The following is a 114,646-nucleotide window of genomic DNA, read 5'->3' as shown; positions in this document are numbered from 1 at the left end:
GCACCGGCAGCCTGCCGCGCGGCTCCGCCCGCCCGGCGATCACCCGGGCCGCCGCCCGCACCTCCACGTCGGTCCAGGAGTAGGCGGCCAGCACGGCCGGCACGCCGGGCAACCGGGCCACGTCGTAGGGGTTGCGGACGGCGACCGCGACGACGGGCTTGCCGGTGCCGAGCAGTTCCCGTACGAGGGTGCGCTGGCCGCTGGAAGCGGTGACGTTGTAGGTGGCGACGACCACCGCGTCCGCGTCACCGGCCGCCGCGACCGCGCGGGCGACGGTGGCGGAGCCGGGGGCGGTGCCGGTGGACAGGGCGGTGGCGGTGAAGCCCAGTTCGGTGAGGGCGCCCGCGAGCACCGCGGTCGGCGGGCCGGTGGTGCCGGACGGGGAGGCCGGGTCGGCGCCCACCACGAGCAGCCTCGGCGTCCGCCGCCGGGACAGCGGCAGCAGGTGCCCCTCGTTGACCAGCAGGGTCGTCGTCCGCTCGGCGATACGGTCGGCCGCCGCCAGATGAGCGCGGGTGCCGACGGTCCGGTCCACCGCCCGCGCGGTGGTGTACGGGTCCCGGAACAGACCCAGCTTCGCCTTCAGCCGCAGCACCCGCAGGATCGATTCCTCAAGGCGGGCCTCGGTGAGTTCCCCGTTCCGTACGGCCGTCAGCACGGCGTTCCAGGCCAGGTCCAGGTCGGGCGGGTTGAGGAGCTGGTCGACGCCCGCCTTCAGGGCCAGCACCGGCACCCGGGCGTCGCCGTACTTGGTGCGCACGCCCTCCATGCCGAGGGAGTCGGTGACCACGACCCCGTCGTAGCCCAGTTCCTCGCGGAGCAAGCCGGTGAGGATGGGGCGGGAGAGGGTGGCGGGGTCACCGGAGTCGTCGAGCGCGGGGACCATGAGGTGGGCGGTCATGATGGAGTCGATGCCGGCCGCGATCGCCGCCCGGAACGGCGGGGCGTCCAGCTCCTCCCACTGTGCCCGGCTGTGCGTGATGACGGGAAAGCCGGTGTGGCTGTCGACGGCGGTGTCCCCGTGCCCGGGGAAGTGCTTGGCGCAGGCGGCGACCCCCGACCCCTGGTACCCGGTCACCTCGGCCGCCACCAGCGAGGCCACGGCCCGCGGGTCGGCGCCGAAGGAGCGGACGCCGATCACCGGGTTGGCCGGGTTCACGTTCACGTCGGCGACCGGGGCGTAGTCCTGGCGGATGCCCATCGCGCGCAGCTCGGCGCCCGCGATCCGGCCGAGGGTCCGGGCGTCGGCCCGGGAGCGTCCCGCGCCGATCGCCATGGCGCCGGGGAACAGCGTGGCCGGCTCGCCCACCCGGGCCACTATGCCGTGCTCCTGGTCGGTGGAGATCAGCACGGGCAGCCCGCGCTGCTGGGCCAGGGACGCCCGCTGGATGCCGTTGGACAGGGCGGCGATCTGCCGGGGGTCGCGGGTGTTGTGCGCCCAGGCGAAGTAGATGATGCCGCCGACCCGGTACCTGGCGATCAGCTCGGCGGCGGTGCGCACACCGATCTCCGCGAGGTTGGCGTCGATGTCGGCCTGGTCGGGGTCGGTGGCGGAGTGGCCGTAGACCCGCATCACGAAGAGCTGGCCGACCTTCTCCTCCAGGCTCATCCGGGAGATGAGGGAGCGGAGCCGCTCGTCGTCGGCGGGGGCGGCGGGCCGGGCGGACGCGGTGCCGCCGGCGGCCAGCGCCGCGGTGACGCCCGCGCCGGCCGCGAGGACCGTGCGTCTGGCGGGCCGGGCGGTGTTTCCGGTGCTTCCCGTGCTGCTGTCGGGCACGTGCGCTCCTTCCGGAGGCCGGTGAAGGAAACTTCCGAGGTGTCACCAATATCCGGGAAGTTTCTGCCAGTCAAGGGAACGCACAGGCCGAGGGGCGGGGTCGGCCCGGGGTGTCAGGCGCGTGGGTGGGAGGCCGCCGCCGGCCAGTGCGCGCGCAGCGACCGCACGGTCTCGGCGATGGCCGGGCGGCGGGCCGCGCCCGTGCGCCACAGGGCGTACAGGTGCCGCACCGGCATCGGGTCCAGCGGCACCTCCACCACCCCCGCGGGCAGCGGCCCGCGCCCGAGGCGGGGGATCAGCGCCACGCCGAGCCCGGCGGCGACCAGCGCCACCAGCGTCGGGTTCTCGTCGGCCTGGTGGACGATGTCCGGTTCGTGCCCGGCGGCGCGCAGGGTGCGCTGGAGCCAGTCGTGGCAGACCCGGCCGGGCGGCTGGCAGATCCACCGCTCGCCGCCCAGCTCCTCCCGCCGTACCGCCGCCCGCCCGGCGAACGGGTGCCCCTCCGGGACCAGCAGGTCGCACAGGTCGTCGCCGATGGCCGCCTGCTCCACCCCGGCCGGCGCGGGCAGCGGCGCGATGTCCCAGTCGTGCGCCACCACCAGGTCGACGGCCCCCTTGGCGACCAGGTCGACGGAGAGGTGCGGGTCGACCTCGGTGAGCCGGGTGTCCAGCGCGGGGTGCCGGCGGGCGAGGTCGGCGAGCACGGCGGGCAGCAGTCCGCGCGCCGCCGACGCGAACGCCGCGATGGTCAGCTTCCCGGCCGGCCGCCCCCGCCGCTCCTCCAGCTCGGTCTCCGCCCGCTCCACGATCGCCAGCAACTCCCGCGCGGTCTCGGCGAGTTGCCGCGCCTCGTCGGTGAGCCGGACGCCCCGGCCCGCCCGTTCCAGCAGCACGGTACGGGTCTCCCGTTCCAGCTTGGCGATCTGCTGGGACACGGCGGACGGCGTGTAGCCGAGCGCGGTGGCGGCGGCCCCGACCGTGCCGTGCACGGCGACCGCGTGCAGGGCGCGCAGCCGCTGGAGGTCGAGCATGAGGACCCCTCGTTCGTTCAGCGTTGCTTCATCCGACAGTGCAGCAATCATCGCTAGTGCTTCACGGTCGGGGAAGGTGATCCTCGACGCATGCGACCGTCACATCTCTTCCTCGCCGTTCTCGTCGCCGCCGTGTGGGGCGTGAACTTCACCGTCATCGAGATCGGCCTCGGCCACTTCCCGCCGCTGCTCTTCTCCGCCCTGCGCTTCCTGGTGGCGGCGCTGCCCGCGGTGTTCCTGGTCGGCCGCCCCAAGGTGGCCTGGAAGTGGATCGTGGCGGTCGGACTCGCCCTGGGCGTGGCCAAGTTCGGCCTGGTCTTCTACGGCATGGACGCGGGCATGCCGGCCGGGCTGACCTCCCTGGTGCTCCAGGTGCAGGCGGTGTTCACCGCCGTCATCGCCGCCGCCGTCCTGGGCGAACGGCCCACCCGGATACGGGCGGCGGGCATGCTGGTCGCCCTCGCCGGCATCGCCGTCGCGGCGGTCGACGAGGGCGCCTCGGGCCCGCTGGGCGCCTTCGCGCTGGTGGTCGCGGCGGCGTTCTGCTGGGGCGTGTCCAACGTCCTGACCCGCCGGGCGGCGCCGCCGGACGCGCTGAACTTCATGGTGTGGGTGAGCACCGTCCCGGTCCTGCCGCTGCTCGGCCTGTCCCTGCTCACGGAGGGGGCCGACCGGGACCTGGCGGCGCTGCGCGCGCTGGACTGGCAGGGCGCGGGCACGGTCCTCTTCGTCGCCTGGGTCGCCACCGTCTTCGGCTTCGGCGCCTGGGGCTGGCTGCTGCGCCGCCACCCGGCCTCCGCGGTCGCCCCGTTCTCCCTGCTGGTCCCGGTCTTCGGCATGTCGTCGGCGGCCCTGTTCCTCGGCGAGCCGGTCTCCCCGCTGCGCTGGTGCGCGGCGGCCCTGCTGGTCGGCGGCGTGGCACTGACCTCGGTGACCCCCCGGCACCGCCCGGCGGACAGGCCCACCGGAACCGGGCCGCGACCACGAACAAAGGGGCCGGAACTCCAGGCGGCGGCCACCGGAAAGGCAACCCCATAGACACACGAGAACACGGCCTTCCCGCTCATCCCATAAGTGCTGTGTTATCGGCCCATCGATAGGACTTGTCCGGCCGGTCATTCACTCGTGTGCCACGTACCCAGCGGGTTCGCGGTCGCGTTAGTCGGAACATGACCAAGGTGACTGAGGGGGGCCGGCTTCTCGTGGCATGCGGAGAACCGGGTCGGATCGCACGCGAAGTGAATGAGCGGCCCGCGTTCTCGCGGGCGGAATGACCGGGGTCGCATCATGTACGGCGAGGAATCCGCATACCGTCCGCAATTCCCGGACCCGCACCCCCTCGGCACTTACGACTTCCCGCCCGGCGACGGCCGGCACCGCGCCGCCCCCGCCCCCGCCCCCGCCCCCGAGTACGCCACCCCGCCGCTGGTCCCGGACATGTCCTGGGACCCGGCCGAGGAACTGGCCTTCATGCTCCAGGACGCCCTCGCGGACCGCGGCCCGGACCTCCCCCCGGCGCCCGGCGAGACCCCGGCGGCGGCCCCCGCGCCCGGCAGCCCGCTGGACAACCTCCAGGAGATCACCGCGGAGCTGCCGCCCCTGCGGGACGCCGCCCCCAGCCACCGCAGGGTGCGCGAGCGCCGCCGCCCGCGCGGACTGGACGCCGTCAGTTACCTCACCGCCGCCCTCGCCACCGTCATCGCCTCCGCGGTGAGCCTGCTCAGCGGCGTGGTCGCCTACGACCCGCTGCGCGTCGTCGCCCTGACCCGGCTCCAGTCCGGGGTGGTGTCCTGGTGGCCGCTGCTGGTCTTCGGGCCCTGGCTGGTGGCCTCGCTCTCCGTGCTGCGGGCGGCGCTGCACCAGCGCCGGGCCGTGCACTCCTGGTGCGTGGTCCTGGTCTTCTCGCTGATCTCGGTCTTCCTCTGCGTGGTCCAGGCGCCGGGCACCGTCATCGACGTCGCCGCCGCGGGCCTGCCGGGGCTCGCCGCCCTGGCCTGCTTCCAGCAGCTCGTGCGCCAGATCACCCTGACCCGCCCGCCCCGGCGGACGGCGCCCCGGCACCGGGCGGGGGCCGAGCCGGAGCAGCCGGCCGGGGCGGAGCAGGAGCCGGAGGCGGTGCCGGACCCGGCGGGCCCCGAGGCCGCCGTGCCGCCCGGCGTCCGCCCGCCGGGCCCCGTACCGCAGCGCGCCGAGCGCACCATGAAGACGTACGTGATCAGCGACAACCGCCGCCTGCGCGGCCGGCACCCCGCCTACACCGGCCCGGTGCCGGGGCCGCGCCGCGGCCAGTGAACGCCGGGGCGGGTATTACCCAGGCAAGCCGGGTCCGTTCACGCGCGTCGGATCACGCGGCCTCGCTCAGCAGCTTGTCCAGGTGGCGGCGCCCCGCGTCCAGCAGCCCGGGCAGCGGGGCGGCGTCCTCGTACCACCGCTTCTCGTACTCCCAGCACAGCCAGCCCTCCCAGTCGTGCCGGGCGAGCACGTCCACGCACTCGGCGAGCGGCAGCACCCCGGCGCCCAGCGGCAGCGGCGTGGTGTCCTCGGCGGAGGCGATGTCCTTGACCTGGAGGTAGCCCAGGTGGGGGGAGAGGGCCGCGAAGGAGTTTAACGGCTGCTCACCGCCCAGCCAGGTGTGCATCACGTCCCACACGGCACCGGCCTGCCGGTGGCCGACCAGGCCGAGGACGCGCATCGCGTCGGCGCCGGTGCGGTGCGAGTCATGGGTCTCCAGCAGGATCCGCACCCCCGCGTCGGTGGCCTCCTCGGCGGCCGTGCCCAGCCGCCGCGCGGCCGTCGCGTCGGCCTCCTCGGGGCTCAGGTCGCCGCCGCCGGGGAAGACCCGGACGTACGGGGCGCCCAGGTCGCGGGCGAGGCCCAGCAGGTCGCGCAGTTCGGCGAGGACGGGTCCGTCGTCACCGGGGGCGGCGACCCGCGTGTACCCGGCGACGCAGAGGATCTCGACGCCCGCCGCCGCGAACTCGGCTGCCACCGCGGCCCGTTCGGCGGGGGGCAGCCCTGGATGGACCGGTTCCTCGGGGTGGGCGCGGAGTTCGACACCGTGGTAGCCGTGCTCGGTCGCGAGCCGCAGTACCTCGGTGACGGGCAGACCGGGGACGCCGAGGGTGGAGAACGCCAGCTTCATGTCATCGGACCCTACCCGCCAGAACGCCCGTCACTCCGGTGTCACGTCCGGCGCTGCCGCGCGGTACACGCACACCTGGGCGCCGGTCGGCGCGGCGGCCGCGGAGACCAGCTCGAACGCCCGCAGCGCACCGTCGGCGGGGAAGATGCTCTTGCCGCCGCCGAGGATCACCGGCATCACCACCAGCCGCAGTTCGTCCACGAGGCCCGCGCTGAGCAGCGGCCTGACCAGCGAGGGGCTGCCCATGAGCAGCAGCCCGCCGTCCCCGCCCGCCGCCCGCAGCCCGCGCAGCTCCGAGAGCGCTTCCGCGCCGGGGATACGGGTGGTGTTCCACACCATGTCGGCGTCGCCGAGGGTGTCGGAGACGACGTACTTCGGCAGCGCGTTGATCCGGTCGGCGAAGGGATCACCGGCCTGCGCGGGCCACGCCTGCGCCATCACCTGCCAGGTCCGCCGCCCGTACAGCAGCGCCTCGGCCCCGCGCAGCGCCTCGTCGAAGAACCCGCCGACCACCTCCGGGTCGAAGTACGGATGCGTCCAGCCCCCGTGCGCGAACCCGCCGTCGGTGTCCTCCTTTGGCCCACCCGGCGCCTGCACGACCCCGTCGAGGCTGATGAACTCACTGATCACGATACGCACCGGGTCACTCCTGAAGGTCGTCAGAACAGCTACGCACATCAGACCGCCCACGGCTCGCAAAGTCATCGGTACGCAGACGATCTCCCGACCCGTACGCCGCATCGCACCCCGCGCCCCATCCGACGGAGGCGACACTCCAGCCCGTCCGACGACGGCGACCTTCCGGACTGCCCGGCGACGGCGACACCCAGCCCGTCCGGCGTTCGAGGACGAGGCCGCAGGCCGATGCGGGGGCCCGGGGGCGGCAGCCCCCGGACGGCGCCCGCACGGACGCCGGGTCACACCAGAAGGAGCCTCACCCCCGAGGCCGTCCGCAGGACCCCCGTACCATCAGCTCCCCCCGCACCACCGCGATCCCCCCGGGCGGCGCCTCCTCCCGCCCCATCGCGATCCGCCCGGCCCGCGCCCCCGCCTCGGCCAGCGGCAGCCGGACCGTCGTCAGCGCCGGTACCGCGTCGATGCTGAACGGCAGGTCGTCGAACCCGGCCACCGACACGTCCGCCGGGATCCGCAGCCCGGCCTCCCGCAGCGCCGCGCACGCGCCCAGCGCGACGGAGTCATTCGCGGCGACCACGGCGGTCAACGACGGGTCCCTGCGCAGGAGTTCGAGGGTGGCCTCGTAGCCGGACCGCCGGTCGTAGCGGCCGTGGACGGTCCAGCGCGGGTCCTCGGCGATGCCGTGCGCGGCGAGCGCGGCGCGGTGGCCCTCCAGCCGGTGCCGGGTGGTCGTGCGCTCCTCGGGGCCCGCGATGTAGCCGAGCCTGCGGTGGCCGAGCCCGATCAGGTGCTCGGTCAGCTCCCGTCCACCGCCCCGGTTGTCGAAGGTCAGCGCGATCGCCCCGGTGTCCGGCGCCGGGGGCCGCCCGCACAGCACCACCCGGGTCCCGGCCTCCCCGAGCCTGCGCAGCTTCGCCGCCACGGCCGCCTTGTGCGGCGCGTCCTCCACCGCCCCGCCGGTCAGCACCACGGCCGCCGCCCGCTGCCGTTGCAGCAGCGTGAGGTAGGTCAGCTCGCGCTCCGGCGAGCCGCCGGTGTTGCAGACCACCGCGAGCCGCTCGCCGCCGGCCCGGCCGCCGGGCCCGCCGATCTCCGACTGGATCGCGCCCGCCATGATCCCGAAGAACGGGTCGGCGATGTCGTTGACCAGGATGCCGACCAGGTCGGAGGTGGCGGCGGCCAGCGCGCTGGCGGGGCCGTTGAGCACGTAGTCCAGCTCGTCGACCGCCTTCAGCACCCGTTCGCGGGTGGACGCGGCGACGGGATAGTTCCCGTTCAGCACGCGCGACACCGTCGCGGGGGAGACCTGCGCGCGGGCCGCCACGTCCGCCAGGGTCACCGTCATGTCCTCGTCCTCCGCCTCGTCGTCCTGGAGCCGCGTCGCACTGAAGCCCCGTGGTCCTCGAGCCGCGTCGCACCGAAGCCCCGTCGTCCTGGAGCCGCGTCGTCCTGAAGCCGCCCGTCGAACCCCGGCCGCGGTCTTGTCCAGACCACCGTGCACAGGCTAGCTTCGTATCAGATAGAAAGCGCTTGCTATCACGCCCGTCCCGGCGATGGCGGCGCACGGACCGTGTACGAAGGGAATGACGTGACACGCAAGACGGTGCGTATCGCCATGAACGGTGTGACCGGGCGCATGGGCTACCGCCAGCACCTGGTCCGCTCCATCCTGGCCCTGCGCGAACAGGGCGGCCTCGACCTCGGCGACGGCACCGTGCTGTGGCCGGAGCCGGTCCTGGTCGGCCGCCGCGAGCACGCGCTGCGGGCGCTCGCCGACCGGCACGGCCTGGAGCACGTCTCGACCGACCTGGACGCGGTCCTCGCCGACGACGGCGTCGACGTCTACTTCGACGCGCAGGTGACCTCGGCCCGCGAGGAGGCGATCCGCAAGGCGATCGCCGCCGGCAAGCACATCTACACCGAGAAGCCCACCGCCACCGGCCTCGACGGCGCCCTCGAACTCGCCCGGCTGGCCGCGGAGAAGGGCGTCAAGCACGGCGTCGTCCAGGACAAGCTGTTCCTGCCGGGCCTGCTCAAGCTCAAGCGGCTCATCGACGGCGGCTTCTTCGGCCGGATCCTCTCCGTGCGCGGCGAGTTCGGCTACTGGGTCTTCGAGGGCGACTGGCAGGAGGCCCAGCGCCCGTCCTGGAACTACCGCGCGGAGGACGGCGGCGGCATCGTCGTCGACATGTTCCCGCACTGGGAGTACGTGCTGCACGAGCTGTTCGGCCGGGTGCGGTCGGTGCAGGCCGTCACCGCCACCCACATCCCGCAGCGCTGGGACGAGAACGGCAAGCCCTACGACGCCACCGCCGACGACGCCGCGTACGGCATCTTCGAGCTGGAGGGCGGCGCCATCGCGCAGATCAACTCCTCCTGGGCGGTGCGCGTCCACCGCGACGAGCTGGTCGAGTTCCAGGTCGACGGCACCGAGGGCTCCGCCGTCGCCGGGCTGCGCGACTGCCGCGTCCAGCACCGCAGCGCCACCCCCAAGCCGGTCTGGAACCCGGACATCCCCGCCACCGAGGTCTTCCGCGACCAGTGGCAGGAGGTCCCGGACAACGGGGAGTTCGACAACGGCTTCAAGGCCCAGTGGGAGCTGTTCCTCAAGCACGTGTACGCCGACGCCCCCTACCACTGGGACCTGCTGGCCGGCGCCCGCGGTGTGCAGTTGGCCGAGCTGGGCCTGCGCTCCTCGGCCGAGGGCCGCCGTCTCGACGTACCGGAGATCGCGCTGTGACCCTCCACCTGCCGGGCGCCGACGGCACACTGCGGGCGTACGAACCCCGCGGCGAGGCCCTCGCCCTCACCCCCGGAAGCGCTTTCACCTCGCGTACGGTCTTCTCCGCGGCGCACGTCGTCGCCGACCCGTACGCCGATGTGAGTCCCGACGCGCCGGCCGCCGTCGACTGGGACGCCACCCTCGCCTTCCGCCGCCACCTGTGGTCGCACGGCCTGGGCGTCGCCGAGGCGATGGACACCGCCCAGCGCGGCATGGGCCTGGACTGGGCGGGCGCGGCCGAGCTGATCCGCCGCTCCGCCGCCGAGGCCCGGGCCACCGGCGGCCGGATCGCCTGCGGTGTGGGCACCGACCAGCTCGCCCCCGCCGGCCCCCGCACCCTCGCGGAGATCCGCGCCGCCTACGAGGAGCAGCTCGCGGTCGTCGAGGAGGCGGGCGCCCAGGCCATCCTGATGGCCTCCCGCGCCCTGGCCGCCACGGCCCGCGGCCCCGAGGACTACCTGGAGGTCTACGGCCACCTGCTGCGCCAGGCCGCCGAGCCGGTCGTCCTGCACTGGCTCGGCCCCATGTTCGACCCGGCGCTGGAGGGCTACTGGGGCTCGTCCGACCTGGACGCGGCGACCGGCACCTTCCTGGAGGTCATCGCCGCCCACCCCGACAAGGTCGACGGCATCAAGGTCTCGCTGCTCGACGCCCGGCGCGAGGTCGAGCTGCGCCGCCGCCTCCCGCACGGCGTGCGCTGCTACACCGGCGACGACTTCCACTACCCGGAGCTGATCGCCGGGGACGAGCAGGGCTTCAGCCACGCCCTGCTCGGCATCTTCGACCCGCTGGGCCCGCTGGCCGCCGAGGCGGTCCGGGTCCTGGACACGGGGGACGTGCCGGGCTTCCGCGCCCTGCTCGACCCCACGGTGGAGCTCTCCCGCCACCTCTTCCAGGCTCCGACCCGGTTCTACAAGACGGGCGTGGTGTTCCTCGCCTGGCTGGCCGGCCACCAGCGCCACTTCACCATGGTCGGCGGCCTGCAGTCGGCCCGTTCCCTGCCCCACCTCGCCCGCGCCTACGAACTCGCCGACGGTCTGGGCCTGTTCCCCGACCCCAAGCTCGCCGAGGAGCGGATGCGGACCCTGCTCGCCCTGTACGGAGTCGACCGGTGACCGATCTCGCACGCTTCAGCATCAACCAGATGACGGTCAAGCAGCTCACCCTGCCCGACCTGGCCGCCGCCTGCCGCGACCTGGGCGTGATCAACGTGGGCCTGTGGCGCGAACCCGTCCAGGAGTACGGCGTGGCAGCGGCGGCCAAGCTGGTCCGCGACGCGGGCCTGACCGTCACCACCCTGTGCCGGGGCGGCTTCCTCACCGCCACCGACCCGGAGGCGCGGGCCGCGGCCCTGGCCGACAACCGGCGGGCGGTCGACGAGGCCGCCGCGCTCGGCACCGACACCCTGGTGCTGGTCTCCGGCGGCCTGCCCCCGGGCGAGCGGAGCCTGGCCGCCGCCCGCGAACGCATCGCCGACGCGCTCGCCGAACTCGCCCCCTACGCCGGGGAACACGGCGTCCGCCTGGCCATCGAGCCGCTGCACCCCATGTACGCGGCCGACCGCTGTGTGGTCTCCACCCTGACGCAGGCCCTGGACCTCGCCGAACGCTTCCCCGCCCACCAGGTCGGCGTCACCGTCGACACGTACCACGTCTGGTGGGACGACCGGGCGCCCGCGGAGATCGCCCGGGCGGGCGCGGGCGGCCGCATCCACACCTTCCAGCTCGCCGACTGGACCACCCCCCTGCCCGAGGGCGTCCTCAACGGCCGGGGCCAGCTCGGCGACGGCTCGATCGACCTGCGCGAGTGGCAGGGCCATGTCGAGGCGGCCGGCTACACCGGCCCGATCGAGGTCGAGCTGTTCAACGAGGCGCTGTGGTCCCGCGACGGCCGGGAGGTGCTGGCCGAGACGGCCCACCGGTTCGTGACGCACACGGCGCTGTGAGGGAGCCAAGGACATGAACCACACCGTCAGTGCCGTGCTGTAGCATATGCGGCCGTTATCCGGATACTCCGAATACCGGACGGTAGACCGGGGCGTACAGGACATCCGTTCCGCATCGGCCGGAGCGGATGCCGTAATTCCCTCTGTGGTATGCGTCACCCCGGCGGATCAGGAACGCATTTCTGAACTGGCCGAATGCCCGATTGCGCACCGAAAACAGATATCCGTTCACTCTCTCAACCCGTCGGCAGGTCTCGCATACGCCCTCCCTCGCAAGGCAAGATGGGGGCTGCGCGTACGCGCTGCACGTGCATTCCCGCCCTTTCGGCGGGCTCACGGGAGCGCCGCGGGCAGAGTGAGAGCCCCATCTCCGAGGCTGGCCAGCTACCGAGATGAGGCTCTCCGACAGCACCAGAACGGGCTGGGCCCCGGCCCTCGGGCCGGGGCTCTTCCCTCAGTGGCTCAGCAGCTCCCGCAGGATCTTGTAGATCCCGGCGAGCGGCCCGAGCCAGCGGACCTTGTTGTAGAACCGGTCCGCTTTGGTGTTCCGGTGCCCTTCTGGCTCTGCAGCCATCAGGCCGTTCCCCTTTCTGGTCCACGTTCGTGAACCTCGCGAGGGAGCCCACGAGGCGCGGCCGGGCCGGGGAGCGGTGATAGCGCCATACAGTACCGGTCACCAGCGACAACCACGGCGAGTCCGGCCCACTCCTGAGGGTGATCACCTCCCCACCGGAAGGGCACGCCGTGCCGGGCCGGTTGACCCGGATGCCACGGTTGTGGCGATCAAGGCGACTGCCAGTGCCGTTGCATATGCGTCTGACGTGACGGGGTGCCAGTTCCGGGACCGGAAGTCGCGTATCTCACACCCGCAAGATGACGGAACCTCCGTCAAAATCCGTACTTCCGTCAGCAATGATCGCCGCACGGCCCCCTCCGGTCGGGCGGACCGGCCACGTTGGGCCACCGACCGGTCGACGCCGCTCAGCAAGCGCTCAGTTTGCGAAGGGAACGAGAGCACGACCGGGCACCGAAAAAAACCCGGGCACCCGTGCAACCCTTCCCCCACCCGACGGGTCGTACTTGGCATCAGGACACCCCGGGGGGATCTCGGGGGGGATCACGGGTGTCCTGGCAGGAGGGGAAACCCGAGGGGGCCCGGTCGGCGACCGGGCCCCCTCGAATCATGACGGGCCCGGCACGACCGGCCGCCGGAAGAACACGGCGCCAGAAGAACACGGGGCTAGAAGAACACCCCGCACCGCAGCAGCACATTGGCGTACGGCCGGGCCTCCCCGGTCCGCACCACCAGGCGGGCGCCCGCCGACAGGTGCTTCAGGCGCTCGTGCGGGACCAGGTCCAGGGCGGGGAAGTGCCCGTCGAGCAGGGCCGCCGCCGCCGGGTTCGCCGTCCGTACCTCCTCGGCGGCCGTCGCGCCCTCCACGACCAGCTCCGCCAGCAGCCCGTCGACGACCTCCGCGAACGACGGCACCCCGGCCCGGAACGCCAGGTCCACCACGCGCGGGCCGGCCGGGATCGGCATCCCCGCGTCGCACACCAGCACCCCGTCGCCGTGGCCCAGTTCGGCGAGGGCACCGGCGAGGTGGCGGTTGAGTATCCCGGCCTTCTTCACAGGGCCTCGACCTCCGCCGCCGTCGGATACGAGGCTTGCGCCCCCGCCTTCGTGACCGCCGCCGCGCCGACCCGGGCCGCGTACGCCGCCGCCTCCGCCAGGGACTCGCCGGTGCCAAGGCGCCAGGCCAGCGCGGCGGTGAACGCGTCGCCCGCGCCCGTGGTGTCGACCGGGTCGACCCGGACCGCCGGAATCCGCCGGGCCCCGTCCGCCGACGCCACCAGCGCGCCCTCGGCGCCCAGGGTGATCACCACCGAGCGGGGACCCTTGGCGAGCAGGATGCGGGCCCAGTCCTCGGGGGTGTCACCCACGCGCGAGGTCCCGAGGATCACCTTCGCCTCGTGCTCGTTGACGATCAGCGGGTCGCAGGCGTCCAGCACCTCGCGGGGCAGCGCCCGCGGCGGGGACGGGTTGAGGACGAAGCGGCTGCCCGGCGCCAGGCTGCGCACCACCTCCACGACCGTCTCCAGCGGGATCTCCAACTGCGTGGACACCACCCGGGAGGCGTGGAAGAGGCTGGCCGCGGCCCGGATGTCACCGGGGGTCAGCCGCCCATTGGCGCCCGGCGAGACGACGATGCTGTTGTCGCCGGACGGGTCCACGGTGATCAGCGCCACCCCGGTGGGCACCTCGCCCACCAGGACGCCCACCGTGTCGACGCCGGCCGTCCGCTGCGAGTCCAGCAGCAGCTTGCCGTGGTCGTCGTCGCCGACCCGGGCCAGCAGCGCCGTACGGGCGCCGAGCCGGGCGGCGGCGACCGCCTGGTTGGCGCCCTTGCCGCCGGGGTGGACGGCCAGGTCGGAGCCGAGCACCGTCTCCCCGGCCGCCGGGCGCCGCTCGACGCCGATCACCAGGTCGGCGTTGGCCGACCCCACGATCAGCAGGTCGTAGTCGTACATGGGTTGTCTCCCCGCTCGAAATCACGGGGGCGGGCGGTCGCGCCGACCGCCCGCCCGGGTGCTGTGTGTCAGCCGTCGAAGCCGGCCACGTTCTGCCGGGTGACGACCTTCACCGGGACCTTCACCGTCTCCTCGACCCGCTTCCCCTCGGCCGCCCGCAGCGCGTTGTCCACGGCGATCCTGCCCAGTTCCGTCGGCTGCTGCGCCACCGACGCGTACAACGTGCCGTCCTGGACGGCCTTCAGCCCGTCCGGCGTGCCGTCGAAGCCGACGACCTGCACGGACTTCCCGGCCTTGGCACCCAGCGCCTTGATCGCGCCGAGCGCCATCTCGTCGTTCTCCGCGAAGACGCCGCTGATGCCGGGATGAGCCTGGAGCAGGTTGGTCATCACGTCCAGGCCCTTGGTGCGGTCGAAGTCCGCGGGCTGCTTGGCGACCACCTTGATCCCCGGGTACTTCTTCAGCCCGGCGGCGAAGCCCGCCCCGCGCTCCCGGCTGGCGGAGGTGCCCGCCTGCCCCTGGAGGATCACGATGGTGCCCTTGCCGCCCAGCTTCTCGGCGAGCGCCTTCGCGCCCAGCTCACCGCCCTCGACGTTGTCGGAGGCGACCAGCGCGGCCGTGTCCGCCTTGTTGACGCCGCGGTCCACGGCGACGACCGGGATGCCGGCCTTGTTCGCCGAGCGCACCGAGGGGCCGGCCGCGTCGGAGTCGACCGGGTTGACCACGACCGCCGACAGGCCCTCGCTGGTGAAGTTCTGCACCTGGTTGGCCTGCTGCGAGGCGTCGTTCTGCGCGTCCGTGACGGTCAGGTCGACGCCCAGCTTCCGTGCCTCTTCCTGCGCGCCGGCCCGGATCTGTACGAAGAAGGGGTTGTTCAGCGTCGACAGCGACAGGCCGATCTTCTGCCTGGTGCCCGCCTCGGCGCCGCCGTGCAGCAGCGAGGTCGCGCCGGCCACCGCGACGGCGACCACGGCCGCGATCACGTAGGTGACCGCCTGCCTGCCCCTGCCGCCGCCGGAGGAGGCGCCGGCCGGTGCCGGGGCCGCCCCCGCCTTGCGGCGCACGGTGTCCAGCAGCACCGCCAGGGCTATGACGACACCGATGACGACCTGCTGCCAGAACGCCGACACCGACAGCAGGTTGAGGCCGTTGCGCAGCACCGCCAGGATCAGCGCGCCGATCAGCGTCCCCGACGCCTTGCCGGTGCCGCCCGCCAGCGACGCCCCGCCGATGACGACCGCCGCGATGGCGTCCAGCTCGTACCCCTGCGCGGCCTGCGGCTGCGCGGAGGAGAGCCGGGCGGCGAGCACGATGCCCGCGGCGGCGGCGAACAGCCCGGAGAACGCGTAGATCGCCAGCTTCTGCCGCTTCACCCGCAGCCCCGACAGTCGCGCGGCCTCCTCGTTGCCGCCGATCGCGTACATCGACCGGCCGATGTACGTCCGCCCCAGCACCAGGGCCGTCACCAGCCCCAGCACGATCATCACCAGCACCGGCGCGGGCAGCCAGCCGCCCAGCGTGTCCCCGAGGTGCGAGACCGAGTCGGGGAACGGGATCGGCGACCCCTGCGAGATCACCAGCGACAGACCGCGCCCCACCGACAGCATGGCCAGCGTCGCGATGAACGGCGGCAGCTTCCCGTACGACACGAGGAAGCCGTTGACCAGGCCGCAGGCGGCACCGGTCAGCACCGCCAGCAGCACGGCCACCGGCACCGGCACCCCGGCCTGGGAGGCGGTCCACGCCAGCACGGTCGCCGACAGCGCGGCCACCGAACCGACCGACAGGTCGATGCCGGCCGAGACGATCACGAAGGTGACGCCGAACGCCAGGATCGCGGTCACCGCCGCCTGCACGCCGACGTTGAGCAGGTTGTCCGTGGTCAGGAAGTCCCCGGACAGCGCCGACATGGCGATGACGAGGACGATCAGCGCGGTCAGCGCGCCGTTGTCGAGCAGCAGGCGGCGCAGCCCGCCCGGGGCGCCCGGCTTGCTCTTGAGGGTGTCAGTGGCCACCGGGGGCCTCCGTTCCGTTGCTGTGGTTCGTGGTGCCGACGGCGAGCGCCATCACGGCGTCCTGGGTGGCCTCGGCGGCGGTGAGTTCGCCGGCGATCCGGCCCTGCGCCATCACCAGCACCCGGTCGCTCATGCCGAGCACCTCGGGCAGATCGCTGGAGATCATCAGGACGGCGGCGCCCTGCGCGGTCAGCTCGTTGACGAGCTGGTAGATCTCGACCTTGGCACCGACGTCGATGCCCCGGGTCGGCTCGTCGAGGATCAGCACCTTGGTGTCGGCCAGCAGCCACTTGCCGATGACGACCTTCTGCTGGTTGCCGCCGGACAGGGTGCGCACCTGCTGGCCGAGGCCCGCCATGCGCACGCCGAGCTGCCCGGCGATCCGGGCGGCCGACTCGCGCTGCGCCCGGAGGTCGACCAGGCCCGCGCGGGAGGCCGACCGGAGGGTGACCAGCCCGAGGTTCTCCTCGACGGAGGCGTCCAGCACCAGCCCCTGGCCCTTGCGGTCCTCGGGCACCAGGCCGATCCCGGCCGCCATCGCGGCGTTCACGTCGTGCCGGCGCAGCGGTGTGCCGCCGACCCGCACGCTGCCGGTGTCGTAGGGGTCGGCGCCGAACACGGCCCGGACCACCTCGGTCCGCCCGGCCCCCACCAGCCCCGCGATGCCGACCACCTCGCCGGCCCGCACCTCGAAGCTCACGTCGTGGAAGACCCCGTCCCGGGTCAGCCCCTCCACCGTGAGCAACGGCGCACCGGCCGCCGCCCGTTCGCGCGGGTACTGCTGCTCGATCGACCGCCCCACCATGAGCCGTACCAGCTCGTCCTCGGGCGTGGCGGCGGGCACCTGCCCGACACTGGCCCCGTCCCGGATCACCGTGACCCGGTCCCCGAGCGCGGCGATCTCCTCCAGGTGATGGGTGATGAACACGATCCCGACGCCGTCCTCGCGCAGCCTGCGCACGATGGCGAAGAGCTTCTCCACCTCCTCCGAGGTGAGCACGGCGGTCGGCTCGTCCATGATCAGCACCCGGGCGTCCAGGCTCAGCGCCTTGGCGATCTCCACCATCTGCAGCCGCGCGATGCCCAGTTCCCGCACCCGGGTGCGCGGCGACACCTCGACCCCGACCCGCTCCAGGAGCACGGCCGCGGCGGCGTCCATGGCCTTGCGGTCGATCATCCCGAACCGCCGGGGCTGCCGCCCGAGGAAGATGTTCTCGGCCACGGTCAGGTCCGGGACCAGGTTGAACTCCTGGTAGATGGTGGCGATCCCGAGCCGCTCGGCGTCCTGCGCCCCGTGGATGCGGACCTCCTCGCCACCGACGAGGATCCGGCCCGCGTCGGGCGTGTGGGCGCCGGACAGCATCTTGATCAGGGTGCTCTTGCCCGCGCCGTTCTCACCGAGCAGCACATGCACCTCGCCCCGGCGCAGATCGAAATCCACGCCGTCGAGCGCGACCACGCCGGGGAACACCTTGCGGACGCCCTCGATGCGCAGCAACTCGTCCGGGTCGCTCACGACGTACTCCTTCGTACGGAAGAGGCAGGGGAGGCAGAGGAGGCGGGGCCGGGCGCCCCGCAGGAGCGCCGCACCACCAGCCGGGCGGGCAGCGCCACCGACTCCGGCCGCCGCCCCTCGATCCGGTCGATCAGCGCCCGTACCGCGGCCCGCCCCAGCTCACCCGTGGGCTGGGCGATGGCGGTGACCGGCGGATCGGTGTGCACGAACCACGGGATGTCGTCGAACGCGGCCAGCGCGATGTCCTCCGGCACCCGCAGCCCCCGCGCCCGTACGGCGTCCAGGGCGCCCAGCGCCATCAGGTTGTCGGCGGCGAAGACCACCTCGGGCGGCTCGGGCAGATCGAGGAACCCCTCGGTGACCCGCCGTCCGCTGTCCGCCTGGAAGTCGCCCTGCCCGATGTAGGGGTCGGGCAGCGGCAGCCCGAACTCGCCGAGCGCCGCGCGGAAGGCGTCCACCCGCTCCCGGCCGGTCGTGGTCGCCGCGGGCCCCGCGATGATCGCCAGCCTGCGGTGGCCGAGCCCGTGCAGATGCGCGACGAGATCCCGTACCGCCTCCCGCCCGTCCGACCGCACCACCGGCACGTCGACGCCGGGTATCCACCGGTCCACGAACACCATCGGCGTGCCGCCCCGCGCGGCCTCGATCATGCGGGGGGAGCCGCCGTCGGTGGGCGACACCAGCAGTCCGTCGATACGCCGGTCCAGCAGCGTCGTCACATGGTGGTCCTGCAACTCGGGCCGCTCGTCGGCGTTTCCGATGATCACGCTGTACCCGAGCGCGCGGGCCTCTTCCTCCACGGACCGCGCCAGCTCGGTGAAGTACGGGTTCAGCACATCGCTGATGACCAGGCCGAGGGTGCGGGTCTGGTCGGTGCGCAACGACCGCGCGACGGCGTTCGGCCGGTACCCCAGCGCCGCGACGGCGGCCAGCACCCGGGTCCGCGCCTGAGCGCTGACCGACGGATGCCCGTTGAGCACACGCGACACGGTGGCCACGGACACCCCGGCCTCGGCGGCAACGTCCTTGATGCTCGCCATCGTCGTTCCACCTCCTCGTGGAATCGATTACACGAGGGATTGGAATCGATTACACGCCCTCAGGGCAAGAGGCGGGGGGTGTGACTCGGGCCACTGTGCGAGGGGGGAGCCCCGGCGGGCTCCCCCCTGCCGTCACTCGCAGAAGGCGGTGTCCACGGCGTCGACGACCGCCTTCGCCGCCTGGTCGGCGTCGTTGCCGAAGGTGCCGGGCAGCGCGGTCACCGCCAGTCCGACGGAGCGGCCGTCGTCGGTGGCGCCGCCGCGCGTCTCGTAGCCGTCGATGTCTCCGCCGTGCCCCCAGTAGGCGCCGCCGCAGCTCAGCGGGACACGGAACAGGCCGAGTCCGTAACGCCACCCGGGGAACACCGGGGCGTCGACCGTCTTGCGCATCTCGGCGAGCTGCTCGGCGGGCAGCAGCTTGCCGCCGAGCAGCGCGCGGGTGAACCGCGCGATGTCGCTCGGCGTCGAGATGAGCTGACCGGCCGCGCCGCCCCAGGACGGGTCCATGACGGTCGCGTCGATCACCTTGCCGGACTCCGTGTCGGCGACCGCGTAGCCGTGCGGGTGCGGCTCCCGGATGGTCTGGTCCCCGGCCGCCGGCCAGTACGTGTGGCGCAGGCCCGCCTTGCTGATGACCCGTCGGTCGATCTCCTCCTGGACCGGGCGTCCGGTCACCCGCTCGATGAGCAGGCCCGCCAGCAGGTAGTTGGTGTTGCTGTACTCCCACTGGGTGCCGGGCGCGAACTCGGCGCGGTGCGCCAGCGCCGCGGCCAGCAGGTCGTGCGGCTGGAAGAACCGGTGCTGGACTTCGGCGAAGTCCTCCAGGCCGATGTACGCGGTGTAGTTGGGCAGCCCGCTGGTGTGCTGCAGGAGTTGACGGACCGTTATGTCGTGACCGTCGATGCCCGGCCCGCGGACCAGGCCGGGCAGGTACCTCTCGATCGGCGCGTCCAGCTCGACCTTGCCCTCGGCCACGAGTTGCAGGACCACGACCGCGGTGAAGGTCTTGGTGTTGCTGCCCGCCCGCACCTGGCCGTCCCGGGGCACCGGAACCCGCCGGTCCAGTCGCGCGGACCCGGCGACGGCGGAGGTCCCGCGGCCGTCCTCGCCGACCCAGGCGAGCGCGGCCGGGAACTTCTCGTCCCGCACCAGCGAGTCGAGGCTCTCCTGCACCGCCGGGCGCGGACGCGCCTCCGCCCGCCCCGGCGGGTCCGCGACCGCCGCGTCGGTCAGGGCGGCGCTCATCAGCCCGGCCACCGCCACGGCCAGCAGTCCCTTGTGCCACTTCGAGGTCGTGTTCCGCTGCATCGGTGCTCCCTCAGCTCGCTGCGATCGATGAGGAAGACGATTCCGAATCCGGGCGCGCGCGTCGGTAGCGCCGTCTGCCGAACCCGGGGTACAGCCTGCACCACCGTGCCCCGGCCCGCTGTCGTACCCGCCCGGTACCGTCGGATCATGCCCAACCAGTCCGCAGGCGCCGCCCCCGGGGAACGAAGGCTCGCTGTCGTCGAAGGAGTCCTGGAGCGGATCACCTACGCCAACGAGGAGAACGGCTACACGGTCGCCCGGGTCGACACCGGCCGGGGCGCCGGTGACCTGCTCACCGTCGTCGGCGCGCTGCTCGGCGCGCAGGTGGGGGAGTCGCTGCGGATGGAGGGCCGGTGGGGCTCTCACCCGCAGTACGGCAAGCAGTTCACGGTGGAGAACTACACCACCGTGCTGCCCGCCACCGTCCAGGGCATCCGGCGCTACCTCGGCTCCGGCCTGGTCAAGGGCATCGGGCCGGTCTTCGCCGACCGGATCACCCAGCACTTCGGCACCGACACCCTGCGGATCATCGAGGAGGAGCCGAAGCGGCTGATCGAGGTCCCGGGCCTGGGCCCGAAGCGGACGAAGAAGATCGCCGAGGCGTGGGAGGAGCAGAAGGCGATCAAGGAGGTCATGCTCTTCCTCCAGACCGTCGAGGTGTCGACGTCGATCGCGGTGCGGATCTACAAGAAGTACGGCGACGCGTCGATCTCGGTGGTGAAGAACCAGCCCTACCGGCTCGCCGCCGATGTCTGGGGCATCGGCTTCCTCACCGCCGACAAGATCGCCCAGTCGGTCGGCATCCCGCATGACAGCCCGGACCGGGTGAAGGCCGGGCTCCAGTACGCGCTGAGCCAGGCCACCGACCAGGGGCACTGCTATCTCCCCGAGGAGAAGCTGATCGCGGACGCGGTGAAGCTGCTCCAGGTCGACACCGGCCTGGTCATCGAGTGCCTGGGCGAGCTGGCGGCGGAGCCGGCACAGGGCGAGGACCCGGGGGTGGTCCGGGAGAAGGTGCCCGACCCTCAGGGCGGCGACCCGGTCACCGCCGTCTACCTCGTCCCGTTCCACCGCGCCGAGCTCTCCCTGTCCGCGCAGCTTCTGAAGCTGCTGCGCACCGACCAGGACCGGATGCCGGCGTTCCGGGAGGTGGCCTGGGACAAGGCGCTGCGCTGGCTGAGGGGGCGCACCGGCACCGACCTCGCGCCCGAGCAGGAGGCGGCGGTGAAGCTGGCGCTGACCGAGAAGGTGGCGGTGCTGACCGGCGGTCCGGGCTGCGGCAAGTCGTTCACCGTGCGGTCGATCGTGGAGCTGGCCCGGGCCAAGAAGGCCAAGGTGGTGCTGGCCGCGCCAACCGGCCGGGCCGCCAAGCGGCTGGCCGAGCTGACCGGCGCGGAGGCGTCCACCGTGCACCGGCTGCTGGAGCTGAAGCCGGGCGGCGACGCGGCCTACGACCGGGACCGGCCGCTCGACGCCGACCTGGTGGTGGTGGACGAGGCGTCGATGCTGGACCTGCTGCTGGCCAACAAGCTGGTCAAGGCCGTACCGCCGGGGGCGCACCTGCTGTTCGTGGGCGATGTCGACCAGTTGCCCAGCGTCGGCGCGGGGGAGGTGCTCCGGGACCTGCTCGCCGGGGGCGGTCCCGTCCCGGCGGTGCGGCTGACCCGGGTGTTCCGGCAGGCCCAGCAGTCCGGCGTGGTCACCAACGCGCACCGGATCAACGCCGGACAGCACCCCGTCACCGACGGCATGAAGGACTTCTTCCTCTTCGTCGAGGACGACACCGAGGAGGCCGGCCGGCTCACCGTGGACGTGGCGGCACGCCGCATCCCCGCCAGGTTCGGCCTGGACCCCCGCCGTGACGTGCAGGTCCTGGCGCCGATGCACCGCGGCCCGGCCGGCGCCGGCACCCTCAACGGACTGCTTCAGCAGGCCATCACCCCGGGCCGCCCGGACACCCCCGAGAAGCGCTTCGGCGGCCGGGTCTTCCGCGTCGGCGACAAGGTCACCCAGATCCGCAACAATTACGAGAAGGGGGAGAACGGTGTCTTCAACGGCACCGTGGGCGTGGTCACCTCGCTCGACCCGGTGGACCAGCGCCTGACGGTGCTGACCGACGAGGACGAGGAGGTTCCGTACGAGTTCGACGAACTGGACGAGCTGGCCCACGCCTACGCGGTCACCATCCACCGCTCCCAGGGCAGCGAGTACCCGGCGGTGGTCATCCCCGTGACCACGGGCGCGTGGATGATGCTCCAGCGCAACCTGCTCTACACGGCGGTCACCCGGGCGAAGAAGCTGGTCGTCCTCGTCGGTTCGCGCAAGGCGATCGGACAGGCGGTGCGCACCGTCTCGGCCGGCCGGCGCTGCACGGCCCTCGACTTCCGGCTGGCCCGCCCCTGACCGGGAGCACGGGGGTCACCCCCTGTGAAAAAAATGATCGATCAAACGAGTCGCAAAGGTCACAGAGCACTTCCCGAAGGGGAACAGAGGGGGCAGTATGAGCAAGTTGGCGGCACTGAGTGCCGCCGATAGGCCCGATGGTCGACCCCGAGTGCACTCTCCTGAGCCAAGTGGGGGATGGTAGAGACAGTCAGGGCACCTCGAAGATGAGGCACTACGTCGGTGAGGGAAGACGTGAGCGACAACTCTGTAGTACTGCGGTACGGCGACGGCGAGTACACCTACCCGGTGATCGACAGCACCGTCGGTGACAAGGGCTTCGACATCGGGAAGCTCCGCGCCCAGACCGGTCTGGTGACACTGGACAGCGGTTACGGCAACACCGCCGCCTACAAATCCGCCATTACGTACCTGGACGGCGAGGCGGGCATCCTCCGGTACCGCGGCTACCCGATCGAGCAGCTCGCCGAGCGCTCCACCTTCCTGGAGGTCGCGTACCTGCTCATCAACGGCGAGCTGCCGACCGTCGACCAGCTCACCTCGTTCCAGAACGACATCACGCGGCACACCCTGCTGCACGAGGACGTCAAGAACTTCTACCGGGGCTTCCCGCGCGACGCGCACCCGATGGCCATGCTGTCGTCGGTGGTCTCGGCGCTGTCCACGTTCTACCAGGACAGCCACAACCCGTTCGACGAGCAGCAGCGCAACCTCTCCACGATCCGGCTGCTCGCCAAGCTGCCGACGATCGCGGCGTACGCGTACAAGAAGTCGGTCGGCCACCCGTTCGTCTACCCGCGCAACGACCTCGGCTATGTCGAGAACTTCCTGCGGATGACGTTCTCCGTGCCGGCGCAGGAGTACGAGCTGGACCCGATCGTGGTCTCCGCGCTGGACAAGCTGCTGATCCTGCACGCGGACCACGAGCAGAACTGTTCGACCTCCACCGTCCGCCTGGTCGGCTCCTCGCAGGCGAACATGTTCGCCTCGATCTCGGCCGGCATCAACGCGCTGTGGGGCCCGCTGCACGGCGGCGCCAACCAGTCGGTGCTGGAGATGCTGGAGGGCATCCGGGACGCGGGCGGCGACGTCGACTCCTTCATCCGCAAGGTGAAGAACAAGGAGGACGGCGTCCGCCTGATGGGCTTCGGCCACCGGGTCTACAAGAACTTCGACCCCCGCGCCAAGATCATCAAGGCCGCCGCGCACGATGTGCTCTCCGCCCTCGGCAAGTCCGACGAGCTGCTGGACATCGCGCTGAAGCTGGAGGAGCACGCGCTCTCCGACGACTACTTCGTCTCGCGCAGCCTCTACCCGAACGTCGACTTCTACACCGGTCTGATCTACCGGGCCATGGGCTTCCCGACCGAGATGTTCACGGTCCTGTTCGCCCTCGGCCGGCTGCCGGGCTGGATCGCCCAGTGGCACGAGATGATCAAGGAGCCGGGGTCCCGCATCGGCCGCCCGCGCCAGATCTACACCGGCGTGGTCGAGCGCGACTTCGTCCCCGTCGAGGAGCGCTGAGCCGCCGTCTCCGTACCGGCCCCGGGTCCGATCCGTCGGGCGCGGGGCCGCGTGCTGTCTCCGGGAAGGCGGACCAGGAGGCCGACGGGCGGTCGCCGGCGAGCCCGTAAGCGAGCCGAAAGTCACCCGGAAGAAGGTACGACGAAAGGCGCCCCGGTGCCGGTCCCCCCACGGGCCGACGACCAGGGCGCCTTCCCATGTCCCGGTGCGGATTCCCCCCACGGGATCCGGGCCGGGCGCTTGTGAGGACAGCGCCTGAATCGCTGTGTCGTGCACCTGCGCGGTCTGCCGGGACAGCGCACGCTCGGGAGGGCCGCTCAAAGCTCCCCGGTGTACGTGTCCCGGCAACGCACCTCTGGAGAAGTCCCCCAAGACATCTCCAGATGTCAGGCAGCGCCCCCCAAGACGCTCCCCGACATCGCCAACTTAGACCTTCGAACCCCTTCGATGGTTACGTTCGGATCACTGTGATCTGCGTCTCTTGCATATGTCCGGTAAATACGCAAGAAGCCCATACGTCGAACGCGTCCCAGCGTAAGGAAGATGCGCGAGCCTTGTGAAGAGCTTATGTGAGGTGGGTTCCGGACTCCAGGGGTACCTCAGTGAAATGTCCGCAGCCGCAGGCTGTTGGTGACCACGAAGACCGAGGAGAAGGCCATCGCCGCCCCCGCGATCATCGGGTTGAGCAGCCCGGCGGCGGCCAGCGGCAGCGCCGCCACGTTGTAGCCGAAGGCCCAGACCAAGTTCCCCTTGATGGTGGCGAGGGTGCGCCGGGAGAGGCGGATGGCGTCCGCGGCCACCCGCAGATCGCCCCGGACCAGCGTCAGATCGCTCGCCTCGATCGCCGCGTCCGTGCCGGTGCCCATCGCCAGGCCCAGGTCGGCGGTGGCCAGCGCCGCCGCGTCGTTGACGCCGTCCCCGACCATGGCGACCGTACGGCCCTCGGCGCGCAGCCCCTTCACCACCTCGGCCTTCTCCTCGGGCAGCACCTCGGCGACGACGTCCTGCGGCGCGATGCCGACCTCCCGGGCGACGGACTCGGCGACCCGCCGGTTGTCGCCGGTCAGCAGGACGGGCCGCAGGCCCAGGCGGCGCAGCGCGGCCACCGCCTCGGCGCTGGTCTCCTTCACCGCGTCGGCGACGGCGACCATGCCGCGCACCTCGCCGTCCCAGCCGACCGGGACGGCCGTGCGCCCGGCCTCCTCGGCGGCCCGGACGGCCCCGGCGACCTCCTCGGGCACCTGGTCGAACAGGCGGCGGCCCACGGCGACCTCACGGCCCTCCACCCGGGCGCGTACGCCCCTTCCCGGCACGTTGGTGAAGTCCTCGGCGGACGGCAGCGCACCGATGCGCTCCCCGGCGCCCGCCGCGACCGCGCGCGCCACCGGGTGCTCGGAGGCGTGTTCGACCGCGCCGGCCAGCCGCAGCACCTCCCGTTCGTCGGTGCCCTCGGCGGCGTACACCTCCACCAGGGTCATCCGGCCGGTGGTGACGGTGCCGGTCTTGTCCAGGACGACGGTGTCCACCCGCCTGGTGGACTCCAGCACCTCGGGGCCCTTGATGAGGATGCCGAGCTGGGCGCCGCGCCCGGTGCCGACCAGCAGCGCGGTCGGCGTGGCCAGGCCCAGGGCGCACGGGCAGGCGATGATCAGCACCGCGACGGCGGCGGTGAACGCGGCGACCGTGTCACCGGTCGCGCCCAGCCAGCCGCCGAAGGTGCCCACCGCGATCAGCAGCACCACCGGGACGAAGATCCCGGCGACCCGGTCGGCCAGCCGCTGCACCTCGGCCTTGCCGCTCTGCGCCTCCTCGACCAGGCGGGCCATCCGCGCCAGTCGGGTGTCGGCGCCGACCCGGGTGGCCTCGACCACCAGCTTGCCCCCGGCGTTGACCGTGGCGCCGGTGACGGCGTCGCCGACCGCGACGTCCACCGGGACCGACTCGCCGGTCAGCAGGGCGGTGTCCACGGCCGAGGCGCCCTCGACCACCGTGCCGTCGGTGGCGATCTTCTCGCCGGGGCGGACCACGAACCGGTCGCCGACGGCGAGCCGGCCGGCCGGTATCCGGACCTCGCGCCCGTCGCGCAGCACGGCGACGTCCTTGGCGCCCAGATCCAGCAGGGCCCGCAGGGCGGCACCGGCGCGGCGCTTGGAGCGGGCCTCCAGGAAGCGGCCGAGCAGGAGGAAGACGGTGACCCCGGCGGCCACCTCCAGGTAGATCGTGGACGTGCCGTCCGCGCGGGAGACGGTCCAGGCGAAGGGGTGCCGCATCCCGGGCATCCCCGCGTCGCCGAGGAACAGCGCCCACAGCGACCAGCCGAACGCCGCGAGGGTGCCGAGCGAGACCAGCGTGTCCATGGTGGCCGCGCCGTGCCGCAGGTTGGTCCAGGCGGCGCGGTGGAAGGGCAGCCCGCCCCAGACGACGACGGGCGCCGCGAGGGTGAGCGACAGCCACTGCCAGTTGTCGAACTGGGCGGCCGGGACCATGGCGAGCAGCACGACGGGCAGGGCGAGCAGCGCCGACACGGTGAGCCGCCGCCGCAGCGCGGACAGCTCCGGGTCGGTGTCCGCGGCCGGGGCGTCCGCGCCCGGGGTGTCCTGGACGGCGGGCTCCGGCGGCGGGGGCTCCTCGGCCGTGTACCCGGTCTTCACCACGGTGGCGATCAGGTCGGCGACCTCGGTCCCGGCGGGGTAGACGACCCGGGCCTTCTCGGTCGCGTAGTTCACCGTGGCGGTCACGCCGTCCATGCGGTTGAGCTTCTTCTCGACCCGGGCCGCGCAGGAGGCGCAGGTCATCCCGCCGATGCGCAGCTCGACCTCCGACCGGCCGGGACCGGGACCGGGGCCGGCGGGCGCCGGGGCCGACGGGGTGCGGGCGGTGGTGGTGGTCATGTCCGGCTCCAGACGGCGGACCGGACCGTGCGGCGGCGGTCCGGTCGGCGGAAGACTTCCTGGGGGGTACGGGGCCGCCCGTACGGACGGGCGGACGGCTGCGGGCCGGTCCCCGTTCGGGGGCACGACCGCCCCGTACGGCTACGGGACGCGGCCGGCCGGTCTCAGACCCGGCCGACCAGTTCGAAGCCCGCCTCGTCCACCGCGGCGCGCACCGCTGCCTCCTCCAGCGGGGCGTCGGAGACGACGGTGACCTCGCCGGTGGAGGCGACGGCCTTCACCGAGGTGACGCCGGGCAGCTCGCCGAGCTCGCCGGAGACGGCGCCCTCGCAGTGTCCGCAGCTCATTCCGCTCACCTTGTAGACGGTGGTGACGGAACCCTGGGTGTCGGTGTGGGCGGTCATGTCTACTCCTCGTCGGGGCGTGTGGGTGGGGTACCCGTGACCCGCGGGGGGTCACCTCTCTCCCACCATACCCCTAGGGGGTAACGCGACCGCGCATCCCGGCCGCCCCGCCCCGGAGAACGTCCCGCCTACCGCCGCCTGTTCCCGGGCCGGGACGCCGCCCAGGCCCGGACGGTGTCGGCGTACCAGTAGGGCTTGCCGCTCTCCATGTGGTCGGGCGGCGGCAGCAGGCCGTGTTTGCGGTAGGAGCGGACGGTGTCCGGCTGGACCCCGATGTGGGCCGCGATGTCCTTGTAGGACCAGAGCCTGCGGTCGGTCATGGGTCGCACCTCCCCGCGCGCGCCGCGGCGGCGACCGGGACGGCCGCCCAGGGGGAGCCGGGCGCTGCGCTGGCGGTCATCAAGCCTGTGTCCGGCGCGCGGCGGAGCGGGAAGGCGGGGACGGGCCGTACGCGACTGTGACGCGGCGGCGATCCGGCCGCGACACCCGTGACAGACCTGAGGCATTCCGCGGCGCGGCGGCGAAGACCAGACATGGCCCTGTCGTCCGAATGTCCGGACAAAGCATTGACAGTCGTCCGGTGCCGGGCTAGAAAGCGGGGGAGTCGACGCGAAAGGGCCGCCATGCCCCACGACCGGCGGCCCGCCGCGCACCGATCGCCTCCGGCGCGGGAGACCGCTTCGCCCTGGCAGGAGCGAAGGGCGAGCGCCGACTCCCCGCCCGCCACGGCCCCGCGCCGGAGGTCATGTGTCTACGGGCGGGCCCGAACCGCAGACACTCTGTCGAGCGCGCGGCGGCCTCCCGCCTGATGGGATGGACGCGCGGCACCTCGCGACCCGACGCCGCCATCTGTGAAGGAGTTCTCGGCCATGACGCACCTCGTCACCCACTGGATCGGCGGCAAGTCCGTCGAAGGCGCCTCCGGCATCCACGGGCCGGTGACCGACCCGGCGACCGGCGCGGTCACCACCCGGGTCGCCTTCGCCTCGGCCGAGGAGGTGGACGCCGCGGTCGCCGCCGCGAAGGAGGCGTACGCGACTTGGGGCCGGTCCTCGCTGGCCCGGCGTACGGAGATCCTCTTCCGGTTCCGGGCGCTGCTGGACGCCCACCGCGACGACCTCGCCGCCCTGATCACCGCCGAGCACGGCAAGGTGCACTCCGACGCGCTCGGCGAGGTCGCCCGGGGCCTGGAGATCGTCGACCTGGCCTGCGGGATCACCGTGCAGTTGAAGGGCGAGCTGTCCACCGAGGTGGCGAGCCGGGTGGACGTGGCCGCGATCCGGCAGCCGCTGGGCGTCGTCGCCGGCATCACGCCGTTCAACTTCCCGGCGATGGTGCCGATGTGGATGTTCCCGCTCGCCATCGCCTGCGGCAACACCTTCGTGCTCAAGCCCAGCGAGAAGGACCCCTCCGCCGCCAACCGGCTCGCCGAACTGCTCGCCGAGGCCGGTCTGCCCGACGGCGTGTTCAACGTCGTGCACGGTGACAGGACGGCCGTCGACCGCCTCCTGGAGCACCCGGACGTCAAGGCCGTCTCCTTCGTCGGCTCCACGCCCATCGCCCGCCACATCCACGCCACCGCCTCCGCCCACGGCAAGCGCGTGCAGGCCCTGGGCGGCGCCAAGAACCACATGCTGGTGCTGCCCGACGCCGACCTCGACGCGGCGGCCGACGCGGCCGTCAGCGCCGCCTACGGCTCGGCGGGCGAGCGCTGCATGGCGATCTCCGCGGTCGTCGCCGTCGGCGGCGTCGGCGACGAACTGGTCCGCAGGATCCGCGAGCGCGCCGAGAAGATCACCATCGGCCCCGGCGACGACCCGGCCAGTGAGATGGGCCCGCTGATCACCAAGGCCCACCGCGACAAGGTGGCGTCCTACGTGGCGAACGCGGCGGCCGAGGGCTGCGAGGTCGTCCTCGACGGCACCGGGTACACCGTCGAGGGGTACGAGGACGGCCACTGGATCGGCATCTCCCTGCTCGACAAGGTGCCGGTCACGGCGAAGGCGTACCAGGACGAGATCTTCGGCCCGGTGCTGTGCGTCCTGCGGGCCGCCACCTACGAGGAGGGCCTGGCCCTGATCAACGCCTCCCCGTTCGGCAACGGCACCGCGATCTTCACCCGGGACGGCGGCGCCGCCCGCCGCTTCCAACTGGAGGTCGAGGCCGGCATGGTCGGCGTCAACGTCCCGATCCCGGTCCCGGTCGGCTACCACTCCTTCGGCGGCTGGAAGGACTCCCTCTTCGGCGACCACCACGTCTACGGCAACGACGGCACGCACTTCTACACCCGCGGCAAGGTCGTCACCACCCGCTGGCCCGACCCCGCCGACACCCCGTCCGGCGTCGACCTGGGCTTCCCCCGCAACCACTGACCCGACCCACCCCCGCCGCCCCGCCCCCGCTCCCGGAGGCGGGGCGGCGCCTTTGTCACGGACGTAAATTTTTCACCGCCCCCCTGCGGTTCCCGCACCCCCCAACACCCGGTAATTCCCGCCGCGAAGTGCCGTATCCGAGCCAGAACCCCGTCACCGGCAACGGATTCCGCAGGAAAACACCCATTGACGTGCTGGTTTCGTCAAGGTTCTCTCATACGCCGGGAGCGACCCAGAACCACGTACGACCCAGCCGCCGGAGGCGATAGCGCTCCCGTCCCCCTTCTTCCTCACGCACGAGTCGATCGGAAGCGCTCCATGACCGACACGCTCCGCCCCGCCGGAACCACCGCCGCCGCGCCCCCGGACCACCCCGGCCCCCGGACGCTGAAGCGCTCCATCGGAGTCGTCGGCGCGACGCTGCTGACCCTCTCGTGCGTGACCCCCGCCTCGACCCTGTTCGTGGTCGTCCCCGACCTGTTCGGCTCGCTGGGCACCGCCACCGCCCTCACCATCGCCATCGGCTCGCTGCTCTGTATCGCCGTGGCGTTCTGCTACGCGGAGCTGGGCACCCTGGTGCCCAGCGCGGGCGGCGAGTACGCCATGGTGTCGACGATGGCCGGACGGCTGGCGGGCTGGCTGGTCTTCGTGCTCTCCCTGCTGGTCGTGGTGATCGTGCCGCCGGTGATCGCCATGGGCACCGCCGACTACCTCGCCCCGGTCGTGCACCTCGACCCCGCCACGGCCGGCGCCGGCGTCATGCTGCTCGCCACCCTGGCCGGCCTGCTCGACCTGCGCGCCAACGCCTGGATCACCGGCGTCTTCCTGGTCCTCGAGGTCATCGCGGCGGCCCTGGTCGCGGTGCTCGGCTTCGCCCACGGCGAGCGCGGCCCCGGCAGCCTCGTCTCGATGCAGGTGGCCGGCGCCGACGGCCACGCGGACGCGGTGACCGGCATGCTGGTCGTCTCCGGCCTCGCCATCGCCCTCTTCGTCACCCAGGGCTTCTCCACCGCCGTTTACCTCTCCGAGGAACTGGAGCACCCGCGCCGCAACGTCGCCCGCACGGTGCTGGCCACCCTCGCCGTCTCCACCGCGATCATCCTGGTCCCGGTCGTCGCCATCACCCTGGGCGCCGCCGACCTGACCGAGCTGACCGGCGGCGACATCGGCGCCATGGTCACCGCCTGGTCCAACTCCGCCACCGGCACCTTCGTCAGCCTCTGCGTGGCCCTCGCCATCGTCAACGCGGGCATCGTCATGGTCATCCAGAACTCCCGGGTGCTGTTCGCCTCCGCCCGCGACAAGGCGTGGCCCGAGCCGGTCAACCGGCTCTTCGCCCGGCTCGGCCGCTTCGGCTCCCCCTGGGTCGCCACCCTCGCGGTCGGCGTCCCCGGCGCGGCCCTCTGCTTCGTCAACCTCGACACCCTGTACGGCGTCACCGGCGTCTCGGTGACCGGCATGTACCTCCTGGTCGCCGTCGCCGCCCTGCTCGCCCGCCGCACCCCCCACCGCCACACCCCGGCCTGGCGCATGCCCCTGTGGCCGGCCCTCCCCGTCCTGCTGATCATCGTCCTCACCTACATCCTGACCCAGCAGGAGACGGCGTACCTCCTGTGGACGGGCGGCATAGCGGCAGCGGCGACCTTGTACTGGGCCTGCTACCTCCGCCCCCACCGCGACACCCGCTGGCTGGTCTCGATCCCCGAGGACACGGACACGCCCCGTCTTTAGGGGCGCGGGGCTGTGTCGATGTGCGGCTCCGCCGCGTGGGCGCGACAAGCCACTACGAACCCGCACCCGACAACGCACCCCGTACGGTTGTCGCATGGATCTTCGACTGCCCGGCACCCGCCGCCGGCGGGCCGCCGCGGCCATCGTCGCCCTCGTGGCCGCAGGCATCGGCACCTGGACCGCCGTAGCCGCCGCCGACGACCCACCGGAGGTGCACCACACCGACGGCTTCCTCACCACCGCCCCCGGAATCCGCCTGGACACCTCGTACTTCACCCCCGCCGGGGACGGCGACCACCCCGCCGTCCTCCTCGGCCACGGCTTCGGCGGCAGCAAGGACGACGTCCGCGAGCAGGCGGAGGACCTGGCCCGGGACGGGTACGCGGTCCTGACCTGGTCCGCCCGCGGCTTCGGCCGCTCCACCGGGAAGATCGGCCTGAACGACCCGGACGGCGAGGTCGCCGACGTCTCCCGGCTCGTCGACTGGCTGGCGAAGCGGCCCGGCGTCGCGCTGGACGGGCCCGGCGACCCCCGCGTCGGCATGGCGGGCGCCTCCTACGGCGGCGCGATCGCCCTGCTGGCCGCCGGGCACGACACCCGGGTCGACGCCATCGCCCCGGCCATCACGTACTGGAACCTCGCGGACGCCCTCTTCCCCGACGGCGTCTTCAAGAAGCTCTGGGCGGGCATCTTCGTCAACTCCGGCGGGGGATGCGACAAGTTCGAGCCCGCGCTGTGCCGGATGTACGAGCGGGTCGCCGAGTCGGGCGAGCCGGACCCCGCGGCGGTCGACCTGCTCGAGGAGCGCAGCCCGCAGGCCGTGGGCGACCGCATCGAGGTGCCGACGCTGCTGACGCAGGGGCAGACCGACTCCCTGTTCCCGCTCGGCCAGGCCGACGCCGCGGCCCGGGCGATCAGGGCGAACGGCGCCCCCGTCGACGTCGACTGGATCGCCGGCGGGCACGACGGCGGCGACCTGGAGGGCGACCGCGTCCAGGCCCGCGTCCGGGCGTGGTTCGACCGCTACCTGAAGGACGACCGGGGCGCCGACACCGGCCCCGCCTTCCGCGTCACCCGCACCCTCGGCACCGGCACCGGCGACGGCGAACCCCGCCTCGGCGGCATCGGCGCCGACACCTACCCCGGGCTGACCGCCGAGCCGCACGCCCTCGAACTGGCCGGACGCGAGCAGGAGTTCGCCAATCCGCCGGGCGCCAGCCCGCCCTCGGTCTCCGCGCTGCCCGGCCTCACCGGCACCGGCGGCCTCGCCCAGCTCTCCTCGCTCGGCATCGGCGTCTCCCTGGACTTCCCCGGCCAGCACGCCGCGTTCACCTCCGCGCGCCTGCGCGAGGACCTCCAGATCACCGGCTCCCCGACGGTCACCGTGCACGTGAAGTCCACCACCGGCGACGCCGTGCTCTTCGCCAAGGTCTACGACGTCGCCCCCGACGGCGGCGGACAGGTGCTGCCCGCCCAGCTCGTCACCCCCGTACGGGTGGAGGGCGCCCGGAAGGGCAAGGACGTGACGATCACGCTTCCGGCCGTGGACCACACCGTCCAGGCCGGCCACCGCCTCCGCCTGGTCCTGTCCGCCACCGACCTCGGCTACGCCTCCCCGGCGGCCCCGGCGACGTACACCGTCTCGGTCAGGAGTTCCCTGGAGGTGCCGGCCGCGCTCGGCGCCCCCGACCAGGTGGCCGGGCTGCCCGCCTGGGTGTGGTGGGCGCCGCTCGCCGGTGCCGCCGTCGCCGCCGCGCTGCTGCTGACCGCCCGCCGCCGCACCGCCGCCCCGCCGCCCGACCCGGCCCTGGCGGACGTACCGCTGACCATCACCGGTCTCACCAAGCGGTATGCCGGGTCCAGCGACCGGTACGCGGTGCGCGACCTGTCGTTCCGGGCGGAGCGGGGCCAGGTGCTGGGGCTGCTCGGGCCGAACGGCGCCGGCAAGACCACCACCCTGCGGATGCTGATGGGCCTGATCACCCCGGACGCCGGTGAGATCCGGGTCTTCGGGCACGCCGTCGCGCCCGGCGCCTCGGTGCTCTCCCGCGTCGGCGCCTTCGTGGAGGGCGCGGGCTTCCTGCCGCACCTGTCCGGGCGGGAGAACCTGGAGCTGTACTGGCGGGCCACCGGCCGCCCGCCCGAGGACGCCCACCTGGACGAGGCCCTGGAGATCGCCGGGCTCGGCGACGCGCTCGCCCGCGCGGTGCGCACCTACTCCCAGGGCATGCGCCAGCGCCTGGCCATCGCCCAGGCCATGCTGGGCCTGCCCGACCTGCTGATCCTCGACGAACCGACCAACGGCCTGGACCCGCCGCAGATCCGCGAGATGCGCGAGGTGATGATCCGGTACGCGGCGGCCGGCCGCACGGTGATCGTCTCCAGCCATCTGCTGGCCGAGGTCGAGCAGTCCTGCACCCACCTGGTCGTCATGGACCACGGCCGGCTCCTCCAGGCCGGACCGGTCCGGGAGATCACCGGCGCCGGCGACACCCTGCTGGTCGGCACCGCCGGGCCCGTCCCGGCACCGCTCGCCGAGAAGGTCGCCGCGCTGCCCGGGGTGGCCTCCGCGGTCCCCGCCGACGCCGGGCTGCTGGTCCGCCTGGAACCCGGGGCCACCGCCCGCCGCCTGGTCGCCGACCTGGTCCGGCTGGACGTGCCCGTGGAGTCGGTCGGCCCGCACCGCCGCCTCGAAGACGCCTTCCTCACCCTGATCGGAGACTGACGCATGAGCACGCCGCGCACCGAGCGCGCCGCCGCCCCCCGCGAGGTCGCCGACGGCTACCGCGCGGGGCGCACCCTGCCCGTGCGGGTCGAACTGGTCCGGCAGCTCAAGCGGCGCCGCACCCTGGTCATGGGCGGCCTGCTGGCCGCCCTGCCGTTCGTGCTGCTGATCGCCTTCGCGGTGGGCGGCGAACCCGAGGGCCGACCCGGGCAGATCAGCCTGATGGACTCGGCCACCGCCTCCGGCGCCAACTTCGCCGCCGTCACCCTGTTCGCCTCCGCGGGCTTCCTCCTCGTCGTGCCCGTGGCCCTGTTCTGCGGCGACACCGTCGCCTCGGAGGCCAGTTGGTCCTCCCTGCGCTATCTGCTGGCCGCGCCCGTCCCGCGCGCCCGGCTGCTGCTGTCCAAGCTGACCGTCGGCCTCGCCCTCAGCCTCGCCGCGATCGTGCTGCTGCCCCTGGTCGCGCTCGCCGTCGGCACCGCCGCCTACGGCTGGGGCCCGCTGCACCTGCCCACCGGCGGCACCCTGCCGGCCGGCACCGCCACCGGGCGCCTCGCGCTGACCGTGGCGTACGTCTTCGTCTCCCAACTGGTCACCGCCGCCCTGGCGTTCTGGCTCTCCACCCGCACCGACGCCCCGCTCGGCGCGGTCGGCGGCGCGGTCGGGCTGACCATCATCGGCAGCGTCCTGGACGAGGTGACCGCCCTCGGCGACTGGCGCTCGCTGCTCCCCGCGCACTGGCAGTACGCCTGGCTCGACGCCGTCCAGCCCCGCCTGGACCCGGCCGGCATGATCCAGGGCAGCTCGCTGTCGGTGACGTACGCGCTGGTCCTGTTCGCCCTGGCCTTCCGGGGCTTCGCCCGCAAGGACATCGTGTCGTAGACCGCCCGGGGAGGCACTCGCGGGGCGTCCGTCCCACCCGGCCCTTGACTTTCTTACGCGTGAGTAAGTTGACTCGTGAGTAAGTACGCGACCGCCGTCACCGGGAGCCGCCATGGGTGTACGCAAGGATCTGAAACGGGCCGCACGGCACGCGGGCCTGGCCGCCCGCACCCGGGCGGAGCTGACCAGGGACGCCACCGGCACCGTCCGCGAGGTCCGCGTCCCGCCCCTGGTCCCGCGCCCGGCCGCCGGGTCCACCGCCGACATCCCGTTCACCAACGCCGCCGAGGCCCCCGACGCGGTGGTCCTGCGCCGCCGGACCGGCGGCACCTGGCGGCCGGTGACCGCGGCGGCCTTCGCCGACGAGGTGACCGCCGTGGCCAAGGGCCTGATCGCCACCGGCCTGGAACCCGGCGACCGGGTCGCCGTGATGTCCCGCACCCGCTACGAGTGGAGCGTGCTGGACTTCGCCGTCTGGGCGGCCGGCGGCCTCACCGTCCCCGTCTACCCCACCTCCTCCGCCGAGCAGGTCGAGTGGATCGTCCGCGACTCCGGCAGTTGCCTCGTCGTCACCGAGACCGCCGCGCACACCGCCACCGTCCTGGCCGGCACCGCCGGCCACCCCGAACGCCCCCGGGTCCGGGAACTCGACGCCGGCGCCCTCGCCGACCTCGCCGCGCTCGGCCGGCCGGTCCCCGACGAGGAGGTCACCAAGCGGCGCACCGCCCTCACCCCCGACACGGCCGCCACCCTCTGCTACACCTCCGGCACCACCGGCCGCCCCAAGGGCTGCGTCCTGACCCACGCCAATCTGCTCGCCGAGGCCGCCAACACGGTCGAGCTGCTCCACCCGGTCTTCAAGGCGGTCACCGGCCAGGCCGCCGCCACGCTCCTCTTCCTGCCCCTCGCCCACATCCTCGGCCGCACCCTCCAGATCGCCTGTCTGACCGCCCGTATCCAGCTCGGCCACTTCCCCAGCCTCAAGCCGGACGAACTCCGCCCGGCCCTCAAGGAGTTCCGCCCGACCTTCCTGGTCGGCGTCCCCTACCTGTTCGAGAAGATCCACGACACCGGGCGGGCCACCGCCGAGAAGATCGGCCGCGGCGCCTCCTTCGACCGCGCCCACCGCGTCGCCGTCCGCTTCGGCGCGGCCCACCTGAACCGGTTCCTCGGCCGGGGACCCGGCCCCGGCCCCGCCCTGTGGGCCGCCTGGGCCCTGTACGACCTGCTGGTCTACCGCCGCGTCCGCAAGGAACTCGGCGGCCGCACCCGCTACGCCATCAGCGGCGGCTCCCCGCTCGACCGCGACCTCAACCTGTTCTTCTACGCCGCCGGGATCATGGTCTACGAGGGCTACGGCCTCACCGAGACCACCGCCGCCGCCACCATCGTCCCGCCGCTCGCCCCCCGCCCCGGCACCGTCGGCCTGCCCGTCCCCGGCACCGCCGTCCGGATCGCCGACGACGGCGAGGTGCAGATCAAGGGCGACATCGTCTTCGGCGCCTACCGGGGCGACCCGGCGGCCACCGACCGGGCCCTCACCGACGGCTGGTTCGCCACCGGCGACCTCGGCTCCCTCGACGCCGACGGCTATCTGACCATCACCGGCCGCAAGAAGGACCTCCTGGTCACCTCCGGCGGCAAGAACGTCTCCCCGGCCGTCCTGGAGGACCGGCTGCGCAGCCGCCCGCCGGTCGGCCAGTGCCTGGTCGTCGGCGACAACCGGCCCTACATCGCCGCCCTGATCACCCTCGACCCGGACGCGCTCGCCCACTGGCTCGCCGTACGGGGACGGCCCGTCGGCACCCCGCTGTCCGCGCTGGTCCGCGACGAGGAACTGCGCGCCGACGTCCAGCGGGCCGTCGACCACGCCAACCGGGCCGTCTCCCGCGCCGAGTCCATCCGCGCCTTCCGTCTGATCGACGGCGAGTTCACCGAGGAGAACGGCCTGCTGACCCCCTCCCTGAAAGTGAAGCGGCACGCCGCGACGGCGGCCTACGCCGACGAGATCGAGGCCCTGTACGCCGAGGGCCGCTGACCGCCGGCCCGCTTCCCCCTTTCCGGGGAATTCACCCGGCGGGCAATCGGGTGAATTCCCCGGGGCCGGTCCCTTCCCGAGTTTCCCGGCCGTCCTTTCCTCGTTTGCAGACTGCTGGTCATGGTGCGAGCCGTCGGAACCGCGCTCGCTCGGCTGAAGCCGTCACCACCCGGGCCTGACCGCAGAGAAGGGACACCACATGAGGAAGAGTGCTGCTCTCGTCGCGGGCGCGGCCATGGCCCTGGGCTTCGGGACACCGGCCGTCGCCGACGCGGGCGCCACCGCCGTGGCCAAGGACGCCGACGGCTCCTTCTCCGGCAACGTCGTCCAGGTGCCCGTCGACGTCCCGGTCAACGCGTGCGGCAACACCATCGACGTCATCGGCGTTCTGAACCCGGCCTCCGGCAACGAGTGCGAGATCGACTGACGTCGTCCGCACCAGCCATCCCGTCTCTACCAGCAGGAAGAACCAGGGAAATGCGACAGACCTTGAGCAGGGGAATGGCCGCGGCTGCCGCCGCGACGAGCGTCCTGTCCCTCTACGGCAGCCCCGCCCTCGCCGACGCGCAGGCGGACGGCATCGCCAAGAAGTCCTCCGGCTTCATGTCCGGCAACGTGGTCCAGGTCCCGGTCAACGCGCCGGTCAACGCCTGCGGCAACACCGTCGACGGAGCCGCCGCCCTCAACCCGTCCTTCGGCAACAAGTGCCGCCAGGGCGGCGACGAGTACGACGACCACGACTACGGGTACGGCGAGGACGACGACTCCGGCTACGGTTCCGGCTACGGCGCGGACGAGAAGTCCGGCTACGGCGAGGACGACGGTCCCGACGCGGGCGCGTACGGCGAGGCCGAGGGCTCGTCCGGCCTCGGGTCCGGCAACGTCGTGCAGGTGCCGGTGGACGTGCCGGTGAACGCCTGCGGCAACAGCGTCGACGTGGGCGGCGCGCTCAACCCGGTGGCCGGCAACGGCTGCGAGCACGGCGGCTACGGCCACGACGAGGCGCCCCCGAAGGCGCCGCCGGCCGGCCACCACCCGCCGCGGGACGACGAGGAGGCCCCGCCCGCCGACGAGGAGGAGGACGAGGAGACCACGCCGTCCGACGAGGAGGAGTCCCCGGAGCCCGCCGGTGAGGAGAGCGCGCCGCCCGCCGAGGACGACGAGAAGCTGTCGCTGCCGAAGACCGGCGCCGAGGGCATGCTCGGCGCGGGCGCCGCGAGCGCCGTGCTGATCGCCGGCGGTGTCCTCCTGTACCGCCGCAGCCGCGCCGCCGCCACGCGGTAACGCGACCGCGGTCGCCCCCCTCCGCCCCCGCCCCGGCACCGACCGCCGGGACGGGGGCGGAGCCGTGTCCGGCCCCGCGCCGCTCAGCGCCGGCCCGCCCGTTCGCCGTCGCCGAGGCCGACCGGGTCCGCCGGGTCGGCCTGGTGCGGCAGCCGGGCGGTCGCCGTCCCCGGGACCGCCGGGCCGCCGCCCGCCGCGTCCGGCCGGCGCGGTCGCCGCACCAGCCGTCCGGCCGCGTGCCGGCCCCACATCCGCCACAGCGCGCGGCCCGGCGCCCGGTCGTCCCGGGCGTGCCAGGCCCTCTCCCGGCCGCCGGGCGCGGGGCGCAGCGCGGCCAGCGGCGCGTAGTTCTCCGCCACGAACACCCGCCCCGGCACGGCCGCCCCCACCGGCAGCGCCCGGCCGGTCAGATCCAGGTGCAGGGCCCGTACGACGTCCAGCCCGGCGGTGTCGGTGAACAGCCGGAACTGGGCGCCGGGGCGCGGGTTGAAGTCGAGCAGGTGGTAGCGCCCGGTGCTGCCGCAGCGGCGGAAGTCCAGGTCGAGCACGCCGCGGTAGCCCAGCTCGGCGACGATCCGCTCGGCCGGCGCCCGCACCCCCGGGTCGGCGGCCCAGCGGCCGACCGCGGTCAGACCGGCGCCGCGCGGCCGGGCCCGGGTCTTCACGCCGGTGCCGCCCGCGCGCAGGACGCCGCGGTGGTCGGCGTACCCGTGGAAGAACCAGTCGCGGTCCGGGCCCGGCGGCAGGAACGCCTGCAGCAGCAGTCGCCCGCCGGCCTCGCCGGTGCGCGCGTACAGCTCCCGGACCTGCCGCGCGGAGTGCACCAGCCGGGTGCTGCGCAGTCCGCTGCCGGCCGGCAGCAGCCAGGGCCGGCTCCACTTCGCGACCACCGGCGGCCCCAGTCTCCCGACGGCGCGGACGGCCTCGGCGGCGCTGTCCGGCAGCACCGTCACGGGGTGCGGCACGTCCAGGGCGGCGCACACCGCGGCCAGCTCCGCCTTGTCGGCCAGCCGTTCGGGCAGCGGGCCGGGCAGCTCCGGCAGCAGGTAACGGGGGGTCAGCTCGGCGCGGGTACGGGCCACCGCGATCGCGCCGAGGTCGTCCATCGGCACCAGGACGGCGGGCCCGTGGAGCCCGGCGGCGACCCGGCGCAGCGCCTCGGCGACCTGGGCCGGGGACGCGCCGGGCGGAGGCGGGGTGTGCAGCCGGTGCAGGTAACGGGAGGCGCCGACCGGGCTGTCGGCGCAGTCGGCGACGACGTGCACCTCCACGCCGGCCCGGCCCAGGGAGCGGACCGCGCCCAGCGTGCCGTGGTGGAAGGGATTGCGGTCGACGCGCAGGACGACGGCGGGAACACGGGTGTCGAAAGGCGACACGGATTTTCTTCCTTCGATTCGGCGGAGTACCCGGAAGCCGTAGCGCCGGTGGCGTGATGGCTTTTCATGTGACTGACTGGCGAGGAGAAATGAGAAAAAGCGGGAAAGAGGAATGGCGAAAGAAAGGGAGAGGGTCGGCATGTCTCCACACCAGCCGGGTACGCGGATGCGGCGGCCGGCGCTCGTGGCGGCGGCGGTCGCCGTGACGGCCGCGCTGGCCGCGGGCCCGGTGCGGGCCGCCGGCCCACCCGACCCGGCTCCGCCCGCGCCCGCCGCACCGCCCGCGCCCGCCGCCCCGTCCGCCGAGGCCGCCCCGCCCGCCCCGTCCGCCGAGCCCGTTCCGTCCGCGCCGCCCGCCGAGCCCGTCCCGTCGGAACCGCCCGCCGAGCCCGCCCCCTCCGCACCGGCCGACCCGGCCGGTCCTGACGCGCCGTCCGCTCCCGAGGTGCCCCCGGGCGGGGCGCCCGCCTTCGGTGCCTACCTGGACTACGGCCCCCGGGGCGTGACCCGGATGACCGAGCTGAGCCGCTGGCTGGACGGTGCGGACCTGCGCGTCGGCCACACCTACCTGCCCGGTGACCGCTGGAGCAACATCGCGGGCGCCCCCGGCTTCCTCGAAGCGTGGGCCGACTGGCGGGCCGGCGGCGCCGACCGGCTGTTCGTCCTCAACGTGCCGATGCTGGAGCGCAACGAGGAGGGCGTCCCCGACCCGGAGGTCCGCGAGCTGCTGCGGGCCGGCGCGGCCGGACGGTTCGACCACCACTTCCGCGCCCTGGCCGAACGGCTGGTCGCCCTGGGCGTGCCCGACACGGTCCTGGTGCTGGGCTGGGAGATGAACGGCACCACGTACACCCACCGCTGCGGCCCGGACCCGCTGGCGTGGAAGGCGTACTGGAACCGGATCGTCACCGCCATGCGCGCGGTGCCCGGCCAGCGCTTCCGGTTCGACTTCGCGCCCAGCCGCGGCCGGGACGCCGTCCCCTGGACCGAGTGCTACCCGGGTGACGACACGGTCGACATCATCGGCATGGACTCCTACGACCAGCCGCACGGCATGCCCTTCGACGAACAGGTCACCGAGCCCTACGGACTCCAGGCGCACGTCGACTTCGCCCGGGAGCACGGCAAGCCCGTCTCGTACCCGGAGTGGGGGCTGTTCCGCAACGGCGACAACGCCGAGTACATGCGGCGCATGCTGGCCTGGATGGACGAGCACCGGCCGCTCTACAACACGCTGACCGACTACTGCCCGCACGGCGTGTGGACGTGCGCCGACAACCCCCGGGCGGCCCGGGTCTACCGCTCCCTGCTGTCCGGCCGCACCGACCGGCCCGGCACCCCGCAGAGCCCGGCACCGGTGCCGACGCCACCGCCCACCGCACCTCCGGCCCCGGTCGGCTGCACGCCGCTGGACCTCGGCGAGTGGTTCGAGCGGTGGTACGGCCGCAAGCTCTGCCTGCGGCTGGGCCCGCTGCCCGGCACGCGCTAGCGGTGCGCGGCGGCGGCCGGCCCGGTCAGGTCGAGCCGCCACCGGCCCGCTCCTCCCGGCGGCGCAGCAGCTCCTTGCCCCACCGCCGCGCGGCGACGTCACCGGCGGCCACCGCCAGCAGCGGGGCGGTGCGCCGCCGGGCCAGCAGCAGCCGCTGGTTGACCACCCGGCGGGGCCGCCAGTGGTGCTTGTACGGCTCGTCGCCGCGCAGCAGGCTCAGCGTGCCGCGCCCGGGGGCCGGGGCGTGCGCGGCGGAGGAGTCGAGCAGCATCGCCGCCACGTCCGCCTTGCGCTCGCGCAGGACCGGATGGGCGCCGTACAGATAGCCGCCCGCCAGCCCCGCCGACAGCAGCGTCAGATCGACGGCCACCACCTCGTCGTCGATCCGGAACTCGGTGACCACCGCGTCCCCGGAGCACACCATCGGCCCCACCGCCCGCACCAGATGCTCACGGAACCGGGGCCGCAGATGCTCGCCGGTCACCTTCCGCCCCTCCCACTGCAACCGGTGCAGGGCGAGCAGCCGCCCGACCGCGGCCTCCGCCTCGCCGGGCAGGACGACATGGCTCTTGACGCCCAGCGCGGCCAGCCTGCGCAGCTTGGCGCGGGCCCGCTGCTGGGTCCGGGCCGAGGGCAGCCGGGCGATCAGGTCGGCCATCGGGACGGCGGGCAGCTCCAGGCACGGGGAGTCGGCCACCCGGTGCCGGGGCCCGGACCAGCGGGCCCAGACGCGTTCGGCGGCGCCGCCGGGCCGGACCTCGCGCAGGTCGACCAGGGCGGTGCGGGCGGCGGCGGCCAGCGCCCGGGTGAGGGCGGCCACCGCCGCCTCGCCGTGCCCGTCGTCCACCAGCACGTCCCCGTAGTCGGAGATCGACCCGCCGAGCGGCACCAGGGCCGGCACCGGCCGCCACACCCGCATCAGCGGCGCGGCGGCGACCAGCGCGGGCCCCTCGCGGACCACGAGCAGCCGCAGCGCGCCCGGTCTGCCGTACGACAGCCACCAGGAGTGCAGCCAGGGGTGGCTCTGGAACGGGGTCGCCGTCGCGCACCGCCGGTACAGCCCCGCCCAGTCGGCGCCCAGCGCGGCGAAGTCCCGCTCGTCGGTGAGGAGTTCGGTGCGGTACGTCATGACTGGCCGTGCACCTCGGCGGCGGGCGCGGGCGCCGGGGAGGGGCCGGGTACGGCGGCCGGGCGGCCGGGACCGTCCGGCGCCCGGCGCGGCCGGACCAGCAGGCCGAGCGCGCCGAGCAGACCGCCCGCGCTCGCCCCGACCAGCCCGGTCAGCCCGGCCGGCGGGGAGGACGGCCCGCCGGGCTCGACGGCACGGGCGAACTGCCGCAGCCCGACCCGGGTGGCGCCCTTGGTGGCGGCCGCGTGCCGGGTCAGCGCCCGGGCGACCGCGTCGGCCATGTCGGCGGCCAGGTCCGGGCGGGCGGCGGTGGCGGTGACCGCGACCATCGGCGCGTCCGGCGAGGTCGCCGTGCGCACGTTCTTCCGCAGCGTCGCGGACGGCACCCCCGCCCACACCTGCGCGTCCCCGAGCACCGCGAGCTGGGTGGCGACCCGGCCGTACGCCTGCGCGTAGCCCAGCGCGGACGCCGGGTCGGTGCCCTTGGCCGGTACGGCGACGACGTAACTCGTGGCCGTGTACTGCGGGGTGCGGAGCAGGCCGTAGCCGCCGCCGGCCAGCGCGCCCACCAGGACGCCCGCGACCAGCGGCGACCAGGGCGGCAGGGAACCGGCCCGGGCCCCGATCCGGGAGGTGAGGCGGGTGCGGGCGGCGCCGGCCGGGCGGTGCGCCCCGGGCGCCTTGCCCTCGTGTGTGCGGTTCTCCGTCATGCGGAACTGACTCCCTGAAGTGCGGATGCCGGGTACGGCACGGACGTGAGGGCGGCGGCGTACACGTCCGCCAACCGCGCCGCGCTGCGCGTGACGCAGTAGTGACGGGCGGCCTCCGGGGGGTCGCGCGGGGGCGGGCCCGCCGCGCGGACCCCGGCCAGCGCGTCCGCGAACCCGGCCGCGCCGCCGGAGACCCGCCGGGCGGCCGGCGCGGCGTCCGGGGGCAGGTCCTCGATCGCCGGGCAGGAGGCGTACAGCACCGGCAGCCCGGCCGCGAGGCCCTCCACCGCCGCCAGCCCGAACGCCTCCTGGGGCGACGGGGCGGCCAGCACGTCCATCGCGCAGAGCAGCGACGGCAGGTCGGGGCCGGGGGAGCCGTCGGGCAGGGCGGGGCGCTCCCCGGTGAACAGCACCCGGTCGGCGACCCCGGCCTCGCGGGCGGTGCGGCGCAGCAGGTGCTCCTCGGGACCGCCGCCGACCAGCAGCAGATGCCCGTCACGGGGGAGCCGGGCCAGCGCGCGGACCAGCACGTCGAACCGCTTGCCGGGTACCAGCCGGCCGACGCCGCCGACGACGTACGCCCCCTCGGGCAGGCCCAGCCGGCGGCGGGTGCGCAGCCGCCGTTCCGGATCGAAGCGGAACCGGTCCAGCTCGATGCCGTTGGGCACGACCGTGATGCGCCGCGCGGGCACGCCCCAGCGCCGCAGCCGGGCGGCGACGGTGGGGGAGACGGCGACGGTGGTGCTGCCCAGGCGCTCCCCGGCCAGGTACAGGGCGCGGACGCCCGGGGTCAGCGGGCGCCCCTCGATGCGGGTGTCACCGAGGGAGTGCTCGGTGGCGACCACCGCGCGGACCCCGGCCGTCCGCGCCGCGATCCGGCCGTACAGACAGGCCCGGTACAGGTGGGTGTGGACCAGGTCGTAGCCGCCGTCCCGGATCAGCCGGACCAGGCGGGGCAGGGCGGACAGGTCGCGGTTGCCGCGCATGCCGAGGTGCGTCACCCGCACCCCGTCGGCGGTCAGCCCGGCGGCGACCGGGCCCGGCTCGGTCAGCGTGACCACCTCGCCGTCGACCGGCAGGTGCCGCAGCAGCAGCCGCAGTTGCTGTTCGGCGCCGCCGACCCCGAGGCCGGTGATGATGTGCAGGACCCGCACCTCACACCCCCGCGGCCGGGCGCCGGCGCCACCGGTGCAGCGCTCGCTTCAGCAGCAGCCGTACGGCGGTGTCGTCCTCCCCGACATGTACCCGGGGCAGCGCGTACGGGCCGGTCAGCGCGCCCGGGTCGATGGCGCAGCCGTAGCCGTACCCGGCCCGGCGCACCGCCTCGGCGACCCGCCGGTCCACCGTGCCGTACGGGTAGCAGAACCCGGCGGGCCCGGTCCCCGTCAGCTCGGCGAGCCGCGCCCGGCTCCCGGCGGTCTCCGCCCGCAGCACCGCGTCGTCGGCCCCGGTGAGGTCGACGTGGGTCAGCCCGTGCGAGCCGATCTCCACGCCCTCGGCGGCGGCCTGCCGGATGCCGTCGGCGGTCAGCAGCGGCTTGCGCGGGCCGAGCCGGTCCCAGGCGTTGTCGCCGCCGAGCCGGCCCGGCAGCACGAACAGGGTGGCGCCGCAGCCCCACTTGCGCAGCAGCGGCAGGGCGTGCGTGACGAAGTCGGCGTACCCGTCGTCGAAGGTCAGCCCGACCAGGTCCCGGCCCGCGCCGCGTTCCCGGGCGGCCAGCAGCGCCGCCACGGACACCCCGCGCAGCCCGCGCCGGCGCAGCCAGCCGAGCTGGGCGTCCAGCCGGGCGGGCGTGACCGTGACGCGGTACGGGTCGTCGGAGCGGTCGCCGACGGAGTGGTACATCGCGATCCACGGCACCCGGGGCGTACGGACACCGGCGTGCGCGCCGGAGCCCGCCCGGACGTCAACGGGGCCTGCGAAGCCAGGGGAACCTGTGGTACCTGCGGAAACGGCCATGCGGGAGCCTTCGTGAGAGGGGAGGGGCGGAACGGGTGGAGCGGGTGGAGCGGAGGGGCCGGAGGAGGTCCCGTGCGGTGGCGACGCCCGGTACGCCCAGGACCGCGCCGGTCAGGGCGAAGACGGCGGCGACGGTCGCGGCCCCGGCGGCCAGACCGGCGGCCGGGGCGGCGCACCGCGCGGCGACCCCGGCGCCCGCCGCCGCGGCGACCGCCGCCACGGCCAGCGCCCGGCCGAGCCCCGCCAGGACGCGCCCGGTGCGCACCGGGACGGCACGGCGTCCGGTGCCGGCGAGCAGCAGGGCCGCCGTGACGGTGATGCCGGCCGCGTTGGCGGCGGCGAGGCCGCGCACGCCCCAGGCGGTCACGGCCCCGGCGCCGAGCACGGCGGTGGCGGCCAGGCCGGCGGCCATCGCGGCCGCCGGGTACCAACTGGCCCGGCCGGCCGAGAAGTACGTACGGGCCAGCGCGCCGACCACCGTCTGGGCGAGCAGCCCCAGCGCGTAGACCCGCATGACGCCCGCGGTCGCCGCCGTGTCCGCCGGGGTGAACGCGCCGCGCTGGAAGAGGAGTCCGACGAGCTGCGGCGCGCAGGCGACGACCGTGGCCGCGCCCAGCAGCACCAGGTGGGCGGCGAGCGCCACGTCCCGCTCCACCCGGCGGCGGGCCCGTTCGGTGTCGCCGTCGGCCAGGGCCCGCGCCACCACCGGGAAGGTGACCGTGCACAGCATCAGCGACAGCGTCATCGGGATCTGGGCGACCTTCTGCGCGTAGTTGAGGTGCGAGATGGCCCCGGCGGGCAGCCCGGAGGCGAGGAACCGCTCGATGAGGACCTGCGACTGCCGGCCCAGCGCGAACAGCAGGACGGTGCCGAGCAGCGCCAGGGCGAGCGGACGCGTCCCGTCGGCCGCCGGCCCGGCCCGCCGCGCCGGTCCCCGCCGTACCTGCCCGAGCAGCGCGGGGAGCTGGACCGCCACCATCAGACAGCCGCCCACCGCGACCCCGAGGGCCGCCGCGCGCACCCCCCAGGCCCCGCCGCACAGGAACATCGTGGTGATGATGCCGGTGTTGTACGCCACGTAGATCGCGGCCGGCGCGAGGAAGCGGCGGTGGGCGCGCAGGGCCGCGCTGGCGTACCCGGCGAGCCCGAAGCTCAGCACGCAGGTGGCGGTGAGCCGGGTGCAGTCCACGGCGAGCGCCCGGTCGGGCAGCCCGGGCGCCAGCACCCGGACCAGGTACGGGGCGGTCAGCGCGGTCAGCGCGGCGACCGCGGCGAAGGCCGGCGCGAGCCGGGGCAGGGTGGCGGCGACCAGGGCCCGCACCGGGTCGCCGGGGGCGCCCCGCGCGCGGCGGGCCAGGGCCAGGCTGAACATCGGCACCAGCGCGAACGCCAGCCCGTCCTCGATCAGCAGCGTCGCGGCGAACTCCGGTACCGTCCACGCCACCAGGAACGCGTCGGTTCCGCTGCCCGCCCCGAACAGCCGGGCCAGCGCCTGGTCGCGCACCAGCCCCAGCAGGGAGGCGGCCACGGAGAGCGCGGCGGTGAGCAGCGCGGCCCGCGCCAGCCCCCGCGACCGCCCGCCGCTCCCGGTGTCCTGGCGGGTCCGTACGCCGTCCGCCGCCGGGGACAGCGCCGCCGGCCCGGCCGACGGGGGAGTCACCGCCTCTCCTCCCCGCCGACACCGACCGTCCGCGAGCAGGGCGGCTCGCCCGTACCGACCACCGGCGCGTCACCCCCGCCGGTCATCGGGCCGGGCGGGCCACCCGCGCCGACCACCCGCGAGCAGACCGCCTCCCCCGTACCGGCCGCCCGGTCCTCCCCCCGCCCCCGCCCGGCCGGCCACCCGCCGCCCACCGCGCACCGCGCCGCCAGTCCGAGGCACACCGCCGTCAGGACCGTCGAGGGCCCGCCGATGTCGCCGTACGCGAAGTCGACCAGGTGCCACACCAGCAGTCCGCACCCGATCGGCCCGCTCCCGGCGAGGGCCGCCCGGCGCAGCGCGCAGACCAGCAGGGCCGCCCAGCTCCCGGCGAGGGCGAGCAGCCCGAGCAGGCCCTGTTCGGCGAGGACGAGCAGGTACATGTTGTGCGGGGACAGCAGCGGCTGGCGGCGGAAGGCCGCGCCCGCGCCCTCCGTGTCGCTGCCCGAGGACAGCGCCACCGACGCGTGCGCGTCCCGGTGTTCGGGGAACCCCTTGAGGCCGACGCCGGTCAGCGGCCTCTCGCGCCACATGCCGACCGCCGCCGCCCACATCGTGTAGCGGTCGGTGACGGACCGGTCGGGCGCGTCGGCGACCCGGGTGATGCTGCCGACGCGTTCCTGGAGCATCGCCGTACCGAGCCCCAGCCCGCCGACCAGGACCACGCCCGCCGCGGTCACGGCCGCCCCCACCGCCAGCGCCCGCCGCGCCCCCGACAGGGCCAGCAGCAGCGCGCAGGCGACCGCCGTGGCGATCCACGCGCCCCGGCTGAAGGAGAGCGCGAGCGGCACCGTCAGGGCCGTCGCGCAGCCGGCCGCGACGGCCCGTTCGCGCGGGGCGGACCGGCCCAGGGCGAGCCCGGCGGCGCAGACCAGGCCCACCGAGACCACGGTGGCCATGCCCATCACGTCCTGCGGCCCGAAGGTGCCCACCGCCCGCACCGGTTCGCCCTGGTAGGACGCGCCGGTCCCGGTGACGTACTGGTGGGTGCCGACCGCCCCCTGCCACAGCGCCAGTCCGGTCAGCGCCCAGGCCACCAGGCGTACGTCGCGCCGGTCGCGGACCAGCAGCAGGACGGCGGCCGGGACCAGCACGAAGACCTGGAGGTAGCGGACGAACCCGAGGAGCCCGTCCCCGGGCGCCGGCGCGCCCGCGGCGGCGGCCGCCAGGCCCAGCACCGGCAGCCCCAGCACCAGCGCCGCCCGCCGCGGCAGCGGGCGGCGGCGCTCCCGGAGCAGGCGTACCGCGCACCACAGCACCAGGACCGCCGAGGCCGCGTCCGCCGGGTGCGCGCCGCCGTCGCCGCCCGGCTCGACCGGCAGCGCGAGCAGGGCGATCACCCCGGCCACCGGCGCCGCGGCCGGCAGCCTCCGGGCGCGCGGCACGGACCGGGGCAGGGCGTGGCTCGCCACGGTCAGCTCCCCGTGGGGCGGACGAGCGTGGCGGCCGTCCGCAGCAGGATGCACACGTCCTGCCAGAGCGACCAGGTGTCGATGTAGGCGTTGTCGAAGCGGGCCCGGTCCTCGATGGAGGTGTCCCCGCGCAGCCCGTGGATCTGCGCCAGCCCGGTGATCCCGGCGGGCATCCGGTGGCGGGCGGCGTAGCCGGGGTGGGCCTGGCTGAACTGGGCGACGAAGTACGGGCGTTCGGGACGCGGGCCGACCAGGCTCATGTCGCCCCGGAAGACGTTCCACAACTGGAGCAGCTCGTCCAGCGAGGTGCGGCGCAGGAACCGGCAGAACCAGGTCATCCGGTGCTCGTCCGCCACGCTCCACCGGGTCGCCGACTCGTGCGCGTCGGCCGGGCGGTGGGTGCGGAACTTCAGCAGCGTGAACGGCCGGCCGCCCTGCCCGATCCGCTCCTGCCGGAAGACCACGCCCGGTCCGCCGCTGACCCGCAGCACCGCCGCGCAGACCAGCAGCAGCGGTCCGGCCAGCACCAGCAGCGCCCCCGACACCACCACGTCCAGCGCCCGCTTGGCCGCCCCGCGCCGGTCCGGGCCCGGGGCGAGCCGCCGGCCGGTGTACCCGGCGATCACCTCGGGGCCCGGGGCGGCGGGGGAGTCGGGGTCGAGTTCCCAGACCGCACAGCCCGCCGCGGCCAGCGTCCGCAGCAGCGCCGCGTGCCGTACCCGCGCGGCGGGGTGGACGGCCAGGACGTCCCGGACGCCGTTCTGCACCACGGCCCGCAGCACCTCCTCGTCGGTGGCCAGCACCGGCAGCGGCTCGGTGCCGTCCGCGTCGGCGGCCACGATCCCCACCGGCCGCAGCCCGTACCGGGGGTGGCGCAGCACGGCGGCGGCCACCCGCCGCGCGGTCGCGGCCGGCCCGACCACGAGGGCGGCGTGCGGGTGGCGCAGCAGCGCCGCGCGGCGCCGCCGGTACAGGGCGCCGCGGCCCGCGCAGGCCAGCGCCGTCTGGGCGGCGAAGCCCGCGAGCAGGACCGGCGCGGACAGCGCGTACCGGGGGTCGCAGGCCGCCGCCAGCGCCGCCAGCGTCAGCCAGGCCACCGCGATCCGGCCGCCGACGGCGGGCAGTTCGTCCAGGACGGCCGGCAGTCGCCGGGCCCGGCGCGGCGCCAACAGCAGCGACACGGCCACCAGCAGGGCCGCGCACAGCGGCCGTCCGGGGAGGCCGGGCAGCGCCAGGGCGGTCACCAGGGCGGCGGCGCCGTCCGCGGCGAGCGGCGGCGCGGCGGCGGGCGGTGCGGCCGGGCGTCCGGCGGGGAGCGCCGGGCCGGGCGCGGGGCGCGGCGGCAGGACCGAGACCGGGGGCCGCCCGAGGTCGTATGGCTGCCCGGCGGGGCCGGGCACGGTGCTTTCCGCGGTCACGGGTGGAGGCACTCCCTGGAGGACTCGGTGGGCGCGGCGGACCGGTGCCGGGTGCGCGGTCCGCCGCCGAGCAGTTCGCGGTAGAGCGCCGTGACGGCCCCGGCCGTCAGCCGTACGTCCCGCGCCTGCCGGACGTGCGTCCGGCCGAGGCGGCCCAGCGAGGCGCGCAGCGCCGGGTCGGCCAGCAGCCCGGCGACCGCCCCGGCGAGCGCCGCCGGGTCCCGCGCCGGGACGACGCAGTGCGGTACGGCCGCCGCGGGCAGGGCCTCACGGGCCCCGGCCACGTCGGTCACCACCACCGGCCGGCCGCAGGCCATCGCCTCCAGCGGGGCCAGCGCCATGCCCTCCCAGCGCGAGGGCAGGACGACCAGGTCGGCGGCCCGGTACCAGGGCCCGGGGTCCGCGACCGGTCCGGCGAACCGTACGGAGCGCGGCGCGCGGGCCCGCAGTCGCTCCCGGTCCGGCCCGTCGCCGACCAGCACCAGTTGCGCCCCCGGCACCCGGCCGAGGACCCGTTCCCAGGCCGCCAGCAGCAGGTCCTGGCCCTTCTGCGGGCACAGCCGCCCGACGCAGACCACCAGCGGCGCCGCCGGGCCGGCCGGGACACCGGAGGGCGGGGCGGGGCGGAAGCGGTCCGGGTCCACGCCGTTGGGGATCACCGCCCACCGGGCGCGCACCCCGGCCCGTACGCCGGTACGGCGCTCCGCCTCGCTGACGCACACCACCCGCGCCGCCCACCGCGCCCCCCGCCGTTCCCAGGCCCGGGCGAGGGCCGCGGCGGTGCCGTCGACCGCCTCGAAGGACCAGGCGTGCGGCTGGAACACGGTGGGCAGCCGCCCCCGCACGGCGAGCCGCCCGGCGAGCCCGGCCTTGGCGCTGTGCGCGTGCACCAGATCGGGCCGTACCTCCGCCACCACGCGGGCGAGCCGCCGTACCTCCGCGCCGAGCCGCGGCCCCGGCGAGCGGGTGGCCTCCCACCGCCGCACCTCGGCGCCCAGCGAGCGGAGCGCGGCGGCGAGCGCGCCGTCCGGACAGGCGACCGCGACCCGCAGACCGGCGGCGAGCTGGGCCCGCGTCAGGTCCGTGACCACCCGGGCGACTCCGCCGTCCACCGGCTGGGTGATGTGGAGGACGCGCGGCCGGAGATCGGTTGCTGACAGGTACATGCGCGGCTTCCTCGCTCACGGGCGGTGCTCGGGACGGGCGGGAACGCGCCTCACTGCGGTGGCCCGAGGGTGCGTCGAATGGCCGGAACTCTAACCGCAAAAGCAACTAATGCGGAGAAACCGGATAAGTGTGTCGCCGACGGCCGGCCGGGGGACCGCGTTGCCCCGGACGGAGGGCACGGGCGGCGGCCCGGCGAGTTCCCCTTGACACCGCCTCACCAGCGGCGATGCCACGGGGAGCAGGGACATCGCGGTGGCGGAGGGTGGCGGTCCGGTTGCGGAGCGCGAGGGCGCATCCCACCGTGGGCACAAGATCTTCGCGCCACCGAAAGGATCCCCCTCATGCGCCTGCCCGCACGGCGAACCGCCACCTCCGTACTCTGCGCGACCTTCCTGCTCGGGCTCACCGGGCCGGCGGCGATGGCGGCCGACGGCGACGCTCCCCGGGAGCGCGCCGGCGCGGCGGCGCACGCACCCGCTCCCGAAGCCGGCCGCCCCGACGACCAGGCGGCGCTCCTCGGCTCGATGGGCGATTACCTCCGGCCGGTCACCCGACTGCTCGGCACCGTGACGAAGGGGGACGACGGGCGGCTCACCGCCCAGGAGACCGACCGGCTGAGCGTGGCCATCGAGGAGGCCCTCGCCAAGGCCGAGGCGGCCAGGGCGGCCTCCCTGACGGCCGACCCGGACGACGACGAGGACTGGGACGACGACGACCAGGACGACGACGACCGGGACGACGAGGATGACGACGGCGGCCGGGACCACGGCGGCCGGGGCGGCGACGGGGACGACGGCGGCGCGGACTGGGACGGCTCCGCCCCCGGCGACTGGGACGACTGGGTGAACGGACCGGCCGGCACCGCCCGGGACGCCGCGCCCGTCACCACCCTGCCCGCGCGGCCCGCCCTCGCGCCGGACGACCCGGCCGCCGACGACGCGGCGCGCGCCCAGCTCCGGTCGGACGTCGACACCCTGGCCGAAGCGGGCCTGTCCGGCACGATCCGGCAGATCGGTTCGGCCGCCGCCTCCGTGGTGCAGAGCCTGACCAACGCCATCGCCGCCATCCTGTCCGGCGGCTCGCTGTCCGGCCTGGCGGACGACGACCGCGCCTGACCCCGGCCCGCCCCCTCCGGCCGCCGCACCCGCCCCTCCCCGGGCGGGTGCGGCGGCCTTTTCGCGGCGGTGAAATCCCCCGAGTGCGGGGTTTCCGCCGCGCACCGGGGTCGTTAGGCACGGCGGCAGCTCCCCCCTGGCGACACCCGTTGCCGAGAAAGGAACACGATGAAGCCCCTCAAGGCCGCCGCCGTCATCGTCGGGTCCGTCGTCCTCGCGGCCCCGGCCGCGCCCGCGTGCGCCCAGGACCCGGCCGGTGCCGGACTCCAATCCGCCGGCCTCGACGGCGCCCTGGACACGCTCGCCGACAGCCCCGTCCAGGTCGTCCCGCTGCGCCACCGGCCGGAGGTGCTCGGCCCCGGCAACCCTGCCAGCAGGAAGACCCTGCTGGACACCGTGAAGGGCACCAGCGTCCGGCCGGACGCCGTCGGCGGGCTCCTCGGCGGCCTCCCGCCGCAGGGCTGACGCCCACGGCCACCGGCCGCCCGACCCCCGCAGTGATCCCGTACTACCCCGGCCCCCGGCAGCACCGGGGCCGGACGAGGAGTCAGACATGGTCGTCAGCGCGGGCCCAGCGCCGCGGGACACAGGACGCCACCCGGCGGCCCCGGAGCGCGGCGGACCCCCGACCGCCACCCGGCGGGGCGTGGTACGCGGGCTGCTCGCCCCCGCCCTCGCCCTGCCGCTCACCTCCCTGGCCGCCGCCTCCCCGCCCGGGGCCGCCGGCTTCGACGAGCACTACCGCGGGCGCCGCCTCCAGGGCGCCGCGACCCCGGCCGGGGGCTGGCGGGTCACCGTCGACGGACGGCCGCTGCACCTGATGCGCCGCGCCGACGGCACCTGGCTGAGCACGATCGACCACTACTGCTCGTACCCCACCCCGCTCGCCGCGGCCCGCGCGGCCGTCGACGAACTCGGCCCCGGACACCACCCGCGCACCACCACCGTCCACGGCGGCCACGGGCACCCGGAAGGAGGACACCATGGCGTACTCGCGTAAGGACGTCAGCACCCTCACCCGCGCCGAGCGGCGCCGGTTCGTCAAGGCACTGCTGGAGCTGAAACGCCGCGGCGAGTACGACGAGTTCGTCCGCATCCACATCGCGTACTACGTCCCCGACGGCGAGGACGGCCTGCGCACCGCCCACATGGCACCGTCCTTCCTGCCCTGGCACCGGCGGTTCGTGCTGGAGCTGGAGCGGGCGCTGCGCCGGGTGGACCCGTCGGTGTCCGTGCCGTACTGGGACTGGACCAAGGACCGCTCGACCACCGGCGCGCCCTGGACCGCGGACCTGCTCGGCGGCACCGGGCGCCGCTCCGACCTGCGGGTGACGACCGGCCCGTTCGCCCACGCCGCGGGTCACTGGACCCTCACCGAGAACGTGACCGACACCGAGTACCTCACCCGGGACCTCGGCCGCCCCCGCGCCCCGATCGACCTGCCGACCCGGCGGGACCTGGACAGCGCGCTGGCCGACCCGGTCTACGACGCCCACCCCTGGGACTCCACGGCGGCCAAGGGGTTCCGCAACAAGCTGGAGGGGTGGGGCCCCGGACGCGGCAGCGCCTCCTGGCGCAACCACAACCGGGTGCACCGCTGGGTCGGCGGCGCGATGACCGGCGGCGCCGCGGTCAACGACCCGGTCTTCTGGCTGGTGCACGCCTTCCTCGACCTGCAGTGGTCCCGCTGGCAACGCCGGCACCGCGGCGCCCGTTACCTGCCCGCCGCGCCGCCCGGCCGGAACAGCGCCCAGCACGGACGGATCGTCGCCCGGCACGAACGGCTCCCGCCGTGGGACGTGACCCCGGACGAACTGGAGGACCACAGCCGGATCTACCGCTACGGCTGACCCCGCGCGGACCCGGACCGGGGAGCTGACACGGACAGGTGAATGCGGACCGAGGGCTGCGCCGAACGGGTGGAAATCCCCCGGAATGCCCCCCGGTGCGCCACTAGCATCCGGCCCCATGACTTCTTCGACCGCCGCACCCGAGACGCCGCGGGGGTCCCTGCTGGGGACCCTCACCATCGTCCCGTGGTCCAGCGTGCCCACCACCGAAACCCCCCGGCTGCCGTTCCTCACGGTGTACTCGCTCGGCGACGGCGCGGGCGGACCCGAGGCCGGGGAGCGGGCGATGCGCGCCCACCTGGAGAAGATCGGCCTGCCGGTCACCGGCGAGCTGGTCGAACTGACCCAGGAGGCCAGGGCCGCCGTCACCCTGCTGGTCGAGGCCGAACAGGCCGTGCTCACCCTGCCCTTCCTCCAGGTGCAGTGCCCGGTCCCGGAGTCCTGGCAGGACGCCGCGTACCGCAACGGCTCCGTCCGGCTGATCTGCCTGACCCGCCCGTGGCCGCACGTCGCTCCGGGCGAGGCCGTGGCCCCCGAGCAGTTGCGCGCCTTCCTCACCGACGACGACCTGCGGTCGGCCAGCTCCCACTGCCTGGTCCCCGTCACCCGACTGCGCCGCTGACCCCGCCGTCCCCCCTGATGACCAGGACCCGCGCGGCCCGGCGCGGGCCGCGCAGGCACCGAACGAAGGACTCTCCCATGCGACGAACCCTCACCGCGGGCGTGCTGGCGGCGACGGCACTGGGCTGGGCCGCGGCAGGCACCGCCCACGCCGTGGACCTCGCCGACGCGTCCACCCTGAGCAGCATCCCGGGCGTCTCCCCCGACCGGCTGAGCGACGCCGTCGACGGCGCCGCACAGCAGCCCGCCGGCCTGGTGGCCAAGGCCGGCGGGGACAGCGCCCGCCAGGTACTTCCCCAGGCGGGCAAGGCGCTGCGGCTCGGCTGAACCGGGTTCTTGCCGCCAAGTCACACGAATCCGGTGTTCGGGTGACAGCCGAACACCGGGAGAAACGTCCACGCGAAAAAACGGTTAGCCATGGTGCTGCCGTCGTCACCTGACGGCGTCGCCATACGCCAGGAGGTAAATACCATGGACATGAAGAGGATCGTCGCCGGGTCCATGCTGACCTTGACCGTCACCGGGCTCGCCGCCACACCGGCCATGGCCGACGAAGAGGTGCACGGCAACTTCTCGCAGAACATCGAGATCATCCGCGACATCTGCCCCACCATTCAGGACATCGACGTCCTGACCATCGAGGTCCTGGACGAGGCCCGGACGTTCCAGTGCAACCACGTCCGCGAGGGCTCGAAGGTGACCGACGACTCGTCGGCCCCGGCCCTGCCGATTCTCGGCAGCGTCCGGAACTAGTTCTCCGGTACCGCTTTTCTCCGGGCCCCGGTGCCGTGCGCGAACCACCGCACGGCACCGGGGCCTTGTCCTGCGGCCCGCCGATTTCCCCGTGCCCCGCCCATCCGATCGGCCGGCGATATGCCTTACCGGCGGCGGCCATTGCTGCAAGCGGATGAACCGGGGGCCGGGCACGAAACTCCACGAGTGCGGGCTCGGTTAGTGAGCTGTCGGCACTCACCACTAGGTGTCGCGGATTCACGCACAAGGAAGGCAACACGAATGAACGCCAAGAAGGTTCTCGCCGGTTCGATGCTGACGCTGGCAGCTACCGGCGCGGCGGTCTCGCCGGCCATGGCCGACGAAGAGGTGCACGGTCACTACTCGCAGAGCATCGAGATCATCCGCGACGTCTGCCCCACCATCCAGGACATCGACATCCTGACCATCGAGCTCCTGGACGAGGCCCGTGCCTTCCAGTGCAACGAGATCCGCCAGAAGTCGAAGGTGCACGACAGCTCGTCGGCGCCGGCCCTGCCGCTGCTCGGACAGGTCGTCAACGACTGAATTCCCGGAATCCGTTCACCCGGCTTCCGAGGATTGTCCTCGACGAGGTAAAAAGCGCCCCGGACTGTGCGACCAGCCGCGCAGTCCGGGGCCTTTTCATGCCTTTACGGCGGCACCCCGGACGCCCATTGCTGCAAGTGGATGAATCGTGGTCGCGGCACGGAACCCCAAGGGTATGAAGTGGGTTAGTAGGCTGTCGGCACTCGCCACTACGTGCCGCGGTTATCACGCACAAGGAAGGCAACACGAATGAACGCCAAGAAGGTTCTCGCCGGTTCGATGCTGACGCTGGCTGCTACCGGCGTGGCGGTCTCGCCGGCCATGGCCGACGAAGAGGTGCACGGCCACTACTCGCAGAACATCGAGATCATCCGCGACATCTGCCCCACCATTCAGGACGTCGACATCCTGACCATCGAGGTCCTGGACGAGGCCCGTGCGTTCCAGTGCAACGAGATCCGTCAGAAGTCGAAGGTCACCGACGACTCCGCCGCCCCGGCGCTCCCCATCCTCGGGGCTGTCATCGACTGAACGCGATAGATGAGGCAGGCTTTACCGCTGACGTCGGGGCCGCCGCTCCTGGAGCGGCCCCGACGTGCTGCGCTACGGCTCGCCGCACCACTATCGGGTGCATGTGCGGAAAAAGCCCTGAGGCCCCTGATCTTTCGATCGAGGGGCCTCAGGCTTTTTCTCAGCACGATCCGAGGAACGCGAACGGATCCCGCAGTCAGTCGGTGACGCTCACGAAGGCCGCGTGGTGCAGGGAACCCTCGTAGATGCCGGTGCCGGACGACGTCCGCAGGGCCTCGAAGCTGCCGCCGGTCTTCTCGGCGGCGACGAGACGCTCGTGGTGGCCGTCACGCTCGTGGCCCTCGTCGCAACTCGCGGCGGCGCTTCCGGCTCCCAGTGCGCAGGCGGCCGCGGTGACGGCCGCGCACGTCAGAAACTTCTTGATCATTTTCTCTCCGGGTTCAACGGTCGAACCCGCCCCGTGCATGGGACAGGCTTCGCGGTGATGCTAGCCATGAAACCAGTACGTATCGGGAGAAAAGGGGCGATGTCACTCGTTCGGGACGCGAGGTGGGTCCATTCGGCTGGCACGGCGCCGCGCCCCGCCGGCCGGGCGGACGCCGATGGTGACAAACCGTCAGTCACCGGTCCACGGCGCCGGTCCGACCTGACCGTCACCTCTTCCGCGGGGTACTGTCCTGCATGTGGACGCACGAGCACAGGAGTCGTTCCAGGTCTCCCTGCTGGGTCCGCTGCGGGCCTGGCGGCAAGAAGCGGAACTGCCCCTCGGGCCGCCCCAGCAACGCGCCGTCCTCGCGCTGCTGTTGCTGCGGCGCGGCCGGGCGGTCGCACTCGGTGAGCTCGTGGACGGCATCTGGGGCGCCGATCCGCCGGCCGCGGCGGTGTCCGTCCTGCGGACCTACGTCTCCCGGCTGCGCAAACTCCTCGAACCCGGCCGGCCCGCGGACGAGGCACCGCGGCTCCTGGTCTCCCTGGGCGACGGATACGCGCTGCGCTCCGACGCCGTCCTGAGCGACCTCGACCGGTTCGAGGACCTGGTGGAGCGGGCCGGGGCGCTGCGCGCCGAGGGCGCGGACCGGGCCGCGGTGGACCTGCTGCGCGACGCGGACGCGCTGTGGGAGGGCGTCCCGCTGACCGGGCTGCCCGGACCGCGGATCGAGGCCGAGCGCGGCCACCTGGAGGAACGGCGGCTGGCCGCCCTGGAGACGCGGCTGCGCATCGAACTCGACCTCGGGGAGCACGCCCGGGTGCTGCCCGAGCTGACCGCCCTGTGCGCGGCGCACCCGCTGCGCGAGGCGCTGTGCGAGCTGCGCATCATCGCCCTGTACCGCGGCGGGCGCCGGGCCGAGGCCCTCGACGTGTACGCCCGCACCCGCCGCCTCCTCGTCGAGGAACTCGGCATCGAACCCGGCCCGTCGCTGCGCGCCCTGCACGCCGACCTCCTCGCGGACGATGCCGGACCGGCCGCGCGGCCCGCGTCGGCGGACGCCGGCCACGGCTCCGCAAGCGGCGCCGAGCCGGACGGTCCCCCCGGCCCCGGCGGCATCGTACGGCCGTCCCAACTCCCCGCCGACCTGGTCACGTTCGCCGGCCGCCGGGCCGAACTGGACTGCGCCGCCGCGCTGCTGCCCGACCGGGGGCACCCACAGACCCCGCTGCTCGGCCTGGTCAGCGGCATGGCCGGGGCGGGCAAGACGACCCTCGTGGTGCACTGGGCGCACCAGATGGCCCACCGCTTTCCCGACGGCAGTCTCTACGTCAACCTCCGCGGCCACGACCCGTCCGGGTCCCGGATGGACCCCCGTGAGGCGCTGGAACGATTCCTCGTGGCGCTCGGCGTCGCCCCGCAGGCCATCCCCGAGGGGCTCGACGCGCAGGCCGCCCTCTACCGCGGTGTGCTCGCCGGCCGGCGCCTGCTGATCGTCCTGGACAACGCCGCCGACACCGAACAGGTGGAGCCGCTGCTGCCGGCCGCCCCCGGCTGCTTCGTCGTCGTCACCAGCCGCAGCCGGCTCAGCGGCCTGGTCGCCCGGCACGGCGCCCATCCGCTCACCCTGGGCGTGCTGTCCTGCGGGGAATCCCTCGAACTGCTGGCCCGGCGGCTGGGCGCGGCACGCGTCGATGCCGAACCGGAGGCCGCGCGCGCCATCGTCGAGCTGTGCGCCCGGCTGCCGCTGGCCCTGTCGATCGTCGCGGCGCGCGCCGCCCTGCACCCCGGCTTCCGGCTCGCCGACATCGCCGCGGAGCTGCGCAAGGACCACGGCAGCCTGGACGCGTTCGCCGGCGACGACGTCGGCACCGACGTACGGGCCGTCTTCTCCTGGTCGTACCAGGCCCTGTCGCCGCAGGCGGCCCGGCTCTTCCGGCGGCTCGCCCTGCACCCCGGCCCCGACGTCACCCACGCCGCGGCCGCCGCGCTGGCCGGCGTACCCCCGCGCCAGGTGCGCGCCCTGCTGACCGAGCTGACCGGGGCCAGTCTGCTCACCGAGCGCGCTCCCGGCCGGTTCGTCCTCCACGACCTGCTGCGCGCCTACGCCGCGGAGCGCACCGAGGCCGAGGATGGCCCGCCGGAGAGCGCGGCGGCCCTGCTCAGGCTGCACAGTCACTTCCTGTTCACCGCGCACAACGCCGCCACGGCCCTGGACCCGTTCCGCGAGGCCATGCCGCTGCCGCCGTGCCCGCCGGACGCCGCGCCGCTGCGGTTCGGCGACCGCGCGCAGGCGGCGGCCTGGCTGCGCACGGAGCGGTACGTGCTGCGCGAGATCGTCGGGCACGCCGCCGCCCACGGCTACCACACCCACGCCTGGCTCACCGCCGCGGCCCTGAACGTGTACTTCAACCGGCTCGGCTACTGGCACGACCTCCTCGAGATCGAGGGCACGGCGCTGCGGTCGGCCCGGGCGGCCGGCTCCGCCATCGGCCAGGCGTACGCCCTGTGCGGACTGGGCGGCGCGCACTCCCAGCTCAACCACCCCGAACAGGCGCTGCGGCATCTCGAGGACGCGCTGCGCCTGTTCCGGTCGGCGTGCCACCCGATGGGCCAGGCCCTGGTCCACCGCGGCCTCGCCTACCTGAGCAACCGCGGGGGACGCCCCCAGGACGCGCTCGACCACTACGCGCGGGCCATCGAGCTGTACCGGTCCGAGGGCAATGTCAGCGGCGAGGCCGGTGTGCTCAACCAGGTGGCGTGGACGTACATCCTGATCGACGAGCACGAGAAGGCCCTGCTGCGCTGCGAGGAGGCCATCGCGCACTGCCAGGAGCTGGGTGACCCCTACGGTGAGGCGTCGACCCAGGACACCCTCGGCTACGCCCTGTACCACCTTCGCCGGTACCCGCAGGCCATCGAGCGCTTCGAGCGGTCGCAGCGGCTGTTCCACGAGATCGGCGACCGCTTCCTCGAATCCGACGTCCTGCGTCACCTCGGGGCCGCCCACCGCGCCACCGGCGACCTGGGCGCCGCCCGCGAGGCCCTGACGGCGGCGCTCGCCCTGCTGGAGGAGGGCGGCCACACGGAGGCCGACGAGGTACGGCGCGAGCTGAGCGAGCTGAGCGGACCGAACGGCGGGAACGCACCGTCCGGGTGACGCGGTCCGCTCATGCCGCCGCGTCGTCCGCCAGTGTCGCCTTCAGGCTGCGCAGGGCGTAGTACACCCGGGACTTCACCGTGCCCTGCGGGACGCCGAGGGCCTCGGCCGCCTGCTGGGTGGTGTGGTCCGCGAAGATCGTCGCCTGCAGTGCCTCGCGGTGCGCGGGGGTCAGCGAGCGCAGGGCGTCCCGTACCACGATGGACGACAGCATCCGTTCGATGAGGTCCACCTCGGCGGACATGTCGGACAGCCAGGAGTCGCCGCTGACCTCCGGCGGCCGGGCCATCCGCGTCCGGTGCGCGTCGATGACGAGGTTGCGGGCCACCCGGAACAGCCAGGGCCGCACCGCCATCCCCTCGTTGTCGGCCAGTGCTCTCTTGTTCCAGCAGCGCAGCAGCGTCTCCTGCAGGATGTCCTCCGTGCGGTGCGTGTCCCCGCCCAGCATGCGCAGCACGTACGAGTAGAGCGCCGGGCCGTGTTCCAGGTAGAGCGCGCGCAGCGCCCGTTCGTCGGCGGAGGTCGCGCTCGCCGATCCGATGACCGTCACGTTCAAGGTGTGCTCCAGATACTCGCGGTGACCTGCCCCCGGCCCGCGGAACGAGAGCGGTCCGCGGATCGAGGGGCTGGGCCTCGTGAGGCTGGAGTCTTGTGACGTGCGGTGCATGTTCGATTGACAGGCGGTCCACGCGGTGATGACGGCGATATACGCGCAGCTCATGCCGGAGCGGGTGGGCGCCCGGGGGCCGGCTCAGACGAACACCTCCAGCTCCCGCACGCGCCGGCGGATCCGCTTGGCGAGCGCGGCGTGCGGGGGTGACAGCGGGGCGCGGTGGCTCAGCCGCTCCCACATGTGCAGCAGTTCGTGCCCGTGCACCGCGATCGCCCGCTCGTCGTCGAGCCGCTGCCAGGCGGCCACCGCCCGCGCCACGTCCTCGGGTGCCCGCCGGTCCCCGGTCCCGCACCGGATACGGGCCACGGCCAGGGCCAGTACGACGGCCTCGCGGTGGTCGCCGCGCAGGTGCGCGATGTACGCCTCCACGGCCAGCGCCTCCACGGCGTGCGGATCGTCGGCGCCGACCTCCTCGGTGAGCCGCCGGCGCAGCTCGGAGGCGAGGCCGTACGCCTCGTCCAGCCGGCCGGCCTGCGCGAGGGCGGTCATGTGGCGGATACGGGCGGCCAGTTCGGCGGGGAGGGCGGGGGTGGGGGTGGGGGCGGAGGCTTGTGCGGGGGCCGGGGCGGGGGCCGCCGGTGCGGGGGCCGGGGCGGGGGTCGAGGTGGTGGCCTGGGCGGCGGCCGCGGCGCGGGCCACGGCCGCGGCGATGATGCTGCCGCTGACGGGGGTGGGGCGGGGGGTGGGCTCGGGGGCGGGGTCGGGAGTGGGGGCAGGGGCCTGCGCGGGTTCGGGTTCCGGCTCGGGTTCGTCGCTGGGTACGGGGGCGGGCTCGGGCTCGTACGCGGGCTCGGGCTCGGGCTCGGGCTCGGGAGTGTTGTCGAACACGGGCTCATACACCGGCTCGAACGCGGGCTCGTACTTTGGCTCGTACGCGGACTCGGGCTCGGGAGTGATGTCGAACACGGGCTCGTACACAGGCTCGTACGCGGGCGCGGGCGCGGGCGCGGGCTTCGGTTCCGGCTCGGGCTCGTACGCGGGCTCGGGCTGCGGCTCGTACGCGGGCTGGGAGTCCAGTTCCGGTTCCGGTTCCGGTTCCGGCTCGGGCTCCAGGAGGCGGCTGGAGCCGTCCGGGGCCACCTCCAGGACGAAGTGGCCCTTGTCGGGGCGCTCGGTCACCGTCGCCTCGACCGCCGCGCCGCGTTCGACGGCGTACCGGTGCAGGTGGTCCAGGACGACCTCGTGCACGGACTGGCCCGGTACGGGGACGAGCGGCTCCCCGTCGATCTCGGCGAGACCGTCGTCGGAGATGTACACCTCGAAACGGGCCATGACTGTCCTCCTCAGGGGGTGGTGGTGGGCGTGATGGACTCGGTGGGCACGGCCGTCTCGACGGTGATGGTGGGGGTGGGCAGGTCGGTCGGTATGACGGCGGCCCCCGAGTACTTGGCGAACTGGGCGCGGACGGCGGAGACATAGCCCTGGGCCTCGTTGGTGTCCGGCAGCCCCTTGGCGGCGCGGACGGCGTCCATTCCCACGGCGTAACCCGCCAGGGCGAGATCCAGCACGCTGCCCTTGGCCTCCTTGCTGTCGATCATCTTTTGCGCCTGGTCGGCCAGATCGCACATGTAGCGGCCTTGCGCCATGATCGAGTCCTTCGCGTCCAGCGCCGAGGTCTCGTCGTTGTCGTCCTCGTCCTCGCCGTACTTCTCGAAGACGTCGGGCGGCAACTGGGAGATGCCCTTCTTGCCGTTCGGTCCGACGAGCGAGGCGTTGAAGTGCGACGCCTGCTCGATCTGCGACGCGATGACGATGGGCCCGATGGCGGGGCAGAGCTGACCGGCCTTCTTGATGGTGTCCGCCAGGTCTTCGGGGACCTGCGAGGTGTCCAGCTCGCCCTGACCGTTGCCCTGGAAGATGGCGAGCACCGAACTGGCCTCGGTCGGGCCCGGGAGGGTGTAACCCCCGCCTCCGTCTCCGCCGAAGATGGCGTGCAAGATCAGGAAGAGGGCGATCAGCGGGGCCAGAAGGACACCGAGCCCCCCGAAGATGATGATGACGACGGTGCCGCCGGCCACACCTGCCGGGAACAGCAGACAGCCCGCGCCGCCGACCGCCACCGCCGTGTTCCTGACGGCTTTCGATCCGCCCTCTTCATCGCTCATGGGTGTCCGCCTTCTTCTCCTCGCCTTGAACCGCAGGGCCGTGACGGCCCGTTGTGCTGTCGGACGGGCTCGGGAGATCGAAACGGGCCACGGAACGAATAAGTTCAAACCGGCGGAAACCAGATGATCCAGAGCAGTGGACGTACGAGGCAAGAGGGGGGCGTGACACGCATGGGCACACCTTCGGCGACACCGTCGGGCCAGGGGGGCTGGGTACGGGGGCCGAAAACGGCGCAGCCCGCTTCCCCGTCGCCGCGCCCCGCCCCCGGTCCCGCTACCGGCGGGAGCGCGGCCGGTACGGCGGCGCGACCGGCCGGGGGGACGACCGCCGGGCCGGCCGCTGCCGCCACGACCGCCGCGCCGGTCCCGCCGCCCGCCGCCACCACGGCGGCCAGGCCGGCGCGGACCGCTGCCCCCCGCACCCCGACCGCGCCGGCCCCGACCCGTACTGCCGCGCCGGCTCCGGCCCGTACCGCCGCACCGGCCCCCGCCCGTACCGCCGCACCGGCCCGGACCGCCCCCGCCACGGCGGCGCAGTCCCCGCAGCCCCGGCCCCGCCGCCGTTCCACCGCTCCCTCCGCCGAACCGTCCTGGGGCGCGCCCCGCCGCCCCCGGGCGGCCCGCGGCGGTGGACGCGACGAGGTCGGATGGGTCAAGGCACACGGCGGCGCCGGGGTGACCTCGCTGGTCGAGGTCCTCGGCGGGACGGACGTGGGCGCCCGCTGGCCGGACCCCGCCCGGGGCGAGCCGCGACGGGTCCTGCTCGTCGCGCGGACCAGCGCACGCGGCCTCGCCTCCGCGTCCCAGGCGCTGGGCGCGCTGCGCGACGGACGCGCCCCGCAGGGGCTCGAACTGCTCGCCGTGGTCCTCGTCGCCGACGCCCCCGGCCGGCTGCCGCTCGGCCTGCTGCGCCGTATCCGCGTCCTGCGCTCCGCCGCCCGGGTGCTGCGGGTGCCGTGGATACCGGCATGGCGCACCGGCGGCACCCCGAGGGCCCTGCCCCGGCAGTTCGACCGGCTCGCCGAACTGATGGGAAGCGAACTGCACACCGAGGGAGCCGCCTCATGACCCCCACCCTGTCCGATGCCTGGTTCCTGGCCGCCGCACCCTCGCACTCCGCGGCCTACGACCCGAGGCCCGCGGGAGCGGACATACTCCTCGAATACCTCGCCTGGGCCGTCACGGCCGCGGGCGTCTTCGGGCTGCTGGTCGTCGGCCTCAACATGGCCGTCCAGATGAACCGCGGCGAGCCGGGGGAGGGCGGCGCGCACTTCCGCGGTGCCTTCATCGTCGTGATCGCCTGCCTGATCGGCACGACCGCGGGACCGCTCGTGTCCTTCCTCGGTGACGTCTCCCTCGCACCGACACAGCAACCGGCCGAGCCCTCACTCACACCGACACCGTGAGCCACATAGGCCCACGCCGACGCTTCACGTACATACATCGAGCTCTCTGCCCACCGCTCATGTGGGCACCGATTTCACGGAGAAACCCATGTCCTCCCTGCTCATCAAGGCGTCCCAGTACCTTGCCGCCGATCCCGCGACGAACGTGCCCAACCCGGGCCGCAAGGCCCCCCCGGAGCTGTCGGGCAAGGTCGACACGGTCCTGAGCATCGTCGCCTGGGCGGGTACCGCGGCCGGAGTACTCGGAGTGCTGATCACCGGTGCGATGATGGCCGTCTCCCTCAAGCGCGGCGAGAGCTCGGAGCACATGAGCCGCCTCGGCATGGTGCTCGGCGGCTGCGTGCTGGTCGCCACGGCCGGCCCGATAGTCAACTTCGTCTTCGGCTGAGTCGAGGACGATCGTGAGACTCATACGTCGACGGCGGCGGTTCGAGGAGTCCGGGCCGTACTGGCAGCAGCGTAGCTGGCAGTTGTCGGCGGCGTTCCTCGGCGTCGTCGTACTGCTGGGCGGATTCGTCGCGCTGACGTCCGAGAGTGGCGGCGACAGCGCGGTGGCGTCCGAGGGCCCGCTGGTCGGTGACCTCACGCGGCCGGACGAGCGACCTCCGGGCTGCCGCACCGACGACAGGGCGGGAGACGCGTTGCCCAAGAAGGCGCCCGAGGACATCACTTGGCGTACCTTCGGCGCCTCCCGGGTGCCCGTTTCCGCCTCGGCCGGGCCCACCCGGACGACGGGGCCGGTGCACTGGTGCTACGCGCACACGCCCATGGGTGCCGTCCTCGCCGCCACGGTCATCACGTCCCAGATGAGCGGGTCCGGCTGGGAGACCGTCAGCCGGCAGCAGGTGGTGGCCGGGAGCGGACGGGACATGTTCGAATTCAAGCGCTCGGCCTACCAGGACATCGACAGCGCCCAGAGCGGTGGCATATCCGTCGGCTCGGCCGCCGGCTTCAGCGTGGCCTCGTACACGGGCGAGGCGGCGGACATCGGCCTGCTGATCAGGTCCGCTCAGGGGTATTCGGCGACCATCATCCGACTGCGCTGGAGCGACGGCGACTGGAAGGTCCTGCCCGATGACAGCGGGGAACTGCACACACCGGTGAACGCGATTCAGGGCACTCCGCGCGACTACATCATGTGGGGGGTGTGACGTGGGATCGTGCTCGACCGGCAATCCGTTCCTGGACGCCGTGCTGGGGTTCTTCCAATTCCTCTTCGACCCCGTCGGAACCATCATCGGACTGATCGCGAAGGCGATCCTCGCGGCCGCGGTCAGCGTGTTCGCTTCCCTGACCTTCCAGGTACCCACCCTGCCCAGGCTGTCGGAAGAGAGCACCGCGGGTAAGATCAACGGGGAGACACAGTGGATCGTGGTCTACCTCGCGGTCGGCTCGCTGCTCTTCGCGGCCGTCCGGATGGCCATCGAGCGGCGCAGTAACGCGGGAATCACCGCCCTGAAGGGGATAGTCCGGGTCCTCGTGGTCTCGACTGCCGCTACCACCGTCGTGGGGGTCGCCGCGACCGTCGCGGACGACTACTCCCAGTACCTCATCGGGTTGGGCGCGAAGAACCTGCTGCAAGATGTCGGGTCCTGTTCCGACTCCGGTATCGCGGGGAACTTCCTGCTGCTGATCCTGGGCTTCCTGCTGCTGATCGCAGCGATCATCCAGACGATCCTGATGTACATCCGCCTCGGCGTCATGATCATATTGCTCGGCACCCTGCCCGTGGCCGCGGCGGCCTCGATGACCGACTGGGGCGGCGGCTGGTGGCGCAAGCACATCGGCTGGCTGATCGCCTGGCTGCTGTACAAACCCGCGGCCGGTCTGGTGATGTACGCGGGGTCGGTAATGATCAATACCAGCGACGACGCCGGCATCACCGACGGCGGCACCGCCAGTGAACGCATCGCCGGTATCGGCGTGCTGCTGCTGTCCGCGGTCGCCCTGCCCGCCCTGCTGAAGCTCGTGGTGCCCGCCACCGCCGCGCTCGGTGGTGCGTCCGCGCACTCCGGGGCCATGGATCAGGTGGGCGGCGCCCTGGCCACCGGCGCCCGGTCCCTCGGCGGCAGGATCGGTGGCAGTGGCAGTGGCGGCGACAGCGGCAGCGCGGGCCGGGCGGGTCCGAGTGGTGCGTCGGGCAGTGCGGGCGGTTCCGGTTCATCCGGCTCGTCCGGTGCGGGCGGTGCGAACGGCGCCGCCGGAGCGTCGGGCGGTGGTGGCAGAACGGGACCGGGCGGCGCCGCCGGTGGGAGCACTGGCGGGGGCGCCGAAGAAAGGGCCGGTGCGGGCGCGGCGAGCGGTGGTGGCCGTGCCGCCGCGGCGGCCGGCGGTCCGACCGGTGCGGCGGCCGCCGCGGCGATCGGGGCGGCCGTGTCCGCGGCGCGGTTCGTCGGCAAGACCGCCTCCGGTGCCCTGGACGGCGCCGACGGCGAACAGGGCCACAACGGCAGCCATCCGCGCCACTGACCGGTGACGGCCGGCCCGCCCGGACGTACGCCGTCGCCCCCTGAACGGGCCGCCGGGCTCCCGCGCCCCCTCGCGGAACCCGGCGGCCCTCCCCCCTTCCCCGACTCGGCCCCCACCGCCGTAACCCCCATCACCTCACGCAACACGAAGGGAAACGGACGCCCATGTCCACGGAAGCCGTCACCCATCCGACCTACGGGAACTGGCGCCGGCCCCGGCGGCCGGGGCTCGGGCCGCTCGGGCTCGTCGGCACGTTCGGTGTGTTCGGCGGCCTCGTCGTCACCCTGCTCGCGTCGCTGATCTCGCTGTACGCGGCGGTGACCGTGTTCGTCCCGGTGGTGCTGTTCCTGACGCCGCTCGCCATCCGCACCCAGGACGGGCGCAACATCTACCAGTTGCTCGCCCTGCGCATCGGCTGGCGCCGCCGCAAGGCCAAGGGCGCGCACCTGTACGTGTCCGGCCCGCTGTCGGCGCGGCCGGGCGGCCGCTTCCGTCCGCCCGGGCTGCTGAACAAGGTCACCCCCCTCGAAGGCCGGGACGCCTACGACCGGCCCTTCGGCATCCTCCACCACCCGGCGCGCAACCTGTACACCATCGTGCTGGGCTGCGACCCCGACGGCGGCTCCCTGGTCGACCCCGACCAGATCGACGTCTGGGTCGCCCTGTGGGGGGAGTGGCTGGCACGGCTGGCCCACGAACCCGGGCTGCGCGGCGCCTCCCTGATCGTGGAGACCGCGCCCGACCCCGGCACCGCCCTCGCCCACGAGGTGCTGCCCCGCATCCGGCCCGACGCCCCGCCCGCCGCCCGCGCGGTGATGGAGGAGGTCGTCGAGCGCTACCCGACCGCCTCCTCCGAGATGCACACCTACGTCACCCTCACCTACGGCATCCCGGCCGGCCAGCGGCGCAGCAAGGAGGACGTGATCACCGACCTCGCCATCCGCATCCCGGGCCTGCTCAGCGGGCTCGTCGCGGCCGGCGGCGGCTCCGCGTACCCCCTGTCGGCCGAGCGGATCGCCGAGGTCGTACGGGTCGCCTACGACCCGGCGGTCGCCGGTGACGTGCTGGACGCCCGCGCCCAGCACGGCGGCACGGGCCTGGAGTGGGAGGACGCCGGACCGGCCGCCGCGGTGGAGACCGTCAACAGCTATCAGCACGACTCCGGGGTGTCCCGGACCTGGCTGCTGACGCTGGCCCCGCGCGGCACCGTACGGTCCTCGGTGCTCAGGAGCCTGCTGGAGGCGACCCCCGGCACCCGCCGCAAGCGGGTCGCGCTGGTCTACCGGCCGATCGACCCCGCCACCTCGGCGCGGATCGTCGAGGCGGACCGGCGGGCCGCCCAGTTCATGGCCACGTCGGGCCGGGGCATGGTGCGGGCCCGCGCCGCCTCCGAGATGCGGGCGGCCGAGCAGACCGCGTCCGAGGAGGCCGCGGGCGCCGGACTGGTGGAGTTCTCGCTGATGCTGACCGTCACCGTCGACGAGGTCGACCAACTCGCCGACGCGACGGTCGCCGTACGCAATCTGACCGCGGCATCGCGGGTGCTGATGCGCCCCGCCGACCGGATGCAGGCGGCGGCGTTCAGTTGCACGCTGCCCGTCGGCATCCTCCCGTGGGAGCAGACCCTGATCCCGCACGAACTGCAGGAGGCGCTGTGAGCCGCCGGAGCGAGGAGAAGAAGGCCGAGCGCGAGGACCGGCAGGTCGAGGAGACGGTGTGGCGGGCCGGCCCCGACGCGGCACTGCCGAGCCTCACCCCGGCCTGGCTGCGCGAGACGCCCGAGAAGAAGAAGGGGTCCGGCAAGCAGGGGTCCGGCAAGCAGAAGGCCGACCGTCCCAAGGAGCCGTACGTCCCGCCGCGCGGCTGGTACGGCCCCGGCGGCGGACGGGTCGGCTACATGGATCCGCCGACCATGTGGCGTGCCACCACGGTGCAGGCATGCGGCATGTGGCCGTTCGCCGCCGGTTCCGGGTCGCCGATGACCGGAGTGCCGCTCGGTCAGCACCTGTTCACCGGCGCCACCGTCTGCGGCGACCCGCTGAACTGGTTCACCCGAGCCCGCTACATCTCCAACCCGTCCCTGTTCATGCTCGGCATGCCGGGCCTGGGCAAGTCCACCCTCGTCAACCGGATGCTGATCGGGCTGAGCGCGACCGGCGTCGTCCCCCTGGTCCTCGGCGACCTCAAGCCCGACTACGCCGACACCGTGCGCGCGCTGGGCGGCCAGGTGATCTCCATCGGCCGGGGCCGGGGCGGCATCAACGTCCTCGACCCGGGCGCCATGGGCGCGGCGGCCGCCCGGATCGGCGGCGAGGCGGGCGAGGTCCTCAAGGCCGAGACGCACGGCCGGGTGCTCAACATGGTCGCCGCGCTGGTCACCATCGTGCGCGGCCGGCCCATGGACGACCACGAGCAGTCGGTGCTCTCCGCGGTCCTGCACCACCTGCGCGACCGCACCCCCGAGGGCCGTGCGCCGCTCCTGCCCGACCTGCTGCGGATCCTCGCCGAGGGCCCCGACCGGGTGCGCGCGGTCACCCTGGACCGCGGTGACGACACCCGCTACCGCGACGCCGTGGACCCGCTGCACCGCTCGCTGCTCGGCATCCTGGACGGCCCGCTCGGCGACACCTTCGCCTCGGAGACCTCCACCCGGATCGACCCGGACGCGCCCGCCGTGTGCATCGACATCTCCGGCATCGGCGAGGCCGACACCCAGTTGACCGCCGCCGCGATGCTCGCCGCCTGGTCGGACGGCCTGGGCACGGTGGCCGCCGCGCACGCCCTGGCGGACGCCGGACTCGCGCCGCGGCGCTGGTTCTTCACGGTCCTGGACGAGTTGTGGCGCCCGCTGCGGGCCGCCTCCGGCATCGTCGACCGCATCGACGCGCTGACCCGCCTCAACCGCTCCCTGGGCCTCGGCGACGCCAAGATCACCCACACGCTCAAGGACGCCGAGGCCCTCGGCACCGACTCCGACCGGGCCAAGGCCCGCGGCTTCGTGGAGCGGGCCGGGATGGTGGTGTGCGCCGGGCTGCCCAAGGCGGAGATGGAGGAGCTGGGCAAGGTGGTGGGCCTGTCCCGGCGCGAGATCGAACTCGTCTCCTCCTGGTCCTCGCCGCCCGGCTGGGGCGTCTCCGGCGAGCACGAGGAGCCGCCCGGCCGCGGCCGGTTCCTGATCAAGGTCGGTGGCCGGCCCGGCATCCCCATCAAGGTGGCCATCACCGACGCCGAACGCCGGCTGCACAACACCAACACCCGCTGGACGCCCAACGAGGAGGCCATCGAGCAGTCCCTCGCCCACACCACCGACCAGGTGGCGCGAGCGGCCCAGGAGGGGCTGCGGGTGGTACCGGGGCGGTGGACCGCGTGAGCGGCGGCTCCCCCTCGACCGGAGGCATGCACGACCTCGCCCCCTGGGCGATCGTGGCCGTCGCCGGGGCCTCCCTCACCGTGTTCACCGTCGGCTGGGCCGGCGGCACCCTCGGGTCCGGCCTCACCGGCCACGGCTGGGACGCCCCGCCGTTCGCCCTGTCCACCGCGGCGCGCCTGACCTCGGAGGGCACGGAGGGCCTGTGGCCGGGCACCCCGGCGGTGGCGGTCTACGGCGGCATGTTCGTCCTGCTGGCCCTGATCGCGCTGCCCGTGGTGTTCCTCGTACGGTTCCTGCTGGGGCGCTCGGACCGCACCAAGGGCCTGGCCGGCCGGCGCGAACTGGCCGCCATGTGCCCCGACGGCATCGCGGCCCGGGCCCGCGACCTGCGCCCCAGCCTCAAGGGCCGCGACACCCTCCACCCGGACGAGACCGGCAACCTCCTCGGCGACCTCGACCCCGGCGGGCCCGAACTGCGCAGCAGCTTCGAGGACGTCGAACTCGACCTGATGGCCCCGCGGGCCGGCAAGTCCACCGGCATCGCCGTCCCCCGGGTGCTGCGCGCCCAGGGCGCCGTCCTGCTCACCTCCAACAAGTCCGACGTCTACGCCGTCACCCGCGCCGAGCGCGCGCGGGTCGGCCGGGTGTGGACGTTCGACCCGCAGGGCATCGCCCACACCGAGCGCGCCATGTGGTGGAACCTGCTCGGCGACTGCCACACCATCGAGGGCGCCCGCCGGCTGGCCGGGCACTTCGTGGCGTCCGTCAACGACGACACCGCGAAGAAGGACTTCTGGATCTCGGCCGCGCAGAACACGCTCACCGCGCTCTTCCTGGCCGCGGCCCGCGGCGGCGCCCAGGTGAAGGACCTGCTGGGCTGGCTTGCCGACCCCGCCGACCGCACCCCGATCGACCTGCTGCGCGACGCCAACCTGCCGGCGATGGCGGAGCAGTTGCAGGGCACGGTGCGCGGCGCCGTGGAGACCCGGGACGGCATCTACGAGACCGCGCGGCAGACCGTGTCCTGCCTGCTCGACCCGGAGATCCTTGCCTGGGTGACGCCGGACCCGGCGCTCCCGGAGTTCCGCCCCGACCAGCACGTCGTCGCCAAGGACACCCTCTACCTGCTCTCCAAGGACGGCGGCGGCTCCGCGGCCGGTGTCATCGCGGGCCTCGCGGACGCCACGATGCGGGCCGGCGTGGTGGCCGCCGAGCGCATGGGCGGCCGCCTCGACCCGCCGCTGACCGCGGTGCTGGACGAGGCCGCCAACGTGTGCCGCATCTCCGACCTGCCCGACCTCTACTCGCACTTCGGCTCCCGGGGCATCAACGTGGTGACGCTGCTGCAGAGCTACCGCCAGGGCGCCCGGGTGTGGGGCGAGGTCGGGATGGACGCGCTGTGGAGCGCGGCGACCATCAAGCTGCTCGGCGCGGGCCTGGACGACGCCGACTTCGTACAGAAGATCTCCACGCTGGTCGGGCAGCACGACGTGAAGACACCGAGCGTCTCCCGCAGCAAGGACGGCTCGCAGCGCTCGTACTCCTACCGCCAGGAGGCGATCCTGCCGCCCGACAAGATCCGTGCCCTGCCCAAGGGCACCGCGCTGCTGCTCGCCACCGGCATCCGGCCGGCCCTGATCCGGCTGCGCCCCTGGTACAAGGAGCCCGGCGCGGACCTGATCTCGGCCCAGGCGAAGGCGGAGGCGAACGCCATCACCGCGCGGGCGGCGGCCCGGCTGACCGGGGGAGTCACGCTGGACAAGCGGAACCGCTGGGAGCGGGACGCGGCACCGAGCTGACGGCGGGCGGCGGCCCGGTCACCGGTGCGGCGCGGCGTCGACGGTCATGTCCGGTCCGGTCGGCGGCGCGCCCGTCACGCCGTGGCCGCCGCCGCCGTGCCGAAGGCGACGGTCGAGGACAGGAACCACCCGAACGCCGGGGCGAGCAGATGCCGTACGGTCCACAGCCGGGCCGCCGTGGGCCGCTCCCGTACGTAGACCACGGGGACGCTGTGCCCCACCGGGGGCAGCCCGCACAGCGGCGCGTACGCCCCGGGGTCGAGGACGAGTTCCCGCCCGAGGTGATCGGAGAAGAGCACGAGCCCGCCGTGCCGCCGGTCCGCCGGGGCCCGCCCGACGACCTGGCCCTTGACGCGCAGGCCGCGCGTCCACAGCCGTACGGCCGTCAGGACCGCGCGGACGGCGAGCAGCAGGCAGCCGAGACCGAACCCCGTACCCAGCGCCGCCAGCACCAGCTCCCTGTCCATCCGGTCTCCTCGTCCCCTTCGACGACTCCGCCCTGCTGCTCGTGACCGGAGCCCGGGCCTCACGACAGGCCACAACGCACCACGACGCGCGCCGGTTCACGTCGGCCGAGCCCCTTGAACCAGTCTGCCCCGCCGCGCCGTTGTGTGGGCGAAGCCGTCATCAGGTCGGCTGCGAAGGGAGCTTCGGACGGCATGACACGGACCTCGCGCGCACCCGGCCGCCGTACGGCCGTGGCCCTCACCTTGCTGTGCGCCCTGACGGCGACGGCCCAGGCGCCCGCCGCCCGCGCGGTCCCCGCTCCGCGCCCGGCCACTCTTGAGGACGTACGCCGGCAACTGGACGACCTGTACCACCAGTCCGAGGTGGCCACCGAGAAGTACAACGCCGCCGACGAGAAGGCCAAGGCGCAGCAGAAGCAGGTCACGCTGCTGAACGGCAAGGTGAAGGCGGCCGAGGAGAAGGAAGCGCGGCTGAGGGAGCTGCTCGGCGCGGCGGCCAGGGCCCAGTACCGCGGGGGCGGACTCCCCGCCGAGGTGCAGTTCGCCTTCGCCTCCGACCCCGAGCGCGCCCTGGACGACGCGGCGGTGGTCCGGCAGGCCCAGCAGGGCACCCGGCAGAAGCTGGCGGCGCTGGAGGCGGCCCGCGCGGAACTGCGCACCCGCACCGACGAGGCCACCGCGGAGCTGGCGGAGCTGAAGTCGACCCGCCGGGCCATGGCCAGGCACCGCGAGAAGATCAAGGCGCGGATCGCCACCGCCCGCGCGCTGGAGTCGGGGTTGCAGGCGGAGGAACTGCGTCGGCTCGCCGCACTGGAACGGCAGCAGGAGGCCGAGTCCCAGGCCGAGTGGGTCGGCACCGGCATCCTGGACCAGGTCGGTACCCAGGCCACCGAGGCCGGCCGCGCGGCCATCGAGTACGCCACCGAGCAGCTCGGCAAGCCCTACGTCTGGGGCGCCGAGGGCCCCGACTCCTTCGACTGCTCCGGCCTGACCTCCCAGGCATGGCTGCACGCGGGCCTCGTCATCCCCCGCACCGCCGAACAGCAGTGGGCCCAGCTCCCCCACGTCCCGATCTCCCAGATGCGCCCCGGCGACCTGATCATCTACTACGCCGACGCCAGCCACGTCGCCATCTACATCGGCGACGGCAAGATCATCCAGGCGCCGCGGCCGGGGCGCTGGGTGTACGTGTCGCCGGCGGGGTCGATGGAGATCCTGGGGGTGGTGCGGCCGGACGCGTGAGGGGGACGGGCCGCCCACCGCGCGGCCTCGGCCTCGGCCTCGCGGAGGACGCGTACGTCCGCGCCGGGGGCGTGAACCCCCGACGCGGACGGGGACGGCGACCACGGTCCGGTGTCGGTTCGGTGATCGACCGCCGGTGAAGCGTACGGTCCTTTACCGGCTCGGACCGGACCGAGTGGGGCCTACGCCCTGCTTGAGGTGGTAGCTCATCCCGGCTACTGCGGGGTCTTTGTGAGGCGCATTGTTGTACTTCGTCTGTTGATTGAGATTCTGCGCTTGTTGCTTCGCCCACGTGGCCCACGTCGTGTTCACAGCAGGCGCTGGGTGGATCGGTTGGGTGACCGGCTGGGCGGGTGCCCAACCTGTTTGCGCGGCCAATGCCGTTCGTTGAGCCTGCAGGTATTGCGCTGCGGGGTTGTCAGGGACGTTAGAGGGCATGTGGCTTCTCCCATGACTAGGAGGCGAGAAGTTGTCTACCACTCTCAACGGCGGAACCTGAGGAGTGGTTCACGTGAACTCTTTGCGACAACTGCGAACCGCCACCTGAGAAATTCGGCAGGCACGCGCTCAGGGAAGGTCTTCTCAGCTCGGGAAAAACGCAGTCAACGGGACCGGGGACGGCGTGCTGCGGCGACGTATTCGGGCGCTGCGGTCTTGACGTCAGGCAGCGAACGCGAACTGCCTCTCGGCTGCAGGCCCGCGCCCGCGGCCGCGGCCACGGGATTCACGATGCCGCGAGCCTCACCGGCGGCCGCACCCGCGACCGGAGCACCGACGGGCGGGCGGGGTACCTCACCGTGCGGTCCGGAGTGCGCCGGCCGTACCGTACCGGTCTCCATCTCACTGGCGCGTAGCCAGCGATTTCCCGGTTCCGGTGCCGCCGGAGACGCCGCCGGCGGGCCGGAGGGGGAAGGCGAAGCAGGGAGCAGCGCAAGCGCGTACTGGGCGACGTTCGCAGGGCTCGGCGTGCCGCCGCGTCCGGTGGTGGACGGCGTGTGCGCCGCGATGTCCTTCCGGTGCAGCGGGAGGATCGGGGCGACCGGGCGGTACGTCCGTTCCTCGGGCATGAAGTGCTGTTTGATGACGTTGGAAGCGGTGACGAGCAACAGCCCCCCGCCGGTGGCATGTCCGCCGAGGTACCCTCCGGCGCCGGCGCCGTAGAGCGTGTAGCCCGCGACGTTGACGACTCCGAAGGCGAGACGCCCGAGGCTCGGCTTGACATGTTGTTGGTCGGGCCGCATCCAGATCCCGTAAGCGGCGCGCGCCTCTTTGATGATCTGGTTCACTCCGTCGAGTCCGGCGATTCCCGTGCCCACGCCATAAAGGGGCACACTGTCCGCGAACTTGCCGAGGCTCTTGACGAAGGGTGACAAGTCGGTGGCTGCGGAAGAGAGGAGTTCGGACCACTGCAGATTGTCGACCACTCTCATCATCTCCCGTTCCCGGTCGACCACACGCGCAGGTGTGGCCCGCGTCCGGCAGCGATTCGCCATGAGGTCCGCTACCGCCCTACTGCTGCTGCGACCCTCGCATCAGGAGACGAATCACAGGTAAAGGGGAGATGATGAGGTGATCAGTGCGGCGTGGCCGGACGACGGCCAGGAGACAGGAGCCGGAGCGCGGCCGCGCCGACGCGGTCGCCCTCGAACCGCGGAAGACGCGCAGACGGGCCTGCCAAGGCAGATGTCCCGTGGCAGGCCCGGATCCTACGTTCGTGCGGCGTCGGGCGTGGTCGCCGTTTCCTCCTGTCGAGCTGCCGGCTCTTCGAGCTGGTCGGGCCTGGCCCCATCCGTCGGCCGCGCGCCGGTCACGTCAGGACCTGCGCTGGCGCTTTCGAGATTGATCAGTCCCGGAGGAGACGTGCCCAGCGGACCTGGAGGAGCCGTGCGTACGACTGCTTGAGGCGCTGCCCGTCGGTTGGTACTGCTGGGCTGCCGCACCGTAGGACTGCGGAATGTTCCCGAAACCCTCGCTGAAGGAGGGGAGGGAGGGGGCCGGGGATATCTGGGGCCCCGTGATGGACAGGTGTCGTTGAAGTCGACTTTCAGCCGTCAGGTAAGCTTCGTAAGATTCCAAATGCGACCGAGAGGCGTCATTGAGTGCGGTGGCATACTGCGCGTACGTAGCCGCGTCTCCGCCCCGTAGCCTCCATTCGGTCCACTGTTCGTTCCGGCTCAGTTGTTCCTGGTAAGACGCGCGATTGTCCAGGTACTGGTCTCGCGTGACCTGCACCTGAGAGAACAGGCTGTACGTCGCGTCGTCCATCGGAAGGCGGTCGTAGCCTGCGGCCATGTTCTGCTGCTTCAGTTGGGTGATCTGCTCGTGAGCCCTGCGGAGCTGCTCATACTGTGCCACCAGCTCAGGATCGCTTATCAATCCGTCGTCGTGCTGGACCTGCACGGTAGGGGCAGGCTGCTGCGAGCCGTACCCCTGATAGGAACCGTGAGAGTTGGGATCCACTTACTCCACTTCCCTTCGTCTGCGTCGATGGCGGTGTCAGTGCGAATCCGGACTGCCGCGACCGCATTCACCAGCCTCGTATTGATACGAACGGCCCGACGGCGTCGAATGGTTCAACCGGAAGCCGGGCTCCCGTGGCTGTCCGTACAGGGAAAGTTCTTCCCTCAGGGCGGAGATCCGCATGAGGGCGGTCCGGCACCTCGCTCGGGCCGGCGCCGCCGGTACGGGAAGACGATGCGCGCCGGGAGCGGTCGTGAGGCCCCGTCGCTCAAGCCCCGGGTGCTCGGGTGTGGTGTTCGCCCACCGACCGCGGGCCGTGGCCCAGGCGGTGTCCGGCCACGGCAGCGGCTGCGGTACGGGAACGCGCTCACACAGCGGCAGCTCGGCCGTCATGCCCCGGCGACCGCCCCGTCGTTCTCACGGCACTGTTCACAGGAAAACCTTCCCGCGTTCTCTCCGCCGTGGCCCCAGTTCATCTGGCCCACGGTTCATCTCATGCCCAGGCACGAGTAAAGAGAGAACGCGGGAGACCTTGATGCAGGAGCAGCAGCAGTATCCGTACGGCCGACCGGTGCCACCGAAAAAGACCGACAGCCGGCCGCAAGAGCAGGACGACAAGGGGATGCTCCGCCTCAATCCGTTGCTCATGCCACTCGATGAGCTCCCCCGGAATCTCTTCATGAAAGGCCGAGAGGGTGCGGTCTGGCATTATTCGGTCGTCGAGGCCGAACGCGAGGTGCACGGAGTGAAGCAGACCGTACCTGTCGCCATGCTGGGCAGTGAGGAGATCCTCACCGTTCTCACCGAGGAAGAGCTGAACGGCCTGCTGGCCAACATGCAGGATGCGGCACGTCGACAGGCGCAGGCCAATCCTGACGAGCAGGTGGCGGTGCCCACGATGGAGGATCTGAAGAAAGGCATCGACAAGCTGGGGCACCCGACCATTGCGGCGGCGTTCGCCCCCAATGGGGAAACCCGGGTAGGGGACGCCATGATCAGCGGCGAGGTGCGGGTTTTCCCATCGGAGAACCGGATCGTCCTCAACGACAAGTCCGGTCGTTATATGAGCGAGAAGGTGCGGCCTGGGCTGGATCCTCAGGAGGCCGCCCAATGGGGGGAGAACGTGCGCAAGCTGTTCAGCGCGCAGCTTCCGGGAGTCAAGGTGGAGTTCGAGCAGATCAAGACACTGCGACCGCCCGAGAACGCTGCCATCGCGCAGAGCGCCAACGCCATGCTGCCGCCTGCCGGTCAGGGTGCGGCAACCGGAGTCCCCCAGGCCGGCCCGGCCTCCTCCGCCCATCTCGGCGGGGCGGCCGCTCCGACCACGAACAAGGCAGCGCGGCGCTGATCCCGACACCCGCTCCGCCGGGTCAGCGGTTCGGTCTGCGCTGTCACCTGGGAGACGAAGGAGGCGGCGGGCCGAACGGATCGATGATGTCGATGGGGGGCTTCTCCTTGGCGCGGTGCATACCAGGCTTGCATCCGGCGAACGGCCCCTGCGGATCCCGCAGGCTGTTCATGACCGGCAGCAAGTAGTCCCGGTGCCAACTGGCCGGTCCGGTCATCACGGAACCCGGGCCGGTCAGATCGGCCCAGGCCAGCCATAGACCGTGCAACTGGGCCACCGCTTCGGGATGCTCCCACCAGCGAGGACACCAGGGTGCCGTGGAACTGATCTCCCTGCCGTAGACCGGGAGCAGGACGTGGTGAGTCCACAGGGTGAGCTGCCGAAGCGCGTCCGCGTAGGCCGGCCCCTCCTTGTACAGGATGAACTGAGGCGGGGCGGGGGGCTCTTCCTTCTTTTCGGCAGGCGGCTGCGCCGCGGGTGCGGTGTCCTTCTCGGCCCTGGCCGTCTCGGGCTGTTCCGTCGGCATGGCTGACACGGGCCCGCCCTCCGTCTCGTTCGCTCGGCTGCTCGTACCGGCCGGTGCGTGGCGTCGGCCGGCCGGCCGTGAGACACAACGGGGTGACCGTCGCCGGGGTTCACAAGAACCCCACGGCTCGGACGGCCGGTCCCGCCCGTACCGGTACCGGCACGCCGTGCGTGTGCCCCGCGGGCTGTTGTCGCCGCAGGGCGCGATTCCCGGTCGCCTGGCAGCGGACCCCTGCCCGCACTGAACCGGTTGCCCCTCGTTCCCGTTGTGCTTGCGTCAGGAGCCGTACTCGGCAGGTAGTTCGCGCACAGAGCGAGAGAGAGGGGACCAGCATGTCCCAAGACCGCCCGGACTCCTGGCCGAAGCTACTGGCGCGGCATCTGATCGAGGAGGACCTGGAGGAAAGCAGGCGGCGGACTACCAGGTCAGGATCGCTGGATCGATTGCTGCGATGGCTGCGCGAAAAATTCTCCTCACGTGTGCAAGAGCCCGCTGCGAGCCGGTCTGATCAGGCGGGTTACCCCAGTTACGAGACAGGATTCCGTTCCCCTGTCCCTGAGGGCAGCGTCCACCAGGCGCCGCGCGGCAATGGCGCCCCGCTCACATGGGCATCCGACATGCCGGTACGCCAAGCGCTGGCCGACCTCGATGTTCCGAAACTCCAGGAAGTTCTGCACGCCGCTCTGGAACAGATCGCGGAGAGCAAGGAGTTGCGGGAGGCGTACGGCAAGGGAAAGCTGCCCGTGGTGGAGTGGCTGCTCGAGAAGACCGCCCCTCAGAACACCGTGGCCGAGAACAGGGAGTTCGATGACGCGGCCACGCTGGTGGGCTCCGAACGGGACAACGATGACGCGGCCACGCTGGTCGGCTCCGAACGGGACAACGATGACGCGGCCACGCTGGCCGACTCCGAATGGTACAACGATGATGCGGCCACACTGGCAGGCCATGAACAGGGCGGTTATGACGCGACCACGTCGGTCGGCCTCGACCAGGACGGCTATTACGTAGTTCCCATGGGCGACGTCCAACCGCAGGACTTGCACCACAGGAACCCTTGGTACCAGGGCCCCGCCACGGAGCAGGACGCGAACCGTTCCGCCTCGCTCCCGGACGAGGGCCGGCGAACGGCGGCGGCAGAGACCCTTCCCGCCTCGCCCACCGCAGCCCCCGGCGCCCGCTCGGCTCCCCAGAACCCCGTTACCGACAGGGGTGCGCTGACCACCACCGTCACGGTGAGGCAGACGTCGGGCGCACAGTCCGCAGGCACCGGCCGCGCCGCCACCCCGCAGACGGCACCTTCTGTCCGGTCTCGGGGACGCCGATGACCGGCCCCCGCCACCACGCGGCGATTGAACCGTCTCCCCGCGCCTCCCGTTGTAGCCCTGAGCCGGAACGCCAGGAGGGACGGGCATGAGCCGGGACGAAGAGAAGGACGACCCGATCGCGATGAACGAGAACGCCGTACCCGGGGACCCGGAGGACATCAGTCAGCGTGCGCCCCTCGCGGGGGCGTCCGGGCCGGCGCCGCACCTCTCGGTGGTCATCGGCGCGGACGGTTCGGCCTCCGTCGACGGCGTGCCCGTACGGGTGGAGCAGGGGCAGTCCCTCGACGAGGCGGTCCTCGACGCGCTGCACCGGCACGCGCGGGAGCGCGGCACCCCCGTCACCGCGGCCATTTCCGACCCCGCCAGCGCACACGTGACCTTCGTCGAGGTCGCCGCCGACGGTTCGAGCAGGCTGGTGGAGGAGCCGGCCGGGTCGTCTCAGGCGGCACCGGCACCGCCGGTACCGGTAGAGACGGCCGACGGTGCCGCCGTCGGACCGGCGGAGCCTCATGAGGCGTACGGACACCCCGGGGACACTGCGGAAATCGGCCCTCCCGGCATCGGTGCCCCGTCCCAGGCCGGCCTCGACGGCAACCCCGGCGACCTGGACGGTGCGGACGGTCTGGACGGTCTGGACGACAATCTCGACGTTCCGGACGATCTCGACGGCAGTCCCGGTCGTCTTGACGACGTTGACGCCGGCCCCGACGACCTTGATTACCTTGACGCCGATCCCGGCGACGGCCTCGGTGACGACCCGTCGTCCGCCCGCCCGCGACCGTCGTTCGCACGGCCCTCGCTCCCCTCGCTCCCCTCCCTCCCGCGTCCCTCCCTCCCCTCGTTCTCCTCCCGTGTCCCGTCCCTGTCGCTGCCCCGCCGGTCCAAGGACGCCGGTGCGAGCGCCGGGTCGCGGCAGTCGGACGACGAGTACCGGGCCCCCGGCCTGCTCCACCGGCCCCTGGTCGTCGGGCCGGTGGCACTCGGGGTGACCGCCCTCGTCGTCCTGCCGCTGGTGCTGCTGGGCGGCGGGTCGGACGACGGCGGAAAGCAGAACGAGGCCGCCGGCGCCAGCGACAAGCTGAGCAGTCCTCCGGCACAGCACAGTCCCACCGCGTCGGCGTCACCCACCGTCTCCGTGTCCCCGCGCCTGTCGGCGTTGCCCAGCCCCTCGTCGACGGCGAAGAAGAAGAAGTCCGAGCCGAAGAAGGACCCCAAGCCGAAGAAGACGCCGCATGCCGACAGCGCCGGGGGAGGCGCCGGCACGGTGGTGCGGCCGCCGAACGCCACCGTGACCGTGCGGCCGCCGAAGGCCACGGTGACCGTCCGGCCGCCGAAGGCCACGAAGACCGTGACCGCCAAGCCGCCCGCGGAGACCGCCGCCACCGCCGTGAACCAGCTCGCCAAGAAGAACCCCGGACGGCACGTCTGCTACCGCGCGTACGTCTCCGGGCGGGGCTGGCAGAAGCCGGTGTGCGACGGCGCGGCAGCCGGTACACCGGGGGTGAACCGGCCGATCAAGGCCCTCAACATCGCGGTGCGCGGCACCGGTGGCGCGGCCGCCAACGCCTTCGTGCACAAGCCGGGCTCGACCGACGGCAAGGGTGTGTGGAAGCCGCACTGGACGCCCATCACCGACGACGGCAAGAACATCTACATCGGCAGCACGAAGAAGAGCGCCCCGTACATGCTGGGCTTCGCCATCAACGTCGGCACCGGCCAGGTCTGCGAGGCTTCCCGGGTGCGCAACGGCGACTGGAACCAGCCGCACTGTGTCGGCGCTCGCCCCGAGTACATCTTCGGCGGCACCCTCAGCAACGACCGCTGGCTGGAAGGGGTGGGGTTCGTCGTGTGAGGCCCGTTCCGCGCCGCGCGACCGTAGCTGAACGGAAACAGTTCACCGCCACGGCACCAAGGCCGTGCCAGGTGTCACTACAGTCCTCAGGGTGAGCGCAACAACCTTAACCACCGTACGTTTCTCCGTGCTGGGGCCGGTCCGGGCCTGGCACGCGGGCCGGGAACTGGATCTGGGTTCGCCGCAGCAGCGGGTCGTGCTCGCCGCGCTGCTGCTGCGCCGGGGGCACTCCGTCACGGTCGCCGAGCTCATCGACGCCATCTGGGGCGCCGAGCCGCCGACAGCCGCCGTGTCCGTCCTGCGTACGTATGTCTCGCGCCTGCGCAAGGTCCTGGAGCCCGGCCGTGGTGCGGCCGAGGCGCCACGGACGATCGTTTCCGTGGAAGACGGATACCGGGTCCGCATACCGGAAGAAGCCTTGGACCTGGCGGTGTTCGAGCGACGGGTCGCGGAGGCGGCGCGGGCGTCCGCCGCCGGCGACGAGTCCGGCGCCGCACGACTGCTGCGCGAGGCCCTCGACGAGTGGCGGGGCGTGGCACTGGCCGGTCTGCCCGGCCCGCTGGCCGAGGCGGAACGATTCCGGCTGGCCGAGGAGCGGCTGACCGCGCTGGAGAAGCGCCTGGAGCTCGACCTCCGGCTCGGCCGGCACGGCGAGGTCATCGGGGAGCTGATGTCGCTGACCGGTGGGCACCCGCTGCGGGAGGAACTGTGCCGGCTGCTCATGCTGGCCCTCTACCGGTCCGGGCGGCAGGCGGAGGCCCTGGCGGCCTACCGCAGGACCCGCACCACCCTGGTGACCGAGCTGGGCGTCGAACCCGGCCCGGCCCTGCGGGACGTACACGCGCGGATCCTCGCGTCCGACCCGTCTTTGACCCCGGCCCTCTCCTCGCCGGACGGTACGTCGCCGGTACGGGGTTCCTCGGACGGCATGCCCCCGACCCGAGCCGGCCGAACCGGACGGGCCGCCGCGGCCGGCACCCCGTCCGTACCGGCCGCCCCGGCCGGTACGCCACTCACGCGACGCACCTCCGCCGGCACGCCCCCGCCCCGACGCGCCCCGGCCGGAGTGCCGCCCGCGCGGAGCGCCCCGGCGGTGGACGAGCCCCCCGGAGCCGCGGCCACCCCCGCGGCGGCCGATGGAGGCGGAGGCGGACGTACCGGCGCTCCCGGCCGCCCCCTGACCCGTACGCCCCGGGTACCGAACCAGCGCTCACCCCACGCCGACGGCGCCCGGACCCCCGCCACCCCCCGGCGCCCCGCCGCCACCGAACCCGTTCACACCCCCCGTCCTGCCCAACTTCCCGCCGACCTCACCGCCTTCACCGGCCGGGACGCCGAGCTGGAGCGGGCCATCGGTCTGCTGCCGCTGGACGGAAGCCTGCCGGCCACGCTGACGATCAGCGCGATCGGCGGCATGGCCGGGATCGGCAAGACCACCCTGGCGGTGCACCTCGCCCACCGGGTCGCCGACCGCTTCCCCGACGGACAGCTCTGCATCAACCTGCGCGGCTTCGACCCGTCCGGCTCGGTCATGCCCCCGCAGGAGGCCCTGCGCATCCTCCTCGACGCCCTCGGTGTCCCCCCGCGGCGGCTGCCCGCCGGTCTGGAGGCCCAGACGGCGCTTTACCGCAGCGTGCTGGCCGGGCGGCGGGTGCTGATCCTCCTCGACAACGCCCGCGACAGCGAGCAGGTCCGTCCGCTGCTGCCCAACAGCCCCGGCTGCCTGGTCATCGTCACCAGCCGCAACCAGCTCACCGGCCTGGTCGCCGGCGAGGGCGCGCACCCGCTGACCCTGGACCAACTGACGGAGGCCGAGGCCCGGGAGTTCCTGGCGCGCCGGCTCGGCACCGAGCGGCTGGCCGAGGAGTCGGCGGCGGTGGACGAGATCGTCGAGCGGTGCGCCGCCCTGCCGCTGGCCCTCGCCGTGGTGGCCGCCCGCGCCGCCGCCCATCCCGACTTCCCGCTCAGCGCCATCGCCGGGGAACTGCGGGACGGCCACGACAGCCTCGACGTCTTCGCCGGGGACGACATCACCACCGACGTACGGGCCGTCTTCTCCACGTCGTACAAGGCGCTGTCCGCGCCGGCCGCGCGGCTGTTCCGGCTGCTGGGCCTGCACTCCGGTCCGGACATCTCCGCGCCCGCCGCGGCGGCGCTCGCCGGGCTCACCGCGAAGGAGGCCCGGGGCCCGCTCGTCGAACTGACCCGCGCCCATCTGCTCACCGAGCACTTCCCCGGCCGCTACACCCTGCACGATCTGCTGCGGGTCTACGCCACCGAGCGCGTCGAGGCCGAGGAGGCACCGCGGGAGCGGGACCTCGCGGTCCACCGGCTGCTCTCCTGGTACCTGCACACCGCGGACGCCGCCTACCCGCTGATCACCCCGAACCGGCGCCGGATCCCCCTGGAGCGGCCGCCGGCCCCCTGCCGGCCGCTGTCGTTCACGACCCACGACGAGGCCGTGGCCTGGTGCGAGACCGAGCGGTCCAACCTGGTCGGCGCGGTGCACCAGGCCGCCGCGTCCGGGCATCCGGGCATCGCCTGGCGACTGCCCGCCGTCCTGTGGGGGTTCTTCTACCTGCGCAGCCACACGGTCGACTGGATCGAGACCTCCCGTACGGGCCTGTCCGCGGCGCGCGCCGCCCAGGACAGCGTGGGGGTGGCGCAGGCCCTCACCGACACGGCCGCGGCGCTGCGCAACGCGGAACGCTACGACGACGCCATCGACCACCTGTTCAAGGCGATGGCCGCCTACCGGGAGGTCGGGGACACGGCCGGGAGGACGCGGGTCCTGGGCAACCTGGGGGACACCTACCTCCAGGTCGGGCGGCTCGACAAGGCCGTCGAGTACATCCGCCGCGGGCTGGTACTGAACCAGGTCATGGGCAACGCCTGGGGTGAGGGCATCAACTTGAGCAACCTGGGCGACGCCTACCAGCGGCTCGGCCGCTTCGACGAGGCCGTCCGCTGCCTGGAGGAGGCCCTCGTCGTGCTGCGCGACAGCGGCAACCGCTGGGTCGAGGGCGTCGCACTCGACGTGCTCGGCACGGCCCACCACCGGCTGGGGGCCGACGACCGCGCGGTCGAGTACTACGAGCAGGCGCTCGCCGTCCACCGGGACCTCGGCAACCGGTGGGGGGAGGGACACACCCTGGGCCACCTCGGCGACGTCCAACTGGCTGTCGGCGCCCCCGAGGCGGCCGGCGCTACCTGGCGGCAGGCCCTGGCGATCCTCGCGGAGTTCGATCACCCGGACGCCGCGAAGATCGAGGAGAAGCTCCGTTCCCTTCAGTGATCAGTGATCAGTGGGCCTCACGGTATGCCTGGCCCGCGGTGTTCGGGGCGGTGCCGTCGTACAGGCCGGTCGGGCTGGTGTGGGTGGACAGCGTGAACCAGGCGTAGCGCTCCAGGTAGCCGAGGCCGTCCAGCATCTGCGTCGACGCCTTGATGAAGTCGGCCTCCTGCTGCTGGCTGGGGTAGCGGGGGGTGCCCTGGGAGAAGTCGATCAGGCCGTACTCGGTCAGCCAGACCGGCTTGTGGTAGCGCTCGTGCACCCGCTCCAGGTACTCCCGCAACTGCCGGGTCGCGTCCGGACCGAAGTCGGCGCCGTACCAGTGCACCGGGATGAAGTCGACGCGCAGGCCGCGCTCTGCCGCCCCCTGCATGAAGCGGTCCAGCCAGCCGCCGGGCACGTCGGCGCCCTGGGAGACCGCCGGAGCGCCCAGCCGCAGCCCGGTGTCCTGCAGCCTGGGCCACAGGTCCAGGGCCTGCTCGGGCGTCATGTTCGCCTGCGAGGCGAGATCGGGCTCGTTGAAGCCGAGGAGCGTGGTGCCCTCCCGCTTGGCGCTGGCGAGCTGTTCGTCGGTGACCGAGCCGGGGCCCCAGATCATCGGGACGTACTCGACGCCCTGCGGCGGGGTGACACCGCTCGAGGACGAGGCCCAGTTGAAGTACCAGGAGACGCCCGAGTCGGCCAGCGCCTGCGGGGCGCCGTCGAACGGGTTGAGGCTGACGCCCTTGCGGCCGGCGGCCGGGGCGGTCGGGTCGGGGTTGGGCGCGGTGGTGGGCGCGGGGCCGGGGGCGGCACCGGACCCGTGGAAGGCGATGGTCAGGCCGGTGCACTTGGTGCACTGGTACATGGTCCGGTTGCCGGGCTCGGCGTCGTGCTTCGACCAGGCGTACGCGGTGGGGCACTTCTGGCTGACCGCCTCGCTGTAGGCGGTCTTCGCGTCCCGGTTGGGGTTGACGCACACCAGCGGCTTGCCCGTGGCCGCGTCCTTGGTGAGGTTCTCCGGCGGGCAGGACGCCAGCAGGTCCACGGCACACCCCGCCACCGCGCACTCGCCCTCGGCCGGCGGCGTCGTGCCGTCGGGGGTGATGGTGACGGCGGTCGACACGGCGTCGACGTAGCTGACGTCGTACCAGGGCGCGAGTTTGTCGGCGGGGTCGAAGTTGAACTCGGCGAGGCTGGTGGGCTGCTGGCCGGTCGAGCAGTGGTCGGCGTAGGGGCCGCAGTCGCCGACCGCGCAGTGGAAGGTGCTGCCCTCCTCGCCGGAGCAGCCCTGCCGGGCGAAGAACGTGCCGCGCCAGTGCCCGGCGCCCTGGTGCTCGGGCACGGTGATGGTGGCGGACTGGCCCGGGTCCAGGGTCGGCAGCCCGGTCAGCGCCGCCGAGCCGTCCTGGTTGACCCTGCTGCCGACCCAGATACGGCTGTCGGTCTTGTTCTGCAGGGTGATCGTGTGGTCCCGGCCGCCCACGTCGGCGGCCGGTGCGCCGTTGAGGCGGGCGGTGTCGTCGTGCCGGTCGAGCAGTACGGCGGTGGTGGTCGTCGCGCCGACCAGAACCATCAACAGAATCAGCAGAAGCGAGCGTCTGCGCATGAAGCGTGCCTTTCGGATCGCGCTTGCGCCGGATCGGTGGATCAGGTGCTGCCTACGACGGCACGACGGTTCCGGCCGGGTCGCGGTTCAGCTCGAATCCGGGGGGCAGGGGCAGCAGACCGGGCGGCAGCGGTACGTGGGGCGGCGCCGGGGCGGAGCCGCCGGGCCGCGTCCGCGGTGCCGGCCGGTACGCGTCCCCGTTCTCGCCCGGCACGGCACCGCGCCGGCTGAGCAGCCCGCGCGGTCCGAGCGGGGGGCGGCGGGCAAAGACACCGTACGGAACGGACGAGCCGGCCGGTTCCGGCGACGTGGACTGCGGCGCGGGCATGGGTGGCCTCCCCTGACTCGGCGGCCGGTCGTCGATGCCGGTCGTGCCCGCACAACGGCTGCCGAGGCGCCGGCGGTTCAGCGCGGCGACGGTAGGGGTGTCGGCGGCGTCCAGACCCTCGCCACGGCACCGACGTCCCGGTTCTCGATCCGTTCGGTCGGCTGCAACGGGCGCCTCCCGCCCTGCCCCGATCCGTCCATGACTCGACCGCCGCAGGCGCAGCACCAGCCGCGCCGGGATCCGCTTCCTGGCCGGGCGAAGGCTCATTCGCCCGTGCCGCGGGAACAGGGCCTTGACGGGTCGGGGGTGTTGTCATCGGCCCCGTCGGCGTTGCTGACCGGTGCCGGGGGTGGGCGGGCGGTGCGGTGTGGTGGCTGCCTGTGCGCCATTTCCGTTCGGACGTTGCGCGCCATTCCCGTTCAGCACCTGTGCGATATCTCCGTTCAGCGCCTGTGGGTCATTGCGAAGCTGTTGCTGTTGTGGTGACAGCTCCTCTGCTTCTTGTTGCCGCGTCCAACGTTCGATCGCTTCCCTCACATTCTGGTCTCGCGTCTCCAAGACTTCATGCACGGCATCGAAAAATTCCGCGCCGGCCCGTATCCATGCAGCCGTGGCTTCGTAGTGACGCTCCGAGGCTTGCGTGTCCGCGCCGACGAGCGCGGCCCGGGACGCAGTGAACTCGTGCGCCGCTTCTGTGGCTTGGCTGAAGAGAGTCCTCGTCACCTCATTCATCGGCACCGTCTCGAACTGTTCCCTGGCCCCACGTTGCACATAAGTCACCGCCCGTGTCCGCAGCTCATCGAGATGCTCTTGCTGCTCTTCGGGATAACTTTCCGTCGGTGTGCGGGTAGCCGTAGTGATGATGTAAGAGAAATCGATGTCGTCTATTTCGGCTTCGCTGAGGATTCTCCCGGGCATTTTGGCTCACTCTCCGTTCGCTGGCGACGAGGGCGGCGGAACCCGGGAAGTTCCGGACGCTCCGTCCGGAACCGGGCCCGCCCTCTTCGTTCTCCGGGCGCGTAGGACAACGCCGGGGAGACAGGATCGGTTCAACTTCTGTCGGCCAGGGCGCGGAGTCGGCGGTGCGGACGCCGTCCGTCGGCGACCACCCCGCCGACGACGTACACCCGTCCACCCCCTCCGCTTCCACCGGCTGTGTCGCCGCTCGGAGTCAGGGCGGCGCGGGAGGTCCCTCGTCTTCGCCCGCATGGGTGGGAAAGGGGTTGGGCGACCGGCCCCCAGGCCAGGGACGCACACCTGTTCGATCATGCCGACAGCAAAAACCCCACCCACGTTTCCGCGGTGGGGCCGGGTCGGGTCGGCGCCCCCGGCAGGACTCGAACCTGCGGCCAAGCGCTTAGAAGGTGTTGAGCACTTAGCTCTGTTCTAACCTGCGGTTTTCCCAGGTCGCGTTCCACCACATTAATGCAAGGCGCTTGGCCCATCGCGTGGCCTCTTCGACTGGGAATCGCCCACGGCAGCGGGGACCGCCCCGGTCCATCGTAGGACCGGGGCGGTCAGCCGGCGCGCGGTCCCGCTATCCGAGCGGGAGACCTCGTGCAGAGAGTCGCCGCGGCCGGCGCCAGAGAGGGGGGTCTTGTCGATCTCCCCATCCTTCAAGATCAGTAAATGTGCCTGGCCGGGTACAGACAACTGGTGATGATCACTAGAGCGTGAGCGGGTGCCACTCGACCCGCTGCCCGACTGGGTGCCAGCCCGACGCCGGCAGATCGGGGAGCGCCTCCGCGCGGCACGCCTCCACGCGGGCCTGACGCAGGAGCAACTCGGCGAGCGGATCGGCCGGGACCGGCGCACCATCCACCGGTGGGAGTACGCGCAGCGCATCCCAGACCTGGAAGACCTGCTGCTGCTCGCCGACGCCCTCGACGTACCGCTCGCCGACCTCGTCCGGTGAGTGGCCCGCCTCCGCGACGGGCGGGTGGTAGCCCGGTGGTGGCTGGGCGGCCGGCCCGGCTGGCCCTGGATCACGGGCCGGCCGCCCCTCCCGCTGGCGCCAGATCGGAGTACAGCACCAGCGGGGGGTCAACGGGGCCCGCGGGGCGGGGGCTGATCGGGGGTGCTCTGGTGCGGGGCGGCACGGCAGCCCCAGGGGCACAGCGTCAGGCTCGGGGCGGCGCCGGTCGGCGAGTCGACCTGGACCACCTCGGGCTCACCCTCGATTTCTCTGCCGCAGCGGTCGCACAGCATGAAGTTCCTCCGAGTCGGGCCCGTCACCGGCCGGGCGGGCTGGCCGGTGACGGGCCGTGCGTCCATCCGCGACGGGGGGCGTGGACGGACGCGCCCGCTGGTGCACGGTTCCACCACCAGCGGGAGTCAACGACGGTCACGAGCCGCCCGCGGCACCAGCGGCGCATCCACCGGCCACACCGCCTCGCGGTCCGCCAGCACGTGCACGCCCGCCGCGATCAGACGGGCCACGGCCAGCGGTGCGCACAGCTCCCCGGCGGACGCCATCGGCACGGACCAGTACGAGGCGATGCCGCGCTCCGGGAACCGGGCCGCCGACGGGTGCGGCACCCCCAGGTAGGCGTTCAGGCCGAGGCACTCAACGTCGTCGCGCCGCCAGTCGTCTGCGGCATCGTGCCAGGTACGCGGGACGCTCGCCGGGACGAGAAGGTAGTAGCGGGGGCCCTGCATGTCGCAGATCACCGGGGCGCCGTCGAGGGCGTCGGCGAGGAACGCGTCGACGTCGCCGGGGTCGGTGCTCGCGGCGAGGGCCTGGATGAGCCGGCCGGGGACGCGGATCGCGGAGAACAGGGACCCGAGCGGCAGTACGAGTACGCCGTGGCGGATCCACTCGGCGCGGGCGTGCCGCGGTGAGGGGTGCGTGGACAGCAGCCACTGCTCGATGGCGAGTCGCCGGTCGGCGGTGGTGTGCACGAGTGCGCCGGGTTCTGCCTCGACTGGCCGTGGGGCTGAGAAGTCGTGGCGGTCCTCGGGTGTGCTCGGCATGGCGGATGCCTCCACAGTCGGTGTGCTCTGTCTCACACCTGCGACCGTAGATAGGCATCAGTGAACCCACCCGAACTGACAGTTCGGGTGGACCACGGGCTCCCTAGATCAGTCCGATCCGCTCGGCCATCTTCTCGGCCTGCCGGGCGTGCATCGCCCGCGCCCGGCGGATGACCGTGAGCACGAGCTGGCGGGCGAGCGGGTTCCGTGAAAGATCCTCCGGCGCGATCGCCTCCAAGTCGCGGAGAGCGAGCAGGGCAGCCGCGTCGTCCCGGCGCTGCGAGTGGCAAGCAGCGACCTCCAGGACGAACGTGAACTCCCGTTCCAGCGAGGGCACGCCGCTGGTGTCGATGGCGTCCGCAGTGTGCAGGGCCTCGCCGGTCTCCCCGGCCTCCATGTCGATGCTCACCGCGTGCAGTGCGACGTTGGTCGGGCCGAACACGGTCCACCCGATATTGCTGTCGTCCGGCACGTGGCGGGCCGCCGGCGCCGCGTGCTGCCGCAGGCGGTCACGGGCCTCCCACCACCGGCGGCGGCGCGCGGCACCGACCACCGCGACGAGGTGAAGGGCGCCGCCCATCGCGGCCCGTTCGACCTCAGGCATCGTCGTCGTGGCGACCTGCTCGGCCGCGCGGAGAGCCAGTTCCTCGGCCTCTGCGGGTTGGCCGGCGGCGAGGAGCACGTGACCGAGGTTCCACTGGGCGGCCGCGATGCGCAGCGGGTCGTCGGCGTCCTCGGCGGCGCGCATCGCCCGGTCGGCGGCGATGGTGGCGAGGTCTACGCGGCCAGTGCGCCGCAGGTACGACCTCAGCAGGCAGTACAGGTCAGCCGCCGTCCGCAGCACGGCACGACGTTCGGCCGGGTCAGTCCCGGTACGGGCGGCGCGCACCGCGTGCTCCACGTCGGCGACGAGGGCGGGCAGTGCCTCGGATGCCTCCGTGAACCGGGTCCCGCTGGTCTGCCAGGACTGCCAGGCGGCCTCGACCCGGTCCCGCAGTACGGCCGCCGTCGCTGGGCTGGTGCTGAGCGCCGGGCCGTAGCCGAGGAGCGCGCGGCCTACCGCAGCCTCGGCGGTGTCCGATGACTCCGCCTCCATGGGCGCCTGCTCGGACAGCAGCGCCGCGGCCGGCACGCCCAGCTCCTGCGCGAGGGCGTACAGGATCGGCACCGATGGGACTTTCAGCCCGCGCTCGATCTGCGACAGGTAGTCCGGGCTGATGCCGACCAGTCCGGCGATCGCGTCCTGGCGGCGTCCGCCGCGGTAGTGCCTGATCCGGTCCCCGATGGGGAGGTCTGCTGCAACCATGCGCCTACTCCTTGCTGCTCGTTCCGAGCGTAGGGTGCCCGATGCGTGGGGACCCCGTGTTCGTGGAGAGAGGAGGCGCCGGTGCCGGAGCTGGTGCTGTGGGACATCGACCATACGCTGATGGCGACGAGGGGCGTTGGGCGTGAGCTGTGGGCCGTCGCGTTCGAGCAGGTGACAGGCGTTGCCCTGCGTGAGCAGGCGTCGGTCACGGGGTCGACGGAACGGGTGATCTTGCGGGAGACCGCGCAGATGCACGGCCTGGAGTATGACGAGGAGTTGTTCTCCCGGTTCGCGGCCGCGCTCGGTGCGGTGCACGTTCAGCGGGCGGCCGAGCTGCGTGAGCGTGGGCACGCGCTGCCTGGCGCTGCTGCGGTGCTCGCTGCTGTCGACGAGCGGGGTGTGCGGCAGTCGGTGGTGACGGGCAATGTACGTTCGGCCGCCGAGGTGAAGCTGGCGGTGTTCGGGCTGGACTCCTATCTCCGCATGGACGAGGGCGCCTACGGTGAGGACGGGGAAGGGCGCCCGGAGTTGGTGCGTCTCGCGCTGGCTCGGGCCGGGGTGTCCCCGGAGAAGGCGGTCTTCCTCGGAGATACTCCCGCCGACGTCGCCGGTGGGCGAGAGGCAGGCGTCCGGGTGGTCGGCGTTGCCACAGGGAAAACGTCGGCGGCCGAGCTCCGGGATGCGGGCGCCGATGCTGTGCTGGACGGGCTGGATGACACGGAGCAGGTGCTCACCGCCATCAGGGCATGACGAAACGGCCCCCGCCGCCCGCCCCCGCAAGGGGCAGACGACGGGGGCCCCGCTCACACTCCAGTTCGGTAGTACTCCTCCACATCCTCCGGCGGCGGCAGCGGCGTACCGTCCCGCTCCACCACCTGATCCCGCAGCGCCAGCGCCCATCGGGAGATCGACCACAGCACCCCGCGCACCCGGGCCACTTCCGCCTTCGTCTCGGCGAGGTCTTCCTTCAGCTCCGCCTTGATCGCCTCGAACGCGGCCCGGTCCTGCTCCCGCTGCGACGGCTCCGCCTGCGCCAGCGCAGCCGCGCGCGTCGCCTCCGCCGTCGCCATAGTCGCCCGCGTCGTCGCCCGCGCCGAGAAAATCCCCGCAACCACCATCCCGACCGTCCCGAACGCGGCCACCAGCCCAGCCCACAGGGTCACGGCTCCCGCCCTTTCCGGGCGGAACGCGGCACGTGGGGGACCGAATGCTCGGGCACCGTGCTCGCCCACAGAATGACCCCGACGTGCGAGGTGAGGTACCAGATCGCGACCCACAGGCCACGGGAGTAGGTGCCGCTGACCACAGCAGCGGCGTAGGCGATCGCCCACACGGTGGGGGGAGCGAGCGCGGCGAGGAAACCGTACCGGTCGCGGCCGACGCGGACGAACGCGGAGGCGGTCGTCACGAGCCCGCAGATGATCCACAGCCAGGCCCAGTGCCGCAGTGAGCACCAGTGCGTGAGCAGCTCCAGGCCGCGGCTGCTCGGCGGGGCGACGAAGAAGCTGAGGCCCCAGCAGGTTTTGCCGACGCCGAGGACGAGCAGGAAGGTGCCGCGGCGGCCCAGCCGGGCGTGCAGCCGCCGGACCGCCCGGCACTGCACTAGACGCCCTTGGCCAGCGACGCAGAGTTGGTGACGTCGCGCCAGCGGGCGATCAAACCCTTGCCGAGGGCGAGGACAGCGCCGACACCGCCGGCCCCGGCGGCGTACCACATGGAGCCGTCCAGCGGCGTGGTGACGACGATGCCGCCGATGAACGCCTGCAGAAACGTCGACAGCGTCCTTTCCAGGAGGTCGCGGCCGTAGGTCTTCGCGGTCTTCACGACGGTCTCGGCGTCGGGCAGGTTGATCTCGGACATGGGTCAGTCCTCCTCAGAGTTGTCGGCCCACACGAAGCGCGTCGCGCCCTGGTGGCCGTGGACGTGCTCGGCGTCTGGCAGGGACTCCCAGAACACGATGGATGGGCGGTCGCCGCGCCAGCGGATGGAGACGGTGCCGTCGGGCCACAGCACGCCGTCTGCGACGGTGCCGGTGCCGGAGACACCCGTGATGTCGGTGTCCCGTTCGAGGGTGAAGAGACGGGGCGCGGTCGGCATGAGCTACTCCTTGACCTCGAAGCCGTGCTTCGCCCCGAGTCGGGCGAGCGAGGTCTTGCCGGGGATGCCGTCGGCGTCCTTGCCGCGGTAGCCGAGGCGCCGCTGCCACTTCGCGTAGGCGTCCACCGTGGTCGTGCCGTAGTGGCCGTCGCTGTACGCCTTGGCGAGCAGTCCCTCGTCGACCAGCGCGGCCTCCACGGTGCGCACGCCGGCATAGGTGACGGGCGTGCCCTTCGCGGCCGGGTTGGAGCGGGCGGCGGCGACGAGCTGGGACAGGTCGACCACCGGCTTGCGCGGCGCCGGCAACGCGGGCGCCGGCGATTTCGAGCCGAGGCGATCGCCGATCCGGGCCCGCATCGAGGACATGGTGAACCCGCGCGGGTCCACCTTCCCCGGCTGCCACTCCAGGTGCCCGATCACCGACCGCTCGTCCCAGTCGTGCGCACGGCAAATCGCCGCGGCGACCCGCTCGATCGCCTCCAACTGGGCGGCCGGCCACGGGTCCTCGCCGTCGCCCATGTTCTCGCACTCGAAGCCGTAGAAGTACCGGTTGCCGTCGGTGCTCGCCTCGTTGTCGCCGGGCACCGCGGTCTCGTTGATGACGGCGCGCAGCACGTCGTCGTCGCCCAGGCCCGCGTGGTTGGCGCGGCCGTGGCCGACCAGGTGGACGCGGCCGTCCTTGGTGATGACGCCGTGGCACAGCGGCCCCGGCAGGTCGCTGCGCCCGGCCCGGCACAGCTCCACCGTGCGGGCGCTGCCCTTGGTCACGGTGTGGTGGATCATGACTCCGTGGACCGGGCCCCAGGGGCCCTTGTGGTTGCGGTTGTGGGTGCGCCAGTCGCCGACCTCCACGACGTGGACGCCCTCGGCCCGCAGGGCGGACAGCAGGCGGGACGCGGACAGGGGTGTGGCCATGAGGGCTCCTACAAGGGGGTGGACTGGATCTGGTTGTGGACGAGCTGCACGGTGACGTCACCGTCCTCGCCGAGGAGGTAGTCCCGGAGGTGCTCGACGACACCGTCCACGGTCTTGCCGGGGAGGGGCCCGCCGACGCCGTCGGAGACGACGATGGTGACGTTGATGCCCGTCTCCCGGGGGCCGTCGGCCTGAAGGACGTAGTGGGGGTAGGCCAGTTCTGCCATGGGTTGGTCTCCTATGCGATGCGGCGGATGTGCATGGTGGATCCGGCGCCGACGCGGGTCGCGGACGCGTTGGAGATGGCCTGTGCCCAGGCCAGGGCGAGCGTCCCGCCGGAGCTGCCGGTGATGACGGTGCCCTCCTCCAGGGCGATCGCCTGGTTGGACGCCGAGTTGCGGGTGCCGTAGCGGACGGTGGTAGTCAGGGCGTGGATCCCGGACCGGTGGTAGCCGCCGTTCGCGGCCTGCGCGGTCGCTGTGCTGCTCGACGACAGTTCGTAGGCGGCGCCGAACCCGGAGCGGCTGCCGGTCGCCCCCGTCGGGATGATCCACTGAGTCTGGAATCCGGCGGCGTCGGTCGCCGCGAACTGGATGTACATGGTCACGTGATAGGTGGCGTTCGCGTCGAGCGTCGTCGTCAGCTCCGAGTCCGCAGTGAACGTTGTGGTCGTCACCCTGTCCTCGTTCACCGCCTTCATGATCACGTCGGGGAGCATCGACTGCAGCAGACTGCCGGTGATGCGCTGGCCCGCGTAGATCACGGGATACCTGGCCACGCGTGCCTCCTAGAGCGCCGTGTAGGCGGGCTGGGCCAGCACCACAGCGGCGCCGGCGGAGTGGGCTTTGACGATGCCGTTCTGTGACCGGACCACGGTGTAGGTCTGCGGGTTGACGACCTCGAAGTTGTCGTAGCGGACCTCGACGGTCGCCGCGTTGGTGTTGCCGGTGAGCCGCACGGAGCGGGTGCCGATCTGCCCCGGCGCGGTCAGTGCCGTGTCCGTCGTCTGCACCCGCCACACCGACGGCTCCATGTCCCCGGCCCGCCAGATCTTCGCGCGGAGCGTGCTGCCGGTGCCCTGGAAGCGGACGCGGACGAAGCTGCCCGGGGTGCTCGGCGTGAGGGGGACGTAGTTCAGGCCGAGCTGGGTGTCGACGCCGCCGACGATCCTCCGGATCGCGAAGATGATGTTGCTGTTGGTGAGGAAATCGACCCGCGCCATGTACAGGTTGGCGGCGTCGGCCATGCGGGCACAGACCGCGCCGTACAGGGTGTCGCCGGTGGCGGCCGCGCTGGTGGCGATGTCGCAGTAGATGTCGAAGTCCGCGGAGGCCGCGGTGATCGCGGACCGGCGGACCGTGTCCACGGTGGACAGGACGTGCGAGGCGTACGACCCCGACACGGTGTAGTCCGTGGCCGCGCCGCCGCCCACGCTGGCCCAGGCCAGGCCGCTGTCGGACGTCCCCCACCCGGACGCCGAGGTCCGGGAGAACGTGTCGTACGCCCACGACGACTTCCGGGTCAGCCGCGCCGCCCACACGTGATAGGTCGCCGCCGGGCCCGGTGTCCCCCCGTGCCGTACCCCCATCGCGCCCCGCGAGGCCGTGGCCGGCGCCGTGAACTCCTGCTCCACGTACGTCCACCGGCCCGCGGCCACCGCGGTCCCGGTGCCGAGGCTGGTGGAGATGTAGGTGCCTGCTGACGTCGACCAGTCGACGGTCGGCCGCAGGTCGCTCCACCCGGACGCGCAGAACACCCACATCGACGCGGTGTAGGTCGCGCCCGGCGTGATCGAGTCGACCGGCGTCGGCGTGCAGGTCGCGCCGCCGGACGCGGACACGCCGTCCGGGACGACCTGCATGGTGGCCCGGGCCCGCGGGTGCGGGGGGATGCGGCCGGGGATCTGCTGGTGGCTGATCGTGGCGCCGCTGCCGGTCCAGCCGGTGATGTCCGTGTCGAAGAACGGGTTGGTGTTGAGCAGGGCGCCGGGGGCGATGACGGTCATGACCTCGCCGCCCACACGCCAGTCGAACGGGGTGTCGGCGACACGGGGCGTCCAGACGGGCCCGGTCGTGGTGAAGACGTCGACGGCGCTCTCGGCCGGGTCGAGGTCCTCGGCGAGCTGGGAGCCGTCGGTGTCGACCCACTGGAACTCGCGGGCCGCCACCGCGGTCGGGCTGCCGCCGGCCCACGCCACGTCCCAGGGCCCGCCGGGCGAACAGTTGTAGGTGATCGTCCACGTGAACTGGTCGATGACCTCGCTGTAGCCCTGCACGAGGAGGGACACCGTGTCGGGCGGCAGCCACACCGGCGGGTGCGTGATCTCGATCCGGGAGCCGGTGTCCGCCCCGGCAGCGGCCTCGATCGAGGCGGGCGCGTTCGCCAGGTTCACGGTGACCTGCGGGAAGCGGGTCTCGTCCCAGGTGCCGAGGTGGAGGCGCCATCCGGCGTGCTGCAGCGGCTGCCGGTCATCCAGCAGGTTCAGGGTGTACGAGGTGTCGTACAGGCCGATCCCGGCGGGCGGGGGCTGTGTGGACAGGGCGCCGCTGCTCTGGGTGACCCGGGCCGAGGAGCCGTTGCTGCGCGCGACGGTGACGTCGTTGGTGACGCCCTGGTCGTCGTCGGTCGGCGCGAGCGGCGAGACCAGGCCGTCGTCGCCCTGGTAGTCGAGGGTGAGGGCCGCGGCCTGGTTGTACATGCTGGCCCGGGTGACGTACCGCAGCCCCAGCACGGTGCGCTGCTCGGCGAGAATGCCCTCGTCGACGTCTCCGGCTGCCCGCATGATCTCCAGGGCGGTGCCTGCGGGCTGCCAGCCGCACCGCTCGTCGCCGGGCCCGGTCGGGTAGGAGTGGATGCCCTCCTCGTAGCCGATCCGCGCGGTACGCGAGGCGGCCTCTTCGGCGTTCCAGCCGACCATGACGCCGACCGACGCGGTGAAGGAGACGGTCGAGTTGCCGATGGCGAGATGCCCGACGGCGGTACCGTTCATCCCGGCGTCCTCACCGAACCGGATCGCGGTGACCCGGCTGGTCGTGGCGGCGGTGACGGTCCCGGAGATCGAGAACGAGACGTAGACGTTGTCGGGCACAGCCGTGGGCATCGACCCGGCGATGTCGACGACCAGCAGCGAGTAGGAGACGTTCGCGCCGCTCGTGGTGAGGACCAGCACGAGATACTTCTCCAGGCCGTTGATGCTGTCCGTCCCGAACCCCGAGTCATGGAGCAAGACCGAGTCGGCGTCGTAGGCGCGTACCGCGAGCTGCCCGCTGGTGTTGATCCACACCGACCAGGTGGCGGCCGTCCCGGTCTGCGACAGCGACATCAGCCGCTGCGTCGACAGCGTCCCGGACGCCGGGACCTTCGCGAACCAGCCGATACGCGTCCCGGAGGGCACGCTGTAGGCGGGCACCGCGACGCGGATCGAGCCGCTGCCGATCGTGGGGAGCGGGCCGGAGGCCACCCAGTCCGCGTAGGCGGCCGGGCTCACCCCCGCTGTGGTGATCATGGCGGGGTGGCCGCTGTACGCCGACGCCAGACGGGTCGCGTCGGAGGCGTCCTCCATCGGCCAGTAGGCAACGATCCCGGCGGCCATCCGGCCCGGGCTGGTGAACTCCCGGAAGAACGCGCTCTTGGTGGGCACCGCGCCCTGGCCGAGGCGGCGCAGCACCCCGGCCGCCTCCACCTCCGTGGTGACGTCCTTCCCGCCGGTCTCCCACTTCGGGGTCCACGCGGACACCTCGCCGACGAACCGCACCTTGCGGTTGGTGATCTCCGCGCCGCCGGCCACCGTCCACGTCCGGCCCGCCGCGTCCACGAAGGAGGTCGTGCCGGACGGCTGCGCGGTGAAGTCCGGGGCCGCGACCAGCATGCCGTCGATGCCGGAGCGGACCTCGGCGGCGTGGACCCGGCCGAGGGCCGGCCGCGACGTCGTGGCTTCGCTGGCATCGCCGATCCGCAGCGGCGCCGTGCCGCTGTAGACCGACGTCGTCCCGGCGAACGTCCCGGAGTCCAGCGGGACCCAGGGCCCGGCCATCGTCTCGGCCGTGTAGAACACCACGCTCTTGCCGCCGGCCCCGTTGTCGACGTCCAGCGTGACGCGGAGCGCGAGGCGCCCGGACGTGGTCAGGGGGACATCGACGCTGGCCCATACCCAGGTGGTGTTCGTGCCGTCGGTGGACCACTCGACGTAGGGGCGGCCCTGGACCATGTGCAGCGCCCACGACACCTGACCGGCGGCGCGCTTGGCGATCAGCTCGGTGCGCGGGTAGTCGGCCTGGCCCGCGCTGGGGTAGTCGGCCTGGATCCAGTTGACGAGGGTGGCGTCGATGCGGATGTCGATGTCGCCGGTGATGTCCAGTGCTGCCGTGTCGGGGGTGGAGGCGTAGTCGCCGGTGTTGCCGGGCAGGTCGAGGGCCACGCTTCCGGTGAGCACGCTGACGCGGATCGGGGTGTTCCGGCCGATCTTGCCGTACAGCGGGGACAGCGGGTTCTTCGGGCTGTACTTCCCGGTCGGGTTCTTGAAGGTCAGCGTGCACCGGCCGTGGTCCACCTGCTGGCCCCAGTCGGAGCGGCCCCGGGTGATGCGGATCTGCTGCTCGGCCAGCACGTCAGGGGTGACGTCGGTCCACGTGCTGCCGTCCAGGGCAAGCTCGACACGGATCGGGAGTCTCGTCTGAGGGAACGTCATCAGTCACCGCCCAGCGTGGCCCGGAGCCCGCCGCGGGTCTGGACTTCCTTGCGGCCCACATCCACCCAGATCTGCCCGAACTCCCGGCCCCCGAGGCTGACGTTGAGGACGATCGGCCGGTCGCCGCCGGCCGCCGCCGCAGGCACAGCCGGGCGCCCGGCCCGCGCCCGCCGGGGCTCGTTGAGCATCGACGCCCATGCCTGCTGCTGCATCCGCCGCGTGTCCGGCCCGGAGTACACCCGGCTGCCGAACGGCAGGCGGACCAGCTCCGGCTCGTGCTCGCCGACCATCGTCCACGAGCCGCGCGCCCCGCCCGACGCCGCGCCGATGATCCCGCCCGCGGCCTTCATACCGAAGCCCTTCTCGATGGCCTTCTCCATCGCCGCCGCCAGCTTGTCCATCTTGTTGGCGATGCTCTTGGTGCTGGCCTCGTACCGCTTGACGAGACGCTCCTGCGCGGCGATCGCCTTGCCGTACACGCTGTCGGCGGTGATCTTCCCGGCCGCCGTGGCCGCGCTGGTGATCTGGGACTGCAGCTTGTTCATCGAGGCGATCTCCGACTTGGAGGCGTTGAGCAGGGCGCTGGCGGTCTCCAGGCCGCCGCCGTCGATACCCGCCTCGGCGATCTGCTGGATCAGCGCACTGGACAGGCCCTTCTTCTCCAGCTCGGCGAGCGCCTTCGTGAACGCAGACGCCTCGTCCCGGGACTGGGTGAGCCCGGCCAGCACCGACTTGGTGGTGATGGGGCCGCCGTCGCCGGGGCCCTTGGTGATGTTCGCGCTGCTGAGGATGTTGTTCTTCACCGACTCGGAGAGCTGCGCCGCCGCGTTTCTCAGGTCGTTGAGCTTGTCCTTCGCCTTCTCCAGGCTCTTGGTCGCAAACGTGAGCTGCTTCTCGTACGCCAGGAGCTTCTTGCCGGTGGAGTCGAGCTGCTTGAGCAGCTTGTTCTCGGTGCTGCCGTGCGTCGCCTTCGCGATCGTGCTGCGCCACTGGTTCAGCGAGTTGACCAGCGCCGACAGTGAATCCGGGCTCGCCAGGCCGGACCGCATCTCGCTGCGCCGGTAGCCCGCCATGCGGCCGAAGTGGGACACGGTCAGGTCACCGACCGCCTCCTTGCGTGCCTCGGCCTCCGCCTTAGCCCGGGCCTTGGCCCTCGCCCGGGCCTTGGCCCTCGCCTTGTCCTCCTTGGAGACCGTGCCGCCGGACGCGTACCCCGGCACCCGGTCCTCGTTGATCGCCTCCAGCAGCGGCAGGAACTTCTTCGTCTGCCGCTTGTTGACGATGAACTCGCCGCCCATCGCCAGCAACGGCACATCGTCCTGCGTGCCCGACCCGCCGGTGATCGGGCCGCCCTCCGCATACCGGCGCACCCGGCCGCCGGACGCGTAGCCGTTGAGCTTGGCGTTGTTCCGGCCGGCACTGCCCTCGATACCGAGGGTGCGGTACACGGTGGTGACGGTGACGCTCTTGCTGCGGATCTTGTCGATGGCCGCCTTGATTGCCCGCGCGATGGACGAGGACCGGTCCCGGGCGGACAACGAGATCGACTTGTCCTTCAGCCCGTCACGGGCCCGCTGCACAGCAGCGATCGCCGACCGCGCCGAGCCCGTGCTCGCGGTCACCTTGAACCGGCCGTCCGGCAGCTTCGTGACTCGTAGGCCAAGGCTGCGCAGCAGCGACACCGCATCGCTGGTGAGCGCCTTGACCGTGACCGACTTCGAGTTCGGTGTCTTCCGCATGGCCGCGATCACGCTGTTGAGGCCGCTGACCGCGTCCTCGGTACGCATGTCGATCTGGGTGGACTTCTTGTTGGGGATCTTCAGGATCTGGTTCGCGAGCTGCGCCGCCTCCGACCTGCTCAGTCCCATCGTCTGCGCCGTCTTGATCAGCTCCGAGCGGCCCCGCTCATAGATCCCGCTGACCGTCTCCCACGACGACCCCGACTCCCGGGCCGCCCCCGCCGCCTCGTCCGTTTTCGACGCCAGGTCCTGCAACGCGGTCGCCGCCGCCTGCGCCTTCTGCGAGTTCAGATCGAGGACGCCGTGCGTCATCGACAGGGCGCCTGCGTTCTCCTTCGCGGCCTTTGCCGCCGCGTCGATGGACGCCTCGAACCCGATCATCCCGCCGAGGCCGGTGCGCTGGACGTCGTTCAGGGCCTGGATGCTCTGCCGCAGGCCGTCCGCGCTGGCCTTCTGCGCCTCCAGGGTGCTCTGCGTCTTCTGCGCCTGCGCCCCGAACAGTCCCATGCTCTCGGCGGCCATCCGCTGCTCGAACGCCTGGTCAGCCAGCGCGCTCTTGTAGTCGTCGGTGAACTTGCCCAGCCGCTTCAGGTCCCCGCCGCCAGCCAGCCACGCCCGCTTCAGGATCTCGTACTGGGCCGCGGCCTCCTTGCTGTGCCCGGACCGGACCAGGTTCGCCATCGACTTGTCCCACGCGTCGAGGTTCTTCCGCGCGGTGGAGATACCCGGCCCGGTGGAGATCCCGATCCACGTGCCGAAGTCACTGACGAGCTGCGCCACCTTGTTGTCGGAGGCGCCCTTGGACACCATCGCGATGGAGTCGGCGATCTCGTTGAAGTTCTCCTTCAGCGCGCCGGTGACCTTGCCGGTCGCCGCCAGCGTGTTCAGCGACGTCGACAGCTCATCGACCGCGACGGCGCCCTTGTTGTCCGACAGCTCGTGCATCGCCAGCGACAGCGCGCCGACCACCCCCAGCGCGAGCGCCGCCTTCCCCCCGGTCGACAGGGTGTTCAGCGCCGCGTTCATCCCCGCGATGCCGCCGCCCGCCGCGACCGACGCCGTCCGCAGCGCAGTGACCCGGCCCGTCAGGTTGCTGTACGCGCCGGCCACCGCGCCGATGCCCGCACTCGCGAGACCGAGCAGCTTCGCCGCGGCGTAGATCTGCATCAGCCTGGCGATCAGTTCCGGCGGGGCCGCCGCGACGAGCCCGGCCAGCGCGTTGACCAGCGTCAGCAGGCCGGGGCCCGCCTGCGCCGCGCCCTGCAGGAGGTTCATGGTGGCGTCGGCCACGCTGTTCAGCAGCTCCCGGACCGCGGGCCCCTGCTCGCGCGCGTAGGCGAAGAACTCGGCGATCGGCCCGTCCGCGTCCCCTTCGGACAGGGCGCGCGCGAAGCTGATGACCTTGTCCGTGCCGCGGTCCAGGGTGTCGTTCGTGAAGTCCGAGATCCTCTTCGCGGCCGCGTCGAACCCGGGCGTCTCCATCGCCCCGCCGGCCACCGTCATCAGCCGGTCCAACTGCGTGCTGGTGCCCTCGACCATCGGCTCCAGCCGGGGCAGGATCGCCCCCAGGTTCGCGAACGTCTTCTCGACCGGCGCCATCGTGAACGATGCCGTCCGGTCCGAGAACGCCCTGAAGGTGTCCCCCAGGTTGGAGTACGCGGCGGCGGCCCGCTGCGTGGCCGCCGGCATCTCGTCCAGTACCTGCGCGGCCTGCTGCTGCGCCTGCGCGGCCTGCTTGCTGTGCGCCCCGTACTGGCGGACCGCGTCGCTGTACTTGGTCTGGGCCTTCGCCGCGTCCGCGAGGTTGCTGATCTGCGGCACGATCGCCGCGCCGAACGCGGCCAGGGCCAGCCCGGCGGCTCCGGCCTGGAGGGCGACGGGCGCCAGGCTTGCCGCGACGGGTACGGCGGCCGGGGCGAGCGACAGCAGTCCCGCCTTCACGTTCATCAGGCTGCGCGTGATGCCGTCGCCGGAGCGGCTCATGCTGCCGGAGGTGGCCGCGAACCGGCCGTCCAGGGTGCGGAGGTGGCCGTTGACGTCGCGGAAGCCCTGCGCGGTCTGGTCGTTGACGCGGACTGTGATGGTCACGTCGTCAGACATCGGGGACCTCCTCTCCGTCGTTTGCGCCGCCGAGGTCCTCGATCGCTACGAGGCGCATCAGCTCGGTGGATTCCTCCATGAGGGAGGACAGGGTGTAGCCGGGGAACCGCTTGAGCAGGCCGAGCAGGTAGCGGGCTCGGGTCAGCTCGCCAGGCTCTGTGACAGCGCCTCCGTCGGGATGGACTCCACCGGGGACGGCTCGCCAGAGGGCGAGTTGTCCGGCAAAGGGTCGGTGTCGGCGACCCCCATCAGCGTCTTGATCCACGAGTTGTTGATGGCGAGGACCAGGTCGTGGTCGACCCGGTTGACGCCCTCCTCGGTGGCGGGGATCGGGCCGTCTTCGTCTTCGAGGTTCCAGGACACGAGGTGGGTGACGAACCGCTTGACGGTGGCCGCGCTGTCCTCGCCGTCGCCGCCGTCCATGCCGGTGGCGCGCAGGTACTCGGCGAAGGTCATGCCGCGGACCCTGGCCTCGGCGCCGTGGAACTCGTGCCCCTCCGCGAATTCGATTTTGTACGTGCGGATGCTGGTCTTGTAGCCCATGCTCGTGCTCCTGTCAGGCCCAGGTCGGGACGGTGCCGTCGGCCAGCGAGCCGGGCGCGGACCAGGTGAGTTCGCCGCTGTCGGAGCGGGTGAGCTGGTAGTCGGAGAAGAGCATTTCGCAGGCCATGGTCACGCCGTTGACCGTGTTCGTGACGGTGCGCGCCACGCTCGTGCTGGGCACGGTCTTGAGGACGTCGTGCGCCCGGTTGGCCGACGGGTTGAACACCCCGTTGAGGGTGATCGACGCGTCCGCGAGGAGGAGCAGCCGCTCGTTCGCACTCTTGTCGATGCCGGTGACGTCCTGTACGCCGCGCGGGGTGCTGAACTGCCAGTTGGTGATGTCGTTGCGGATGTCGCGCGCGGTCCCGCTGGCGTCATCGACGGACAGTGTGGTCTGGCCGAGGCCGGTGCTCTTTGCCATGAGAGGTCATCCCTTCTTGATCTCGTCGGCGAGCGCCTGCTGGTGCTCGGCGAAGTCCTCAACCCAGTCGGCCGGCCGCTGGTGCAGCCGGGCCTTCGTGCCGCGCGGGTTGCCGCGGTGGTCCCCGTCGCGGACCAGGTACAGCGGTGGCCGGCCGATCGGCGCCCGGTGCGTGCTGGCCTTGAAACACGCCTGGCCAGCCTCGAAGACCAGGTAGGTCTCGCCCGCCGCGACCTGCTGCTCGACGTACCGGCGGCCGGAGGTGCGGGCGGCGTGCAGCAGGTCCGGGGTCAGGGTCTCGACGCGGACCCGCCAGCCCTGCCGGTACTGATCGCAGCCCACCTCTTCGCAGGTCGCCTGTCGCGTGTGCGTCGAGAGCGGGGAGGCCATGGCGTAGGTCTTGTACATCTGCGGCGGCATGGCGGGTTCGATGCGGAAGACGTCCGGTTCGGCCATCAGAAGGTCACCCCCGGGACCTCGTTCTTGATCACGTTGACGGCGAAGGACAGCGACGTGAACCCGCCGGTGGTGGTCGTGGCGACGCGCAGGTAGCGGCGCAGCGTCGCCGTGTTGTCCAGCGCGATCCGCTCCGCCGTCGGCCCGGCCGTGACCTGCGTGAAGGAGAGGCCGGGCACGTCCGCGAAGGTGACGTTGTCGGCGCTGTCCTGGATCGTCACGGTGGCGTCCGTGCCGGTGAAGGTCATGACCTGGAGGTACGCCTGCCCGCCGAAGGCGGCGCTGGCCGCGGTGTCGATGCCGGGCCCGTTCGTCGCCGCAGCGTCCGTGCGCACCCCGGCGGTGAGCTGGCGGCCCCACTCGATGCCGTAGCCGTTGGCCTGTGCCTGCACGGCGAAGGTGAGCATGCCGTCGTCGCCGCGCGTCGGGTCGTAGTTGGCCTGCTTCGCAACGAGGGACGCGGCCGGATCGCCGAGCGCCGTTCCCCGGCAGTACGTGAGGATCACGTCGGTGCGGGGCAGCGCGCTGAGCTTCTGGTGCGTGGCCGGAGTGACCGTGTCCGAGTTGAAGAACGTCGTCATCTCGAACGCGCCGTCGCGCAGCCCGCCCCGGCGCTCGTAGGCGCCCTTGTCGATGCCGGTGAAGTTCAGCAGCGTCGGGCCGCCGCCGATCCGGCCGAGCTGCTGAATGTCGCCGGACGCGTTGTACCCGGCGATGTACAGGGCGTCCCCAAGCCCCGAGGTCTTGGCCACCTAGGGTGCCTCCGTCCACAAGTCGTTGATGATCAGGGGCACGGTCAGCGTGCCGACCCGGTACGTCGTCGAGTCGAACCGCGAGAACCCGAACTCCGCCGACAGCGCGGTGCCGTGCGCGCCGAGCACGTCGACGTTGCGGACCCGGCCACCGAACTCGAAGTCGCCGGCGTAGGCGCTCATCAGCGCGTCCACCGCACCGGTCACCGCCACGTCCACGTCGCCCTGCGGCTCGGTGTCGGCAGGCATCAGCACCCGCCCGGTCAGCTCCAGGCGGCCCGACCCGGCCGTCAGGCCGGACCCGGCCGGGACCGGGGCAAGGCGGCGCACCCACATCGCGAAGGTGAGGCCGCTGCCGGGCGCGGACACGGGCTCGTGGTCCAGGACGTTGCCGAACAGGCCCAGGCTCTGCGCGTGGGACAGGGCCGCGTCGCGGCAGCCGAGGAGGTCCAGGGGCACAGCGATCACATCCGTCCCGTGTAGCGGCGCAGGAGCCGTTCGCCGATGCCGCGCTTGCGGGCGTTGAGCTTGTCCCGGGTGACGAGCCAGTGGTCGTAGCCCTTGAACTTCGTCACCGGGTAGTTCCTGCTGCCGATTCCGGCGAGCCACGGCCCGTAGACGACCCGGCTGTCCCAGATCTTGTTGCCGTCCACGACCTCGATCCGGGTCGCGTAGTACGGCGTCTGCGTCTTCAGGACCCGGTCCAGTTCGCCGAGGAGGATCGTCCGGCCCTCTTCGGCCAGGTTCCGCTCCAGCCGGTCGACGTAAGCGTTCGCGGCAGCCCGCGCCCGCCCGTCGAACATCGGGCCCCGGGCCTGGGTGGAAACATCCAGCCTCACGTCACACCGCCCTGGTCCGGGCCTTGCGGCCGTGGCTCGCATACACACGGGCCCGCAGATCCGCGAGGCCCCTGCCGCTGGTCTCCCGCTCGGACTCCCCGGACCCGGCCGTCCGCGCATACCCCGAGCGGCCCTGCAGCAGGTCCGTGAGCGCCTCGGCGATGCACAACTGGCGGACCGGGCCGGGCGGCTGCCACACCCAGACGGTGTTGCCGCTGCTGTGCGTTGCCGCGCTCGTCCCGGCGGCGGCCCGCTCCACGGCCAGCGCCCGGGGCGCGTAGACCGGCGTGCCAGAGCTGTGCGCGGCGATCGTCGACCCGTCCCACGCCCGCGTGACGACGAGGGTGTCACCAGCGACGTCGTCCACGCGGAGCCGTTCCCCGTCGATCAGGATCGTCTCGCCCGCGGCGAACTGGCCGCCATCCTGCACGGTGATGGTCACCGCGCTGTTGATGTTGCCGAGGTCGCCGCCCAGAGACTGGCCCGTGTCGACCTGCGAGCGGCCCGTGACGATGACTCGCTCCTGGTCGATCCGCAGCAGCGAGCCGACCCCGACCGCGGCGGACGCAGCAGCATCCACCCGGATGGAGGCCATGTCGAGGTCCAGCGTCTGGGTGAGCGCGCCGGCGTTCGTCTCGATGAGGGGGCAGCCTGCCCACAGCCCGGTCAGGGAGATGTCCTGCTGGTGGGTGGCGCCGCCGCCCCAGGTCGCCGAGGTGCCGAGGTTGATCTCGATGCGGCTGAACGGCGGCCCGGACTGCGGGTACAGCACCATGTCCGCAGGGTCGATGTCGGTGCCGGCGGAGGTGACGGAGGTCAGGGCGATCAGCTCGTGCTCGTCGAGCCAGAGTCGCCACGGTGTCCGGTTCTGCGAGTCGGGCCAGTCGAAGCGGCGCTCGCCCTGCCAGGGCCAGAACCGCCGGTGGCACAGGCCCTCGACTGCCCGCGAGGCGTCGTCCAGGGCCCGGTCCACCCTGGCGTTGGAGCGGGCCGTCTCACGGACGTCGAGTTCGGCCTTGATCTCCTCGCGGGTGGCGTACCACACCGGGCGTGGGTCCGCTGCGGTCGGCTCCGCCATCGGCGCGGCGAGGACCGTGACGGTCTCCGTCGCCGTCACCGGCGCGCCGCTGGCCAGGCCCGTCCACAGGGCGAGGTACAGGCCGGGGGTGAGGCCAGCGGCGGGGGTCCAGGCGTAGCCGTAGCTGCCGGTGCCGGGGTGGGTGACTCCGGCCGTGGTCGCGGGCAGTGCGGAGGCGCCATCGGAGATGGCCGTGATCTGGATGGTGGGCGTGGTGTCGAGGTCGGTGAGCGGCCCGTTCTCGTACTGCCGCCATTGGGAGAGGAGCACGGCGGTCTGCCCGGCGCTGATCTCGGTCATGACACCGGTCCGAGGTTGGTGAGCAGCACATACCAGGGGTAGGTGCTGCTGGCGTAGATGGTCTGGGTTCCGGTGCCGCGGGCGACGAGGGCGACGGTGGCCCGGCCGTCGGCGGTGATCTCCCCGGGAGTGAGGATCATCTGGACGGGCCCGGTCGCGGCCGGGAACGAGGCGGCCTGCGGGTAGTAGCCCGGGTTGCCCTCGGGCAGTGGCGTTGCGGTGCCGGAGCCGAGGTACCGGGAGATGGCGCCCGTAGAGGTGAGGGTGGCCATGTCGAGGAAGAAGCCGGACCCGGTGCGCATGAACTGCACGGTCACGTGAATGCGGTCGCCTGCGGCGGCGGGGATCGAGCAGGCGAGCTGCGTGGTCCCGGACGAGACGATCGTCCACGACGGCGAGCTGGCGAGCGCGACGTCGCCTGCGGTGATCCGGGCCTCCGCCGTACGCGTCGCGGTACCGGACGGTGCGGGCGGCGTGCCGTGGCTGTGGTCGCCGCGGGAGTACGCGGTGCTGACCCCGGCGCTGGCCGCCTGCCCGAACGACGTCGCGGCGCTGACGGTGCCGGACGCGACGCCCGTACCGGCCCCGGCGACCTGCTCCAGCACGTACGCCCGCGACGTCGCGGACCGGTCCGTGTCCGGGGTGGAGTCGGCGAGCACCAGGTCGCCCGTCATCGCGTCGCCTGCCACGTCGACCTTGCGGGGGTCGCCGCCGGGGGACGTGTAGCCGGTCGCGGTCATGATGCTCACCTCCTCTCGAACGTCGCTGGTGGGGCTACTTGTCAGCGGAGCCGGTCGCCGACGAACCGGCCGCCGGGCCGCCATCCGCAGAACCGGCAGTAGAGCCCGGGGTCTGCTTCTGGGCCTTCGCGGAGCGGCTCCCCGTCACGCGGACAGGCGACGGGGTCGGCGTCTCGCTCGTCCCGGGCGTACTCGACTGCGTCTCGGACGATGTCTCGGAGCTGCTCCCAGCCGATGACCCTTCACCTCCCTCATCTCCCTCGTCGGTGACGACCTTGTCCGGGTCGGCCTCCGACACCGGCGCCAGCTCGCGCCCGTTCTCCGTCTCGACGACGACTTCCTCGTCCGCGACGGACGGGCCGCCGTGCCTCGTGATCTTCGGCATGTCCTGTGCTCCTTCCTCGACGTGCTCGGTGCTGCCGCACTGCGGGCAGCGGGGGGCGCCCACCGAGTAGCGGGCCGTACAGTCGGTGCACACCAGCAGGGCCACGTCAGACCCCCGTGGCCGGGAGGTTCTCCGGGGCGCGCTGCACCATCAGGTCCCGCTGGATCGCGTTGACCGTGCCCGCCCCGGTCGAGGCCAGCCGCACGAAGCAGTAGTCGTCGGCGAGCTGCGTGCCCTCGACCTCGATGACGACGGCCTGCTGCACGGCGGCCGCCGCGGTGACGACGGTGGCGGCCGCGGCCTGCGTCCGCCGCACCCATGCGTCGGTGCCGTTGCCGGTGTTGGTGTAGTACTCGCTGATCGCGGCGAGGTTCGCCGCGCCGGTGCCGGACGCGTCCTTGGCCTGCTGGAGGGTGTACGTGTCGCCTGCGGCGGCGCCGAGGTAGCCGACGAACGTCACGCCGCCCGCCTGGTCGCCGATGTTGATCCACACGTTGTCGGCGGCCGGGGTGGTGTTGAACAGTCGGCCAAGAGCCTTCTGCGACATGGGGTTCTCCTGTCTGGGTTGCCGCCGGGGCGACACTGCCGGTCGGGTCGGAGCCGGCGGCGGGGTGTGAATGCCGCCGCCGGCCGGGCCGCTACGCCGCGAGTTCGACGAACGGGGAGAGCTTCTTCGAGCTGCCGTTGGCGGGGGTGATGGCGGACTGCAGCCACGGCCGACCGTCGACGCGCTGAATGATCCTGAACGTGGTCTGGTCGTTGCCGAAGCGGTAGTCGGTGCTGGAGTCGGCGGTCATGGTCTGCCGGTCGCCGATGAGGTAGTACGACAGGTCGACGAACGCGATGTCGCCGCGGGCGCCGAGCGCGGCTGCCTTCTCGCTGATGATCAGCGGGCGGCCGAAAATGGTCATCGGGAACGGGCCCGCGGCGTTGACGACGAACACGCTGTTGCCGCCGGTGCCGACGTCCAGGCTCATCTGCAGGAGCTGCGGCAGGGCGTCCGGGGCGACGATCCACACCGCGTTCGACAGCGACGACGGCAGCATCTGCGCGTACATCGCGACGATGTCGACGTACTGGATTTTGCCGGAGGTGGTGCGGGTGACGGTCACGGCGGCCTTGTTCTTCGCGCCGAAAAAGCCGAGGGGCATTCCGGCGCCGGTGCCGGTCATGAACGCCTGGTCCTCGGAGAACGCGAGGGCCTGCGGCCACAGCGTCTCGATCAGGGAGGCGAACGAGACGATGGAATCCTGCAGCAGCTCGTTCGGGACCGCGCTGAGCCCCGTGAGCTTCTTCGCGTCCAGCTCGACCCGCGCGAACTTGGGATTCGCGTCCTGGAGCATCGCCGACTCCTCGCCCCAGTAGGCGATCATCCCGCCGAAGACGCTGCCCTTGTTCGTCGTCGAGTCGATGAGCGGCATCGGGACGCGGGCCGAGTCCATCGGGATGACAGTGGCCAGCGGCCGGACGACGGACTGCTCCAGTGCGATCTGCAAGAGCTGGGAGCGGAGCGTCTCCGGGACGAGGAATCCACCGTCCGCAGGAGACACGCTGCTCGCCGCGTTACGCAGGATGGTCAGCTTCTCCGCGACCTCCGCCTCCGGCGACTTGTGCCAGATGGTGCGCGCGTACTCGACGCTGTCGGTGAAGTGCGGGTCGAGGGAAGCACCGGGCGCGGCCGGGTTGTGGGCGGTGCCCTTGCGGTGTGAGGTGAGCATCCCACGCCGCTTGGCCTGCGGGTCGAGGTCGAGGCGCTTCATCGCTGCCCGCCCGTCCTCGCCCATGCCGTTCTCGCGCATCATCTGCGCGAACACCCGCTGCGTCTCCTCGGCGACGAGACGATTGAGGTCGGTGCCCTCGCCCTGGAGGGCGTTGCCGTAGGCGGTGATGAACTCGGTCAGGGACTCGCGCGAGGCCATGACCTCGCGGAGCTTCGCGCCGTCGGCGAGCATCTCCGCCAGTTCGTCGGCGTTGCGCGGGATGGTGGGAGTGGGAGCCACTGGGTCCTCCTTCAGTCCGTCGCCGCGCTGGACGACTCGGGCTCGATCAGGTTGGTGACGAGCGCCGACCAGTCGTCGCCGTCGTCGGTGATGAGGCCGGCGACCAGCGCCGTCCAGTCGTCGGCCGGCGGTTCCGGCTCGGCGGTCTCTGCGGCCGGCTCGGTGCCGGCCGCGTCCGTGTTGTCCTCGACCGCCGGGGCGGGCTCGGCGGGAGCGGGCGACCGGTCGGCGACTTCCTTGCGGACCAGCGTGCGGAGCTGCTCGACGAAGCCCTCGCCGAGTGCGGAGGCGATGTCGATGGTGAGCGTCGTCCGCCCGGCCTCCCCGGCCTTCGGCTCGTCGCGGCCCGGGCCGGTGTAGCCGTACGCGGCGAGGTCCCAGGCGCGCGCCATGTCCGGCTCGTCGTCGTCCTCGTCGGGCTCGGCAGGCGTGCCAGCCTTCGGCGCGGGGATCGCCTCGTCGGCGAGGCCGTTCTCCACGGCGTCCTCCGGCAGGTACCAGGTCTCGGCCCGCATCCGCTCGCGCCACTGCTCCCGGGTGCCGCCCGCGCGGGCGGCGTAGGCGTCGGCGATGTTGTCGCTGATCAGGTCGAGGAGTTCGGCCATCTCCTCCATGTCGGCCGCGTTGCCGAGGCACACCCCGGAGGCGTCGTGGATCATCAGCATGGTGTTGGGGGCCATCTCGATGCGGTCCCCGGCCATCGCGATCACGCTGGCGATGGAGGCGGCGATCCCGTCGACCTGCACGGTGACGCTCGCGGGGTGGGAGCGCAGGGCGTTGGCGATGGCCACGCCCTCGAACACCGATCCGCCCGGGCTGTTGACCCGGACCCGCATCCGCGGCGCGGTGATGCCCCGCAGGTCGGCGATGAGCTGGTCGGCGGTGCAGCCCCACCAGCCGCCGATCTCGTCGTACAGCAGCAGCTCGGCCTCGTCCGGGTCCGCGGCGTTCGTGATCCGGTACCAGGACCGGGCCTCCACGCCGAGCCGCGCGCGCTCCCGCTCGCCCTGCTCCCGCTGCCGCGCCTGGAAGACGCCCGCCCTGCCGGGCAGCACGATGGTCATGAGCCCTCATCTCCCTTGCGCCCGCGCTTGACCACGCGGCACCTGCACTCGTTGCCGTGCTCCGCGCCGACGCAGTGCACGTAGCCCTGGCCGCCCGGGTAGTCCTTGTAGGCGTCGGCCCGGTTCCGGTAGGTCTTGCCGTTGTTGTCCCGGCACGGCTGGCAGGTGTCGTCGTCGTCCTTCGCCACCACCACCCAGCGCTGCGCCGCCTCGATCTCCTCGGCCGCCCACGCCGGCGGGGTCCACGCGTTCGCCGGGGCGGCGACCGGCGGCGCCCCGGACGGGACGTCGAAGCCGAGCAGGGGCAAAATCACCGGCGCGGTCGACGGGGCGCCGCGGACGATGTCCACGAGGAGCTGCTCCTGCGGATCGCGGGAGCCCATCTCGGGCAGGCCAGCCGCAGACACCACGTCGGTGGAGTCCCAGCCTGCTGCGCGCAGGACCTGCGCGGTCTGCGCGCGGGAGGCGAGGACCCGGGCGGTGGTCTCCTCGTCTTCTGGGACGGGGTTGGCGAAGTCGAACTCCAGGCCCGCGCCGGCCGCGCCGTACATGGGCAGCAGCCGGGTGTTGAGGGTCTCGCGGATCCGCTCCAGGCGGGGCTGGATCAGCCAGCGCGCGAAGACGTAGGCGGCGGCCTCGGCGTTGGCGCGGTTGACGTCGTCGGTCGCGCCCAGCATCGGCTTGGGGAACCCGAACGCCTCGCGGATGATCTCCCGGTTGACGCCGCGCAGTTCGGTGAACTGCATGTCCCGCATGGAGTACTTGCGGTCGACCCACTTCAGGCCGTTCTCCAGCACCGCGACCCGGTGGGCGTTGGACACGCCGCGGTGCTGCTCGCGCCAGCGGTCGGTGAACTCGCGGAACTCCTCATCCGTCAGGCGGCGTTCCGCCTCGACGACTCCGCCCGGCTCGGCGCTGTTGCGGAAAAAGTTCGCGTTCCACTCGGCCGACGCGTGGGTGGCGTCGATGTCCATCAGGATCGTCTGCACCACGCCCATGCCGCGGTACGGGTCCAGCGGGTTCGGGCGCCGCAGGAAGATGACCTCGTCCCTGCCCAGAGGGATCCGCTCCCCGGACGGCCCGCGGTAGATGAACCCGACCAGGAAATCGTCCGGGTCGGGGACCGGCTCCATGCGGTCCGGGCGTACGGGCCACAGCTCCAGCGGCAGGTTCACGTTCTCGTGCTTGGCGATCACCCACCACTGCTCGCCGGTCAGCTCCTCGTGTTGCTGCGCCGACTCCCGGAACTGCGGGCCGCTCATGAAGGCGTTGGGCTTGTTCCACAGGTCGAGGGCTGCGTGCCGGGTGACCTCGACGCGGTCCTCGTCCCGGCCTGAGGCGGCGCTCCGGTAGAGCTTCCACTCGATCCCGGCGTACGTGGTGGTGATCCGGTCGACGATCGCGTACAGCGTCGAGCTGGAGCCCATGGCCCGCATCTGGGCCTCTTGGCCGGCGGGACGCAGCAGGCCGGAGCCGAGTCCGGCGCGGGAGGCGGTGGAGGCGAAGGGGACGGGGGTGCGGTTGGTCAGGGAGCGGAGGCCGGCGGCGACGTCACCGAAGAGGGTTCTGGCCACCTGCCCTCCTCACGTACTAGCGACCGCCGTAGATCCGCCAGTTCATGTAGAAGGCCGACAAGCCGAGAGCGGCGATTCCACCCGCGAGGGTCATCAACATGACTGAACTCGACAAGAGCATAGCCCCGGTAGCGTCGAGAAAGTACGGCATAGCTCTGTTCAGTTGTACTGCTAGCCTGCGGAGACGTTCCTTTGTCACGATTACGCCCCTCTCGTCCCGACGGGGACGTTCATTGTGGGAACCCTACAAGTCGATCAGGTCACACGAATCGCACCTGCGGGCGTCCGCCGAGGTCCCGCTCCGCGACCATGTACCGTTTCGCGTCCAACCCGTGATCGTTCTCCTTCAGCGGCACCTCCGGCGTGGTGCCGCCCGGCTTCGTTGCCCACACGTAGCCCGTGATCTCCTCCTCCGTAGAGCAGGGCTTCCGCGCCGCGTCCAGCTCCGGGTCCCGCTCCACGAGCGCACCGCGCACGATGAAGACCCGCGGGCGCCCGTCGCCGGCCACCTTCAGCCGGGTCTTCACCGCCTGGATGCCGGGGCTGACGGACTTGTTCGCGGGGGTGGTGGACAGGCCGAGGTGCTTCTCCAGCGTGGCCCGGTCCTCGGCGTCGTGGTCGCAGATCACCGCCCGGGGCCGGGGCTCGCGCCACGTGCCGTCCGACCGCTGCATGATCCGCTTGGCCTGCCGGGCGAGATCCTCGACCAGGCGGCGCGTGTGGTAGATCTCCCGGTACAGGTACAGGCGCCCGTCGCCGTCCTCGGCCCACCACTGGATCACGGCCGGATTCGTGAACCCGAAGTCCACGCTGATCCACCGCGTCCACGAGTCGGGGATCGTGAACGGGTCGAGCAGGTGCAGGGCCTCGTCGAACTCCTCGTAAATCAGGCCCTCGGCCGCCGCCCACGTGCCGTCCCGCAGGCGCAGCTTCCGCACCCCGGTGAGCGCGTCCAACTTGGCGAAATACGCCCGGCCCGCCTCGGTGAACGTCCCGTCGGCGTTGACGTACGCCGGGTTGTCCCGGTGCCGGGAGACCAGCATCCGCGCGGTTCCCTGATCGCAGCGCTGCTTGATCCAGTGCGTGGGGTGGCTGGGGTTGCAGGCGCCGATCTGCTGCTGCCACGACAGCCTGCCGTTGCGCAGGCGCGTGCCGATGGACTCCCAGTCGGTGATCGTGAGTTCGGTGGCCTCGTCGGCGAACACCAGGTCATACTCGGCACTCATGATCTTCTCGGGCTTGTCCATCCCCCCGACGTTGATCTTCGCGCCGTTCGAGTACCGGTAGCCCGGCGCCTCCCGCGCGCTGCCCCCGAACCACTTCACGATCCCCCGGGCGAGCGCGTCGGCCGCGACCTTCTTCTCGTACGTCACCAGCGTCGTCGAGCCCAGCGACACGGCAGTCTTGCGGACGATCAGGAACCGGGCGTCCGGGTTGTGCAGCGCCGTCAGGTGCAGCCGGAACAGCGACGCCAGGCTCTTGCCGGTCCCCGCCGGCCCGGCCATGAACACCTCGGACTCGCGCGCCTTGAACAGGTCCCGCGCTGCGCCGCGCGGCTCGTACCGGACGACGGCGTCCTGGTCGAGCGCGGTCGTCACGTGAGGTCCGCCGGGTCGACGCCGACGACCTCGTACCGGACCTGCCCCGACACGGCGACCTGGGTGGGCTGGTCGAGACCGTGCAGCTTGCGGTAGGACTCGCGGATCATCCGCATCTCGCGCAGCGCGGCCAGCTTCGGCCCGTCGTCCAGGAGCGGCCGGCCGTCGTCGTCCTTCACGACCTTGCCGTGGGAGACGACGACGTGGTCCCGCTCCAGCACCTCCATCGCGTGCACGAACAGGTCGTCGAGCTGCGCCGCCTCGGACGCGACGACCTCCGCACCGGCCTGCTGCAGCACCGCCTTCCGGGCCCGCTGCACAGCGCGCCAGGCGTCGCCCCGGTTGGACCAGCCGGTGGCGTCGGCGAGCTGCTGGTAGGTGATGCCGGGGTGTTCGGCCCAGTAGCGGGCGGTGGCGGCGGCGCGTTCGTCGGTGGTGATGGTGCCCTGGTAGCGGCCTTGGCTGGTGCGGGTCTGGTTTTCGCGGTCGCGGTGGCCGGGGGCGCGCTTGGGCGGGTCGGGGGTGGGGTCGTCGGTGGTCATGGGCGCTCCCCCTTCTGCTTGTTGGGCGTGTTACCTGTTGGCGTGCTTTGATGGTAACGATGCGTGCGGCCGGTGGGGTGGCGCTACGGGTGCGCGCAGGACGAGGGCCCGCCCCTGGCGAGGGGGCGGGCCTTCAGTCACATGTGGGACGGTCAGGCGGCGAGGGCGTCGGCGAGGAGCTGGACGCGGGCGACGGCCGGGCAGTCGACCGGGTACAGCACGGTGACGGTGGCGAGACCGCGGGCGGGGCGGGCCGGCTTGTCGTCGGCGGCCGGGCGGGCGATCACGTAGGCGGTGCGGTGGACCGTGTAGGAGATCAGGCGGTCGAGGCGGAAGGTGCGGCTCTCGCCGGTCTCGCGGTCCATGGCCTTGAGGAGGATGTCGCCGGCGGCGCTGATGGTGATGTCGTAGATCTCGATGGTGCGGATGGTCTCGGTGCCGTCGGCCTTGGTGTAGGTGATGGTGACGGGGTGCTTGGCGTCGAGGGCCTTGATGAGACGGGTGAGGGTCTGGGTGCTGGTTTCGCGTGCGGTGTGCCTCATCGTGGTCCCCCTCGCCGGTGTGTATATACACAACCTAAGGGGTCGTGTATATACACGTCAAGCCCTTCGGTGGACCCAATGCATATACACGACTAGAGTCGAGGCATGGCCAAGCAGCGCACCGACGGACACACCCCGCTCCGCCAACTCCGCATCCCGGACGACGAATGGGTGCCGTTCGGCGAAGCCGTCGGCGACCGGGAACGCACCCGCGTGGTCCGCGAGTTCATGCGCTGGTACCTCGGCCGCGACGGCGCCGAACTACCCGAGCGGCCGACGCCCCCGGACAACGAGCCCACGGCATGACGAAGGCCCCGCCCGGACTCCGGAGCGGGGCCGCTGTGCGCCGCCCGGCCTACGGCTGCGACGTCGCGTCGTCCAACATCTTCTCCCGGTCGACGTTCC

At 72.9% G+C, this 114,646-nt stretch carries 101 protein-coding genes and 1 pseudogene (2 of these 102 running past the window's edge); 42 read left to right on the top strand and 60 right to left on the bottom strand.

Features of this window, described 5'->3' with window-relative positions; genetic code table 11:
• On the bottom strand, positions 1–1,777 hold the 5' portion of the coding sequence (locus IE316_RS03030) for a glycoside hydrolase family 3 protein (protein WP_190202497.1). The gene continues 71 nt to the left of window position 1, outside the view; the window shows 1,777 of its 1,848 coding nt (coding positions 1–1,777); the start codon lies at positions 1,775–1,777; the stop codon falls past the left edge of the window.
• A gap of 113 nt (positions 1,778–1,890) precedes the next feature.
• Positions 1,891–2,808, bottom strand: a complete 918-nt coding sequence (locus tag IE316_RS03025) for a LysR family transcriptional regulator (protein WP_190202496.1) — start codon at positions 2,806–2,808, stop codon at positions 1,891–1,893.
• Positions 2,809–2,898: 90 nt separating this feature from the next.
• Between IE316_RS03025 and IE316_RS03020 the strand changes: the two genes are divergently transcribed.
• On the top strand, positions 2,899–3,846 hold the full coding sequence (locus IE316_RS03020) for an EamA family transporter (protein WP_190202495.1): 948 nt from the start codon (positions 2,899–2,901) through the stop codon (positions 3,844–3,846).
• Between the two features lie 249 nt (positions 3,847–4,095).
• Entirely contained in the window at positions 4,096–5,100 is a 1,005-nt protein-coding gene (locus IE316_RS35285; protein ID WP_229910163.1) for a DUF2637 domain-containing protein, read from the top strand.
• A gap of 52 nt (positions 5,101–5,152) precedes the next feature.
• Here the strand turns inward: IE316_RS35285 and IE316_RS03010 are convergent, their stop codons facing one another.
• The 3 genes from IE316_RS03010 to IE316_RS03000 all read right to left on the bottom strand — a co-directional run bounded on the left by IE316_RS03010 (position 5,153) and on the right by IE316_RS03000 (position 7,931).
• Positions 5,153–5,950 carry a sugar phosphate isomerase/epimerase family protein gene (locus IE316_RS03010; RefSeq protein WP_190202494.1) on the bottom strand — a complete coding sequence of 266 codons (798 nt, stop codon included), beginning with the start codon at positions 5,948–5,950 and terminating at the stop codon, positions 5,153–5,155.
• A 30-nt stretch (positions 5,951–5,980) separates the two neighbouring features.
• On the bottom strand, positions 5,981–6,589 hold the full coding sequence (locus tag IE316_RS03005; RefSeq protein WP_190202493.1) for a dihydrofolate reductase family protein: 609 nt from the start codon (positions 6,587–6,589) through the stop codon (positions 5,981–5,983).
• Positions 6,590–6,884: 295 nt separating this feature from the next.
• A complete protein-coding gene (locus IE316_RS03000; protein WP_190202492.1) occupies positions 6,885–7,931 on the bottom strand; it encodes a LacI family DNA-binding transcriptional regulator in 1,047 nt (348 codons plus the stop codon).
• A 243-nt stretch (positions 7,932–8,174) separates the two neighbouring features.
• On the opposite strand from IE316_RS03000, the gene IE316_RS02995 reads away from it, so the two are divergent.
• From IE316_RS02995 to IE316_RS02985, 3 genes are read left to right on the top strand one after another with little or no spacing between them, the layout of a single operon-like run.
• Positions 8,175–9,326, top strand: coding sequence for a Gfo/Idh/MocA family protein (locus tag IE316_RS02995; RefSeq protein ID WP_190202491.1), 1,152 nt, complete (start codon positions 8,175–8,177; stop codon positions 9,324–9,326).
• On the top strand, positions 9,323–10,483 hold the full coding sequence (locus IE316_RS02990) for a dihydrodipicolinate synthase family protein (protein ID WP_190202490.1): 1,161 nt from the start codon (positions 9,323–9,325) through the stop codon (positions 10,481–10,483). The genes IE316_RS02995 and IE316_RS02990 overlap by 4 nt, the downstream gene beginning before the upstream one ends.
• Positions 10,480–11,313 carry a sugar phosphate isomerase/epimerase family protein gene (locus tag IE316_RS02985; protein ID WP_190202489.1) on the top strand — a complete coding sequence of 278 codons (834 nt, stop codon included), beginning with the start codon at positions 10,480–10,482 and terminating at the stop codon, positions 11,311–11,313. Before IE316_RS02990 ends, IE316_RS02985 begins: the two co-directional genes overlap by 4 nt.
• 1,240 nt (positions 11,314–12,553) lie before the next feature.
• Here IE316_RS02985 and rbsD read toward each other — a convergent pair.
• The 6 genes from rbsD to IE316_RS02955 form a co-directional block, all read right to left on the bottom strand.
• Positions 12,554–12,943, bottom strand: a complete 390-nt coding sequence (gene rbsD, locus IE316_RS02980; RefSeq protein WP_190202488.1) for a D-ribose pyranase — start codon at positions 12,941–12,943, stop codon at positions 12,554–12,556.
• Entirely contained in the window at positions 12,940–13,842 is a 903-nt protein-coding gene (locus tag IE316_RS02975) for a ribokinase (protein WP_190202487.1), read from the bottom strand. Before IE316_RS02975 ends, rbsD begins: the two co-directional genes overlap by 4 nt.
• Positions 13,843–13,910: 68 nt before the next feature.
• The gene (locus IE316_RS02970) at positions 13,911–15,857 is read right to left on the bottom strand and encodes an ABC transporter permease/substrate-binding protein (protein ID WP_190202486.1); all 1,947 of its coding nucleotides are present in this window, start codon (positions 15,855–15,857) and stop codon (positions 13,911–13,913) included.
• A complete protein-coding gene (locus IE316_RS02965; RefSeq protein WP_190202485.1) occupies positions 15,847–17,373 on the bottom strand; it encodes a sugar ABC transporter ATP-binding protein in 1,527 nt (508 codons plus the stop codon). The genes IE316_RS02970 and IE316_RS02965 overlap by 11 nt, the downstream gene beginning before the upstream one ends.
• A complete protein-coding gene (locus IE316_RS02960; RefSeq protein WP_190202484.1) occupies positions 17,370–18,413 on the bottom strand; it encodes a LacI family DNA-binding transcriptional regulator in 1,044 nt (347 codons plus the stop codon). The genes IE316_RS02965 and IE316_RS02960 overlap by 4 nt, the downstream gene beginning before the upstream one ends.
• Before the next feature lie 132 nt (positions 18,414–18,545).
• Positions 18,546–19,721, bottom strand: a complete 1,176-nt coding sequence (locus IE316_RS02955; RefSeq protein WP_190202483.1) for a serine hydrolase domain-containing protein — start codon at positions 19,719–19,721, stop codon at positions 18,546–18,548.
• Positions 19,722–19,868: 147 nt separating this feature from the next.
• On the opposite strand from IE316_RS02955, the gene recD2 reads away from it, so the two are divergent.
• Together recD2 and IE316_RS02945 are read left to right on the top strand one after the other, a co-directional pair.
• The gene (recD2, locus tag IE316_RS02950; RefSeq protein WP_190202482.1) at positions 19,869–22,124 is read left to right on the top strand and encodes an SF1B family DNA helicase RecD2; all 2,256 of its coding nucleotides are present in this window, start codon (positions 19,869–19,871) and stop codon (positions 22,122–22,124) included.
• A gap of 234 nt (positions 22,125–22,358) precedes the next feature.
• Entirely contained in the window at positions 22,359–23,648 is a 1,290-nt protein-coding gene (locus IE316_RS02945) for a citrate synthase (protein ID WP_190202481.1), read from the top strand.
• Between the two features lie 599 nt (positions 23,649–24,247).
• Here the strand turns inward: IE316_RS02945 and IE316_RS02940 are convergent.
• The 3 genes from IE316_RS02940 to IE316_RS02930 form a co-directional block, all read right to left on the bottom strand.
• Entirely contained in the window at positions 24,248–26,539 is a 2,292-nt protein-coding gene (locus IE316_RS02940) for a heavy metal translocating P-type ATPase (protein WP_190202480.1), read from the bottom strand.
• Between the two features lie 164 nt (positions 26,540–26,703).
• Positions 26,704–26,943, bottom strand: coding sequence for a heavy-metal-associated domain-containing protein (locus IE316_RS02935; RefSeq protein WP_190202479.1), 240 nt, complete (start codon positions 26,941–26,943; stop codon positions 26,704–26,706).
• A gap of 128 nt (positions 26,944–27,071) precedes the next feature.
• On the bottom strand, positions 27,072–27,263 hold the full coding sequence (locus IE316_RS02930) for a helix-turn-helix transcriptional regulator (protein ID WP_190202478.1): 192 nt from the start codon (positions 27,261–27,263) through the stop codon (positions 27,072–27,074).
• A gap of 302 nt (positions 27,264–27,565) precedes the next feature.
• On the opposite strand from IE316_RS02930, the pseudogene IE316_RS36370 reads away from it, so the two are divergent.
• From IE316_RS36370 to IE316_RS36060, 8 genes and pseudogenes are all read left to right on the top strand, one after another.
• Positions 27,566–27,688, top strand: a pseudogene (locus IE316_RS36370) (5-deoxy-glucuronate isomerase); the annotation flags it as partial.
• 124 nt (positions 27,689–27,812) lie between these two features.
• Positions 27,813–29,315, top strand: a complete 1,503-nt coding sequence (mmsA, locus tag IE316_RS02925; protein WP_190202477.1) for a CoA-acylating methylmalonate-semialdehyde dehydrogenase — start codon at positions 27,813–27,815, stop codon at positions 29,313–29,315.
• A 318-nt stretch (positions 29,316–29,633) separates the two neighbouring features.
• Complete coding sequence (locus IE316_RS02920; protein WP_190202476.1) at positions 29,634–31,046, top strand: APC family permease; 1,413 nt, start codon at positions 29,634–29,636, stop codon at positions 31,044–31,046.
• A gap of 94 nt (positions 31,047–31,140) precedes the next feature.
• Entirely contained in the window at positions 31,141–33,771 is a 2,631-nt protein-coding gene (locus IE316_RS02915; RefSeq protein ID WP_190202475.1) for an alpha/beta fold hydrolase, read from the top strand.
• A 3-nt stretch (positions 33,772–33,774) separates the two neighbouring features.
• Entirely contained in the window at positions 33,775–34,653 is an 879-nt protein-coding gene (locus IE316_RS02910; RefSeq protein WP_190202474.1) for an ABC transporter permease, read from the top strand.
• 112 nt (positions 34,654–34,765) lie between these two features.
• Complete coding sequence (locus IE316_RS02905; RefSeq protein ID WP_190202473.1) at positions 34,766–36,691, top strand: AMP-dependent synthetase/ligase; 1,926 nt, start codon at positions 34,766–34,768, stop codon at positions 36,689–36,691.
• Positions 36,692–36,890: 199 nt separating this feature from the next.
• Entirely contained in the window at positions 36,891–37,118 is a 228-nt protein-coding gene (locus tag IE316_RS02900; protein ID WP_190202472.1) for a chaplin, read from the top strand.
• 50 nt (positions 37,119–37,168) lie between these two features.
• Complete coding sequence (locus IE316_RS36060) at positions 37,169–37,975, top strand: chaplin (RefSeq protein WP_229910162.1); 807 nt, start codon at positions 37,169–37,171, stop codon at positions 37,973–37,975.
• 83 nt (positions 37,976–38,058) lie between these two features.
• Here the strand turns inward: IE316_RS36060 and IE316_RS02890 are convergent, their stop codons facing one another.
• A complete protein-coding gene (locus IE316_RS02890) occupies positions 38,059–39,351 on the bottom strand; it encodes a carboxylate--amine ligase (protein WP_229910161.1) in 1,293 nt (430 codons plus the stop codon).
• A gap of 139 nt (positions 39,352–39,490) precedes the next feature.
• On the opposite strand from IE316_RS02890, the gene IE316_RS02885 reads away from it, so the two are divergent.
• Entirely contained in the window at positions 39,491–40,840 is a 1,350-nt protein-coding gene (locus IE316_RS02885) for a glycoside hydrolase family 26 protein (protein WP_190202471.1), read from the top strand.
• A gap of 25 nt (positions 40,841–40,865) precedes the next feature.
• On the opposite strand, the gene IE316_RS02880 is transcribed toward IE316_RS02885, so the two are convergent.
• The 8 genes from IE316_RS02880 to IE316_RS02845 all read right to left on the bottom strand — a co-directional run bounded on the left by IE316_RS02880 (position 40,866) and on the right by IE316_RS02845 (position 50,333).
• Positions 40,866–41,969: a GNAT family N-acetyltransferase gene (locus tag IE316_RS02880; RefSeq protein ID WP_190202470.1), complete on the bottom strand. Its 1,104-nt coding sequence runs from the start codon at positions 41,967–41,969 to the stop codon at positions 40,866–40,868.
• Positions 41,966–42,679, bottom strand: coding sequence for a YveK family protein (locus IE316_RS02875; protein WP_229910160.1), 714 nt, complete (start codon positions 42,677–42,679; stop codon positions 41,966–41,968). Before IE316_RS02875 ends, IE316_RS02880 begins: the two co-directional genes overlap by 4 nt.
• The gene (locus IE316_RS02870) at positions 42,676–43,833 is read right to left on the bottom strand and encodes a glycosyltransferase (RefSeq protein WP_190202469.1); all 1,158 of its coding nucleotides are present in this window, start codon (positions 43,831–43,833) and stop codon (positions 42,676–42,678) included. Before IE316_RS02870 ends, IE316_RS02875 begins: the two co-directional genes overlap by 4 nt.
• Before the next feature lies 1 nt (position 43,834).
• Positions 43,835–44,524: a polysaccharide deacetylase family protein gene (locus tag IE316_RS02865; protein WP_190202468.1), complete on the bottom strand. Its 690-nt coding sequence runs from the start codon at positions 44,522–44,524 to the stop codon at positions 43,835–43,837.
• Positions 44,525–44,585: 61 nt separating this feature from the next.
• Positions 44,586–46,298 (bottom strand): lipid II flippase MurJ, encoded by a 1,713-nt coding sequence (locus tag IE316_RS02860; RefSeq protein WP_190202467.1) that lies wholly within the window; start codon positions 46,296–46,298, stop codon positions 44,586–44,588.
• Positions 46,295–47,755, bottom strand: a complete 1,461-nt coding sequence (locus tag IE316_RS02855; RefSeq protein WP_373311064.1) for an O-antigen ligase family protein — start codon at positions 47,753–47,755, stop codon at positions 46,295–46,297. Before IE316_RS02855 ends, IE316_RS02860 begins: the two co-directional genes overlap by 4 nt.
• Positions 47,752–49,167 (bottom strand): exopolysaccharide biosynthesis polyprenyl glycosylphosphotransferase, encoded by a 1,416-nt coding sequence (locus IE316_RS02850; protein WP_190202466.1) that lies wholly within the window; start codon positions 49,165–49,167, stop codon positions 47,752–47,754. Before IE316_RS02850 ends, IE316_RS02855 begins: the two co-directional genes overlap by 4 nt.
• A complete protein-coding gene (locus IE316_RS02845) occupies positions 49,164–50,333 on the bottom strand; it encodes a glycosyltransferase (RefSeq protein ID WP_190202465.1) in 1,170 nt (389 codons plus the stop codon). Before IE316_RS02845 ends, IE316_RS02850 begins: the two co-directional genes overlap by 4 nt.
• A gap of 342 nt (positions 50,334–50,675) precedes the next feature.
• Here IE316_RS02845 and IE316_RS02840 point away from each other — a divergent pair, with 342 nt between their 5' ends.
• From IE316_RS02840 to IE316_RS02800, 9 genes are all read left to right on the top strand, one after another.
• Entirely contained in the window at positions 50,676–51,449 is a 774-nt protein-coding gene (locus IE316_RS02840) for a hypothetical protein (protein ID WP_190202464.1), read from the top strand.
• Between the two features lie 168 nt (positions 51,450–51,617).
• Complete coding sequence (locus tag IE316_RS02835; protein ID WP_190202463.1) at positions 51,618–51,914, top strand: hypothetical protein; 297 nt, start codon at positions 51,618–51,620, stop codon at positions 51,912–51,914.
• 88 nt (positions 51,915–52,002) lie between these two features.
• Entirely contained in the window at positions 52,003–52,449 is a 447-nt protein-coding gene (locus IE316_RS02830; protein WP_190202462.1) for a tyrosinase family oxidase copper chaperone, read from the top strand.
• Positions 52,433–53,299, top strand: a complete 867-nt coding sequence (locus IE316_RS02825) for a tyrosinase family protein (protein ID WP_190202461.1) — start codon at positions 52,433–52,435, stop codon at positions 53,297–53,299. Before IE316_RS02830 ends, IE316_RS02825 begins: the two co-directional genes overlap by 17 nt.
• Before the next feature lie 118 nt (positions 53,300–53,417).
• Complete coding sequence (locus tag IE316_RS02820) at positions 53,418–53,921, top strand: DUF5949 family protein (protein WP_229910159.1); 504 nt, start codon at positions 53,418–53,420, stop codon at positions 53,919–53,921.
• A gap of 77 nt (positions 53,922–53,998) precedes the next feature.
• Positions 53,999–54,247: a hypothetical protein gene (locus IE316_RS02815; RefSeq protein WP_190202460.1), complete on the top strand. Its 249-nt coding sequence runs from the start codon at positions 53,999–54,001 to the stop codon at positions 54,245–54,247.
• Positions 54,248–54,391: 144 nt separating this feature from the next.
• Complete coding sequence (locus tag IE316_RS02810) at positions 54,392–54,673, top strand: hypothetical protein (RefSeq protein ID WP_190202459.1); 282 nt, start codon at positions 54,392–54,394, stop codon at positions 54,671–54,673.
• Positions 54,674–54,934: 261 nt separating this feature from the next.
• Positions 54,935–55,219 (top strand): hypothetical protein, encoded by a 285-nt coding sequence (locus IE316_RS02805; RefSeq protein ID WP_190202458.1) that lies wholly within the window; start codon positions 54,935–54,937, stop codon positions 55,217–55,219.
• A 249-nt stretch (positions 55,220–55,468) separates the two neighbouring features.
• The gene (locus IE316_RS02800) at positions 55,469–55,750 is read left to right on the top strand and encodes a hypothetical protein (protein WP_190202457.1); all 282 of its coding nucleotides are present in this window, start codon (positions 55,469–55,471) and stop codon (positions 55,748–55,750) included.
• Between the two features lie 196 nt (positions 55,751–55,946).
• Here the strand turns inward: IE316_RS02800 and IE316_RS02795 are convergent, their stop codons facing one another.
• Positions 55,947–56,177 (bottom strand): hypothetical protein, encoded by a 231-nt coding sequence (locus IE316_RS02795; RefSeq protein ID WP_190202456.1) that lies wholly within the window; start codon positions 56,175–56,177, stop codon positions 55,947–55,949.
• A gap of 256 nt (positions 56,178–56,433) precedes the next feature.
• On the opposite strand from IE316_RS02795, the gene IE316_RS02790 reads away from it, so the two are divergent.
• A complete protein-coding gene (locus IE316_RS02790; protein ID WP_190202455.1) occupies positions 56,434–59,337 on the top strand; it encodes an AfsR/SARP family transcriptional regulator in 2,904 nt (967 codons plus the stop codon).
• Positions 59,338–59,347: 10 nt separating this feature from the next.
• On the opposite strand, the gene IE316_RS02785 is transcribed toward IE316_RS02790, so the two are convergent.
• From IE316_RS02785 to IE316_RS02775, 3 genes are all read right to left on the bottom strand, one after another.
• Positions 59,348–59,887 (bottom strand): sigma-70 family RNA polymerase sigma factor, encoded by a 540-nt coding sequence (locus IE316_RS02785; protein ID WP_373311062.1) that lies wholly within the window; start codon positions 59,885–59,887, stop codon positions 59,348–59,350.
• Between the two features lie 201 nt (positions 59,888–60,088).
• Positions 60,089–61,282: a hypothetical protein gene (locus tag IE316_RS02780; protein ID WP_190202453.1), complete on the bottom strand. Its 1,194-nt coding sequence runs from the start codon at positions 61,280–61,282 to the stop codon at positions 60,089–60,091.
• 11 nt (positions 61,283–61,293) lie between these two features.
• A complete protein-coding gene (locus IE316_RS02775; protein ID WP_190202452.1) occupies positions 61,294–62,115 on the bottom strand; it encodes a lytic transglycosylase domain-containing protein in 822 nt (273 codons plus the stop codon).
• Positions 62,116–62,790: 675 nt separating this feature from the next.
• Between IE316_RS02775 and IE316_RS02770 the strand changes: the two genes are divergently transcribed.
• From IE316_RS02770 to IE316_RS02735, 8 genes are all read left to right on the top strand, one after another.
• Positions 62,791–63,183 (top strand): DUF6668 family protein, encoded by a 393-nt coding sequence (locus IE316_RS02770; protein ID WP_190202451.1) that lies wholly within the window; start codon positions 62,791–62,793, stop codon positions 63,181–63,183.
• Positions 63,180–63,521 (top strand): hypothetical protein, encoded by a 342-nt coding sequence (locus tag IE316_RS02765; protein ID WP_190202450.1) that lies wholly within the window; start codon positions 63,180–63,182, stop codon positions 63,519–63,521. Before IE316_RS02770 ends, IE316_RS02765 begins: the two co-directional genes overlap by 4 nt.
• A gap of 88 nt (positions 63,522–63,609) precedes the next feature.
• Positions 63,610–63,909: a hypothetical protein gene (locus tag IE316_RS02760; RefSeq protein ID WP_190202449.1), complete on the top strand. Its 300-nt coding sequence runs from the start codon at positions 63,610–63,612 to the stop codon at positions 63,907–63,909.
• A gap of 13 nt (positions 63,910–63,922) precedes the next feature.
• Positions 63,923–64,672, top strand: coding sequence for a DUF8175 domain-containg protein (locus IE316_RS02755; protein ID WP_190202448.1), 750 nt, complete (start codon positions 63,923–63,925; stop codon positions 64,670–64,672).
• Position 64,673: 1 nt separating this feature from the next.
• Positions 64,674–65,990: a hypothetical protein gene (locus IE316_RS02750; protein WP_190202447.1), complete on the top strand. Its 1,317-nt coding sequence runs from the start codon at positions 64,674–64,676 to the stop codon at positions 65,988–65,990.
• A 164-nt stretch (positions 65,991–66,154) separates the two neighbouring features.
• Positions 66,155–67,648: an SCO6880 family protein gene (locus IE316_RS02745; protein ID WP_190202446.1), complete on the top strand. Its 1,494-nt coding sequence runs from the start codon at positions 66,155–66,157 to the stop codon at positions 67,646–67,648.
• 239 nt (positions 67,649–67,887) lie between these two features.
• On the top strand, positions 67,888–69,360 hold the full coding sequence (locus tag IE316_RS02740; RefSeq protein ID WP_373311061.1) for a putative type IV secretion/conjugal transfer ATPase: 1,473 nt from the start codon (positions 67,888–67,890) through the stop codon (positions 69,358–69,360).
• A 26-nt stretch (positions 69,361–69,386) separates the two neighbouring features.
• Complete coding sequence (locus tag IE316_RS02735) at positions 69,387–71,159, top strand: type IV secretory system conjugative DNA transfer family protein (RefSeq protein WP_190202444.1); 1,773 nt, start codon at positions 69,387–69,389, stop codon at positions 71,157–71,159.
• A 74-nt stretch (positions 71,160–71,233) separates the two neighbouring features.
• On the opposite strand, the gene IE316_RS02730 is transcribed toward IE316_RS02735, so the two are convergent.
• Entirely contained in the window at positions 71,234–71,626 is a 393-nt protein-coding gene (locus IE316_RS02730; RefSeq protein WP_190202443.1) for a hypothetical protein, read from the bottom strand.
• A 192-nt stretch (positions 71,627–71,818) separates the two neighbouring features.
• On the opposite strand from IE316_RS02730, the gene IE316_RS02725 reads away from it, so the two are divergent.
• Entirely contained in the window at positions 71,819–72,868 is a 1,050-nt protein-coding gene (locus IE316_RS02725) for a C40 family peptidase (protein WP_190202442.1), read from the top strand.
• Positions 72,869–73,470: 602 nt separating this feature from the next.
• Here IE316_RS02725 and IE316_RS02720 read toward each other — a convergent pair.
• Positions 73,471–74,292 carry a hypothetical protein gene (locus IE316_RS02720; RefSeq protein WP_190202441.1) on the bottom strand — a complete coding sequence of 274 codons (822 nt, stop codon included), beginning with the start codon at positions 74,290–74,292 and terminating at the stop codon, positions 73,471–73,473.
• Positions 74,293–75,863: 1,571 nt separating this feature from the next.
• Between IE316_RS02720 and IE316_RS02715 the strand changes: the two genes are divergently transcribed.
• The gene (locus IE316_RS02715) at positions 75,864–76,676 is read left to right on the top strand and encodes a hypothetical protein (protein ID WP_190202440.1); all 813 of its coding nucleotides are present in this window, start codon (positions 75,864–75,866) and stop codon (positions 76,674–76,676) included.
• A 43-nt stretch (positions 76,677–76,719) separates the two neighbouring features.
• Here IE316_RS02715 and IE316_RS02710 read toward each other — a convergent pair whose 3' ends face one another.
• On the bottom strand, positions 76,720–77,202 hold the full coding sequence (locus IE316_RS02710) for a DUF4913 domain-containing protein (RefSeq protein ID WP_190202737.1): 483 nt from the start codon (positions 77,200–77,202) through the stop codon (positions 76,720–76,722).
• Positions 77,203–77,534: 332 nt separating this feature from the next.
• Between IE316_RS02710 and IE316_RS02705 the strand changes: the two genes are divergently transcribed.
• From IE316_RS02705 to IE316_RS02690, 3 genes are all read left to right on the top strand, one after another.
• Positions 77,535–78,530, top strand: a complete 996-nt coding sequence (locus IE316_RS02705) for a hypothetical protein (RefSeq protein ID WP_190202439.1) — start codon at positions 77,535–77,537, stop codon at positions 78,528–78,530.
• An 85-nt stretch (positions 78,531–78,615) separates the two neighbouring features.
• On the top strand, positions 78,616–80,382 hold the full coding sequence (locus IE316_RS02700) for a hypothetical protein (protein WP_229910158.1): 1,767 nt from the start codon (positions 78,616–78,618) through the stop codon (positions 80,380–80,382).
• A gap of 91 nt (positions 80,383–80,473) precedes the next feature.
• Positions 80,474–83,677, top strand: coding sequence for an AfsR/SARP family transcriptional regulator (locus tag IE316_RS02690; protein ID WP_229910157.1), 3,204 nt, complete (start codon positions 80,474–80,476; stop codon positions 83,675–83,677).
• Between the two features lie 7 nt (positions 83,678–83,684).
• Here the strand turns inward: IE316_RS02690 and IE316_RS02685 are convergent, their stop codons facing one another.
• Both IE316_RS02685 and IE316_RS02680 read right to left on the bottom strand, forming a co-directional pair.
• Positions 83,685–85,229, bottom strand: coding sequence for a glycosyl hydrolase (locus IE316_RS02685; protein ID WP_190202438.1), 1,545 nt, complete (start codon positions 85,227–85,229; stop codon positions 83,685–83,687).
• Positions 85,230–85,902: 673 nt separating this feature from the next.
• Entirely contained in the window at positions 85,903–86,508 is a 606-nt protein-coding gene (locus IE316_RS02680; RefSeq protein ID WP_190202437.1) for a hypothetical protein, read from the bottom strand.
• Between the two features lie 763 nt (positions 86,509–87,271).
• Between IE316_RS02680 and IE316_RS02675 the strand changes: the two genes are divergently transcribed.
• The gene (locus IE316_RS02675) at positions 87,272–87,505 is read left to right on the top strand and encodes a helix-turn-helix transcriptional regulator (protein WP_190202436.1); all 234 of its coding nucleotides are present in this window, start codon (positions 87,272–87,274) and stop codon (positions 87,503–87,505) included.
• 419 nt (positions 87,506–87,924) lie between these two features.
• Here the strand turns inward: IE316_RS02675 and IE316_RS02670 are convergent, their stop codons facing one another.
• Together IE316_RS02670 and IE316_RS02665 are read right to left on the bottom strand one after the other, a co-directional pair.
• Positions 87,925–88,563, bottom strand: a complete 639-nt coding sequence (locus tag IE316_RS02670; protein ID WP_190202435.1) for a hypothetical protein — start codon at positions 88,561–88,563, stop codon at positions 87,925–87,927.
• Between the two features lie 103 nt (positions 88,564–88,666).
• Positions 88,667–89,869: a helix-turn-helix domain-containing protein gene (locus IE316_RS02665; protein WP_190202434.1), complete on the bottom strand. Its 1,203-nt coding sequence runs from the start codon at positions 89,867–89,869 to the stop codon at positions 88,667–88,669.
• 81 nt (positions 89,870–89,950) lie between these two features.
• Here IE316_RS02665 and IE316_RS02660 point away from each other — a divergent pair, with 81 nt between their 5' ends.
• The gene (locus tag IE316_RS02660; protein WP_190202433.1) at positions 89,951–90,619 is read left to right on the top strand and encodes an HAD family hydrolase; all 669 of its coding nucleotides are present in this window, start codon (positions 89,951–89,953) and stop codon (positions 90,617–90,619) included.
• A gap of 53 nt (positions 90,620–90,672) precedes the next feature.
• Here the strand turns inward: IE316_RS02660 and IE316_RS02655 are convergent, their stop codons facing one another.
• The 25 genes from IE316_RS02655 to IE316_RS02535 form a co-directional block, all read right to left on the bottom strand.
• Positions 90,673–91,032 (bottom strand): hypothetical protein, encoded by a 360-nt coding sequence (locus IE316_RS02655; RefSeq protein WP_190202432.1) that lies wholly within the window; start codon positions 91,030–91,032, stop codon positions 90,673–90,675.
• Complete coding sequence (locus tag IE316_RS02650; RefSeq protein WP_190202431.1) at positions 91,029–91,472, bottom strand: hypothetical protein; 444 nt, start codon at positions 91,470–91,472, stop codon at positions 91,029–91,031. The genes IE316_RS02655 and IE316_RS02650 overlap by 4 nt, the downstream gene beginning before the upstream one ends.
• Entirely contained in the window at positions 91,472–91,729 is a 258-nt protein-coding gene (locus IE316_RS02645; protein ID WP_190202430.1) for a hypothetical protein, read from the bottom strand. The genes IE316_RS02650 and IE316_RS02645 overlap by 1 nt, the downstream gene beginning before the upstream one ends.
• A 3-nt stretch (positions 91,730–91,732) precedes the next feature.
• Positions 91,733–91,966: a hypothetical protein gene (locus IE316_RS02640; RefSeq protein WP_190202429.1), complete on the bottom strand. Its 234-nt coding sequence runs from the start codon at positions 91,964–91,966 to the stop codon at positions 91,733–91,735.
• 3 nt (positions 91,967–91,969) lie between these two features.
• Complete coding sequence (locus IE316_RS02635) at positions 91,970–92,881, bottom strand: N-acetylmuramoyl-L-alanine amidase (protein WP_190202428.1); 912 nt, start codon at positions 92,879–92,881, stop codon at positions 91,970–91,972.
• An 8-nt stretch (positions 92,882–92,889) separates the two neighbouring features.
• On the bottom strand, positions 92,890–93,108 hold the full coding sequence (locus IE316_RS02630; RefSeq protein ID WP_190202427.1) for a hypothetical protein: 219 nt from the start codon (positions 93,106–93,108) through the stop codon (positions 92,890–92,892).
• Between the two features lie 11 nt (positions 93,109–93,119).
• On the bottom strand, positions 93,120–93,659 hold the full coding sequence (locus tag IE316_RS02625) for a hypothetical protein (protein ID WP_190202426.1): 540 nt from the start codon (positions 93,657–93,659) through the stop codon (positions 93,120–93,122).
• Positions 93,660–93,668: 9 nt separating this feature from the next.
• Positions 93,669–97,568: a carbohydrate binding domain-containing protein gene (locus IE316_RS02620; RefSeq protein ID WP_190202425.1), complete on the bottom strand. Its 3,900-nt coding sequence runs from the start codon at positions 97,566–97,568 to the stop codon at positions 93,669–93,671.
• Entirely contained in the window at positions 97,568–101,407 is a 3,840-nt protein-coding gene (locus IE316_RS02615) for a phage tail protein (RefSeq protein WP_190202424.1), read from the bottom strand. The genes IE316_RS02620 and IE316_RS02615 overlap by 1 nt, the downstream gene beginning before the upstream one ends.
• A 141-nt stretch (positions 101,408–101,548) precedes the next feature.
• Positions 101,549–101,950 (bottom strand): hypothetical protein, encoded by a 402-nt coding sequence (locus IE316_RS02610; protein ID WP_190202423.1) that lies wholly within the window; start codon positions 101,948–101,950, stop codon positions 101,549–101,551.
• A gap of 13 nt (positions 101,951–101,963) precedes the next feature.
• Positions 101,964–102,371, bottom strand: coding sequence for a hypothetical protein (locus tag IE316_RS02605; RefSeq protein ID WP_229910156.1), 408 nt, complete (start codon positions 102,369–102,371; stop codon positions 101,964–101,966).
• A gap of 6 nt (positions 102,372–102,377) precedes the next feature.
• Positions 102,378–102,827, bottom strand: a complete 450-nt coding sequence (locus IE316_RS02600; protein WP_190202422.1) for a hypothetical protein — start codon at positions 102,825–102,827, stop codon at positions 102,378–102,380.
• Positions 102,827–103,579, bottom strand: coding sequence for a hypothetical protein (locus tag IE316_RS02595; RefSeq protein ID WP_190202421.1), 753 nt, complete (start codon positions 103,577–103,579; stop codon positions 102,827–102,829). The genes IE316_RS02600 and IE316_RS02595 overlap by 1 nt, the downstream gene beginning before the upstream one ends.
• Positions 103,580–104,047: a hypothetical protein gene (locus IE316_RS02590; protein ID WP_190202420.1), complete on the bottom strand. Its 468-nt coding sequence runs from the start codon at positions 104,045–104,047 to the stop codon at positions 103,580–103,582. It abuts the gene before it with no gap.
• A complete protein-coding gene (locus tag IE316_RS02585; RefSeq protein ID WP_190202419.1) occupies positions 104,044–104,418 on the bottom strand; it encodes a hypothetical protein in 375 nt (124 codons plus the stop codon). Before IE316_RS02585 ends, IE316_RS02590 begins: the two co-directional genes overlap by 4 nt.
• A gap of 1 nt (position 104,419) precedes the next feature.
• A complete protein-coding gene (locus tag IE316_RS02580; protein ID WP_190202418.1) occupies positions 104,420–105,796 on the bottom strand; it encodes a hypothetical protein in 1,377 nt (458 codons plus the stop codon).
• The gene (locus IE316_RS02575) at positions 105,793–106,536 is read right to left on the bottom strand and encodes a hypothetical protein (RefSeq protein WP_190202417.1); all 744 of its coding nucleotides are present in this window, start codon (positions 106,534–106,536) and stop codon (positions 105,793–105,795) included. The genes IE316_RS02580 and IE316_RS02575 overlap by 4 nt, the downstream gene beginning before the upstream one ends.
• A gap of 34 nt (positions 106,537–106,570) precedes the next feature.
• The gene (locus IE316_RS02570; protein ID WP_190202416.1) at positions 106,571–106,921 is read right to left on the bottom strand and encodes a hypothetical protein; all 351 of its coding nucleotides are present in this window, start codon (positions 106,919–106,921) and stop codon (positions 106,571–106,573) included.
• A 106-nt stretch (positions 106,922–107,027) separates the two neighbouring features.
• Positions 107,028–107,468, bottom strand: coding sequence for a hypothetical protein (locus tag IE316_RS02565; protein WP_190202415.1), 441 nt, complete (start codon positions 107,466–107,468; stop codon positions 107,028–107,030).
• Between the two features lie 91 nt (positions 107,469–107,559).
• Entirely contained in the window at positions 107,560–108,921 is a 1,362-nt protein-coding gene (locus IE316_RS02560; RefSeq protein WP_190202414.1) for a phage major capsid protein, read from the bottom strand.
• A gap of 11 nt (positions 108,922–108,932) precedes the next feature.
• Entirely contained in the window at positions 108,933–109,985 is a 1,053-nt protein-coding gene (locus IE316_RS02555; RefSeq protein WP_190202413.1) for a head maturation protease, ClpP-related, read from the bottom strand.
• Positions 109,982–111,559, bottom strand: a complete 1,578-nt coding sequence (locus tag IE316_RS02550) for a phage portal protein (RefSeq protein WP_190202412.1) — start codon at positions 111,557–111,559, stop codon at positions 109,982–109,984. Before IE316_RS02550 ends, IE316_RS02555 begins: the two co-directional genes overlap by 4 nt.
• Before the next feature lie 260 nt (positions 111,560–111,819).
• On the bottom strand, positions 111,820–113,157 hold the full coding sequence (locus tag IE316_RS02545; protein ID WP_190202411.1) for a phage terminase large subunit: 1,338 nt from the start codon (positions 113,155–113,157) through the stop codon (positions 111,820–111,822).
• Positions 113,154–113,699, bottom strand: a complete 546-nt coding sequence (locus tag IE316_RS02540; protein WP_190202410.1) for a hypothetical protein — start codon at positions 113,697–113,699, stop codon at positions 113,154–113,156. The genes IE316_RS02545 and IE316_RS02540 overlap by 4 nt, the downstream gene beginning before the upstream one ends.
• Positions 113,700–113,851: 152 nt before the next feature.
• Positions 113,852–114,241: a WYL domain-containing protein gene (locus IE316_RS02535; protein ID WP_190202409.1), complete on the bottom strand. Its 390-nt coding sequence runs from the start codon at positions 114,239–114,241 to the stop codon at positions 113,852–113,854.
• A 105-nt stretch (positions 114,242–114,346) separates the two neighbouring features.
• On the opposite strand from IE316_RS02535, the gene IE316_RS02530 reads away from it, so the two are divergent.
• Positions 114,347–114,547, top strand: a complete 201-nt coding sequence (locus IE316_RS02530) for a hypothetical protein (RefSeq protein WP_190202408.1) — start codon at positions 114,347–114,349, stop codon at positions 114,545–114,547.
• Positions 114,548–114,596: 49 nt separating this feature from the next.
• Here the strand turns inward: IE316_RS02530 and IE316_RS02525 are convergent, their stop codons facing one another.
• Positions 114,597–114,646 carry the final stretch of a hypothetical protein gene (locus IE316_RS02525; RefSeq protein WP_190202407.1) on the bottom strand. The gene runs 241 nt beyond the window's last position, so the window shows 50 of its 291 coding nt (coding positions 242–291); its start codon lies beyond the right edge, outside the window; the stop codon is at positions 114,597–114,599.

Source organism: Streptomyces fumanus, assembly GCF_014655295.1.
In the GTDB taxonomy this organism is placed as follows: domain Bacteria; phylum Actinomycetota; class Actinomycetes; order Streptomycetales; family Streptomycetaceae; genus Streptomyces; species Streptomyces fumanus.
This window is presented reverse-complemented; position numbering and strand designations above follow the sequence as displayed.

What these genes read in the sequence shown, in the direction of transcription:
- IE316_RS03025 (WP_190202496.1), bottom strand. Translation starts at nt 2,808, where the DNA reads ATGCTCGACCTCCAGCGGCTGCGCGCCCTGCACGCGGTCGCCGTGCAC.
- IE316_RS03020 (WP_190202495.1), top strand. Translation starts at nt 2,899, where the DNA reads ATGCGACCGTCACATCTCTTCCTCGCCGTTCTCGTCGCCGCCGTGTGG.
- IE316_RS35285 (WP_229910163.1), top strand. Translation starts at nt 4,096, where the DNA reads ATGTACGGCGAGGAATCCGCATACCGTCCGCAATTCCCGGACCCGCAC.
- IE316_RS03010 (WP_190202494.1), bottom strand. Translation starts at nt 5,950, where the DNA reads ATGAAGCTGGCGTTCTCCACCCTCGGCGTCCCCGGTCTGCCCGTCACC.
- IE316_RS03000 (WP_190202492.1), bottom strand. Translation starts at nt 7,931, where the DNA reads ATGACGGTGACCCTGGCGGACGTGGCGGCCCGCGCGCAGGTCTCCCCC.
- IE316_RS02975 (WP_190202487.1), bottom strand. Translation starts at nt 13,842, where the DNA reads ATGTACGACTACGACCTGCTGATCGTGGGGTCGGCCAACGCCGACCTG.
- IE316_RS02960 (WP_190202484.1), bottom strand. Translation starts at nt 18,413, where the DNA reads ATGGCGAGCATCAAGGACGTTGCCGCCGAGGCCGGGGTGTCCGTGGCC.
- IE316_RS02955 (WP_190202483.1), bottom strand. Translation starts at nt 19,721, where the DNA reads ATGCAGCGGAACACGACCTCGAAGTGGCACAAGGGACTGCTGGCCGTG.
- recD2 (WP_190202482.1), top strand. Translation starts at nt 19,869, where the DNA reads ATGCCCAACCAGTCCGCAGGCGCCGCCCCCGGGGAACGAAGGCTCGCT.
- IE316_RS02940 (WP_190202480.1), bottom strand. Translation starts at nt 26,539, where the DNA reads ATGACCACCACCACCGCCCGCACCCCGTCGGCCCCGGCGCCCGCCGGC.
- IE316_RS02935 (WP_190202479.1), bottom strand. Translation starts at nt 26,943, where the DNA reads ATGACCGCCCACACCGACACCCAGGGTTCCGTCACCACCGTCTACAAG.
- IE316_RS02930 (WP_190202478.1), bottom strand. Translation starts at nt 27,263, where the DNA reads ATGACCGACCGCAGGCTCTGGTCCTACAAGGACATCGCGGCCCACATC.
- mmsA (WP_190202477.1), top strand. Translation starts at nt 27,813, where the DNA reads ATGACGCACCTCGTCACCCACTGGATCGGCGGCAAGTCCGTCGAAGGC.
- IE316_RS02920 (WP_190202476.1), top strand. Translation starts at nt 29,634, where the DNA reads ATGACCGACACGCTCCGCCCCGCCGGAACCACCGCCGCCGCGCCCCCG.
- IE316_RS02915 (WP_190202475.1), top strand. Translation starts at nt 31,141, where the DNA reads ATGGATCTTCGACTGCCCGGCACCCGCCGCCGGCGGGCCGCCGCGGCC.
- IE316_RS02910 (WP_190202474.1), top strand. Translation starts at nt 33,775, where the DNA reads ATGAGCACGCCGCGCACCGAGCGCGCCGCCGCCCCCCGCGAGGTCGCC.
- IE316_RS02905 (WP_190202473.1), top strand. Translation starts at nt 34,766, where the DNA reads ATGGGTGTACGCAAGGATCTGAAACGGGCCGCACGGCACGCGGGCCTG.
- IE316_RS02900 (WP_190202472.1), top strand. Translation starts at nt 36,891, where the DNA reads ATGAGGAAGAGTGCTGCTCTCGTCGCGGGCGCGGCCATGGCCCTGGGC.
- IE316_RS36060 (WP_229910162.1), top strand. Translation starts at nt 37,169, where the DNA reads ATGCGACAGACCTTGAGCAGGGGAATGGCCGCGGCTGCCGCCGCGACG.
- IE316_RS02885 (WP_190202471.1), top strand. Translation starts at nt 39,491, where the DNA reads ATGTCTCCACACCAGCCGGGTACGCGGATGCGGCGGCCGGCGCTCGTG.
- IE316_RS02880 (WP_190202470.1), bottom strand. Translation starts at nt 41,969, where the DNA reads ATGACGTACCGCACCGAACTCCTCACCGACGAGCGGGACTTCGCCGCG.
- IE316_RS02875 (WP_229910160.1), bottom strand. Translation starts at nt 42,679, where the DNA reads ATGACGGAGAACCGCACACACGAGGGCAAGGCGCCCGGGGCGCACCGC.
- IE316_RS02865 (WP_190202468.1), bottom strand. Translation starts at nt 44,524, where the DNA reads ATGTACCACTCCGTCGGCGACCGCTCCGACGACCCGTACCGCGTCACG.
- IE316_RS02845 (WP_190202465.1), bottom strand. Translation starts at nt 50,333, where the DNA reads ATGTACCTGTCAGCAACCGATCTCCGGCCGCGCGTCCTCCACATCACC.
- IE316_RS02840 (WP_190202464.1), top strand. Translation starts at nt 50,676, where the DNA reads ATGCGCCTGCCCGCACGGCGAACCGCCACCTCCGTACTCTGCGCGACC.
- IE316_RS02835 (WP_190202463.1), top strand. Translation starts at nt 51,618, where the DNA reads ATGAAGCCCCTCAAGGCCGCCGCCGTCATCGTCGGGTCCGTCGTCCTC.
- IE316_RS02830 (WP_190202462.1), top strand. Translation starts at nt 52,003, where the DNA reads ATGGTCGTCAGCGCGGGCCCAGCGCCGCGGGACACAGGACGCCACCCG.
- IE316_RS02825 (WP_190202461.1), top strand. Translation starts at nt 52,433, where the DNA reads ATGGCGTACTCGCGTAAGGACGTCAGCACCCTCACCCGCGCCGAGCGG.
- IE316_RS02820 (WP_229910159.1), top strand. Translation starts at nt 53,418, where the DNA reads ATGACTTCTTCGACCGCCGCACCCGAGACGCCGCGGGGGTCCCTGCTG.
- IE316_RS02815 (WP_190202460.1), top strand. Translation starts at nt 53,999, where the DNA reads ATGCGACGAACCCTCACCGCGGGCGTGCTGGCGGCGACGGCACTGGGC.
- IE316_RS02810 (WP_190202459.1), top strand. Translation starts at nt 54,392, where the DNA reads ATGGACATGAAGAGGATCGTCGCCGGGTCCATGCTGACCTTGACCGTC.
- IE316_RS02805 (WP_190202458.1), top strand. Translation starts at nt 54,935, where the DNA reads ATGAACGCCAAGAAGGTTCTCGCCGGTTCGATGCTGACGCTGGCAGCT.
- IE316_RS02800 (WP_190202457.1), top strand. Translation starts at nt 55,469, where the DNA reads ATGAACGCCAAGAAGGTTCTCGCCGGTTCGATGCTGACGCTGGCTGCT.
- IE316_RS02795 (WP_190202456.1), bottom strand. Translation starts at nt 56,177, where the DNA reads ATGATCAAGAAGTTTCTGACGTGCGCGGCCGTCACCGCGGCCGCCTGC.
- IE316_RS02780 (WP_190202453.1), bottom strand. Translation starts at nt 61,282, where the DNA reads ATGGCCCGTTTCGAGGTGTACATCTCCGACGACGGTCTCGCCGAGATC.
- IE316_RS02775 (WP_190202452.1), bottom strand. Translation starts at nt 62,115, where the DNA reads ATGAGCGATGAAGAGGGCGGATCGAAAGCCGTCAGGAACACGGCGGTG.
- IE316_RS02765 (WP_190202450.1), top strand. Translation starts at nt 63,180, where the DNA reads ATGACCCCCACCCTGTCCGATGCCTGGTTCCTGGCCGCCGCACCCTCG.
- IE316_RS02760 (WP_190202449.1), top strand. Translation starts at nt 63,610, where the DNA reads ATGTCCTCCCTGCTCATCAAGGCGTCCCAGTACCTTGCCGCCGATCCC.
- IE316_RS02745 (WP_190202446.1), top strand. Translation starts at nt 66,155, where the DNA reads ATGTCCACGGAAGCCGTCACCCATCCGACCTACGGGAACTGGCGCCGG.
- IE316_RS02740 (WP_373311061.1), top strand. Translation starts at nt 67,888, where the DNA reads ATGGATCCGCCGACCATGTGGCGTGCCACCACGGTGCAGGCATGCGGC.
- IE316_RS02735 (WP_190202444.1), top strand. Translation starts at nt 69,387, where the DNA reads ATGCACGACCTCGCCCCCTGGGCGATCGTGGCCGTCGCCGGGGCCTCC.
- IE316_RS02730 (WP_190202443.1), bottom strand. Translation starts at nt 71,626, where the DNA reads ATGGACAGGGAGCTGGTGCTGGCGGCGCTGGGTACGGGGTTCGGTCTC.
- IE316_RS02725 (WP_190202442.1), top strand. Translation starts at nt 71,819, where the DNA reads ATGACACGGACCTCGCGCGCACCCGGCCGCCGTACGGCCGTGGCCCTC.
- IE316_RS02715 (WP_190202440.1), top strand. Translation starts at nt 75,864, where the DNA reads ATGCAGGAGCAGCAGCAGTATCCGTACGGCCGACCGGTGCCACCGAAA.
- IE316_RS02710 (WP_190202737.1), bottom strand. Translation starts at nt 77,202, where the DNA reads ATGCCGACGGAACAGCCCGAGACGGCCAGGGCCGAGAAGGACACCGCA.
- IE316_RS02705 (WP_190202439.1), top strand. Translation starts at nt 77,535, where the DNA reads ATGTCCCAAGACCGCCCGGACTCCTGGCCGAAGCTACTGGCGCGGCAT.
- IE316_RS02700 (WP_229910158.1), top strand. Translation starts at nt 78,616, where the DNA reads ATGAGCCGGGACGAAGAGAAGGACGACCCGATCGCGATGAACGAGAAC.
- IE316_RS02685 (WP_190202438.1), bottom strand. Translation starts at nt 85,229, where the DNA reads ATGGTTCTGGTCGGCGCGACGACCACCACCGCCGTACTGCTCGACCGG.
- IE316_RS02680 (WP_190202437.1), bottom strand. Translation starts at nt 86,508, where the DNA reads ATGCCCGGGAGAATCCTCAGCGAAGCCGAAATAGACGACATCGATTTC.
- IE316_RS02670 (WP_190202435.1), bottom strand. Translation starts at nt 88,563, where the DNA reads ATGCCGAGCACACCCGAGGACCGCCACGACTTCTCAGCCCCACGGCCA.
- IE316_RS02665 (WP_190202434.1), bottom strand. Translation starts at nt 89,869, where the DNA reads ATGGTTGCAGCAGACCTCCCCATCGGGGACCGGATCAGGCACTACCGC.
- IE316_RS02645 (WP_190202430.1), bottom strand. Translation starts at nt 91,729, where the DNA reads ATGTCCGAGATCAACCTGCCCGACGCCGAGACCGTCGTGAAGACCGCG.
- IE316_RS02640 (WP_190202429.1), bottom strand. Translation starts at nt 91,966, where the DNA reads ATGCCGACCGCGCCCCGTCTCTTCACCCTCGAACGGGACACCGACATC.
- IE316_RS02635 (WP_190202428.1), bottom strand. Translation starts at nt 92,881, where the DNA reads ATGGCCACACCCCTGTCCGCGTCCCGCCTGCTGTCCGCCCTGCGGGCC.
- IE316_RS02630 (WP_190202427.1), bottom strand. Translation starts at nt 93,108, where the DNA reads ATGGCAGAACTGGCCTACCCCCACTACGTCCTTCAGGCCGACGGCCCC.
- IE316_RS02620 (WP_190202425.1), bottom strand. Translation starts at nt 97,568, where the DNA reads ATGACGTTCCCTCAGACGAGACTCCCGATCCGTGTCGAGCTTGCCCTG.
- IE316_RS02615 (WP_190202424.1), bottom strand. Translation starts at nt 101,407, where the DNA reads ATGTCTGACGACGTGACCATCACAGTCCGCGTCAACGACCAGACCGCG.
- IE316_RS02610 (WP_190202423.1), bottom strand. Translation starts at nt 101,950, where the DNA reads ATGGGCTACAAGACCAGCATCCGCACGTACAAAATCGAATTCGCGGAG.
- IE316_RS02605 (WP_229910156.1), bottom strand. Translation starts at nt 102,371, where the DNA reads ATGGCAAAGAGCACCGGCCTCGGCCAGACCACACTGTCCGTCGATGAC.
- IE316_RS02600 (WP_190202422.1), bottom strand. Translation starts at nt 102,827, where the DNA reads ATGGCCGAACCGGACGTCTTCCGCATCGAACCCGCCATGCCGCCGCAG.
- IE316_RS02580 (WP_190202418.1), bottom strand. Translation starts at nt 105,796, where the DNA reads ATGACCGAGATCAGCGCCGGGCAGACCGCCGTGCTCCTCTCCCAATGG.
- IE316_RS02575 (WP_190202417.1), bottom strand. Translation starts at nt 106,536, where the DNA reads ATGACCGCGACCGGCTACACGTCCCCCGGCGGCGACCCCCGCAAGGTC.
- IE316_RS02570 (WP_190202416.1), bottom strand. Translation starts at nt 106,921, where the DNA reads ATGCCGAAGATCACGAGGCACGGCGGCCCGTCCGTCGCGGACGAGGAA.
- IE316_RS02565 (WP_190202415.1), bottom strand. Translation starts at nt 107,468, where the DNA reads ATGTCGCAGAAGGCTCTTGGCCGACTGTTCAACACCACCCCGGCCGCC.
- IE316_RS02555 (WP_190202413.1), bottom strand. Translation starts at nt 109,985, where the DNA reads ATGACCATCGTGCTGCCCGGCAGGGCGGGCGTCTTCCAGGCGCGGCAG.
- IE316_RS02540 (WP_190202410.1), bottom strand. Translation starts at nt 113,699, where the DNA reads ATGACCACCGACGACCCCACCCCCGACCCGCCCAAGCGCGCCCCCGGC.
- IE316_RS02535 (WP_190202409.1), bottom strand. Translation starts at nt 114,241, where the DNA reads ATGAGGCACACCGCACGCGAAACCAGCACCCAGACCCTCACCCGTCTC.
- IE316_RS02530 (WP_190202408.1), top strand. Translation starts at nt 114,347, where the DNA reads ATGGCCAAGCAGCGCACCGACGGACACACCCCGCTCCGCCAACTCCGC.